A 112,355-nucleotide genomic window follows, 5' to 3' on the forward strand; every position below is an offset into this window, starting at 1 on the left:
GGGCGCGCGAGCGCGGCGCCGGCCGGCGCGGGGCGCCCGGCCTGGGCGCCCGCGGGCGCGACGATCCGCTGCGCGGGATGTCGTCGAACGGGTCCTCCTGGTCGGAGGGGCGTGCCGAGCGTTCGTCCCGGTCGTCCACGGGCAGGATCCTTCCGTCGTGTGCGCCGGCGCGGGGAAGCGGGGCCGGCGCGCGTGAGCGACAGACTAGACCCGCGACCTCGACGCGCCCAGCGTGCGGGAGTCGAATGGGCGTTCCTCACGTCGGATCCGTACACTTCGACCCGAGTGCAGTCACCGCCGTGACCTGCCGCTGATCGCCCACCCCGGAGGAGACCCCGTGGACCCGAGCGCACACGAGCACGAGGATGTGAGAGTCGTCGCGGTCGTGGTGACCTACAACCGCGCGGAGCTGCTCCAGGACTGCCTGGACGCCCTCGCCGCGCAGAGCAGACCGGTCGACGCGGTCGTGGTCATCGACAACGCCTCGACCGACGCCTCGGGCGAGGTCGCCGACCGTCATCCGCTGCGCGCGGACGTCCTCCACCTGCACCTCAACGTGGGCGGCGCCGGCGGGTTCGCGAGCGGCATCGCCCGGGCCCTGGTCGATCACCGCGCCGACTGGGTGTGGCTGATGGACGACGACACCATCCCGCGCCCCGGCGCGCTCGAGGCACTTCTCACGGTGGAGCGCGAGAGCCCTTTGCGCCTGTCGGTGCTGAGCTCGCGCGCCGAGTGGATCGACGGCCGTGCCCATCCCATGAACCTGTCGCGCACCCGGGTCGGGGCGAGCGCCAGGGAGAAGCGCGCGGCCGCCCGATCGGGCGGTCATCCGATCCGCACCGCGAGCTACGTCTCGGTGCTGCTGCGCGGGGAGGACGTGCGCCGCCTGGGCCTCCCTCATCCCGACTACTTCATCTGGTCCGACGACTTCGAGCACACCGGGCGCCTGCTGCGTCGTGGCCGGGGCCTGCACGTGCCGGGGTCCGTCGTCGAGCACCGCACCAAGGTGTTCGCCAACGCCCAGGCCTCGCCGGGGGACCGCTTCTACTACGACGTGCGCAACCGGCTCTGGGCGCTGACCCGCACGCGGTCCTTCGCCCTCTGGGAGCGCGCGATGTACGGAGGTGCCACGGTGCGCGGATGGGCCCGCCAGCTCGTGCGTCACCCCGAGCTCGCCCCGATCGGCCTGCGCGGCCTGCGGGACGCCCTGCGAGGCGGCCCCCGGCCCTCCGCGGAGGTGCTCGCGGCGGACCCGGAGGCGGCGGAGGCCGTGGGCCGTATCGACGGAGCGGCCGGACGATGACGACCGCGGCGAAGGGGACCGCCCCGCCCGCCGCCGGGATCACCGTGCTGATGCCCGTCTGGCGCGGGGACCGGGCGGACAGGTTCGCCGCGGCCCTGGCCTCGGCGACCACTGCCCAGACCCTCGCCCCCGCCGAGCTGGTGCTGACCGTCGACGGGGAGCTGACCGCCGAGCTCGACGAGGTCGTCGCGAGCGTCGAGGCGGGGGAGTACGGCCCCGCGCGCGTGCTGCGCGCCGCCGAGCACCAGGGCCTCGCCCGCACCCTGCAGCGGGGGCTCGAGGCGGCCCGCACCGATCTGATCGCGCGCGCCGACGCCGACGACCTCTGCCGCCCCGAGCGTCTGCAGGTGCAGGAGACGGCGATGCGGGAGGGGCAGCTGGATCTGCTGAGCGCGAGCCTGCAGGAGTTCTCCGACGAGGTCCCGGTGGGCACCGGTCCGCTGCGCACGCGTCCGCTCACCCACGAGCAGATCCTCCGCTACCTGCCACGTCACAGCCCCTTCCAGCACCCGGCCGTGATGATGCGCCGCGATGTCGCCCTGGCCGTGGGCGGCTACCGCGAGCTGGACCACCTCGAGGACTACTGGCTGTGGGAACGGATGCTGCTGGGCGGCGCCCGCAGCGCGAACCTTCCCGCCGTGCTCGTCGACTACCGGGTGGACTCTCGACTGTTCGCGCGCCGGGGAGGGGCGCGCATGTTCGGGTCGGACCTCCGCCTGCAGTGGATCCTCCTGCGCGACCGCGTGACCACGCCCCAGGGAGCCGCCGCCAACCTCGTGCGCCGCGCCGCGTACCGCTTCGCCCCCGGCTGGATGCGACGCCTGGGCTACCGGTTCCTGGTCGAGAGGATGCAGTGAAGGCGTGACCTGCGCCGCATCGCGATCCAGCGGTGGTGAACGGACGGTGACACGGGATGGGCCCGCGGGTGACGGGTCCGTGAGCGAACGGTGGGATCTGCGGGCAAAGCCCTGATCAGCGCGCGAAAAGGCCGGATGACCGGCCTCTCTGGGCTAGTGTGATGCCACCGCTCAACCCCCGTCGAAAGGGATCCCCGTGGCGTCACCTGACCTGTTGATCGTCGGCTCCGGACTGTTCGGACTGACCGTCGCCGAGCGCGCGGTCTCCGAGCACGGCGCGAAGGTCGTGATCATCGACCGGCGCGACCACATCGGCGGCAACGCCTACTCGGAGGTCGACGAGCACACGGGCATCGAGGTCCACAAGTACGGCGCCCACCTGTTCCACACCTCGAACGAACGGGTCTGGGAGTACGTCAACCGGTTCACCGAGTTCACGAAGTACGTGCACAAGGTGTACACGACCCATCAGGGCGTGGTGTACCCGATGCCCATCAACCTGGGCACGATCAACCAGTTCTTCTCCGCCGCCTACACGCCGGACGAGGCACGTGCCCTTGTCGCCGAGCAGGCCGGGGAGCTCGCGGGCACGGACCCCGAGAACCTCGACGAGAAGGGCATCTCGCTGATCGGCCGCCCGCTGTACGAGGCGTTCATCAAGAACTACACCGGCAAGCAGTGGCAGACGGACCCCAAGGACCTGCCGGCCTCGATCATCTCGCGCCTGCCCGTGCGCTACACGTACGACAACCGCTACTTCAACGACACCCACGAGGGCCTGCCCGCCCAGGGGTACACCGCCTGGCTGGAGCGGATGGCCGACCACCCGAACATCGAGGTGCGTCTGGGGACCGACTACTTCGACACCTCCCAGGAGTACAACCGCGACGCCGTGCGCGGGCAGCTGCCTGTGGTCTACACGGGGCCGGTGGACCGCTACTTCGAGTACCAGCTGGGCGACCTGAAGTGGCGCACGATCGACCTGGAGACCGAGCACCTGGACACCACGGGCGACTTCCAGGGCACCTCGGTCATGAACTACGCCGACGCGGACATCCCCTTCACCCGCATCATCGAGCCCCGCCATTTCCACCCCGAGCGGGACTACGCCAAGGACCGCACGCTGATCCAGCGCGAGTACTCGCGCTTCGCCGCGCGCGAGGACGAGCCGTACTACCCCGTGAACTCGGGGACGGACCGCGAGACCCTGCTGGCCTACCGGGAGATGGCGGACGCCGAGCCGCGCACGCTGTTCGGCGGTCGACTGGGCACCTACAAGTACCTCGACATGCACATGGCCATCGGCTCCGCACTGACCCTGGCCGACAACAAGCTTCCCGACCTGCTGCGCAAGTGAACCGACCGCCGCGCGCCGATCGTGCGGCCAGGAGGATCCCCAGTGAGCACCACCAGCACCCCTGAGACGACCACTCCGGCCTCCGGCCAGGACGAGGCGGAGGCGACCACCCATCGCGTGCTGCAGCGGCTGATCATGCCGCTCGAGCCCACGCCGGACATCGTCCCCCTCTACATCGAGGCGCAGGCGTCCCGTGCGGGCGTCGCCTCGGCCTCCTTCGGGCTGGGGACCGGCGGGACCGAGACGCACCACGGCCCCGAGCAGCCCGGCGGCTCCGGGAGCTCGGTCCGGCCCGACCTCGAGGAGCTGAGCGCTCGCCACAGCGTCGAGGTCGCCGCGCAGACCCTGCGCTCCTTCGGCACCTACTTCAACGCCTTCCCAGCGTCCTACTGGCGGCGCTGGACCCCGGTGCGGGAGGTGCGGCTGAGCGTGCGCACGGTCGGGCAGGGACAGGTGATCGTCTACCGCTCGAACGCGCGCGGCGTGATCCAGCGCCACGACATGCGGATCGTGCGGGGTGCGAGCGAGACGGTGTTCGAGCTGCCCCTGACCGCGTTCGGGGACGGAGGCTGGTACTGGTTCGACGTGATCGCCGGGAGCGAGCCCCTCACCGTCGTCGACGCCCAGTGGAGCGCACCGGCGGAGCTCGCGCGCACCGAGGGCACGTTCTCGATCGGCATGACCACGATGAACAAGGTCCCCTACTGCCTGGACAACATCCGCGTGATCAGCAAGGACGAGGACCTGCGTGCCGCGCTCGACGTGATGTACGTGGTGGACCAGGGATCGGACAGGCTCTCCGACCACGAGGAGCTCGAGCCCCTGCAGGCCGCCATGGGCGACCAGCTCCAGCTCATCGAGCAGGGCAACATCGGCGGCTCCGGCGGCTTCTCCCGCGGGATGTACGAGGCGGCCACCAACGGGCGCTCGACCTACGTCATCAACTGCGACGACGACATCGACATCGAGCCCGAGTCGCTGCTGCGGATGATCACCTTCGCCGACTTCGCGACCACGCCGACGCTGGTGGGCGCCCACATGTTCGACCTGAACAACCGTTCGGTCCTGCACGCCTTCGGCGAGAGCGTGGACCCCTGGGCGATCCAGCCGAAGGTGGCCACGCCCGGCGGCTGGCTGGGCCACGACTTCGCCCACGGTCCGCTCGCGGCGACCCCCTGGCTGCACCGCCGCGCCGACGTCGACTACAACGGGTGGTGGACCTGCCTGATCCCCACCGAGACGGTCCGGGAGATCGGGCTCAGCCTGCCCGTCTTCATCAAGTGGGACGACGCCGAGTACGGCCTGCGGGCGAAGGCCGCCGGGTACCCCACGGTCTCCTTCCCGGGCGCGGCCGTCTGGCACATCACCTGGGGTGACAAGAGCGATGCGCTGGACTGGCAGATCTACTTCCACGAGCGCAACCGCATCATCACCGCGCTGCTCCACTCGGTGTACGACCACGGCGGGCACGTGATCACGGAGTCGCAGGGGATCGACCTCAAGCACCTGTTCTCCATGCAGTACTACACGGAGGCCGCGCGCCTGATGGCCCAGGAGGACGTGCTGCGCGGCCCGCTGGTCCTGCACGGCGAGATCGGCACCAAGCTGCCGGAGCTGAAGGCTCTGACCAAGGAGTTCGACGACTCCCTCTCGCAGAAGGACGCGGACGACTTCCCGGCCGTGCGGGTGACCAAGCCCCCGCGCAAGGGGCGAGACGTCCATCCGCCGCACCGCCGCACGCTGCCCCTGTGGACGGCCCGGCAGATGGCACGTCAGCTGTTCGCGCAGCCGAAGGAGACCTCCCGCTCGAACCCGCAGGCGGAGATCGCCCATCAGGACGCCCACTGGTGGCGCCTCGCCCACTACGACAGCGCCGTGGTCTCCAACGTCGGCGGCACCCAGCTGTCCTGGTACAAGCGCCGCCCCGAGCAGATGCGACAGATGCTCACCCGCACGGTGCGCACGCACGCGGATCTCTACCGTCACTGGAACCAGCTGCGCGAGACCTACCGCAGGGCGGCCCGCGAGATCACGTCCTTCGAGGCCTGGGAGAAGACCTTCGCGGCCCACCCGGCCCCGGTGCGGGACGCCGACCCGAAGGATCCCGCGGGATCGACGGGGACGGCCGCGGACGCGGCGCCGGTCACCGAGGTCGAGGGGCCGGCCACGACGGCGGAGGGCACGGCCGAACGCACCGCCGGCTGAGCACCGAACGGGGCCCGGTGTCCGGACGAGGTCGGGCGCCGGGCGCCGCGGCCCTCCGTCAGTCCGCCTCGGAGGGGGCCGACCCGGGCGGGGCGTCGAGGGGCCTCGCGCCTTCCTGCTCCGCCTGCTCGGCCGTCAGCGGGTGAGCGGAGCCGACGATCCCGCGCCCGCACAGGAGTGCGGCGAGCGTCCCCGCCGGATCTTCGAGCCCGTCGGCGGCGACGAGCAGGCGGTGCCCGGGGTCAGCGGCCGGGGCGGGGCCGGCCCACCGGCCCAGGGGCACGCTCAGCTGATCGGGGTGGGCCCGGACCTCGCGGGCCCAGTCGTGGACCAGTGCGGGCAGGTCGCCCTCGAAGCGCAGGGCCAGGGACTGCGGCGCCAGCGCGAGGACCTCGTCGGCCTCGTCGGCGAGGGGTGTGCCGGGCCGATCCGTCGCGACGACGCGCACCTCCTCGTCCGCCGCGGCCGGGATCGTGCCGTCCTGCTGCGGGACCAGGACCCGTGCGCCGAGCCCCCAGGCGGCGAGGGCGAGCACGAGACGCTTCCAGTGCGGCGGGAGATCGAGCACGACGAGCTCGTCGGCCTCGAGCATGATCTCGGCCTCGAGGTGGCCGACGCTCTTGATCACCCAGTTGGCGAGCACATGGCCCGAGAGCTCGATGCGCCCCTCGGGCTCGTACCAGACCAGGCAGGGACGCGGTCCCAGCTGCTCGAGAGCGCTCAGCAGTGCGCGCAGATCCGTCAGCGGCGGGGGAGTGGGGGTCATCGCCCCATCCTCCCGCGGGAGCTGTCCTCGCGCACGTCGCCCAGACGCACCCCGACCGGGAGCGGACGGGCGATAGATTCCGCGCCGATCGCGACCCGCAGCCGTTCCAGGAGCATCCCGGCGCTCGCCCATGCCACCCCGGTGTCGGCGGCCGGGTGCACGAGGAGGCGGCGCGGAGCGTGCTCGTCGCCGCCGAGCGGCACGTCCCCCTCCGGCTCCAGGAGGCCACCGCCCTCGCGCGAGAGCAGCGGGGCGGGGCCCGGGAGCGACGGGGTCCGGGCCACGTCGATCGCTCTCCTCAGCCGCACGGCATCGTCCTCGGGGTCCATGGCGGCCACCGGCTCCTGCTCGGGGGAGAGACCGAGGGACTGCCAGACCGATTCGAGGCTCGGGCGTCGGAACCAGTCGCCGGCGTCGGTGCGGCTGAGGGCACGCGCCGGGACCGCCGAGTCCGGGGGCACCACGGCGCCCTCGAGCCCTCGCACGATCACGGCGGGCACCCCGCTCGCCTTCCCCTTCACCAGATCCGCTGCGGCGGCGATCTCGTCGGCCAGTGCGCGACGCGTCACGTGCAGGGTGCGGCCCTCGGCATCCTCGGTGCCTCGGAGGTCCTCGAGCGCACGCAGGCCCGCGGCACCGAGAGCGATGTCGCCCACTCCCACCCGCCAGATCCGCGAGGAGGTGTCCGAGAGCACCACGGCGACGTCGGCGGCGCCGGCCCGGGCCAGGGCGTCCCGCAGCTGCTCGGCCTCGGCGTCCGGGTCCTCGGGCAGCACCAGCAGGCCCTCGGGCGCGTTCGAGCCGTCGATGCCGGCGGCGGCCATCACCGGCCCGGCGGGCACCTCGACGATCGAGGTGGTGGTGCGCAGGTGACGGCGACGGGCGACCAGGCGCACGGTCTGCTCGAGGATGGTGCGCTGCTTGCGCTCGGCGGGGATGACAAGTCCCCTCGACTTCGAGATGATCTTCGCGGACACGCACAGCACGTCGCCGTCGACCAGCTCGAGGCCCTCTCGCCCGAGAGCGCCGACGAGCAGCTGGGCGAGATCGTCGCCCTCGCGGACCTCCGGGAGGGAGCGCAGGGGGATGATCCGCACGCCCCGATCCTCGCTCGAGGGGGCCGATCCGGGTCGGGTGGTCATCGCATCTCCTGGTCGCGCGCGGGTCACACTCCTGGTCCCGCTTGACGGGGAAGAGTTACACGGGTGTATTTTAGGGTGACCGCGGCGGCTCCCCCCGCCTCATCCCGAAGCCCGACGGGCGGCCGTGACGGCGCCCACGACGTGAAGCGTCCACCTGAGGAAGGAACTGTGCCGATGGAACGCATGCGCGACGAGGATGATGCGCAGTCGGAGGAGTTCTCGCTCCTGGCCCTGGTGGCCGACGGCGACGAGGCCGAGGTCTCCTGGCAGGAGCGTGCGCTGTGCGCACAGACGGACCCCGAGGCGTTCTTCCCCGAGAAGGGCGGCTCCACACGAGAGGCCAAGAAGGTCTGCGTCTCGTGCGAGGTCCGCGCCGAATGCCTCGAGTACGCCCTCGAGAACGACGAGAGGTTCGGCATCTGGGGCGGGCTCTCCGAGCGCGAGCGGCGCAAGCTCAAGCGTCGCGCCGTCTGACCGCGCTCGCCCCCAGTGACCGCCCGCACCGTCACCGCCGTCGTCCTGCTCGGTGCAGGTGACGATCCCAGCCTGCTGCACGACGCACTCGCCGCCCTCTCCGCCCAGGAGAGGGCGGCGGATCGCGTCGCGGTCGTGCTGCGCGGGGAGCCAGGGGCCGAGCGCGAGGAGCAGGTCGAGGAGCTCGTGGCGGACGGCGCCGTCGCCGACGTGCTGCGGATCCCCGCGGCGGCCGGGCTGGCCAGCGCGATGCGCGAGATCCTGCGGTCCCTGTCCTCCGGTGTGCTCTCCGCCCAGGACGCCCTCGAGTCCCGGGACGCCGCACCTCGAGCGGGCGGTCACATGCGCCAGATCGACCGCGACGCCCATGAGCGCGGCCTCGTGCGCGAGGCCGAGCAGACCGCGCAGGTGCCCACCCGCTTGCGCGAGGGCGGTACCGGGATGGGCTCGTCCACCGCGGGGCGGCGTCGCGCCGCGGCCGAGACCGAGAACTGGTTCTGGCTGCTGACCGAGGACGCCCTGCCGGGACGCTCCTCGCTGCGTGCACTGCTGGAGACCGCCGAGTCCTCGCCCACGGCTGCCGTCATCGGCTCCAAGCGCCTGCGGCCCCCGCATCATGCCGACGACCTCGAGCGGCGCGGACGGTCGACCGCCGACGACGCCGACGTGCTCGTGGACGTGGGGCTCACCCTGACCCACAGCGGCCGGATCGTCACGGGCGTCGAGCCCGGGGAGATCGACCAGGGACAGTCGGACTGGCGCCAGGACGTCCTGGGTGTCGCGCTGCCGGGGATGCTCGTGCGCGAGAGCACCCTCTCCCGCCTGGGCGGCACCGATCCCGCGCTCGGCTCACCCTTCGCCGAGGTCGACCTGGGGCACCGGGTCTGGCGCGGCGGGGAGCGCGTCGAGGTCGCGGCGGACTCCCGCGTGCTGGTCCCGCAGCGGCATCGTGACGTGCCGGCGCTGGTGCACGAGCACCGGCGCGGCCAGCTCCTGCTGCTGCTGAAGCACAGGCCCCTGCTGGGTGCCCTGCTGACGCTGCTGCTCAGCATCCCGCTGGGGACGCTCGCGCGCATGATCGGCCAGGTCGCCGCCCAGTCGCCGCGTCGCGCGCTCGCCGAGCTGACGGCGGCGCTCGCCGCCTATCGCCGGGCGCCGGCGGTGATGGCCCGGGGCGCCGCCGCCTCCCATCGCGCACGGGTCCCCCGTCGCCGGCTCGCGCCGCTCTACCTGCCGCGGACCGAGGCCCTCCGCCGCCGCGGCGAGGCCGTGTGGACCCGCCTGTTCGCCGACGACGAGCGAGCCCGTCGTATCCGCCGCACGACCTGGGGGATCGCCGGCACCAGCCACGGCGCCGACGACGCCGACTTCGGCCGCCACGGCGTCTGGACCCTGATCCTGGCCGCCCTCGCGCTGATCGGCGGCATGATCGGCGTGCGCCCGCTGCTCGCGCGCGGCCACCTCGAGGGCCCGCAGCTGATGACCCTGGCACCGGATTGGCGCGAGAGCCTGCAGATCGCCTGGTCCAGCTGGGTGCCCGGAGGAGCCGGCGGCCTCGGTGCCCGCGGCCCGGGGGACGCCCTCATGCGCCTGGTCACCGCGGTGCCGCTGCCCGAGGTGGCCCCGGCCGTGCTCCTCGTGCTCAGCATCCCGCTGGCCGCGATGGGCGCGTGGTGGGCCGCGGGTGCCCTCACCCGCGCCGTGGGCGCACGACTCGCGCTCGCCGTGGCCTGGGCTGTCGGCCCGCCGCTGCTCGCCTCGCTGAGCTCGGGGGCCTGGCCGCTCGTGCTCGTGCACCTGCTGCTGCCCCTGCTCGCCCTCGCCGTCGGTCGCGCGATCGGCCTCGTGCACAAGGTGTCCCAGGCCAGCGTCTCCGCCGCCGCGGCCGGGGGACTGCTGCTGCTGGTGATCGGGGCCGTCCAGCCCGCGCTGGTGCTGCTCGTCGGCCTCGGTCTCGCCCTGCTCGCCCCGTTCGTCCCCGGGCGGCGCGCGCGTCTGATCTGGGTGCTCGTCCCCTCCCTCGCACTGCAGCTGCCGTACCTGCCCACGTTCGTCGCGCATCCCTCGACCCTCCTGCACGTGGCCGGGGTCCCCGCCGTCGCGGGGACGTCCTCCCCGCTCGGTCTGCTCGCCCTGTGGCCGGTCCCGGCGCCCGCCTGGACGCCGCTGAGCGGTCTGATCGGTTCGCACGCCGCCGAGCTCGCGCCCTACCTGCTGATGCTCCCGGTGCTGCTCGCCGCCCTCGTCGCCCCGTTCCAGAGGGCTGCCGCCGGCCGTGCAGGACGTCTCGCGCTGCTGATCGCCGCGCTCTGCCTGGGCGTCGTCCTCCTGGCCCGCGCTCTGCCCAGCGAGATCGGCGCCGACGAGCTCCGCAGCGTGCCGGCGGGCGGCCTGTTGAGCCTCGCGCTGCTCGCCCTCCTCATCGGCTGCGCCGCGACCGTCGACGTGCTCGCGCGCCGCAGCGGCCGGGAGGGCGCTGCGCGGCGCGCCGCCTCGAGCGTGATCGCCGGGGCCGTCGCCGCGTTCTGCCTGATCGCGACCATCGGCTGGGCGGTGAGCCTGCCCTCCGCGCTGCAGGTGCACCGCACCGACGCGAGCAGGATCCCCCAGGCCGCGAGGGATCTGGGGACCTCGCAGGACCGCGGACGCGTGCTCGTGCTGGAGCCCGCCGAGGGCGGTGACCAGGACGCGCTCAGCGCCCGACTCGTGGTCGACGGCGGTGAGAACGCCCAGCAGAGCTCCGGCGCCCAGGAGGCCCGCGCCCTCGCCTCCGTGCGCGGCGGCGGGGCGGTGGACTCCGACCCCGGCTCCTCCGCGCTGCGCGAGGCGACCGGCGGCCTGCTCTCCTCCGGTCCGGCACAGCACCCGGAGGTGCTGCGCGGCCTCGCGATCGGCTACGTCGTCGTCCCCGGCGCCCGTGACGACGCCCCGTCCCTGGTCGACGACCTGGACTCCTCCCCGCAGCTCGAGAAGGTCACCGAGAGCAGCTCGGGCAGCCTGTGGCGCGTGGTGGATCCCGGATCGCGGGTGAGCGTGCGCGCGGGCGACGGGTCCTCCGCCGCCGTGGAGACGACGCTGCCGAGCGGCGTCGTCGACGCCGAGGGCCGTCTGGACGCCGACCAGGGTGAGCGCACGGTCGTGCTCTCCGAACGCCGGGAGAGCGGGTGGGAGGCGCACCTGGACGGCGCGAAGCTGACACCGGTCACGGTGGACGGCTGGGCGCAGGGATTCACCGTGCCCGCCGGTGCCGACGGCGAGCTCGAGATCGGCCGGGACGATCCCCGGCGAGTCGTCCTCGCCCTCCTGCTCGCGGTGACCGTCCTGATCACCGCCGTGGTCGCGGTGCCGTGGAGGGCCGGGCCGGGACGCCGACGCGGTCCCGCTCCCTGGGAGGAGAGTGATGCCCTGTGAGCGCACGAGACACCCACGCGCCCCACGGTGAGCGCACGGAGCGCGGCGCCCGCCCGCTGCTGGGCCTGCTGTCCGTGCTGCCGCTGCTCGCCGTCGGCGGCATCGCCCTGTTCGCACCCGGTGACGCCCTCGCCCCGCGCGGCGACGTGAAGCACGAGAGCTCCACGGCCGCGCCGAGCACGACCGGTCTGGTCTGCCCCGGCCCGCTCACGGTGCCCGATGCGCTCGCCGACACCGGCGGCGACGCGGAGCTCGCCTCGAAGGGGCCCTCGGACGTGGTGGGCGTGCGGGGCCTGGCCCTCGACGCCGACTCCTCGCTGCTGTACGGCAGGGTCGCCGCCTCCACCACCCGGCAGGACGAGAACGGCGATCCGCTCGCCCCGACCATCGAGACGAAGAGCTCGGACCGGAAGGCGGCGGGCCAGAAGGCGCGGGCGGCGGACCTCGGCGCCGCGGCCCTGACGATCCCGCAGGCCACCAAGCCTGCGGAGCTGACGCTGTCCGGGTCCTCGCAGGAAGTGGTCGGGGACGCCGTGCAGGCCTCGACGACCACGACGGGCGACTTCCGCTCCATGGCGCTCACCCGCTGCGCCGCACCCACCACCGAGGCGACCTTCCTGGGGTCGAGCACCCGCAGCGGGGCCAGCTCCTCGCTGTGGCTGTCCAACACCTCCGACCGCCCCGCCACGGCGTCGGTGCAGGTGCGCACGGCCGACGGCCCCGCCGACATGGGAGGACGCTCCCAGGTGGTGGTCGCCCCCGGGAAGCAGGAGCGGGTGCTGCTCGAATCGATCGTCCCCGACCAGGACGTGATCGGCGTCAGCGTCAGCACCGTCGGGGCCCCGCTGGCGATGGCCCTGCAGGGCACCGAGCGCGACGGTCTGACGCCTCAGGGCGCGGAGATGCTCTCCGGCCTCCCCGAGCCCTCGCGGGACGCCACCGTGCCGGGCGTCCGGGTCGGCAAGGGCGGCAGCGGACAGGTCGTGATGATGAACGAGGGCGGGCGTGACGCGCAGGTGCGCCTGAGCGCCTCGGACACCGACGGCCCGGTCGACCTTCCCGGTCTCGGCGACGAGATCACCGTGCCCGCAGGCTCCGTCGCCACCGTCCCGCTCGACGGCGCCCAGGGCGACCTCACGATCACGTCCCGCTCCGACCAGCCCGTCAGCACCGCGGTGCGCTCCAGCGTGAAGTCCGACAAGCGCCTGGGCAAGACCATCGGCGCGCCGTCGGACCTCGCCGTCACCCAGCCCGCACCCGCCCTCACCGACGCCGGCGTGCTCGCCCTGCCGGCGGGCGGAGCCCACGGGACGCTGGCCCTGGCCTCCGACGCGGACACCTCGGCGACGGTGATCCCCGTCGGCGAGGACGGCGGCGGTGGGAGGCCCGTGCAGATGGACCTCGCCGAGGGCGCCACGGCGCAGGTCGCCGGCGGGGACCTCACCGGCGTCGAGGGCGAGGTCGCGGGCCTGGTCGTCGTCCCCGACGACCCCGATGCGGTGCACGCCACGTGGATCCAGGCCGAGAGCGGGAAGAAGGACGGGCCCCTGCTCTCGAGCATCCCGGTGCTGCCGCGCTCCTCCGATCGCGCCGCGGCGAGCGTCCAGCTGGGCTAGTCAGTCCTCGGTCCAGGCCTCGGGGTCGACGTCCTCGGGAGCCAGGTGCAGCAGGGACCCCACCTGGTCGGCGAGGACCTGGCGCACCAGCAGCTCGAGCTCGCCGGGCAGGGCGCAGCGGGTCTGGATCGGCCGCCGGAACAGCACCACGCGCGGGGCATGGTCACGATCGGCGGGGAAGGCGCGCCCCAGCGCGACCGAGCTCTCCTCCCACGGCGCGGGGTCGCTCATCGGGACCTCCTCGACGGCGACCTCGAGGTGCTCGAGCCGTCGCGGATACTTCTCGACGAGCATGCGTGCCGCCTCCAGCACGGTGTCGTCGAACTCCTCGCGGCGGGAACGATGGCCGGGCAGGTGCGGGGGCAGGAGCTCCCCGCGCAGTCCGCGTCCGTGGCGGTCCCGGCGTCGGCCGGAGGAAGTTCGCTGGAGCGTCATGCACCGCACCCTAACGCGCTCGTGTCGCAGGTCCGGGCAGTGCTCTCGCACTGCGTACACTCGAGGGCGTGCCTGCTCGCGACTGCTCGAAGACCGGATGTGCCGACCCCGCCGTCAGCTCCCTGACGTTCGTCTACGAGGACTCCACCCTCGTGGTGGGGCCGCTGGCCCGCACGGCCGATCCCAACGCCTACGACCTCTGCGAGACGCACGCCGCGCGCATGACACCGCCGCGCGGCTGGGAGATGATCCGTGTCACCGGCAGTGCGGACGCGGTCGACGACCTCGTGGCGCTCGCCGCCGCCGTCGACCCCCGCGAGCAGGAGGAGGCCCCTCTGCCTCCCGCCCCGAGTGCGCAGTCCGGCGCGCAGGCCGGTGGAGGCCGGCACCTTCACGTGGTGAGGCCCTCCGATGAGTCCTGACCTCCGGGGCATCGTGCTGGCCAACGACGTGCGCGGCGTCGCCGGCGAGCAGCTCGACGAACAGGTCGCCCGCGCCTTCGGCGCCGCCTTCGCCGACAGTCTCGAGGTCAAGGACCTGATCCTTGCGCACGACATGCGCGACAGCTCCCCGGCGCTGGCGCGTGCCTTCGCCGACGGGGCCGCCCGCCGCGGTGCCCGGGTGGGTCTGGCGGGTCTGTGCGCGACCGACGAGCTGTACTGCGCGTCCGGGCTCTACCGTGCGGCCGGCGCGATGATCACGGCCAGCCACAACCCCGCCCCGTACAACGGCATCAAGTTCTGCCTCCCCGGTGCCCGCCCGGTCGGCAGGGACAGCGGGCTGGAGGCACTGCGCGTGCGGGCCGAGGAGCTGCTGGGGGAGGGCGAGATCCCCGAGGTCCCCGGCGGCCACCAGGAGGAGTTGGACTGCCTCGAGGACTACATCGCGATCCTGCTGCACCTGGTCGGGATCCCCGCGCGCCGGCCGCTGCGCGTCGTGGTCGATGCCGGCAACGGCATGGCCGGACTGACCGTGCCGGCCCTGGCCGAGCGCGTCCCGACCCTCGAGCTGATCGGTCTCCACCTCGACCTCGACGGCAGCTTCCCCCACCATCCGGCCGATCCGACGGACCCCGAGAACCTCGTCGAGCTCTCGGCCGCGGTGCGTGAGCACGGCGCCGACGTGGGTCTCGCCTTCGACGGCGATGCCGACCGCTGCGTGGTGGTCGACGAGACCGGGGCCCCTGTGCCGCCCTCCGCTCTCACGGCGCTGATCGCGCTCGCCGAGATCGACCGCGCCCGGGCCGCGGGCGATCAGCGACCCGCGGTGGTCGCCAACGTGGTGACCTCCCGGCACGTGCGTGAGACGGTCGAGTCCGCGGGCGGGCGCTATGTGCGCACCCCCGTCGGCCACTCGTACATCAAGGCGGTGATGGCCGACGAGCACGCCGTCGTCGGCGGGGAGCACTCGGCCCACTACTACTTCCGCGACTTCTTCAACGCCGACTCCGGCCTGCTGGCGGCCCTGCACGTGCTGGCAGCCCTTGCAGGCGGCGACCGGCCGATGTCGGAGCTGGTCGCGGCGCATTCCCCCTATGCCGCGAGCGGGGAGAAGGACCTGCGGGTCGCGGACGCACAGGCCGCCCGGGACACCGTCCGGGCCGCCTTCGAAGGGCGCCGGGGCACCGAGATCGACGAGCTCGACGGCCTCACGGTGACCCACTGGGGCGACACCGGTGCCGCAACGACCGGCGACGCCGGCACCGCGATCGGGACCGGCGACGCCGATGACGCCGTGGCGGCCGGGCACTGGTGGTTCTCGCTGCGCTCCTCCAACACCGAGCCCCTGCTGAGGCTGAACGTCGAGGCTGCCGAGGGGACCACGATGCGAGCTGTCCGGACGGAGGTCCTCGCTCTGCTCGGGGAGGGGACCGGGACGGCGGAGCAGGCCGAGCACGACGCCGCGAGCCGATCGACCACGGCGGCCGACGGCGGAGCCGCGCAGCCTTCGCGGCCGGCGTCCGCCGGATCCACCGAGGACGCTCTCGAGCTGCCGTCCTGGCTGCGTGAGGCCCTGCGCTGCCCGCGCTGCGGCGCGAGCCTCGTGCACGACGCCGAGCAGCTGATCTGCGCCGACGATCCCTCGCACGTCTTCGAGGTGCGCGGCGGCGTGCCCGTGCTCGTCCCCGAGGGCGAGGTGCCCGGGGCCGAGAGCCACGGCTGACCCCGACGGGGGCGGCGATCAGCAGGGAGCGCGCGCTGCGCGCGCGGCGCCGCACCGCCCCGGCGCTGCGGTCCCGGCGTCACGCCGAGAACGGGACCGTTCGGACGTCGAGGGCGAGCTCCTGCTCGCGGGCCGTGCGCCGACGCAGGTGCTCCTCGTCGCGACGCGACCGCTCGGCCAGGACCGCACGCAGGAACAGCTCCGGATCGGTACCCGGCGGCGGGGCGGGCGTCACGGAGGGCATCGTGCGCTGCAGCAGATCCCTCGCGATCCGACGGCGCGACTCGGGGTTCAGCGACCCCGCACGCGGCAGGAAGGCGCGGATGTCCTGCAGCAGCGGCAGGGGCAGTCGGCCCACGTCCGCGCCGGCGGCCCAGCTGCTCAGCTCGGAGGGCATCTGCTCGCGCACGGGACGCGGAGCCCGCATCCGCTCCTGGATGACCATCGTGCCCGCCAGCAGGTCCCCGATCCGACGGGAACGACGGTCCACGAGCGAGGTCACCAGCGCGAGGGCGCCCGAGGTCGACCAGATCTCGAGCATCGCCATCACGGCCCGCAGCAGGCTCTGGCGCACGTGCACCGGCCCGCCGTCCTCACGGACCACCCGGGTGCCGGTGGCCAGACGCCCCACGCTGCGACCGTCGGTGAGCATCTCCAGCAGCACGGGGTACCCCAGGAACGTCAGCACGCTCGCGAGCACCAGCCCGGCCTGCAGGAAGCCCGCGTCGAGGCCCGTCGAGGTGGACGCGGCGTAGATGCCGACGGTCATCCCGAGGGAGAGGGAGAGCATGATCGCCCCGTCGACCAGGTAGGACAGCAGCCGGGTCGCGAACGAGGCCGGGCGCAGATCCAGGTGGACGGCCTCACCGGTGACGAGCGCATCGGTGGTCGAGGAGGCGGGGGTCATGGCGACAGTCTGTCAGCGGCGGGCACGCAGCGCCTCACCCTCCGGTCGACCCGCGCCGGTCCTCGCCTCGACTTTCGTCGCACGTGCCCGGTGGGCGCCCCACCTAGTCTGGGAGCGTGGACACCGACGCCTTCATCGCCGTGCATCAGGGGGACTGGGACCGCCTGGGCCTCCTCACGCGCACCCGCACCCTCGATGCCGAGGGCGTCGAGGAGCTGATCGCCCTGTATCGGCGCACCGCCACCCACCTGTCGATCATCCGCTCGACCAATCCCGACCCGGTGCTGACGGCACGGCTGTCCGTGCTGCTGCAGCGCGCGCGACTGCGGATCACCGGGGCGCGGGTGCCGATGTGGCGCCGGCTGCGCGACGTGCTGTGGGAGGACGTCCCCGCGGCGATGTACGACGCGCGCTGGTGCATCGCGGTCTGCGGCGCCCTGCTCCTGCTGTCCGCCGTGATCAGCGGGATCTGGTTCGGCGTGGATCCCTCGGCGCGCTCGGCCGTGCTCAGCGCGGACGAGCAGCGGCAGCTCGCCGAGCACGACTTCGTCGGCTACTACTTCGAAGGCCATGCCAGCGGGTTCGCCGCGAACGTGTGGACCAACAACGCCTGGATCGCCCTGCAGTCCGTGGTGCTCGGCGTGACCGGCGTGTGGCCGCTGTGGATGATCCTCAGCAACGGACTGAACATCGGGGTCTCGGCCGGGGTGCTGGGAGCGCACGGGCAGATCGGGACGCTGCTGGTGTACCTGCTGCCGCACGGGCTCCTCGAGATCACGGCCATCTGCGTGGGGGCGGGCGCGGGCCTGCGGCTGTTCTGGGCCTGGGTGCGGCCCGGCCCGCTGCCGCGCACCTGGGCCCTCGCTCACGCCGCCCGCGCGATGATCACGGTGGGGATCGGACTGGTGCTCGTGCTGCTGGTCTCCGGCGTCCTCGAGGCCTTCGTGACCCCCAGCCCGCTGCCTGCACCGCTGCGGATCGCGATCGGCGTGATCGCCTGGGCCGGGTTCCTCGCCGTGCTCCTGATCCGGGGGCGCACCGTCCACCGTGCGGGGATCACCGGCGACCTCGACGAGGAGTCCGTGGGCGACACCGTCGCCGTCGCCGCCTGAGGCGGCCGGCGCCCTTCAGAGCCGCCCGGCCGCCTTCAGCGCGAGGTACTGATCGGCCACGGCCTGCGGCAGGTCGTCGGGCACGACGTCCACCACGTGGGCGCCGCTGCGCTCGAGCGCCCGGGAGACGCCGTCCCTCTCCAGCCCGTCCTGCGCGGCCGACGCCGCCCGGTAGACCGCACCGATGCTCCCGCGCTCGGCGGCCATCGACTCCAGGTCCGGATCGGCGACGGAGCCGATCACCAGCGGGTGCTCGGCCGCGACCCGTGCGGCGACCGGCAGCAGCCCCTGCTGCACGGCACCCGGCTCGATCGGGGTCAGCAGCACCACCAGTGCCCCGCGGCGCGCGCGACGGGCGATCTGGGCGGCCATCATCTCCCAATCGGTCTCCACCAGCGCAGGTTCCACGGGCGCGGTCGCCGCGACCACGTCGTGCAGCACGGTGCGGGGGTTGCCGGCGGCGACCGAGAGGTGGGGGATGCGGTCCGCGCACAGCACGTCGACCCGGTCGCCCGCCTGCGAGGCGAGCGCCATCAGCAGCAGGGTCGCATCGAGCGCCGCATCCAGGCGGGGTGCGTCCCCGACGCGCCCCGCCGAGGTGCGGGAGGTGTCCACGACGATCAGCACGTGCCGGTCGCGCTCGGGTCGCCAGGTGCGCACCACCACGCTGCGCCGACGGGCGGTGGCGCGCCAGTCGATCGAGCGCACGTCGTCGCCGTCCACGAAGTCCCGCAGCGAGTCGAACTCCGTGCCCTGGCCGCGCTGATGGACGGCCGCGAGGCCCTCGATCTCCCGCAGCCGACGCGTGCGCGAGGGCAGATGGCGCCGGGAGCCGAAGGCATGCAGGGCGAGCAGCTCACCGGGCACGACGCGGTGCGCACGCCGCTCGAGGAGCCCCAGCCGCCCACGGATGGCGAGCACGAGGATGCGGCTGCGGTGGCGACCACGTCGAACAGGATGGAAGGACTGCTCGACGGCTCGGCGCTCGTGCGGGGGCAGCCGCAGCCCCGCCCTCTGCTCCGCGAGCCCGGCGGTGGGATTCCAGCAGTCCCGCAGGCGCAGCACCACTGGCCTCTCGGCGGTGTTGGTGACCAGCAGGCGGCCGCTCGCGTCCTCGCCCAGCCGCACCTGGCCCGGGGAGGTGCGGCGCACGTCCAGGCGCCGCGGCGAGGGCGTGATCGACAGATCGGTCAGCAGCGCGGCGCACCACAGCACCGCACACACCACCAGGGTGATCCAGTGCGGGGCGAGCACGATGGGCAGCACGGCCAGGACGCCCAGCAGGGCGCCGCGGAGGGTCAGGGCGATGCGCACGGGGTCCGGGTTCCCGTCCGGCCTCAGCGGGGGACCGGCACGCCGGCCAGGGTCGCCGCGAGCACAGCCTGCACCTGCGAGCCCTCGAGCTCGGCCTCGGTGGTCAGCCGCACCCGGTGGGAGAGGGTCGCCGGGGCCATCGTCTTGACGTCGTCCGGGGTCACGAAGTCCCGGCCGGCGAGGTACGCCCAGGCGCTCGCGGTGCGCAGCAGCGCGATCGCCCCGCGCGGGGAGACGCCGAGGGAGAGGCTCGGCGAACGTCGGGTGGCCCGGCACACGTCGACCACGTACTGGAGCACGGACTCCTCGGCCCGCACCTGCCGCACCTCTTCCTGCGCCGTGCGCAGCGCAGCGGGATCGGCGACCGTCCGCAGTCCCGCGGCGGCGAGGTCCCGGGTGTCGAAGCCCTCCGCATGGCGGCGCAGCACGTCGATCTCCTGCTCCCGCTCGGGGAGCGGCAGCACGGCCTTGAGCAGGAAGCGGTCCAACTGGGCCTCGGGGAGCGCGTAGGTGCCGTCGAACTCGATCGGATTCTGGGTCGCGATCACCACGAACGGATCCGGGAGCGCCCTCGGGACGCCGTCGACGGTCACCTGCCGCTCCTCCATGGCCTCCAGCAGGGCCGACTGGGTCTTGGGCGGCGTGCGGTTGATCTCGTCGGCCAGCAGCAGGTTCGTGAACACGGGCCCCTCGCGGAAGACGAGGTCCGAGGTCGAGTTGTCGTAGACCAGGGAGCCGGTGACGTCGCCGGGCATCATGTCGGGAGTGAACTGGACGCGACGCATCTGCACGTCCAGCGACTCGGCCAGCGAACGCACCAGCAGCGTCTTGGCGACACCCGGGACGCCCTCGAGCAGCACGTGCCCTCGGCACAGCAGCGCGACCACGAGACTGGTCACGGCGGCGTCCTGGCCGACCACCGCCTTGTGGATCTCCTCGCTGACGGCCCGCAGGCTCTCGCGCGCTCCGCTGGCACCTGCCGGCTCCTGGGGGGATGCACTCATCGGTCGATCTCCTTCTCGAGCGCGTCGAGCGCCTCGGTCAGGCGCAGCAGCTCCTGATCGCTGCGCACGGGGGTGGGGCCCAGCAGCTCGTGCAGCTGCGAGGCGGTCAGGGAGGTGTGGGGCAGGAGCGCGGCCACCAGGGTGTCCAGGCGGTCCTCGCGGCGCACGCCCAGCCGGGAGGCCAGACGCAGCGACGTGGCAGCGCGCAGGGAACGCGCCGCGGCCTGGTGGCCGTCGGCCCGGTGCAGGAGGTGTGCGCGACCGACGGTCAGCTCCCTCGCGCGCACGCTCACCGGCAGCGGCTCGAGGACGACGGGGCCCAGGCGGCGCGAGAGGGCGAGCAGCACGGCGATCGCCACCAGGCACGCCCACAGGGCGAGGGGCAGGGCGAAATCCGGAAGTCGGTCGAGCAGCGAGGGCTGCTGATCGGCGAGCGGGTCGGTGGGTGAGGGCACGTACCAGGTCAGCGCCTCGTCGGCCCCGAGCGCGGTGAGCGCGACGCCGGCGTTGTCCAGCTGACCCACCCCGTCGTTCGTCAGCAGGGTCGCCGATCCCAGGACGACGACACCGTCGGAGACGACGACCGCGGCGTCCCCGCCCTCGCGGTAGCAGGAGTCGGCCGGGGGACCCGCGCGGTAGAGCGCTGCCGAGTCGGAGACGTCCTCCGCGGGTCCGACGCGGATCGCGCGCCCCTGGAGGCCCGCCGCCCCGCAGTCCTCCCCGGCCTGCAGCGAGGTGGCGGTGGTGACCTTGCCCGCGGGGGAGACGCCGGGGGCGAGGCCCTTGAGCGCATCGGCGTCGGGACGTACCAGCACCAGCTGCCCGCCACCGCTCGTGCGGGCCTCGCTGAGGCGCTCCATCTGTTCGGTGTCGAGGGTGGAGGGGTCGGTGACGAGCACGGTGCCGCCGTCGGCGAGGGCGTCCGCGGCATCGGCCGTGTACCGGCGCACCTCGACGTCGGTGCCGTCGTCCTCGAGGACCCGCACCACGGCCTTCGACCCCTGCGCGGTGGGCGCCCCCGGCTCCAGGGGACCGTCGCGGAAGCTGCCCCGCAGGGCGACCACGACCACGGCGACGCCCACCACCAGGGCCAGCACGATCACCAGCACCCGTGAGGAACGTCGTTCCGGGGCAGCGGTCGCCGGCTGCACGGCGGCGCTCATGAGGTCACCTCGATGCTCATGCGTCCTCCCCGGCGAGCAGGCGCGGGGTCGCCTCGGCGACGTACTCGGCCAGGCGCACCACGTCCTCGGCGCTCTTGGCATCGATGCGGTGGCGGGAGTAGGCGGCGGTGTCGAAGACGTCGGCCGCGCGCAGCAGCCGATGGCGCAGGGCGGGGAAGGCGAGCGCGGCCTCCGCAGCGGCCTCGTGCGCCGTCTTGCCCTCCGTGACCTCCGACAGGGTGCGCTCCTGCAGGTCCCGCACGAGGGCGCGCATGCCCAGAACGGCCGCATCGGAATGACGGGACTCCCCGGCCGCGGCCCGTGCCCGGCGCCGCAGCTCCTCGGCGCTCAGCACCGGGTCGGCGTCCAGTCGCGAGGACACCCCCAGCGCCGTGTCCCGACGCAGACGGCCGCTGCGCCGGGCCACCAGCAGGCCGATCCCGAGCAGGACGACGGCGATCACCACCATGATCACGATCAGGGCGGCGGAGGAGCCGCCGGCCCCACCGGACAGGGAGTCCAGCCAGTCCTCGAGCAGACCCAGCACCCGGCTCAGGAAGCCGTCGTCCCGGTGGTACTCGCCCTTGGCGAGCTCCTCGAGGACCCGTCGGCGGGCCTCGTCGGGGTCCACCGGCGCCGCCGGCACCGGCGGTGTCATCGTGCGATCCCGGCGTCGTCCCCGCCGCTCGCCTCGAACTGCGCACGCCGCAGCTCGATGTCCCAGGACTCGTGGCGCATCCGCAGGTCCGCGTACAGCGCCGTCAGCCCGGCGGCCCAGAACGGGGCGACCACGACCGTCGCCGCGAAGGTGCCCAGGAAGCTCAGCACCAGCATCACGATCATCCCGATCACCAGGGCCTGTCCCTGGGAGGCCAGCAGCACCGCGATGTAGATGCCGGTCGCGATCACCCCGAAGACGCCGGCGACCGCCTGCTGGGCGATGATCTGGCAGACGGTGAGGAGCAGGGCGATGCCCAGCGGCCGCCAGAGCCGGCGTCCACGGGTGAGCACGAAGGAGCGGCGCACCGCACCGATCGGCCCCGTGTCCTCGGTGACCAGGATCGGCGTCGCGAACAGCACGCGTCCCCAGACCCAGAGGGCCGCCAGCAGGCCCAGCAGCAGGAACAGGAAGACGGGAGCGATCGTGTACCAGCGGGGCGCCTGCACGATCGCCAGAGGGACCGCGCCCAGCAGCGAGATCAGCAGGAAGGGCACGAAGGTCAGCAGCGAGTTGAGCAGCCCGGTGAGGACGGCCCGCCAGCCGTGGCTGCGCAGGCTCGCGCGCAGCTGCGCGTCGCTCGCCTCGCGTCCGGTCGCCTCGGTCAGCGTCAGCCGCGTCAGCACCACCAGGACCAGCTGCATGGCCACGAGCGTGATCAGCGAGGTGGCCAGCGAGGAGCCCACCGTGCCCAGGATCTGGCCGAGGGACCCGCCGAAGGTCTCCGCGGGACCACCGCCGGACGCGGTCTCGGGGCTCTGCGCGATCGACTGCAGCTGCACGGCGGTGGGGGCCATGCCGATGCCGCCGACGACGGAGGTCAGCACGAAGGCGACGCCGAAGACCAGGGCGCTGAGTCCGAACACGAGCTTGGGGCGGCGTCGGTAGATCCCGACGCCCGCGCCGAAGATCTCGCCCAGGGCGAGCGGACGCAGGGGGAACAGTCCGGGACGGCGCACGAGCTCACGCTGCAGCGGGGCGGGGCCCTCCGCCGTCGGGTACGCCCGCGGGCCCGGCGCCTGCGGGCCGGGGGAGGGGTCCACCCCTCCGGGTGCGCTCCAGGGACTGCTGGGTCCGTCCACGTCTCCTCCGTCCTGCACGGTCGACTCTGCTCCGGTGTCGCCACCACGCTACGGGGCGCGGCGCGGTCGCACCGTACGACGATGGTCGAGACCTGCAGCGACGTCGGTCCCCGGAGATGCGCGTCGCAGGTGGCACAATGTGGACATGACGACGTCCTCACGCATCCTGGTGGTCGATGACGACCAGGCGATCGCGGAGATGGTGGGCATCGTGCTGCGGGGGAAGGGCTACGACGTGGTCACCACGGCCGACGGCGCCTCCGCCCTGGATGCCTTCGATCGCCTGAGTCCCGATCTCGTGCTCCTCGACCTCATGCTCCCCGGAATGGACGGGATCGAGGTGTGCCGCCGCCTGCGCCGACGCTCGGGCGTCCCGGTCCTCATGCTCACCGCCCGCTCCGACACCGCCGACGTCGTCGAGGGCCTCGAGGCCGGGGCCGACGACTACCTCACCAAGCCCTTCGAGCCCGACGAGCTGGTCGCGCGGATCAAGGCCCGAGTGCGCCGCAGCGAGGCGCCCTCGACCGAGCAGCTGAGCATCGGCGACCTCGAGATCGACGTCGACGGCCACGAAGTGCGCCGCGAGGGCACGACGATCCCCCTGACCCCGCTCGAGTTCGAGCTGCTGGTCCAGCTCGCGCGCCGCCCCTGGCAGGTGTTCACCCGCGAGACGCTCCTCAAGGAGGTGTGGGGGTACCGCCACAGCGCCGACACCCGCCTGGTCAACGTGCACGTGCAGCGTCTGCGCTCGAAGATCGAACTGGATCCCGAGCATCCGCGCATCGTCGTCACCGTGCGCGGCGTGGGGTACCGCGCGGGCGGCGGGTCCTGAGTGCCATGAGCCGGGCGTCCGGCCTGCTGGGGGCGGTGCGTCGGACGGATCCCCGCCACCTGATCGATCCCCGGCGCTGGACTCTCGCCGTACGGGTCGTGGTGCTCACGATCGTGCTCTCCGCGATCGCCGTGTTCACCGTGGGCACCTACCTCTCCTCCGTGATCTCGGACGGCCTCTACGAGCAGCGTCGCGCGCAGGTGCTCGACGAGTCCACGACGATTCGCCTGAACCTCTCCGAGACCCTCAACGGCACCGCGGGCGCCACCTCGACCCAGGCCCAGGACGCCGCCGCGGGATTCGTCCAGGGTCTGCGCAGCACGGACAGCGGCACCCGGCGGGACGCCGCCCTGGTGCCCGTGGACACCACCAGCTCCACCTCGACGATCGCCTCGGACCGCGCGGTGCTCGATCTCGTGGACTCCGATCTGCGCTCCGAGGTCGCCTCCAGCTCGGACTCCCTGGTGTGGCGCAGCGTGGGCCGTCCCGACGCCTCCGGGACGGTCGAGCCCCAGCTGCTGGTCGGCACGCGTGTGGTCGTCCCCAGCAGCGGCACCTACGACCTGTTCCTCCTGTACTCGCTCTCGCAGGAGCAGCAGACCCTCGTCCTGGTCCAGCGCGCGATGCTCGGCGGCGGCGCCGTCATGCTGGCGCTGGTGGTCGGGATCGCGATCGTGGTGGCGCGGCTGGTGACCTCGCCCCTGCAGCGGGCCGCGAGCGCGGCGGAGAAGATCGCCGCCGGGGACCTCGGCAGCAGGGTCGAGACCAGCGGCAGCGACGAGATCGCGAAGGTGGGGCGGTCCTTCAACGCGATGGCCACGAACCTCGAGCAGAAGATCGAGGACCTCACCGAGCTCTCCCGTGTGCAGCAGCGCTTCGTCTCGGACGTCTCCCACGAGCTGCGCACCCCGCTGACCACCATCCGGATGGCGACCGCCGTGCTCGAGGACCACCGCGAGCAGTTCGACCCGGATCTCGCGCGCACCACGACGCTGCTGTCGGCCCAGGTGCGTCGCTTCGAGACCCTGCTGGCCGACCTGCTGGAGATCTCCCGCTTCGACGCGGGCGCAGCGGTGCTCGAGGCCCGGCCGATGGATCTGGGCGACCTGGTGATGCGGGCGGCGGAGGACGCGCGCCCGCTGGCCGGTTCGCGCGGCTCGCTGCTGGACGTGGTGCTCTCCTCGAGGTCGACCGAGGCGGTGATGGACCCGCGCCGCATCGAGCGGGTGCTGCGCAACCTGCTGACCAACGCCATCGAGCACGGCGCCGGTCGGCCCGTCGTGGTCCGGACCGGGGCCGACGACGACGCCGTCGCGGTCGTCGTCCAGGACTTCGGGGTGGGGCTCAGCCCGGACGACGCCGAGCAGGTCTTCGCACGCTTCTGGCGCGCCGATCCCTCGCGCGCCCGCACCCTGGGCGGCACCGGCCTGGGACTGGCGATCTCCCTCGAGGACGCCCATCTGCACGACGGCTGGCTGCAGGCGTGGGGTCGCAAGGGGCAGGGTGCCGTGTTCCGCCTGACCCTCCCGCGGCGCCCCGGGACCCAGCTGGTGCGCTCCCCGCTCGCCCTCGAACGCTCCTTCACGGGACCGGAACGGGGGCAGGCGAGCGTCGGCACCGTCACCGTGGAGGAGCCGGTGCGGGCGGACGCCCTCCCGCTGCTGAGCTCGACCAGTGCCCAGGAGGCGGACGATGCCTGATCACCTCCCGACGTCGCGCCGCGCCCTCGTGCGCGGCGGGGCCGCCATCGCCGTCTCCGCGGTGCTGGCCAGCTGCGCCCGCATCCCGGCCGCCGGCAGCGTGCACCACGAGTCCCTCTCGGGCGCCGCCAATCCCGACGTCCCCTACGTCCAGCCGCAGCCCCCGGCCGATGGCGCGGCCCCCGAGGAGATCGTCTCGGGGTTCGTGCTCGCCGGGGTCGGCCCCGAGGACGACTTCGGCGTCGCCCGCAAGTACCTCAGCGACGAGGCCCGCAGCAGCTGGGATCCCCGGGCGGGGGTCACGCTGTACTCGGCCGGGGACGAGCTCGCGGTCTCGGCCGAGGACGAGGGCACCGTGACCCTCACGGTGCAGGCGATGGGCCAGGTGGACCGCTCCGGCGTCCGCACCCTGCACGGCTCCCCGAGCGCGCGGACCGTCGAGCTCGGCGTGACGAAGGAGGACGGCCAGTGGCGCATCAGCCGCCCGCCCGACGGGATCTTCCTCTCCGATTCCGCCTTCTCGCTGCTGTTCCGGGCGGCGCGGCTGTACTTCCCCGAGCCTCGCCTGCTGCACCTGGTGCCCGATCCGCGTTGGTTCTTCGCCCGGGAGGTCACCGCGGCCGCCCTCGCCGCTCTCGAGGAGGGCCCCGCCGATCCTCTGGTCAAGGCGGTGCGCACCGTGATCCCCGATGGTGCACATCTGTCCTCCGCCCCGGTCAGCGCGGGCGGCGACGGGATCCTGCAGCTCGACCTGCCGGGCACCATCACCTCGCTGAGCGCGGGCCGGCGCAGGGTCGCGATCGCACAGATCCAGGCGACCCTGCGCTCCGTGCCCGCGCTCTCGGACGTGCGCATGCTCGCCGACGGCAAGGACGCCGACCCCGGTGACAAGGGCCCCACCCGCGCCCTGCCCGGCCATCGACCGATCGCCGCCGGCCGCACCGGGGTGATCTCGCTCGCCGACATCAGCGCCGCCGACGCCGATCAGCTGGTGCCCGCGCTCGCGAAGGAGTCCGTGCGCGCTCCTGCCCTCTCGCAGGCCTCGCCGCTGGTGGCGGCGCTGCGCAAGGACAGCGCGGCGGTGATCCTGTGCTCGAGCGACGACAGCGTCGACCGGCGCGAGGTGGCCGTCGGGCCGGACCTGCTGCCGCCGCGGATCGACGACGCGGGGTACGTCTGGGCGCCCACGACGGTGACCTCGGCCGCGCTGCTGGCGCTGTCGAGTCGCCGGCCCGACGACGACGCGAAGGTCGGGGCGTCCTGGCTCTCCGGTCGTCGCCTCGTCGGTTTCGACCTCGCCGCCGATGCCACCCGTGCGCTCGTGCTCTCGCGCGAGGACGGCGATCCGCGCCTGGACCTGTGCGCCGTGGTGCGCAACGAGCACGGCGTCCCGCTCTCGTTGAGCGAGCCGGTGCAGCTGAGCACGTCGCTGGGGTCGCTGCGCCAGGCCACCTGGTACGACGAGTCCTCGGTGCTGCTGCTGGGGGAGGACACCGAGAGCGGGGCGCTGCGCGCCCAGGTGATGGAGCTGCAGGGGGACGGCGACCGTCTGCCCGCGCCGCCCGAGACCATCGACTGGGTGGTGGGCAGCGGGATGACCGTGGCGGTCTGGGCGTGCACGTCCGACGGCCGCCTGCTGCGGGTCGAGGGGTCGTCCTGGGGGGATGTCGACCTGCAGGCGATCGACCCCGCGTTCTACTGACCAACCCGGCTGACCGCGCCTGCTGACCGCGCCTGCTCCCCGCTCCTGCCGGCCGCTCTCCCTCAGGACCGTTCCTCCCCGACGCCCGATCTCCACATCGCGAGCGCGACACAGGTGCGCGGGGCCCTCCGGTGCTGTGCTGAGGGGATGAGAGACGCACTGACGGCCGTGCTGCGGGAGACCTGCGGGCTGCTCGTGCCGCTGGTCTGCCCCTGCGGCGCCGAGGGACGCCTGCTGTGCGCGGACTGCGCGGCGCTGCTCGCATCGACCCCCGTCCGTGTCGATGCCGCCTGTGACGCACTGCAGCTGGTGAGTGCCGCGCGCGTCCGTGAAGGACCCGTGGGTGAGCCGGTGGGTGTCGATCACTCCTCGCTGCTGCCCGTGCACGCGCTCGGCGAGTACGCGGGGTCTCTGCAGGATCTGGTGCTGGCCTGGAAGAACGGGGGCCGGGCTCATCTCGTCCCCGCCATCTCCCGCGGTCTCGCGCCGGCCGTCGAGGCGGTGGCCGACGGTGACGAGGCGATGCTGGTGCCGGTTCCCAGTCGTCTCTCGGCGCGGCTGCGACGCGGGGAGGACCACACGGCCTTGCTCGCGGCCACGCTGTCCCGGCGCACCGGGCTGCCGTTCGAGCGGCTGACGGCGCGCACGGGGGAGGGGCAGAAGGGCCGCAGCGCGCGTCAGCGCCGCACCCGCCACCTGTACCCCGCTCCGCGTGCGCTGGCACGCACGCGCCGGGACCGGGCCCCGGTGATCCTGGTGGACGACGTCGTCACCACCGGTGCGACCCTGCGTTCGTGCGTCGAGGGGCTCGCCGGGATCGGCGTGGACGTGAAGGGCGCCGTCGTGCTCGCCGCGGCCCGGATGCCCGCCCCTCGGACCATCCCCTGACGCCGCACGGGGATCCGTGCCATGCTGTACGTCACACTCGCGATGGACGAGTGGATCCCTCGCATCAGGAGGTGGCAGTCGGACCAGCCGAAGCGGCCGGGCTGATCGGCGGCCGCATCTGTTTGAACGAGGAGGACCTCATGGAGATCAACGTCGTCGGACGCCACATGGACGTCCCGGAGCGCTTCCGCCGCCATCTGTCGGAGAAGCTCGAGAAGGTCACCCAGCTCGCGCCCGCGGTCATGCGGGTGGACGTGGAGCTCTCGGAGGAGAGCAACCCGCGCCAGTCCGAGCAGGCATCACGCGTGGAGCTCACGGTGCATGACGACGGCGCCGTGATCCGCTCGGAGGCTCGTGCCGATGACCTCTTCGGCGCACTCGACGTCGCCTACGGCAAGCTGCTGGAGCGCCTGCGCCGCGCCCGCGACCGCCGCAAGGACCATCGCCGTGGGCGCGGCAAGGGCCACGGTGCCGAGAGCGTGCGCACGACGGGCATGACCGGAGAGATCCCGCTGCTCCCCGAGGACTCCGTCGCCGCCGCCTCGGCGGACGAGGCCCCCGCGCCGGCCCCGAGCGAGGACGAGGCGGATGCGAGCCCCGTCGTGATCCGCGAGAAGAAGCACAAGGCCGCGCCCATGGGCATCGACGACGCCTTGAACCGCATGGAGCTGGTCGGCCACGACTTCTTCCTGTTCATCGACGAGGCGACCGGCAACCCGAAGGTGGTCTACCGCCGCCGAGGATGGCACTACGGCGTGATCGAGCTCGAGCGCGTCGAGGGCGAGGCCGACGTCGAGGACACCGTGGAGGAGGAGTTCGTGGCGCGGTCCGCCTGAGGACCGCCGCACTCAGCGTCCACCCCCATCGCTCCGCCCGTCGCCCTGCGCGGCGGGCGGAGCCGCGTGAGGGAGACCCGACGCTGCCCTCCCGGACCCTCCAACCCCGCTCGTCCGTCCCCGCCCCCACCTAGGATCACCCCATGTCCGATCGACTCAGCTGGACGGCGGCCCGACGCATCGCCCTGCGTGCGCAGGGGATCGGGGGCGCCCGCGCCGAGGAGCCCGTCGACGCCGCGCGCAGCCGGCGCAGCCTGCGTCGGACCCTCGAGACGACCCACCTGCTCCAGATCGACTCGGTCAGCGTCTTCGCGCGTGCTCACCACATGCCGGTGTTCACGCGCCGCGGCTGCTGGGACACGAGCGTGCTGGACCGTGCCAGCCGGCCGGGCCGCGGTCGGCTGGTGGAGGAGGCCCTCGCCCACGAGGCCGCCTACACGACCTTCGAGGTCCACGACCTGCTGGACTTCCGTCGCCGACGCGCGGCGACACGGGACTGGGGCGCGGTGCGACGTGCCGCCGGATCCGATCCCGGGGTCATCGACCGGGTGCTGACGGAGATCGGGCGCAACGCGCCCATCAGCGCCGCCGGTCTCGCCCGGCACCTCGGGGACCACGAGCGGCCCGAGAAGGGATGGGGGTGGCGGCGCTCGGACACGCAGTGGCTCGTCGAGTACCTCTTCCGCTCGGGACGCCTGGACTGCGTGGGCCGCAGCGCCCAGTTCGAGCGCCTCTACGACCTGCCCGCCCAAGGGACCAGGGCCGCGCCGTCCGGGGACGCAGACCGGCTCGAGGCGGAGACCGGTGCCGAGGAGGCCCGCGACGCCGAGGACGCGCACGCCCGACTCACCGAGCTCGCAGCGGCCGCCCTGGGCATCGCGACCCCGGCCGACATCACCGACTACTTCCGCCTGCGTGCGGCCGAGGTCACCCCGCACCTGGGGAGGATGGTGGACCAGGGCACACTGCGCGAGGTCACGGTGCGCCATCCGCGGGGCGAGAGGACGATGCTCCTGCACCACGGGGCGCCGCGCCCCGCCCCCGTCAGCGCCGCCGCACTGCTGAGTCCCTTCGATCCCGTCGCCTTCCACCGGCCCCGTCTGCGGGACCTCTTCGACGTGGACTACCGCATCGGCATCTACACCCCGCGAGAGAAGCGCACCCACGGCTACTACGCGCTGCCCCTCTTGCTGGACGACCGGATCATGGCCCGCGTCGACCTGCGCAGCGACCGTCGGCGCGGGGTCCTCGAGGTGCGCGAGGCCCACCTCGAGCCGCTGCCGGCGATGCGGAAGAACGAGAAGATGCAGGGCCCGGAGAGGATCGGTTCCGCCCTCGCCCAGGAGCTCGCTCGGGCCGCGCGCTGGCAGGGGCTGGGATCGATCGAGATCCACGAGGTCGGCGATCTCGCCCCGGCCCTGGCGACGGCCGTCGCCGAGCGTGGTGGCACGGACCTCTCGGAGCGTGTGCTCTGACCCACGGCGTTCCAAGGATGGGGCACGTAGGATGGGGCGGCGCCGCGCCCGACCCGGGCCAGCACCCCGATCCGCCCACGAGGAGCACGAGTGGTCAACCTCTTCGACACGATCCTGCGCGCCGGCGAAGGCCGAGAGGTCCGCAGGCTCGCCACGATCGCCCGTCGCGTCGACGACGCGGCCTCGATCTACGAGGACTACACCGACGAGGAGCTGCGCGATGAGTCCGAGCGCTTCCGCGAACGGCTCGAGGACGGCGAGACCCTCGACGACATCCAGGTCGAGGCCTTCGCCGCCGTGCGTGAAGCGGCCAGCCGCACCCTGGGCCAGCGCCCCTACGAGGTCCAGATCATGGGCGGGGCCGCCCTGCACCGCGGTCGCATCGCCGAGATGAAGACCGGTGAGGGCAAGACCCTGGTGGCGACTCTCCCCGCGTACCTCAATGCGCTCGCGGGCAAGGGCGTACACGTGGTCACGGTCAACGACTACCTCGCGGGCTACCAGAGCGACATCATGGGCCGCGTCTTCCGGGCGCTGGGCCTGAGCACCGGCTGCATCATCTCCGGCCAGCAGCCCGAGGAGCGCCGCGAGCAGTACGCCTGCGACATCACCTACGGCACGAACAACGAGTTCGGCTTCGACTACCTCCGCGACAACATGGCGCTGAGCGCCGAGGAGCGGGTCCAGCGCGGGCACTTCTTCGCAGTCGTCGACGAGGTCGACTCGATCCTCATCGACGAGGCCCGGACGCCGCTGATCATCTCGGGGCCCGCCTCGGGTGATGCGAACAAGTGGTACTCGGAGTTCGCCAAGGTCGTGCAGCTGCTGCGTCGCGAGCGCGACTACGAGGTCGACGAGAAGAAGCGCACCGTCGGCGTGCTCGAGTCGGGCATCGACAAGGTCGAGGACCACCTGGGCATCGAGAACCTCTACGAGTCGCTGAACACCCCTCTGATCGGGTTCCTGAACAACGCCATCAAGGCCAAGGAGCTGTTCAAGAAGGACAAGGACTACGTGGTGCTCAACGGCGAGGTGCTCATCGTCGACGAGCACACCGGCCGCATCCTGGCCGGGCGCCGCTACAACGAGGGCATGCACCAGGCCATCGAGGCCAAGGAGGGGGTGGAGATCAATGCCGAGAACCAGACCCTGGCCACCATCACCCTCCAGAACTACTTCAAGCTCTACGAGAAGCTCTCGGGCATGACCGGCACCGCCGAGACCGAGGCCGCCGAGTTCATGAACACCTACAAGCTCGGCGTGGTCCCGATCCCCACCCACAAGGAGATGATCCGCAAGGATCAGGTCGACAAGGTCTTCCGCAGCGAGAAGGCCAAGTTCGACGCGGTGGTCGAGGACATCGTCTCCCGCCACCACCAGGGCCAGCCGGTCCTCGTGGGCACCACCAGCGTCGAGAAGTCGGAGTACCTCTCGAAGCTGCTGACCGCCCAGGGCGTGGACCACGAGGTCCTCAACGCCAAGAACCACGCCCAGGAGGCGGGGATCGTCGCGATGGCGGGTGCCAAGGGCGCCGTCACCGTCGCCACCAACATGGCCGGCCGCGGCACCGACATCATGCTCGGCGGCAACGTCGAGTTCATGGCCCACGAGGCCCTCAAGCAGCGGGGCCTGGATCCCGAGGAGGACTCGGAGGCCTACGAGGCGGCCTGGGACGAGGCGATCGCCGAGGCCGAGGACAAGGTCTCGACCCAGCACGACGAGGTCACCGAGGTCGGCGGTCTCTACGTGCTGGGCACCGAGCGCCACGAGTCCCGGCGCATCGACAACCAGCTGCGTGGCCGCTCCGGGCGTCAGGGTGACCCGGGGGAGTCGCGCTTCTACCTCTCCCTGCAGGACGACCTGATGCGGCTGTTCAACGCGAACGCCGCGGAGTCGCTGCTGGCCCGCGGCGGTGTGGACGAGGGCGTGCCGCTGACCGGTCGCATGGTGTCCTCGGCGATCCAGCGTGCCCAGGGCTCGATCGAGTCCCGCAACGCCGAGATCCGCAAGAACGTCCTGAAGTACGACGACGTCCTGACCAAGCAGCGCAAGAAGATCTACGAGGAGCGTTCGCGCATCCTCGAGGGCGAGGAGCTCGACGAGCACGTCCGCCGTTACATCGACGAGGTCATCGGCGGAGCCGTCGACGGCGCCACCCAGGGGGTCACGCCCGAGGATGTCGACCTCGACGAGCTGTGGGGGACCCTGCGGCCCACCTACCCCGTCTCGATCACGGCCGAGGAGCTGATCGACGAGCACGGCGGCAAGGAGAACCTCGACGCCGCCACGCTCAAGGAGGAGATTCTCTCCGACGCCCACCTGGCCTACGACAACCGCCGCGCCGAGCTCGGCGACGAGGCGATGGACCAGCTGCAGCGACGCGTGCTGATGTCGGTCATGGACCGGCGTTGGCGCGAGCACCTCTACGAGATGGACTACCTCAAGGAGGGCATCGGGCTGCGGGCGATGGCCCAGCGCGATCCGCTCATCGAGTACGAGCGCGAGGGCCACCTGATGTTCAGCGACATGATCGCGGGCATCAAGGAGGACGCCGTCGGCTACATCTTCAACCTCGAGGTGCAGGTCCAGCCCGCGCCCGCCGTCCCGCAGGCCGTCAGCGACCTGGTGACCAGGGCCGGCGGCGCCATCGCGGCATCGCGGGCGGTGCCGGCGGACGAGGCCGACGCCGACAGCCTGACCACCCCGGCGACGGGCGACACGGCGACGGGCGAGTCGGCGGAGGGCGCCGACGTCACGGACGACGGGGCCGAGGCGGAGCAGCCCGAGGCGGCTGCGCAGTCGTCCGAGGAGTCGGACGAGGCCTCCCGGGCCCCGAGCGTCACGCTGAGCGCGAAGGGACTGGACGACGGGCCGAGCGCCCGCGACCTGCGCTACTCCTCGGCCGAGGGATCCGAGGCCCGTGACACCTCGTCGCTCTCGCGGGCCGAGCGCCGGCGCCTCGCCAAGCAGGAGCGCCGTGCGGAGAAGGGGGCGAAGAGCGAGGGGAAGACCTCGGACTCGCGTCGTCCCTCCGCAGGCGGCAAGGGTCCGGCGCGGGGACGTCGCGCCAAGCGGTAGTCCGCCCGCGGCCCGTCAGCCGATCTCGAGGACGGTCACCCGCCAGCCGGTGTGCCGCAGTTCCCAGCGCATCGCGAGGAACCGGGCGCGATCGGGCTCGCGCACCACGGCGCTCGCCTCGACGACCTTCTCGGTCACGACGCAGGTGCGCACGCCCGCGATCGCCAGGCGTACCTTCGGGGCGCGCCCGGTCAGTCCGCGGATCCGGCGCGTGAGCGCCGCGCGGCGCGCCAGGTAGGCGGAGACCTCGGGGGCCACCACCCGCGAGAGAGTGCTGACGGGGCGACTGTCCCGCACGATCTCGACCGCGCATCGGGCCACGCCCTCGACGAGTCGCAGGCCGGCTTCGGGGTCGCGCGGGTCGAGCCCCGCTGCGAGTTGCTGGTCGGTGGGGACGAGGTTGTTCGCGGTCGTCATGACTTCTCCTGGGGGATGGGGAGGGATGCGGGGACGGTGAGCTCCTGGCCCGGTTCGATGCGGGCGGGATCCGGTCCGATCCGCTCGGCGTTGGCGGTGTAGAGGTCGGGCCAGACCTCGGCGATGTCCGTGGTGGGCACGTCGTCGTCGCCCAGGAGGTCGGCGCTGATCGACCACAGCGAATCACCCTCCTCGACGGTCACCGTGCGGACGTCGCCCCCGCCGTCACGGGGCTCGGGATCGTCGTGTCCGGAGGCGTTCTTGGAGGTGTTCTCGGACGTCCGGGGCGAGGGCGCCGCGGCGGTGTCCTGAGATGAGTCGTCGTGAGGCGCGGCGTCGTCCGTGGTCGCCGGGCTCTCGTCCCAGCCGAGCCCGGGCAGGTCCTCGTCGCCCGAGCCGTCCGCGGGAGCGGTCGAGGGAGTGGCCGAGGGGGCGGCCGGCTCAGGGGCCCCGCGCTTCTCCACGGGAAGTGCCGCTCGACGCTCGGACGGCCCCGCATCGTCATGGGCGCCCGCCTCGGGGTCCTCGTCCACGGGGTCCGGCAGACGGATGAGCGGTGTGGCCCGGGAGACCTCTGCTGCAGGGATCGGGGCGGAGGCGGTGGGCGTGTGCGCCTGGGCCGGGCCTGCCAGGAGGCCGGCCGCCGTCGTCGTCACCGCGAGCGTCGTCAGCGCGCGGACGGCGAGGCGAGGGGCGAGCACCCGCAGTGCACCCAGCAGCGCTCCGGCGCCGGGTGCTCGGGGGCCGATCAGCATCAGGACGCCCGCCATCGCGTGCACCATGGCCAGGTAGGCGCACAGCAGGACTCCCGCGCAGGCGACCGTGAGCAGCACGAGGACGATCAGGGCCTGCGTGCCGAAGCTCGATCGCTCCATCGTCAGCAGCGTGCGCGCGGCGAGCACGAGCACGAGGCCGACGCCCGCGCTGAGCGCCGAGATCACGAGCATCGTGGCCGCGCCGCGGATGCCTTGTGGTCGGCGAGGCGCGGGAACGGGTCGAGAGGTGCTGGTCATCGTCTCCCCCTGGGGCACCGGTGCGAAGGGAACAGGCTGCGGTGCCGTTCTTCGCGTTAGATGCAGTTTGATGGTGTTTGCTGCGATGTGAGGGAAGATACCGCGGTGTGATGTGCTTCGCAAGTGTGCGGCGTGCGCCGCCTAGAGTGTCCTCATGAGCCTGGAGCGGATGTTCGAGGACCTCGAGTCGCGCATGGACCACCTCGAGAGCGAGGAGAGGCGCGCGGTCACCGAGGAGCTCACGCGCGCCGAGCTCTCTCAGATCCCGGTGATGGATCGACTGCGCGGAGCGGTCGGTGCGCATCTCGGGCTCCGCCTGCGCGGCGGTGCGCTGGTGGAGGGCGAGCTCGCCGAGGTGGGCGCGGACTGGGTGAGGATGCGGATCGCGCCGGACTCCCGCTCGGCATGGGTGCCGCTGGGTGCGCTGGTGATGATCGAATCGTTGGCGGCGCGCGTGCGTGAGGCCGCACCTGGTCCTCTGCGTCCGTCCGGTCTCGGGCACGAGCTGCGCTCACTCGCACGGGACCGCGTGGTCGTGCAGGTCGCGACCGAGGCAGGAGAGTTCCGCGGGCACATCGCCGCGGTGGGGCAGGACGCGATGGACCTGCGGCTGCTCGCCACGGGGGACAGGCTCGCCGAAGGATCGGCGCGTCGGGTGACGATCCTGCTGTCGGCGGTCCTCGTCCTCAGCGCCGAACGCCGGGACTGATCGCCGTCGCCGTCGCCGTTGGTGTGTCAGGCGTCGGTGCGGCGGGACCCGGCGTCGGTGCCGAGGCGCTCCTGCTCGAGGAGCGACTCCGTGGCGGCGTACGAACGCTCGATGTACTCCTCCAGCGCGCTGAGCTCGACCCGCCACTGACCGCGGCCGCCCACCTTGATGGCGCGCAGCTCACCGGAGCGCACCAGGGCGTATGCCTGGGACGCGGAGATGGACAGCTGCTCGGCGACGTCCGAGAGCGGAATGAAGCGCGGGGTCATGCGTCTCCTCAGGAGGGAAGGACTCCATTGTGGCACCGCTGCTCGCGCTCCGGGTGCACCGTGTGGCCGAGACCCCCGCGTCGGCCTCCGTCCACAGGATCCCCCCGTTCCCGGGCGGGCGCTTCGAGGGTGCCGTAGCCTCTGGCCTGTGGATCGGCTCCCCGAGTCCCCGCCGGTCCGCATCCCGCTCCCCGGAGGTGTTGACCGTGCCCGCTGCCCCCACCCTGATGCGCCTGCGCCGGCCGCGCTGGAAGGATCCCCGGCTGCTCGTGGGCATCGTGCTGGTGGTGCTCAGCGTCCTGCTGGGCGCGCTGCTGGCCTCCCGCGCCTCGGCGACCACCACGGTGCTGATCGCCAAGGACGAGGTCGTCGTCGGTGACGAGCTCACCGCGAGCTCCTTCACCTCCGCGGAGGTGCGGCTGGGCGAGCAGGCGGAGGGGTACGCGCGAGCGCCGAAGGACATCCCCGAAGGATCCACCGCGCTGCAGTCCGTCCATCCCGGCGAGCTGCTGCCCGTCTCCGTGATCGGGCAGGGCGGCGGCGAGGACCTGCGTCCCGTCGTGATCCCCGTCGAGAGCGCGGTCGCCGACGCCGTGGGGCCAGGGCGCCCGGTCGAGCTGTGGCGCACCGAGGCGGACGACCAGGAGAAGGACGCGCTGGCCGAGAACCTCGTCCAGGACGCGACCGTGCGGCGCGTCTTCGAGGGCAGCACGCTGGGCATGCGCTCGATGAGCATCGAGGTGCTCGTCCCCTCCGACGAGCTACCCGCCGTGCTCGAGGCCCTCGGCTCCGGGGACCGGATCGACGTCATCGGCGTCCCGGGGGAGAAGGGCCTGGATTCGTGATCGACATCGTCCTGTGCGCCTCCGGTCGCGACGAGGTGCGCATCGTCCACGACGTCGCCCGCGGGCCCGGATCCGGTGCCAGGATCGTCCGTCGCTGCGCGGACCTCGCCGAGACCACGGCCGTGGCCGCGGCCGGCATCGGCGACGTGGTCGTCATCGACCTCGGCGTCCGGGGGCTGGATCGTGACGCCGCCGCCGATCTGCTGCGTGCCGGCACCGCCGTCGTGGGTCTGCGGTCCGAGGAGGGCGCGGCCACGCGCACGTCCCTGGGTCTGCGGACCGTGGTGGATGCCTCTGCCTCGCTCCCCGAGCTTCTCGAGGCGTGCGAGAGGGCGATCGGCGGGGAGGGCGCCTCCGGAGCCGAGGAGCCGTGGGTGCAGGACGCGGGGGAGGGCGACGAGGCCGACGAGCACCGGGTCCCTCCGGCACCCCTGCTCGCGGTCTGGGGCCCCGGTGGCGCGCCCGGGCGTTCCACCGTGGCGGCCAACCTCGCCGCCGAGCTCGCCGACGCCGGCACCGGGACCGTGCTGGTGGATGCCGACACCCACAACCCCGCGCTCAGCCAGATGCTCGGCGTCCTCGACGAATCACCGGGCCTGGTCGCCGCCTGCCGGGCCGCCGCCCGGGACACCCTGGACGCCGACACCCTCGATGCGCTCCTGCCCTCGGCGCGCGGTCGCCTGCACCTGCTCAGCGGGATCGGCGTCCCCGCCCGCTGGGCGGAGGTCCACCGCGCCTCCCTCGACGACGTCTGGACGGGACTGCGCGGCCGCGGTGGGATCGTCGTCGCCGACGTCGGGGCTCCTCTGGAGGAGGACGAGGAGCTCAGCTACGACACGGCCGCCCCGCAGCGCAATGCCGCCGCGCTGAGTGCGCTCTCCCGCGCGGACACGGTGATCGCCGTGGTCTCGGCCGACCCGATCTCGATCACCCGCCTGGCGCGGGAGCGGGACCGGCTCGGGGAACTGGGAGTCGGGGAGATGCACGTGGTCGTGAACAGGGTGGGGCCACCGGCGAACGCCGCCCGTGTCACCGAGCTCATCAGGGGGCGACTGCCGGCCGCCTCGGTGACCTGCCTCCCCGAGGACTCCTCGGTCTGCCGACGTGCCGCCTGGGACGGCGCGCTGCTCGCGGAGACCGCTCCGCGCAGCGCCCTGCGCAGAGCGCTGCGGGACCTCGCCGCGGCCCTGCGACCCCCGGAGGACACCGGCGGGGGCGTGACGAGCGAGCCGGCCCGTGAGAGCGCCATGGCAGGATGAGGCACATGAGGATCTTCGTGCCCGTGACCGTGGATGACGCCCCCGTGCTGCGCTCCGGGACGACCCGTCTGCCGCTTGCGGCCGACAGGATCGTCTGGGGCGTCGGTGACGAGGCACGGACCGACCGTCCCGACGTCGATCTCGAGGAGCTCGAGTACGACGCCCTGCAGGATGCCGTCTTCAGCGCGCTCCAGGACGTCGCGCCGACCGAGCGCGCCGTCGTGCTCGCCGGGGACCTGCCGGATGGTGCCCTCGCAGGAGCCGGCGACGAGGCGGGTGCGTTCGGGCTGCGCTTGACGAGCGAGGAGACGCTCCGGATCGTCAGCGCCCACGCCACGGAGCTCGACGCCGCCGGGGCCGAGGCCGACGACACCGATCCCGCCCTGCTGTGGTTCGACGCGGTCGAGCTCGGCGCAGCCCTGGACTACGCGAGCACGGCGCGCTGAATCAGGCGGACCCGGCGTCCCGGTAGGACTTCGCCGAGCGCTCCTCGGCGTGCAGAACCTTGGTCACGTACGGCTTCGCGGCCTTCTCGAGCCGCCCGCCCACCAGCGGGACCTTGGCCGTCAGCTCGCCGTCGATGCGCACGACCGACGCGTCGTCGCCGTCGGGACGCAGCTCCAGGTGGCCGCTCATCGATGCCGGCGTGCCCTCGACCTTGAGCTCGATCGTGCCCTGGCGTGCACCGCCCTCCGCGGGGGCCTCCCAGGTCTGCACCTCGGTGATCCTCACGCTCTGGCCCACGAAGGGACGGGCGATGTCGGGGATGCCCTGAGTGGTCAGCTCGAGGGTGGTGCTGACGGTGAACTCACCGCTCGCCTCCCCGGAGACCTCCGCACGACCCGAGCGGGCGTGCAGGGTCTGCGCACGGACCTCCGCGTAGCCGGGGTCGGCGTACATCTCGGCGACGCCGTCGGTCGGCAGCGGCAGGTTCATGGTCTCGCTCAGTCGCACGGATCCTCCTGGTGGGCTCGGTCCGGGCCGCGCGGCCCGTGGGTGCCCAACTATGCCAGCAGAGTCGGCTGCTCGTCGCCTCCGCGACGGGGCGGTCCCGCGGCTCGGCCCGATGTCGGACGCAGCCGGTCGAGGACCTATCCTGGTGCGCATGCCGAGCCTCGCCAAATACCTCTCCGACGTGCCCGGGATGGACGAGAAGACCTCCGAGTGGTTGCAGCTCCTGGTGGGGGATTGGGGACTGCTCTCCGACCTGCTGCGCGCGGACCTCGTGCTGTGGGTGCAGACACCTGACGGCGCCCTCGCGGTCGCCCACTGTCGCCCCTCCACCGGCCCCACGGTCTACTACGAGGACCCGGTCGGCGACATGGCCGGCGCGGAGGACTCCTCGTGCGTGCGGACCGTGCTCGAGGGCGGTGCCCCTCCCGAGCAGGCCACGGCGATCCTGCGCGAGGGCGAGGAGGCGCTGCGGCAGCTCGCCCCCGTGCGCCACGACGGCCGCACCATCGGGGCGCTGGCCATCGAGACCCCGGTGCGCAGCACCGAGCCGAGCCGCAACGAGGTCCGCCAGCACGAGCTGGGAGAGCGTCTGCTGCGGATGATGGGGGAGGGCGCGTACCCGATCGCGGGCGCCCCGATCCCGCCCCGGCGCGGTGCACCCCGTGTGGGGGACGGCATCGTGGAGCTCGATGCGCAGGGCGTGATGATCTGGGGCTCGCCCAACGCGCTCTCGGCCTTCCACCGCTTCGGCATCGCCGGCGACATGACCGGCAGCACCCTCGCCGAGCTCACCACCGAGCTTCTGCAGACCCGGGCCCCCGTCGACGAGTCGCTGCCATTGGTGCTGATGGGCCGCGCCGCCTGGCGCTCGGACATGCAGGCCCGCGGCGGCACCCTGTCGCTGCGCGCCATCCCGCTCACCGAGGGTGGTGCCCGCAGCGGGGCGATCATCCTGGTCCGCGACGTCAGCGAGCTGCGGCGCCGCGAACGGGAGCTGATCACGAAGGAGGCGACGATCCGGGAGGTCCACCATCGGGTGAAGAACAACCTCCAGACCGTCGCGGCGCTACTGCGCCTGCAGTCCCGTCGCATGAAGTCCGACGAGGCCCGCGACGCGCTCGCCGAGGCGCAGCGTCGCGTGGCCACCATCGCGCTGGTGCACGAGTCCATGCTGCAGGGCAGCGAGGAGGCGGTGTTCTTCGACGAGGTGATCGAGCGCTGCCTGCGCCTCGCGGTGGACGCCGCGAGCGCCTCGGTGCACGCCGCGGGCACCGAGGGCGCCGACCCGCACCAGGTCGAGGTGCGCACCGAGCGAGCGGGGAAGGTCGGCCCGGTGCGACCGGAGGAGGCGACACCGCTCGCCCTCGTGGTCACCGAGCTCGCGACGAACGCCGTCGAGCACGGGCTCTCCGAGACCGGCGGGACGCTCATGATCCGTGCCGAGCGCACCGGCAGCCACCTGGTGATCCACATCGAGGACGACGGCGCCGGGATGCGGTCCACGCAGCCTACGGGGCTGGGCACGAACATCGCCCAGACGCTCGTGCAGGGGGAGCTCGGCGGTGCGCTCACCTGGGAGAACCGCCCCGAAGGCGGGACACAGGCGACGATCGACGTCTACCTGGACCCCGTCAGCGTCGATCCGGCGAGCGCCTGAGTCCGGGAGCGGACCGGCGTCGGACATGACACGGCGGGCGGCCCGAGGGACCGCCCGCCGCGTGAAGACTGCGGGAGTGGGGGAGGGAGCTCAGCCGGCGCGGCGCGCGCGGGCGTTACGACGCTTGAGCGAGCGGCGCTCGTCCTCCGACAGGCCTCCCCAGACGCCCGAGTCCTGGCCGGACTCCAGGGCGAACTTCAGGCACGAGGTCATGACCTCGCAGCGCTGGCACACCGCCTTCGCCTCCTGGATCTGGGTGATCGCGGGACCCGTGTTCCCGATCGGGAAGAACAGCTCAGGGTCCTGGGTCAGGCATTCCGCGCGGTGGCGCCAATCCATCTGTTACTCACTTTCCGGGTCACCCCGCAGCGGCTCGTGAGCCGCGGCGCGGCGGGTGGTCGCCTCGTGAGGGGCGAACGGATCTACGGGCGGACCGGTACCTCGCGGCCGATCCTGGGTTCACTCCATTGTTCAAGCACGCCCGCCGAGCCACAAGAGCCCTCGCTCGGCTCCTGGGTGGGACTTCCCACAGCGACCGCGAACGCTCGGACCGGCCTGCCCGCAGCCGATCGATCCTGCGGCGGCTGTCGATAGAGTGCCGTTCATGGCCTCCACCTCACAAAAGCCCTCCGCCCCGCAGGAGCCGGGCACCGCCGACCGGCCCGCGACCCGGCGTCTGGGAACCGTTCTGCTGGCGGTCGAGACCCTGGCGCTCGCTGCGCTCGGGGTCTTCATGCTCTCGCGCGTGGGGTCGGAGGACGTGGGCGCCTCCCTCGCAGTCGGACTGGCGGTCTTCATCCTGCTGTTCGCCCTCGCCGTGGGCATCGCCGCCTACTCCCTGTTCCGACGAGGGCGCTTCGGGCTCGGCTTCGGCATCACCTGGCAGCTGTTCCAGGCCCTGGTCTCCGCGAGCATGCTGCGGGCCAACATCCTGGTTGCGGGCGGGGTCGGCCTGCTGCTGGCGATCGCAGCGTTCGTGGTGCTGCTGATGCTCGTGCGCGCGACCCCCTTGCCCTTCGAGAACGATGCGAACGCGGGAAGCACGGACCGCCGAGGCGGCGGGACCGGCGGCACACGCCGCTGACCCCGCCGCCCCGCTCCGCCTTCGCCTCACCTCACCAGCCCTGCCTCAGCTGCCCGCCTCACCCCGCCGGGTCTCCCGCCGCGCGGCGGGTCCGTCGGCGGGCGGTGCGCTCACTCGTCGGCCGCGGCGAGAGCGCGCGCCGGCTGCGTGCGGGCCGCCCTCCGGCCCGGCAGGGCCGAGGCGAGGAGCCCTGCCGCGAGCGCCAGCGCCAGCACCAGGCCGATCTGGCCCCACGGGATCGTGATCATCAGCGGGTACTGGCCACCCAGGACCGTGGAGATCCCGAGCACCCCGTAGACGCTGCCCAGGGCGATGCCGAGCACGGCACCGATCACGGCGAGCAGCAGACCCTCCCAGGCGAGCATCGCCCGCATCTGCCCACGCGTCGTGCCCAGTGCCCGCAGCAGGGCGTTCTCGCCGGTGCGTTCGATGACGCCCAGGCTGAGGGTGTTGGCGACGCCCACGAGGGCCACCAGCACCGCGACCGCGAGCAGGCCCACGGTGATGCCCAGCATCACCGAGAGGATCTGCCCGTACATCTCGCGCTCGGCCCCGGATGCATCCACCTCCGCCTGCGGCGCGCCGTTCTCCGCGGCGGCCTTCTGGATGTCGCCGACGACGGCGAGCGCGTCGCGCCCTTCCCGCGGGGCGGTCCCCACGTCGTCGAAGTCGACCAGCAGGGCGGGTGAGGAATCTGAGCCCAGGAGCTGCTCGAGCGTGGCGGGGGAGACCAGGGACATCTGCAGGTTCGCGTCCACGTGCACGCGCAGGTCGTGGGACTTCCCGTCGGCGCCCGGGAGGTGGAGGACCTGCCCGTCGGTGAGGCCGAAGGACTGGGCGCGCTCCTTCCCGAGCACCACGGTGCCGCTGGTGACCGTGTCGGCGAGCTCGGGCCTGTGCGAGGTCGACCGGACCTGATCCGGGGTCGCCGCGTACAGGGTCATCGGTTCCTTCGCGCCCACGTCGATGTCGCCGCGCTCGGTGGCCTGCGCGCTGTGCACGCCGGGGACCTCGGAGATCGCCTCCACGGCAGCACGCGGGAGCTTCTCGGCGGTGACCACCGAGTCGATGGGCCGGCGGCTGTCGAGCTCCGTGGTCAGCGTGGTCTCCGTGGTGCGTGCGCCGACGGCCATCATCGTCATCAGCGTGGTGCCGATCAGGAGCGCGGCGACGGTGGCCGCGCTGCGGCGGGGGTTGCGGGAGGTGTTCGCTCCTGCGATGCGGGCGGGCAGACCACCGATCCTCGCCGCCGCGGCTCCGGCGAGACGGGCCAGCGGACGTGTGACCAGCACGAGCCCCACCAGGAGCCCCGCGAAGCTGACGACGCCGCCGAGCATGCCCAGGGCGATCCCGAGTCCTGACGGCCCCGCCAGGGAGATCCCGACGGCTCCGACCAGGGCCAGCAGCCCCAGGACCACAGCCACCAGGCTGAGCACGCCGCGCACGCCCAGTCGACGCGCGGGGGCCGGCGGCGCGGGCCGAAGGGCCTGCAGCGGGGCGACGCGGGTGGCCGCGCGCACCGGCCCCAGCCCTGCGATCGCGGTCAGCACCGTTCCCGCCACGAGCGGGGCGATCACGGAGGCGAGGGTCACGGGAACGATCAGGACGCCGTCCAACAGCCCCACGGCGGCGGCACCGGCGAGGGCGGCCTGTGCCAGCAGGTGCGCGCCGATCATGCCGAGGACGGCCCCCGCGAACCCCACCAGCGCGCTCTCGCGCAGCACGTTCGCGGCGACCTGACGGCGGGTGGACCCGAGGGTGCGCAGCAGCGCGAGGGAGCGGGTGCGCTGTGCCAGGGTCACCGCGAACGTGTTGGTGATGACCACGGCGCTGGTCACCAGGGCGATCACCACGAACACGGCGAACACCATCGCGAGGGCCTCGAAGCCCTTCGTGACCTCGGAGGTCTTCTCGTCGATGACGTCCTGTGCGCTGCGCACCTCCAGCCCCTGGTGGGTGAGCGAGCTGATCGTGGCGTCCCGGTCGGCGCCCGGCTCCAGGGCGAGCAGCCAGGTGGATCCGGGGCCGCCGCCGGCCAGGGTCCGTTCGTTGTGGGAGTTGACGTGCACGATCGGGGTGCCACCGAGCGCCGTGCTGGTCGATCCTGCGGCGATCCCGGTGACACGGAGGGTGAGGTCCTCGTGCTCGGCGTCCAGTCGTGAGTCCGCCGGCAGCACCACGTCCTGGCCTGCGCTCACGCCGAGATGGTCGGCGGCCGCCTCGTCGAGGACGACCTCGTCGGCCTTCGCGGCGTCGCGCCCGGAGGTCAGGTCGAGGGTCTGCACGGAGGCGGGAGGATCGGCCTGTTCCTGGAGGAACACTGCCGCGGAGGACCCGGGAGCCTGCAGCTGCAGGTACCCGTCGGTCCGCGGCCAGGAAGCCTTCACCCCGGGGGCGTCCGGGGCAGCGGCCGAGGCGTCGGCGTCCGGGTTCTCGCCGGCGTCCTCGGGAGCGACCACGAGATCGGCCCCCTGGTACGCCTGGGTGACCCCGGCGGAGAGCGAGGTGGTCAGCAGGTTCGCGGCGATGATCATGACCGCGAGGAACCCGCTGGAGATCGCCACGGTGATCAGAGCGGCGAGATGACGGCGGGGCGGGGTGAGGCGGATGCGGCGGCTCATCGCAGCACCTCGTCGTCCGCGATGCGACCATCGGCCAGGGTGACGATGCGATCGGCCTGCTCGGCGGCCTCGCGCTCATGGGTGACCATGACGACGCTCTGGCCGAACTCCTCGACGCTCACGCGCAGGAACCGCAGCACCTCCTCCGTGGTCGCGGAGTCGAGGTTGCCGGTCGGCTCGTCGGCGAAGACCACCGCGGGTGAGGTGACCAGGGCCCGGGCGATCGCCACCCGTTGGATCTGGCCGCCGGAGAGCTGGGAGGGCAGGTGGTCCAGGCGTTCGGTGATGCCGAACGCGGTGGTGATGGTGTGCAGCCAGGTGCGGTCGGGACGACGCCCGGCGAGGTCGAGCGGGAGCAGGATGTTCTGCTCGGCGCTCAGCATCGGCAGCAGGTTGAAGGACTGGAAGACGAAGCCGATGCGATCGCGGCGCAGGCGGGTCAGGGCGTCGTCGCCGAGCCCGGTGATCTCGGTGCCGTCCAGGACGATCGACCCCGCATCGACCGTGTCCAGTCCCGCGAGGGTGTGCAGGAGGGTGGACTTGCCGGACCCCGAGGGGCCCATGATCGCGGTGAAGGCGCCCCGGGCGATGTCGAGATCCACCCCGTCCAGCGCGAGCACCTGGTTCTGGCCCTGTCCGTAGGACTTGCGCAGGCCGCGGGCGCTCAGCACGGCGTCGGCGGGCAGATCGGGAGCGGGGTCGGCAGCGTGGGTGCGGTGGGGGTCAGGGCACATCATCGGGTCCTCCGGGGATCGCGGGGCCGTCAGCGGCCCCTGCGGATTCGTACCCCACCAGGATCTCGGGACGCAGGACCCGCGTCGTCAGCACCCGGTCGCGACCGCGCTCGCTCCCACCCGACCGGGGTGGCGCAGCCGTGTCGTCCCGGAGTATGAGGTCCGGGCGAGGGACGTCAGACGCCGGGCTCGACCAGGCCGGATTCGAAGGCGAGGATCACGGCCTGGACGCGATCGCGGGCGTTGAGCTTCGAGAGGACACGGCCGACGTGGGTCTTCACGGTCGCCTCGGCGACGAACAGCTCGGCCCCGATCTCCTGATTGGAGAAGCCCCGTGCCATCAGCACGAGCACCTCCTTCTCGCGGTCCGTGAGCGGCTCGAGGATCGAGTCGTCGCGCTCACCGGGCGGGGGAGTGCTGACCATCCGGGTCATCAGGCGTCGCGTGGCGGAGGGGGCGATGACCGCATCGCCGCGGTCCACGGTGCGGATCGCCGCGAGCAGCTCCTCGGGCTGGGCGTCCTTGAGCAGGAATCCGCTCGCGCCCGCGCGGATCGCGGCCATCACGTAGTCGTCGATGTCGAAGGTCGTGAGCACGACGATCTTGGGTTCGCGTCCGTCGGGGGCGTCCTCGAGGATGCGTCGTGTCGCCTCGATGCCGTCCATCCTGGGCATCCGCACGTCCATCAGCACCACATCGACCCTGCGGGCGCGGATCTGCTCGACGGCCTCGGCGCCGTCGGAGGCCTGCAGGGCGACCTCGAGGTCGTCCTGGGAGTCGATCACCATCGCGAAGCCGGCCCGCACGAGCGGCTGGTCATCGACCAGGGCGATCCGCAGGGGAGCGGAAGGGGAGGGGGCGGCCGCGTTCGAGCCGGTGCCGGAGTCGTCGGGGGTCTCAGGGGTCTCGGGGCTCATCGGGTTGTCCTTCCGTCCAGAGGGATGCGCACGCTCACGCGGAACCCGCGATCGGGCAGCGGACCGGTGTGCAGGGTGCCGCGGAACAGGTTGACGCGCTCACGCATGCCGGTCAGGCCATGGCCGAGACCGTCGGAGGCGGGGTCCACGCCCTGACCGTCGTCGGTCACGTCCAGGGCGAGCTGGTGGGGATCGCGACGCAGCAGGACACGGGCGCTGACGTCCGGCCCGGCGTGCTTCATCACGTTGGTCAGGGCCTCCTGCACCACCCGGTACAGCGTCAGCCCCATCGGTCCGGGCAGGCCGTCGACGTCGCCCTCGCGCACGAGATCCACGGGCAGACCCGCGGCGCGGACCTGCTCGACGAGCTCACCGAGCGACTCCAGCCCCGGCTGCGGACCCAGGTCCTGCGACTCGTCGTTGCGCAGCACCCCCAGCAGGCTGCGCATGTCCGCGAGGGCGCGGCGGCCGGTCTGGCCGACCGTGCCCAGGACGTCCGCTGCCGCGCTCGGGTCCTGGGAGGCGATGAAGCGGCCGCCGTCGGCCTGGGCGATGATCACCGACAGCGAGTGGGCGACCACGTCGTGCATCTCGCGGGCGATGCGGGCGCGCTCGTCGGCCACGGCGAGGCGGGTGCGCTGCTCGCGCTCCCGGACGGCCTGCGCGGCGGCCTCACGGGCCATCCGCAGCTGGTCGACGCGCACCCGCTGGTAGCGCCCCGTGGCCCAGACCGCCAGCACCAGAGCGGTGCCGAAGACGAAGAAGACGACGGACGAGACGGTCACGAAGTACCACGGCTCGCTCGAGAGCATCGCGAACGTGGTGGCGACCGCTTGCATGCCCGCGCCGATGACCCCGGCGACGAGGGCGAACGTGGGGACGCGTCCGCGGCCGTGCACCGTCGCGCAGTACAGGGCGTAGAAGATCATCACGTCGCCGAGGACCACCGGGTAGCCACCGAGGAAGTGGGCGACGGCGAGCACCGCGATCAGGAGCGTGGCCCACCCCGTGCGGGTGCGCAGGAAGGCGCCGGCGACGAACATCGGGATCGACCAGAACAGCCAGGCATCGACCGACAGCGTGCTGACCAGGGGGATCGACCCGAGCATGAGGACGGCGGCGATGCTCCCGAAGACGGTCGCGTCGACGATCTGCGGATGGCTCGCGAGCCATCGGAACGGTGCGTCCAGACGGCTCGGCGGCGGGTCCACCGGCTCGGGGTCGATCGTCCCCCGGGACGGCAGCGGCATGGTCATGGCACGAGCCTAGGAGATCGCGGGGCCGTGGTCGTCCTCCCGGAGGGGGACGGCGCTCCGCCCGCGGTCGCAGGGACGTTCAGAAGAGCCGCTGTGTCTCCTCGATCAGTTCCGGGCCCTCGCTGCGCGTGTTCCCGACGGCCGCGTCGACGGGCCGCAGTTCGAGGTCCTCGCCGTCGCGGACGCGGGCGTCGTCCTGCAGCCACTGCTCGACCTCCCCGCGATCGTCCATGGCAGGGTCGAGATAGGCGTCGACCGCATCGCGCGGGAGCATCAGCGGAGTGCGGTCGTGGATGTCGGCGAGGGTGCCGCTCGCCTCACGGGTGATGATCGTGGCGCTCAGCAGCCAGGCGCCGTCCCCGCTCGCGGCCGGTCCCTCGTGGCCGCCGGGGCCCTTCCACCAGGAGACCAGGCCTGCGAGGTAGAGGGGTTCCCCGCTCGGGTCGGAGATGAAGAAGGGCTGCTTGCGCTTGGATCCGGCCTCCTGCTTCCACTCGTAGTAGCCGGAGATCGGGATGATCGCCCGGTACCGCGACAGGCTGCCGCGGAAGCTGGGCTTGGACCCCAGGGACTCGCGGCGGGCGTTGAAGGTGCGGGCGCCGAACGCGAGATCCTCGGCGAAGGGCGGCAGCAGCCCCCAGCGGGCCACGCGCAGGGCGCGCAGCACCTCACCGGGGGCGCCGGGCTCCCGGTCGTCGTCCTTCGCCAGGGACTCGGTGACCACGTAGATCGGGGCCGTGGGCGCGACGTTCCACCGCGTGCGCAGATGGGGATCGGCCAGGTCGACGGCATCGAGGTCGTCGATCAGCGGCTCGATCTCCTGGAAGAAGGCGAAGCGCCCGCACACGGGGTCTCAGCCCTTCCGGCCCTCGGAGGGAGCGGAGCCCTCGGCATCGTCGGCCGGCTCGGTGGCGACGTCGCCGGGCTGTTCCGCGATCGAGCCGGTGGGCGTGCGGGCGGTGATCCGCGCGTTCTCGCCGGTGTAGGAGCCCTGGTCGCGGTGGAGGTTCTGGAGACGGAGGTCGCGGCCCTGATCCACGAGCTTCTCGTACTTCTGCTCCTTCTTCTCCGCGCCCTTCTCGCCGCGCAGCGGGACCTCGAAGCCGTTCTCCGCGGGAAGGCCCGCCTGCAGCTCCTTCGCACGCTCGTACTCGGCGTCGACCTCGGCACCCAGGATGATCACGATGTTCATGATCCACAGGGCGAACAGGACGGCCATCACGCCGCCGATCGCGCCGTAGCTGGAGTAGCTCGCGAAGCTGCTCATGTAAATCGCGAGGACCACCGCGGCGACCGCGATGCCGACGATCGCGAACACGCCACCGGGGGAGATCAGGCGGAAGGGCTTGGCGATGTTCGGGGCCGCCCAGTACAGCACCGAGACCAGCACGAACAGGAGCAGGACGATGACGGGCCACTTCACCCACGCCCAGATCGGCAGGAACGACTCCAGCAGGAAGGCGACGAAGCCCTCGAGGTGCAGCGGCTGGGCGATCGGCTTCAGCAGGCTCTCGGCGAGGGTCTCGTTGAGCAGGAACGAGATCCCGATGACCAGCAGGCCGATGACCAGGGTGGCGGTCACGGCGAGCATGCCGAGGTTGAAGCGGATGGCGCTGCGCCCCTCGGGGATCTCGTAGACGTCGTTCGCGGTCCGGGAGAACGCCTTGACGTAGCCGGAGGCGGACCAGAGGGCGGTCGCAATACCGATGATCAGAGCGATGATGCCGCCGGAGGCGCTCCCCATGAGCGACTCGAGCGTCGTGCTGACGATGTCGCCGAGCCCGCTGACCTGCTTCCCGAGGCCGGAGCTCGTCACGCCGTCCGTGATCAGCTTCGCGATCTGGTCCTTGACCGGAGCCAGGATCAGCGTGGCCAGCGAGAACACGGCCAGCAGGGTGGGCGCGATCGACAGCACCATGAAGTAGGTCAGCTTGGCGGCCTGGTCGGTGCCGCCGTCACGACCGAACTCGCTGAACGCGCGCTTGACGAGGTACAGGATCGTGGGCCGCTGCAGACGGACCTTCTCGTCCTCGGCGCTGCCGCTGGGGTTCTCGGCCATCGTTGCCTCCGCGGGTCTCAGGGGAAGGGACCCGCCCATCGTGCCACGCGACGCCGTCCTGGCCGGGGAGAACGGTCGCGAGGGGACGGCGACCCACCGGCCGGAGGGTCCTCGGCGGGGCGGTCGACTATCGGTCGGCGCGGGCGGCTCGACGAGCCGCCACGCCCTCCTCGAGGCGGGCGAGCGAAGAGGTGAGGGCGTCCAGGACCTCCGGCTCCTCGATGATGTCCGCGAGCGCCGTGCGCCAGACGCCGTGCAGGTCCTCCAGATCCTGGCCCGCGCGCTCGGTCGGGAACAGGCGTGTGCGTCGGGCGTCTGTCTCGTGCTTCTCCCGATACACCATGCCCTTCTCCTCGAGTGCCCTGAGCGTGCGGGCGACGTTGCTGGAGTGGAGGACCGTCGCCTTCGCGATCTCGTGGGGAGAGGCCCCGGGGTTCTGCGTGATGTGTCGGATCACCGCGGATTCGACGGTGGTGCAGGTCTGGGTCTCGCTCTCCTGGAGGGCTCTCAGATGTCGGCCGATGGCGAGGACGCGGTCTGCGAGCTCGAACAAGCGATGGTCGGTGTTGGTGGACATTCTCTGATGGTATAACCTATCGAGCGATAGTGACCACGTGATAGGTTAATTCACGGAAAGGGGCGATCATGAGTACGGATCTCGCCGGCAGGATCATCATCGTGACGGGCGCGTCATCAGGGATCGGAGAAGCGGTCGCGCGCCGATCCGCGGCGTCGGGGGCGACGACAGTCCTCCTCGCGCGGCGCGAGGGGCGGCTGAGGGAGTTGTCGGCCGAGTTGGAGGAGTCGCTCGCGCTCCCGTGCGACGTCACGGATCAGCAGGCGGTCGCCGATGCCGTCCAGGCGGTGATCAGCAGGTACGGCCGCATCGACGTGCTGGTGAACAACGCCGGTCGCGGGCTCCAGGCCCCGATCGATCACCTCGACGTCGAGGATCTGCGTGAGGTGCTCGAGCTGAACCTCGTGGCACCCCTGCGCATGATGCAGCTGGTGCTGCCGCACATGCGGGCACGGCGCAGCGGGAGCATCGTGAACATCGGCTCGGGCATCACCTTCCAGCACCTCCCGGGGACCGGTGGCTACGCCGCTTCCAAGGCTGCACTGGCGCAGCTCTCGGGCGTCGCGCGCGCGGAACTCGAGGGCAGCGGGATCACGGTGTCCACCGTGTACCCCTTCATCACGGCCACGGAGTTCTCCGGCTCGCTCCTGGGGTCGCGATCGGACGCGGCGCAGCTCGAGGCCGGGCACGCCCCCACCCCTCGTGATCCGGGGGAGGTCGCCGAGGCGGTCCTCGAGGCGGCCGTCACCGGGGTGCCACAGATCGACCTCGTGCCCGAACGCTTCGGAGGGAGCATCCGTGAGGACCACCCGGCGATCTGACGCCACGGACGTCGGTCATCCCGATTCCCGCCACCACCGCGCGGGGGAGGACTCACCATGCGCATCTTCATGACAGGAGCATCGGGGAACATCGGGTCCGCGCTCATCCCGGAGTTGTCGGCGGCACCCTTTTACGTACCATATAACACTGATACATAGCACTTTTACGGTGCGAGCGCTCATCGCTGGCTCCCGCTCACGCGACGTGCCGGTGCCGCTCGATGCGCTCAAGCGCAACGAACAGGGCAGTGATGCCGAATCCGCCGACGATCACCACGAGCGCACACAGCGTCTCAGCGGGCATCGGCAGGACGATCAGGGGGACGGGTGCTACATGTACCATCGCCACGATGGCACCTTCTATTCAGGTGCTGTCTCGCCCCGTCCGGTGTTCGCGCACCTGGCGGGGCATCTCTATGCGTGGCATCCCGAACGGTTAACCATCCCGGTGGTGTTCTTCGTCCTGCCGCTGGTGATCGTGTTCGCGATCTTCCCCGGCCTCGCTGTCCTGGACATCGCGCTGTGAGCCGCCCGTGAGCCCTCCATCGATCCCCCCCCCACCCCGACCCCACCATCCACCACCGACCTCAATCCCTACCCCGAACTCCTCTCATCAGCAGATCTCATACGACTGCATCCCCGATCCCCGAGACCGTCGAAGGGCTGCAGAAGGAGACCATGATGACCGTCCACCGCCAGACCATGCTGCGTCGACCTCTCCCGCGCATCGCCCCACGCCAGCGACGAGAGTCAGTCGGGCGGCGGCCTCTCAACCCCAGACCGAGGAGTGAGGGGACGTACCCGGGTGGGTGATGATTACGCTCGTGACTAATGCCTGAACAATCGTTGCGCTGACCGGGGGGAATGGCCCCTGGACGGCGTTTGTAGGTGGGTCGGGACATTCTGTCGTCCATGCATAAGGGGTATCAGATGATCGTGTGGGAGCTGCGGCCGCGCGTGCTGCACGTGGAGCAGTCGACGTTCCTGCGGCTACCCAAGCCTGCACCTCATCCGCTGACGGCTTCAGCGCGTTTGTGCCAGGTCGAGAGTGCATGAGCGATCTCGACCAGTACGCGGCAGGGGAGCGGATCGAGCAGATCGTCTCGTCGGTCCTCATCGGCTACCGCCTCACGATCCGCGGTCCGCGCGTGGAGTCGATGCCCTGGCACCGCGACCAGACGCTGCCTCGCTACTCGGTGCGGGTCGCTACGCCGGATGACTCCATTGTCTATACGGCACTCGTGTGGTCCGGCTGGGACGACGAGCTCGAGGAGCATCTGCGGCGGTGGCTGCTCGAGCGGATCCACCTCGAGGGCACGAAGCGCGGGCACGGCCGGCGTCCGGACCCGTGGTGGGTGAAGGTCTGGAAGGCGGCGAATCCCGGGCGGAGGTGATGTACGCCGCCGGACTCCACTACAAACATGATTGCTCATGTATACTAAGAGGGTCGGACGGGGGAGACCCCCGAAGACAGGAAAAGCCCCCCGGGTAGGCCGGGGGGCGGGATAGGAAGGAGGACGACGATGATCCTGCAAATCATCGGAATCCTGGTCAGCCTTCCTGGAGCGATCGTAGCACTCGTGACCATCGGCCACCTGCTACGGCCCCGAGAGGGGAAGCACAGGAAGTAACTGACCGGCCCCGGGGGCGACCCCGGGGCGCTTCCTCCCCCTCGCACGAGAGGAGCCCCATCATGAACACTCGCACCCCCATCGCCCTTGCCGCAGTCGGCACCACCGCCCTGCTCGCCCTCGCGCCCCTCGCCCACGCGCCCATCTGGGCCACCGCGACCCTCGGCGTGTTCGTCGGCTTGGAGGTGACCGCTCTGTGGATGCTCAGCAAGAGGAACGCATGACGATCCACTACCTCGCCCGCGCCGACGTAGCCGAGCGGATCGGCGTGAAGCCCGCGACGCTCTCCCGCTACAAGCTGCCCACCCCGGACGCGATCACCGGCACGCGCCACAACGCGGCACGTGGCTGGCTGCCCGAGACGATCGACCGTTGGAACGCCCAGCGACCCGGTCGAGGTCGCCGCGCCGACTGAACCTGGATGCACGAAAGTGCCCCACCTCCCGTAGGAGATGGGGCGCTGGGGAAAGCGGAGGGAGAGGCGGCGTCGTCACCCCCAAGACCGTGAGCGCCGCCCCTCCGCTGTCAGTCTCCCACGACGTGCGAGACGCCCTCATCTCCGGAGGAGATGGGGGCGTCTCAGTGTGGAGCGATGATGCTCCGCGATGCGGTGACCTCCCAGGGCCGTGTGTCTGGGCTGCCATCGCCTGGAAGAGTACGCCGGCTCACGAGGTATCGCTAGGTGCCCTCGCCCGCCAGCCACCACTGGAGGCGGGCGAGGGCCGCGGCGAGGCTGTGCTCCTCAGACCGGAGAGAAGGAAGAGACGCCTACGAACCGCACCGGCACGGTATAGGGCGGGAGGTTCCCCGTGCGCGCCACGCTCAACCAATGAGCGCTCAGGCGCAAGAAAGCGCCCCCACCCCCCAAAGACGGGAGATGGGGGCGTTCTCTGTGTCACTCCAGCGGAGTCCTCCCGGGTTTCAGTCAGGAGAAGCCGCCACGAATCAGCGTACGCCGCGACTGATCTGTATGGGACCAATCGGGACAACTTGCGGAAAGTGCCCTCATCTCGAGGAAGGAGGTGAGGGCACTTTGAGCGGAGCGACGACCCCGCTCGAGGCGACCAGCCCCTACCGGAGCCCCCGATGGCCGCCCTAGGGCCACGGTATGTCAGCGGTGGCGCTGCCGGGCGCGTTCAGCACGGTCGGCGTCCGCGTCCGAGAAAGCACACCGCTCTGCTGCCGCAGCAGATCCGTACTGGGCGCCGCACTCCTCGCACTGATAGTCAGCCATCGTCGCCTGCCCGATGCGTGTGGGCGCGAACCGCCTGATCGACCTGCCCGGCCTCGTCGGCGGTCAGTGCAGCCTCAGCGTCCGGGACACCCTCGAGGGCGCCGACGTCACGGACCTTGGTGCCGGTGGCGAGCTCGGATGCCTGCCCGGCCACGACCGTCGCGCCTCGGATGGACTCGACGACGTTGGAGTTCGCCGTGACCTTCGTGCGGGAGATGAGCCCGGCAACGATGGGGCCGGCGGCAGCGACGACACCGATGATCGCGGCCTCGAGGCCCTCGGGAAGATTCACGCCGAGGACGACGACGAGGGCGATGACCGCGGAGATGACCGCGGACAGGCTGCCGATGGTGACAGCGGGCTCGGATCGGACGACAGGAGTGCGGGTGCCAGTCATGACTTCTCCTTGAGGGATGGGACGTTGTCGTGGATGTACTCCAGGACGAGGGTGTGCGCGGGCGGCGGGACGCGCTGCAGCCGCTCGATGACGCCGACGAGGGTGCGACGGTAGGTCCGGTTCTCCGTAGTGACCACCTCGATTTTTTCGTCCATCGCCGCGATCTTGATGTCCTGCCGCTCGACCGCGGACTTCCAGTAGCTGGCTGCCTGGGCGAGGTCGGTGCCCTGGTTCGTAGACCGGGTCGCCTTCAACCCGATCCAGGCGCCGCCGATCGTGACGGCGGCGGAGACGATGATGCCGATGATGGTGGAGTCCATTCAGTCATCACCCCACGCCTCGGAGATCTCCTCCGATTCCAAGTGCAGTCGCGCCACGCAATAGGCCATCGAGAAGGCGACGTAAGACGCGGCCGTGATCCAGCCGCGCTGGGAGCCACCGTCGACGGGCAGCAGGGCGTACACCCACGACACGGTGAAGTAGAGCGCCGTGATCGCGGGAGTGGCGATCAACCCGAACCAAGCCACCTTGTGCAGCGCCAGGGCCCGGGTGCGAGAGGCGACGGCGGCCCACAGTCCGGCCAGCATCCACACGCCGCCAATCATCCAGGGCTGGATCAGGTCCATCCACTCGATACCCGCGGCTCGCCCAGCGGAGGGCTGCACGATCCACGAAAGACCGATCAGGGCGATCGCCAGCCCCTTGCCGCCCATGTAGCGCAACGCCCAGGTGCGGTTGCGGGCCAGGACGTGGCCGATGACTCCGACGGGGGACTCGATGGAGCCCGTGTCGGTGACCTCGCGGCTCACGCCAACCACGCCGCGAAGAACGTCGTCGGGCCGATCTTCCCGTCCACGGTGAGGCCGGCCTTCGCCTGCAGGGTGCGGGCGGCCTTGTCGGTGCCGGGGCCGAAGCGGCCGTCGGCGGTGATGCCGACCTTCTTCTGCCAGGCCTTGAGGCCGTGCGCGCCGGAGGACTTCCCGGATCCGAAGATCTCCCCGGGCACGAGGGAGTTCGCGGATTTGCCGGAGACGGCCTCGAGCTTCGACTCGTCGCCGTAGTAACACTTGTGCTCCGACGTTCGCAGGAGCGGGAAGTCAGGCAGATCCTTGAGCTTCATCAGTAGCGCCTTCCCCTCGGGCAGCGTGACCGAGGACGTGGGAGTGGTGACGGGCTTGCCGGTGACAGCGGCGGGCGCGCCGCCGGCGAGGTCGAGCAGCCGGGCGACGGGGAACGCGCCGGGGTCCCAGTGCGAGTTGGCCACGACGTGCGTGTGTCCGCAGACACCCGTGTACGCCGCCCACTGCGAGGCAGACATGCGCTGCGGAGCGGTCGTGTAGGCGGCGTTCGTGGTCGGCCAGGAGAGACCATCCGCGGTCAGCGGGATGCCGTGTGCGGCGGAGATCCACGCGAGCACGGAGGCGAGTCCAGCGAGGTCCTGATCCTGGGCGTCCTCGGTGAAGAACAACCCGTTCTTCACGGCGTAGGCGCGGTCGCAGGAGCCGATGAACTCGATCTGGATGCAACCACCGTTGTTCGTCTCCGGCGTCCCGGCAGGATGCTCGAGCGCCTTCGCCGACTTGGTCGTCTCGATGTGCTGGCGCACGGTGCCATCGCGGTGAACGGTGAAGTGAGGTGCAGATCCACCGCCCCCGTAGGTGGGCCACGAGCCGCCCTCGGTGGTGTGCAGGACGATCTTCGTGACCGGTGCCTTGTGGGAGTTGCCCGTCCAGGTCTGCGAGCGGTCCGCGCCGGGCATCCATCCGGGCGTGGCCGACGCGACGACGGTGGCGGGCTTCGCGGTCGTCGTTGCCCCGGCAGTGGTCACTGCCGGGGCGTCACCTTTTCCCGCCAGCAGCTTCTTCTTCGTGGCTGGACCGATTTTCCCGTCCACCGTCAGCCCGTGCGCCTTCTGGAACGCCTTGATCTTCGCGACGGTTCCCGTGCCGATCTTCCCGTCAGCCGTGACACCGAGGGCTTTCTGCACGTCGTAGTGATTCAGGCGGCCCTCGGACGTGTACTGGTCCTTCGAGGCGATGTAGCGGAAGTGCCAGTTCTCGCCCACGCGGCGGCCCTCGTCCCAGGACCACCCGAACCGGAGGCCGTTGGTCTTGATCCACGCCTGGATGGCAGCGGGGTGAATGTCGACGGCGAGACCGTCTTCATGGTTCGACCCGAGATCGGGGGACGCGACGGAGACCCCGCCGGCCTTTCGCTTCCAGATCCGCCCCTGATAGGAGCGGTCGGTGGACAGGGTGCGGCCGCGGCCTGCGGGCGTGTAGTTCGCCGTGAACAGGGCAACTTGATCAGCGTGGGTGCGCAGCGCCGACCAGATCGAGAAGTTCGCCCCGGTCTCGGCAACGGCGCGCGGCAGCATCCGGGTCAGCGAGTCGAATGCGTCCTTGCGGAGCCGTTCGACCTTCTTCTTGTTCGACCACGAGGCGGGCATTTTGCTGTAGGTGACCACGACAGTCGTCCTTTCCGAGTGGGCATGAGAAAGACCCCTGCCGTGTGGCGAAGGGGCCTTGGTGCTGCGGGGGTTGGTCAGGCGTCGATCTGGTCGTCCGTGATCCAGGGGTCGTCTTCGTCGACCTCGTATAGGTCTACGCCGCCGTCGTGACGGTCCGTGGGGTCATTCATCGGTGTCCTTGAGGGCTGTCTCCACGGTCTGCCGGACCGTCGAGTCGCTGATCCCGGCGTCCGTGGCGTCGTGGATCATCGCGGCGATCTGTTCCGGAAGGACGTTGCGGCGGGTGCGGCGCGAGGATTCCTCGTCCACATCTCGCTTGTGGGCATAGAACTCGTCATCGCTGATGCTTGCGAGGTCCATCTGGGCTCCTTCGAAGGGTGGGCGTGGGCAGAACGTGTCAGGCTCTACGCAGTCGATAACGGACATGTCTCTTTTTGGCCCCGGAATGGTCACGATGCTCCGGAGCCAGCCCGCACCCGCGCCCGCCTGGCTATGTTCCGACAAGGAACGGGACTACCTGCGGGTAGATCGAAGGGGGCTTGAGGGCGCGTGCTTGACGTAGACACGGGTGAATACACCTGTGAGAAGTGCGAAGCTGTATGGCTGCCGCTTCCCGGACTCTTGAACCTCGGGCATCAGTGCGGGACCGATGGCACGGTCGCCAAGTACGTGGTTCCCGAAGACACGCGGTCGGACCAATGACCGCGACCTCGGAAGAGCGCGCAGTCGAGATCGCGGCGCATGCTACGTCGATCGGTGCTGGTCGAGTGGTCTTCATGACGGGCGACGGGTTCGCGTTCAGCCCCATCACGCTCGAGGGGATGCTCGAAGTCCTCCAGGAGAAGGCGCCCCAGAAGTACAAGCTGCAGCGTGAGCTCGACGGCCGCTGGCGGGACGCCTCGAAGTACACGATGCTCGACTCGTCCGGCGAGGTCATTGATGCCGTTCGAGCCGGGCACAGCACAGACCTCGACGGCATGCCGCTCGACGTGATCCGCCGCGCCGGCGAAGCCGAGCCGAACATGTTCCGCACCGCCCTCCGGACGCTTAACCGTGGCACCGCTGAACGGCTCTCCAAGCACTTCTCGGCCAGCTCTTTGTTGAACGCTCGCGACGTCGCGCTCCGCGTCAACGAGGCCGTCGACACTCGCACCACTCGCTACCTCGCGGCGTCCCTTGACGCCGTGCATGGACTGACCCAGTTCCCGATCGAAGAGCTCCTCACTGGGACAGCCACGACTGCGCTCGGGGTCATGAGCGAACGCGTCGGAAGCGTTCCCGACCTGTACGCGATGCCCGCCGCCGAAGCGGCCGTGGCCGCGCTACGGGGGAAGGTGCTCAGCGTCGTGTCCCGCGAGGACGCCTCACGGGAGTTCGCCAAGGCCCGAGAGGGAGCCGACGCGATCAAAGCCCTGTACGTCGACATGGGGGCACTCACTTACTTCGACACTCCGGACATCGACAACAACGCCGAGCAGCTCGCCGACACGATCCGTCGGAGCGTCTTCGCCGCCGACCCCGGCGGATTACGGAACCACACGGCCGTCGCCATGTCCGTCGACGCGAACTACCTCCGCATCTACGCGCCGATCCTCATGCACTACGCCCAGCAGATGCCCGACGTCGACCACAACATCATCCTGTGCGGCGACTCCGGCGACACTGTAGAGGAGCTGCAGGCGTTCCGCACCGCGCTTGCCGTGATGAATCGATCGGGCGCACCGGACAACGTCCGCATCTACGAGGTACCAGTCCCGGCCGAAGTCGTGGAGCCGCGCACGTTCTACGCGTGCGCCCGGTTCTTCGCGATCGACGCGCTGCTCGAGCAATACCCGAGCGTCTACGTGATGGACATCGACCTCACGACAAACGAAGACCCGCGCTCATACTTCCGGAGCCTCACCCACGTTCCGTTCGCTGTTCCCACGAGTCGGGGATTCGACGCCCTCTCGCCGTGGCGGCGATACATGGCGGGGAACCTGGCCGTGAACCGTGACGCGCTCGAGACGAACATCGTCAGCGACGTGCAGAGCTACCTCGCGCATGGGCTGACCCAGCCGAACAGCTGGATGCTGGACCAGAACGCGCTCACGTACACGATCGAGCGCAACCCGGAGGCGTTCATGCCACTGGACCCGTTCCTTCGCCCATTCACCCAGCCGCGTTTCCGTACCGTGTGGGAGAAAGCCTTCCGGGCCTAGCCGCCCCGTAACTCACGTTTCATTCAGATCGCGGCGAGCAGTGGCTCGCCCTGGATGGTCAGGTTCGGTCCTCCGACCCGCGCGGTCATCTGCGTGATCGACCGGTCCCGCGGGAGAGTGAGGTTCAGGCGGTACGTGCGAAGAATGCCGTCGCCGGGGACGTCGAACGTCCGCTCCGTCTTCCAGTTGCCCGGGTTGCCGAGCTGCTCCATGGACAGGGTGAGCGTGGTCGCCGTGTCTGCCTTCGCCTGGATCACGAGCTCGTGGGCCGCGCCCATCGCCCACCCGAACCGGGTGAACAGCAGCATTCCCTGAGACATGGTCGAGGCGTTGCCGTTGGAGACGGCCTGGTAGCCATCGCCTTCGCCGGTGCGGGTCCAGCCGGATCCGGACCAGGAGCCGCGCATAAGGATGTTCTCCCGGCGCCCGTGGTGGATGTCGGCGAAGTTCCCGCCGCCCGCCGACATCACCATGATCCGTCCGGCGTCCCTCTCGGCCTTGAGCCACTCGCACACCCGGCGGAAGTCGTCGGTGGTCTGGTAGACGATGTGTCCGTTGGTGGTGGCCCACTCGCGCATCGCCGCATCCGTGGGGAAGTTCTGCACCTCGCCGGTCGCCCCGGACGGGGTCACGGTGCGGGAGCCGTCCTGCCCGTACGTCACGGACCAGGCCTGGGTGCCCACGAGGATGGTGTCGAGCAGGCCGGGGTGGAGGTAGATCGTCAGTCCTCGGTTGACCTGCTGGGCGAACTGGACCGTGCTGATCGTCTGGTCGCTGGACTGCCGGTCGATTGAGAAGTGGGACTGGCCGATCTGCGGCTCACCGGTCAGCGGGGGATAGAACCCGCCGATCTTGCCCTCCACGATGGCGTGCTCGCCCATGACGAGCCGGCCCGCGTAAGACTCTGTGAACGCCTCCAGGGACCGGCCGAGATCCAGGCCCTCGTCGCCGTCGATGTCGGAGGCGATCAGGTAGGCGGAGCCGTGTTCCTGCCAGGTCTCCACTGCCACGCGCGGCATGGCCTTCTCGAGGTTGCGGCGCCCGTCGACGATCTCGTGGTAGATCGCGGCCTGCGTGTTCACGTTCGTGTGCGTGGACCCGTGGTTGGCGATCTCGATGCCGTCGTACTGGTTCCACGCCTGCACGTGCTCCCACGTGATCGAGCCGCCGCCGTTCTGCTCATTGCCCAGGTTGTCGTAGTTGACGTTCAGGGTGCCCACGAGGGAGTTGTCCTGCAGGGCGGGCAGGCACTTGTCGCGGAACGCCACCAGCCAGTGATCGAAGCGGATCATGACCACAGGGACGCCGTTGGTGCCGATGCCGCCACCGCGCCGCGCCCGCGCGTACTCCACGCGGGCGGCGTGGTCGGAGGTCTGCACGTCCGCCTGGACAGCGCGGCCAGAGTTGGCCGTGCCGCCCCCGCCGCCTGCAGCCGCGGGCTCGTTCAGCAGGTCCCACTCGATGCCGGTCCAGCCGCCCGTCGAGAGGGAGTAGCGATGCCAGACGCGAATGTCGTCGTTGGCGACGCGCTCGGTGAACCGCTGCATCGACAGGGAGAACCCCTGGTTCGTGACGACCTCGAGCAGGCCGAGCCCACTACCGGGAAGACCGGAGATGTTGGAGCGAGTCGTGATCGCCCATGCTCCCGGCGTCCGGTAGGTGTCGATGTTCACCGGGGCGTCAGCGGTCCCAGCGATCTTGCCCTTGATCCATTCCGGAGACGACCACGGCCCCCACGACGTGTTCAGCGCCGACAGCGTCGCCCGGTCATAGATCTCCGCGGGGGCGGTCGCAGACACCATCGCGACGACCCGCTGCGACGTCATCGCCGAACCGTCGTTGGACCACACCTCGATGGTGGCTGCCCGCTTCGTGGGGAAGTTCAGCAGGGTGCCGGCGACGGCGACGGTCGGCACCGAGTAGATGCCGGGCTCGCGCAGAGTGTTCACGTCCGTACCGGAGGCGACGACGCCCCGGAAGACCGGGCTTGCCTCCTCATCGTCGTCGGTGTCCTGGCCGCCCAGGGGAATGTCGCGCCACTGGTCCCAGGTCCCGTAGTAGTTGCGGGTGGACCAGCGCGCGTTTGCGTTCGGGTCGAACGTGACATACCGCTGGGTGACCTGGGTGCCCAGGGTGTTGGCGGTGACGATCAGGTGCCCTGCCCGCGGGTAGGGGTAGCCCTGCGCGGTGGTCGCGTAGTTGGCGTAGGACTGCCAGTACACGCCCGGGGTCTTCATCTGATCGAGGTGGCGGGTGCCGATCTCCTCGGCCTTCCATCCGCCAGCACCCATGCCGGCCAGCAGCACCGCCAGCTGCGCATCGACCGACGCGCCGAGGGCGCGGGTCTCCGCCACACCGGTGACGCTGATCGTTTCGCCGCCGTCCGCATTGGGCACCACGACACCGTTGGGCAGGGTCTCGGCCATGTCAGTCCTCCGCTCCGAGGGGATCCGCTCCCCACTGGTTCCAGGTGCCGCCCTGGTCGGCGGCCCATTGCTTCCACGTGTCCGGCCGGACCGTGCTGGCCCACTCCGCCCACGTGGCGCCGCCATTGCGGGACACCGCCGTGGGCCGGAAGCGGATGGTGTGCGTCATGTCCAGACCGCTACCGCTGGTGGAGATCGACCGCGAGTCGGCGTAGATGACGCCCTGATAGGTCAGTCGTGAGATCAGGGGGTCGCTGATGGTGATCTTGTCGCCCAACTGCAGGCCGGGCGCGGGGACGATGCTGACGTCGGACAGCTCCGGGGAAGGCGTGGTGACGACGCCGGCAAGACGGTCCGCGAGGTTCTGTGCCTCGTCCTCGTACTGGATCCACCGGCCGACATCGACCGTCATCTCCTGCGTGCCCGCCGGGCCCGACTGGGTGGATGTGGTCGCCGCGTCGTTGAGGATGTACTTCATCCGGCCCCGGAGGATCGGCAGGTTGAACGAGCGGCGGATTCTCCACAGGGCGGATTCGGCCTCGGAGTCCAGGGTGCGGGCGACCACCGTCGCCGTGCCGTTCCATGTGGTGGTGGTCTTGAAGGCGGCGTCGGTGATTTTTTGGATGGTGAACCCGAGGACTCCGGCGGTCGAGGACCAGTAGTCCGGGGTGTCGCCCTCGCCGGGCACGACGCCACCGAAGAACGACCCGATCGCGTGATTGAAGTCGAACGAGTAGCCGACGGAGCCGGCGCGCGTGAACGCCAGGTCCGGCATCAGCCACACTTCGTTGTCCGGGGCGGTGATGAAGTCCTCGAGGGTGTCGCCGGGGGAGATCGTCTCCCCGTTGCCCTGCCACAGGTCGATCCGTTCCTTGAAGGACACAGACAGGGCAGTCGTCTTCCATTTCACGACGACACGGGAGTAGACCGACGCGAGACTGTTCGACCACTTCATCGCCGTGACGTGGTCCGCGGTCGTGAGGGTCGCGACGGATCCGCGGGCGGCGAGCCGGTCGAGGTCCCACCATTGCAGGACCCCGGTCTCATCGATCCAGTAGGTCGCATACTCTGCTGTCGCGAGCTGCTCGAGCATGTCCGCGCAGTTCTCACCCTCCGCCGGCGGAAGCACCTGCAGACGGTTGGGGATCCCGGCGCGGGCATGGATGACCGCTGACGGGCGCCACCCCTGGATGCTGAACGGCACGGAGGGGAAGGACACCTGAAACGCGCCGATCCGGCCCTCGCCGTACACGGAGACGGTCTCCAGGTTGCTGGTCATGACGCCGTCGGTCAGCGCCGTCTCGCCGGTGCCCGACGTGGTGCCCCGGTTGGTGCGGATCTCCACGACGACACGGCCCGCAGCGCGGCGGGTGACCCGCGCGGTGATCGCCTCGTCCGTCCCGATCGCGGTGCGGGAGAGCGTGACCACGTTCGCGAATGATCCGACGGGCTGCTCGACGGACACGAACACCTGGACGTCCGACCAGACCAGCTGGACGCGGCGACCGGCGAACCAGCACACGATGCGGGCGGTGCCCGAGTCCGGCGGGAGCATGGTGGTGATCTCGAGGCCGTTGTCGGAGATGGCCCGTTGCGCGATCGGCGTGTAGGTCAGCGTCGCGTCTCTGGCCTGCATCCCCCAGGGGGACGTGATCCAGCCCGGCGCGGCCCCCGGGACGGACAGGCGTTCCGCACGGTCCAGCTTCCCGGCCTCCGGCCACGCCGACCCCTGCATGGGGGCAGACACAATCGTGCCCGGGATCCGGTAGGGCGTCGCGTACCAGCCGCAATGCCGGAAGATCCGGTCCACCACCGACACGCCGAACAGGCCCGGGTTCCGCCAGTAGCCACCGTCTCCCTCGGCGACCATGCGGGAGGCCATCGCGTCCCACGAGATCGACTGGTCCAACGACCGGTACAGGTCTGTGAAGCCGACGGTGACGTCGCGAGAGGAAAGAGCCCCGGAGGCGTCCGCGACGCGACCCTGGGGCAGGACTGGCACGGGGCCGACACCTGCGTTCAGCGACAGGGAAACCGTGTCTTCGGGGGAGGGGACACCCGGTGTGGGGGCCCACGGCGTGGACACCTGTGAGACGACGTCCGCGCCCGGCGTGTAGGTGACCTCGCCGGAGGCTGCTGTGAACGACCCGCCGCCGGGGAGCCCGTCGGCGTACTCGCGGTCGATGGACACTGCTGACGGGTCGACCGTTCTGCCGCCGAGGGTCGTGGTGACGCTTCCGCGGAGGGTGTGGCCGGAGGGGAGTCCTCGCTGCATTCAGCCCACCTCCGTGACGGTCGCGTTGATCGAGCCGTATGCCCCGTTCTGGTCGAAGCCCGTGAGGTCCTCGCTGAGGTCGGAGACGATCGCCTGCGGGCAGCCCTTCCCGGGGCCAGAGGTGACGGTGCTGCCCCAGCGGACAGCGGGACGGGCGTACTGGGCGCCGGCGGAGACGGCGAGGGAGAGGTAGGCGGCCCCCGCGGGGGGTGTGAGAGTGGTGTGGGCCCACTGCCACCCAGTGAAGGTCTGGGTGGGGGTGGACCATGAGGACACGGATGCAAGGTTGATGTCTCGCCAGAAACCGGTGAAGCGGGTTCCGTTCAGTCCCCAGGCGCCGACGGTGACGTTCTCGCCGGGGCGCACGGGGACACCTTCGAACGTGCCGTGCGCGTCACCGATGGTGATGGTGCCTGTTCCGGTGTGGATGATGCTCTGTGCGACGTCACCGTCGGGGAGTGCGACGAGCCCCGCGGGAGCGGCGTTACTGGGCACGCTCTCGAAGGAGACGGCCTGCGGGGACAGCATGTTCCCGCCGAGCGCGTCTGCCGGATACCACAGGACGCTGCTGCTGATGCGTGCGACCTCGATGAGACCGGCGATTTCCCGAGAGCTGACCGGGTTGAAGGAGACCTTCCATTCGCGGCGTCCCCTGAGACCGATCAGGGCCTTGCGCTTCCCGCCGAGGGTGGTGGTGAACGACGTGGGACGCTCTGTCGCGGTGGACAGGCCACCCTGGTACTTCAGCTCGAACAGGGCGCTGCGCGGCCCGATCAGTGACGTGATCACCAGGTGCCTCCCATCGAACGCTTGGAACCGGCCCCTGCAGCGGCGAGGATTCCGGCCTGCCTGTTGCCGATCTGGAGGGGCCGGCGCATCATCGCGTCGGCGAGACGCTCGATGGACGCGACGGACAGATCAAGACCACCGAGATCGACGTCGCCGCCGTTGACGTCTCCCGCGTCGACCGTGGGCAGGCTGGGCGGTTGGACCATCCCGTTCATGGCGGCGTTGACGGCGCGGGCCTGATGGTCGAGGCCGATGATCATGCCCTGACCGGTGTACTCGCCGATCTTCATGAACTCGGTGGAGGGGGAATGGATACCCAGGGCGGACTTGGCAGAGTCCAGCGCCCCCTTCGCCAGGCCCTTGAGCTTCGAGGTGAGCTGCCCGGCCGCGCCGGACACGCCGTTGATGATGCCCTGGACGATGTTTCGCCCCACGCTCGTGAACCGTCCGACGAACCCGGTGATCGTGGCCAGCGCCCGCATCCCCATGTCGCGGAACTTGTTGACCACGAGTGCGGCCTTCCCAGCGACAGTCGACACGACAGCGGACAGGATGTTCGAGAACGCCGACCGGATCGCGCTCAGCCCGGAGGACACGGCGGACCGAGCTGCGCTGATCCCGGAGGAGAACGTGGATCGGATGCGCGAGAGGACAGAGGACACGATCGACGCCGCTGCCGAGAGCACGGACGAGAACGTCGAGCGGACGGCGTTCAGGCCCGAGGAGACCGCGGAGCGTGCCGCAGAGATCTTGCTGGAGAAGAACCCCACCACACGAGACAGCACGGACGAGATGACCGAGGACACGGCCGAAAGGACGGACGAGAACACCGAGCGGACCGCGTTCAGCCCAGAGGACACAGCCGAACGTGCAGCCGCGATCTTGCTGGAGAAGAACCCGACGATCCGCCCCAGCACAGAGGAGACGACCGAGGCGGCCGCCGACAGCACCGAGGAGAACGTCGAACGGACCGCGCTCAGGGCCGAGGTGACAGCCGACAGGGCGCGCGCCCCGAGGCTGACGAAGAACCCGACCACGCGGCCGATCCAGCCGCCGACGAACGAGCCGATGGCCCCCAGGATCGCCGTGAAGAACCCGCGGATCCCGGAAAGGGCACCGGAGACGGTGGCGGACACCGCAGCCCACGCGCCGGCCCAGTTGCCCTGCAACAGGGCAAGGAAGCCCTGCAGGATCCCGGTGATGAACGCCAGCGCCCCGGAGATCACGGTGCCGATCAGGGAGAACGCGAGCGATGCGGCGTTGCCCAGGAACGTGAACGCTGGCGCGAGGATGCCCATCAGGAACTCCACCAGCGGGGTCAGCAGCGTATAGATCTGCGCTGCGATCTGCGCGACCACGGTCATCAGCGGCGTCAGCGCGTCACCGATCTGCTGCATCATGCCCAGGAACGAGGTGGCGACCTGCTGGAGGACGGGCATCAGTGTGCCCGTGACGAAGTCGATCACCGGCTGCAGGAACCCCATGATCGCCTGGCCCAGGCCAGCGATTGCTGTGCGGAACTGTTCGCTGGTGTTCCAGGCGTACAGGAACGAGGCCACCAGTGCGGCGACGACAGCGACGGCTGCAGTGAGAGCGGCGACGACGATCGCAACGATCGGGGCGATCGCGGCGATCGCGGACCCGACCGCGCCCGCGGTCACACCAAGCCCGGCGAGGCCGGCCACGATGCTGATGACGGTGCCGATGATCGGGGCGAGCGCCGAGATCAGGGAGACCGCGCCAGCGACAAGGCCTGCGACCGCGGCCGCTGCGACGGCGAGACCGGCGGCGAGGCCGGGGTCTTGCTGGATCCAGGTGGCGATCGTGCCGACGAGCTGCTGAATGAACGGGGCGACCGTCGTGATCGCCGCGACCAGTGCGCCACCGAGGACCTGTGCGACGGAGGACAGGGCGGGCATCAGCGCGGTCACGACGGGCGCGAGCGCGGAGATCGCGGCCCCTAACACGGGGCCGATCACGGATGCGAGAGTCCCAGCGAAGGAGGCGACCGCGCCGAACGCGGACGCCAGCGCCGGCAGTGCCGGGGCGAGCGCCTGCACACCGGCAAGGATGCCCTCGAAGAACGTGACGAGCCCGCCCTGGAACGCCGGATTCTGGAACGCCTGACTGATCGCGGTCAGGGCGACCGATCCGATCTGTCCGGCCAGGACCATGATCTGTGCGAGCGTCGGAGCGAGCGAGACGAAGGCGTCACCGAGCGCGGACACGCCCGGGCCCAGAGCGGCCATCGCGTCATGCGCACCCCGGAACACGGTGGTCAGGGCGCCCTGGAACGCGGGACCGTTCACGGCCTGGTTGACCTTCTCGAGACCATCGGCGAGGGCACCGAGGTTCGCGCCGCCAGCGTTGGCGGCGGCGGTGGCGAACCCGGCGAGGATGCCGCCGGTATTCGCCAGGACCCGGCCGAGGTCCTGCAGGGCGGCGACACCAGCGTCGATCCACTCGAACAGCTGCCCGTTGTCCGTGTTCAGCTGGACCCACTCGTTGAACGACTCGCTGATCCGGTTGAACCAGGAGGCGAGCTGCGGCAGGTAGGCGGAGCCGGCGTTGGTGAGGTTCAGCAGTCCGTCGGTGAAGTTCGCGATGCCCTCGGCGGCGATGTCGATGGAGTCGCGAACGTTCGCGAGGATCCCGTTGATGAACCCGAGGTTGGTGGGCGTGTTCACGGCGTTCGCCATGGAGGCGAAGAACCCGCCGAGCTCGGTGCCCACCTCGGACAGGCGGGCTGACAGCATCGGCAGGGCATTGTTCGCCAGGTCGCGGATGGGCTGGGCGGCCTTCGCCCAGAAGTTGGTGGAGATCTTGTCCTGGATCGCGGAGAACTTTGGGCCGAGGTCACCGAGGTACTTCCCGGCGTCCTTGAGCGCGGCGACCATCACGCCCAGTCCGACTCCGAAGCCGGCGAAGATGCCGGGCAGGGCGAGGGCGGCGGGGGCGATCGAGGCGAGCCCCGCGCCGATACCCAGGAGATTGCTGGTGCCGGCAAGAGCGGCACTTCCCAGGTTCGTGATGGCGGTGGACGCGGCGGCGAACGCGGGCAGGGCACGGTCGAGGTTCGCGATCGCGTTCTTCACGTTCCGGCCGAAGTTCGACAGGACCCGGGCGCCGGACAGGGCAGCGAGGGCAGCGGTCGCCTTCGCAAGAGAGGCCTTGGAGATGTTGACGTTGATCGGCAGGGAGCGGGGGCGGGTGAACGCGGCGAGCTTCGCCGAGGCAAGCCCATGGTCGAGGTCCGCGTTGACGGTGGCGGTCGTTTCCATCCCGTCGAGCTGGTCCTGGACTCGCTGCTTGGAGTCGCGGGCGAGGTCGGCCATCACCGGCACCTTGGCCTCGAGGCCCTGCAGTTGCCGCTTCACGTTCGCCAGCGACGACTTCGTGAGGTTCAGTTCGACATCGATCTTCGCCTTGACGGACTTCTCGACACGGTCGAGTGCCTTCTTCAGGTCTCGCCGGAACTGTGTGGTGTCGGGGAGGACCCGGATGGAGAGCCTGCCGACCTGTCCGCCTGCCATCCGGGACCTCCTCCACTATGTGCGCAGGGACGCGAGAGCGCTGCCCCAATGCATGTCTGCGACCGACGCGGGCCGGTCTTCGATCTGTTCCTTCTTCGCCTCGGGGCGTTCCACCGGGTCGCGCAGCCGGGCCTTCTTGTTCACCGCCGTTGCGGAGGTCTGGAACTGCTGCCCGTCGAGAAGGTCCGCCAGGAGGGTCGTGGTCAGGGACCAGCCGAACCATTTCTCGCCACCGAGCTCCTGGGCGCGCCACAGGGATTCGGGCTCGACGGCGAGACGTGCCAGGCACTGCTCGAGCAGGATGGTGCGGGGCGCGTTGATCGCTTCATGGAAGTCGATGCGGTAGAGCGCCCAGAGGTCACCGATGGTCTCCGGGCGCTCTTCGACCCAGTCGGTCAGGCGTCGTCTTTTCCCATTTCACCGGCGTAGGCGACGGCGAGGTTCATGGCCCTTTCCATGCCACCGGGCCCCATGGTGAACGTGTCGAACTTCGCGCTGTCGATGGCGAAGTGCTCAGAGACGTAGTCGATGAGGTCGGCGACGGCGTCGAAGTCGAGCGATTCGAGGTCGACGCCCTCGCTGTCGCCACTTTCGTCGAGGAGGCCGAGGCGGACGAGGCGACCGGTGAGACGGGCCTGGTCGGACCCCTTGACCTTGGAGAACGGTTCAAGGAGCTTGTGCCCTTCGACGTCAGCGAAGGACTGCTGCTTCTCGGCGTCCTGGGCGGTCTTGGTGGTCTTGTGGTCCTGCGGGGTCTTGGTGGGCATGGTGTGAGCCTTTCTGTGTGAGCCGTGAGCCTGTGGGGTGGAGAGGGACCTGCCGCCGCGCCGGCTCACGGTGGCGCGGCGGCAGGCGATGGTGGGGCGGTGTGTCAGGCCGCGGGGGCGACGGCGTACGGGCGCGGCTCGAACCACTGCCAGAGAGCGCCGGTGCCGGGGGAGGAGAGGATCGCGACCGACAGGGGGATCTCCATGTACTCCTCGAGGTCGAACGTGGGGAACGATCCCTTGATGTCCGTGTTCGGGAGGTACAGGCCGGCGATGTTGCTGCCGTCCTCGGTGACGATCTGCAGTGCCTTTCCGGTGGAGCGGCCGGACGAGTCGACGGTGTAGGACTGGGATGCCTCGTCGTAGGTGTGGCCGGCGAACCCGAGGTTGAACGTCTCGGCGGACGCGTTCACGGAGTTGATGGTCGCGGAGATGGTCTCGTCCTCGCGGACGACGCCGGTCTTGAGGCGATCCCAGGTGCGCTTGTACGTGGTGTCGCCGCCGTCGGTCTCGAACTCGATGAGGTTCTCGCTCGAGGTGTCGCCGAGCCAGATCCAGTCGCCGTAGGTGGACTCGTCGAGAAACTTGAACGTGGTGGGGTCGAGGGGGTCGGCGTCGACGTCGTTGTAGAAGACGTGGCCGATGCCGGCGATGTGCAGCTTGACGGTGTCTGCGGTGGCCATGGAAGGGCTCCTTCATGAGAAACGGCACCCCATGTGCTGGGATGCCGTGACGGTGGGGTGAGTGGTCAGTGCCGGGCGATGACGTCCAGCACGCAGTCGAAGCGGTGCACGTTGTCCGCTTCGAGGTCCGATTGGACCGGAGTGGGTTGCGTCGAAGTGGTGGTGATTCTCGACAGCCACCCGTAGGGGGTTGCGGTGCCTGACCGCCACGCAGTGAAGAATCCGCGGTACATGGCGTCGCAGATCTGTGCCGCCTGGGCGCGTCTGCTCGAGTAGCAGCGGAGGGAGATCGTGAACGCTGCCGACGATTCGGCGGGCCCGTTAGGGACGCTCGCGGGCGCTGAGGTGCCCACGATGACGAGGGGGAGTGCCCCGGGGGCTGTCGGATCGACCTGCGATTCGACACGCACCTCGTCGGCCGCCGCGGTGGAGGCGAGCGCGTAGGCGAGGGACGGGGCGTCCACGGTGAACCGGTCGAACATCAGATCGGCCATCAGAACCTCCGGGCGGCGTTCGAGAAGATGAACGCGCCGGGCACCTGGGTGCCGTTCTTCGTTCTGTGCCCGAACTCGATCGACCAGGCGGCAGGATCCTCGGCCCACACGGCACGGTCAGTGACGCCCTTCTCGCCCGGGACTCTGCCGGACGTGATCGACCGCTGGAAGTCACCTGTTTCGCGGTGCTTCGCTGCCTCCGAGGTCACAGCGGACCGGACCTTACTCGCGGCCCGATCCATCTCGGATGCTTCACCGGCGATGCGTGCAGCGAGGAGACCAGCGTTCTTGTTGACTGTCGCCATCAGTGACCCTCCGCCCCACGGCTCGTGATGAGGACGTCGAAGTGCCCCGTCCTGGGCGACATCCCGTAGATGCGTGCCTCGCCGTCCTGGTCGAACACGCGCCCCTCGTAGGGACCGGCGTCGATGCGGATCGTGGAGTTGATGCCGCCCGGCCAGGGGCCGCGGCCGATAACCCGGCAGCTGGTGCGTGCCTGCACGCCCAGTGCTTCGGCTTCGGCCGCGTCCACTGGCTGGATGGCGATGTGGCCGACGGTGACCGGGGCGCCGGGTTCGACAGTGCTCCCCATCGAGTCCTTCACCGTCACCATCGGAGTGACAGTCACCGTGTGCGGGCCGCGGCCGAGGAGACTCACTGCCACACCTCCGGGACTGGGTCGGCGATCTGGTCACCACCGCCCCAGCCGTACTGGAACCACCACTGCGGTGGCACCCGGTATCGGTCGGTGATGTACCCGTCCGTCTCGACGGCGACAGAGCGGACCCGGCCGATGCCGAGCTTCGCCCAGTCGCCGTCAAGGATGTCGAGGAGTCCGGAGGCGACCTGCAGGTTCAGCGAGTAGGAGTAGTTCCCCTCGCCTTCCTGCCGCATGATTCCGTTGTCCGGAGCCCGTAGGACACGGGCAACGGCCTCGCCTTCGATGTCGGCGACGAGCGCTGTGAAAGCCTCATCGTCGATGCGAGTGTCGAGGTCAGGAATCCTTGCTCGCAGGAGCCTTTCGGCCCTGTCGAGAAGGTCGTCGACGTACCGGTTCTCCGTCTCCGTCAGATCCCGCATCAGGGACGTCTCGACGTCGTGCGGGCTTCCGATCGCCATCGCTGTCCACCTCCCAGTCGGGTCCGAGGCTGCGGGCGTCGTGGCCGCTGTTGACCACGACGCCCGTGCGCTTGTTGCGCAGGCGCATCACTCGCCGCCGCTCTCGGAGGTGCCCTCCTCGTAGGCGGCGAAGGCGTCGGCGTCGATGTACCAGCCGGCCTCGAACTCGATCCGGTAGAGGATCATGTTGTCCTGGAACGCGTTCCAGGTCTTCCCGGAACCGTCGACCCACGACGCCTGGTCGGAGCGGGTCAGCTCGACGTTCTCGGAGAAGCCCCAGTGGAGCTTCTCCCAGTCACCCACGAAGCCGCGGACGCCGGTGTCGGGCTGAGAGCCGACGCGGCCGGACACGGCGCGACCGAACGCGGTCTTGAGACCGGCGAACTGGCCGACGACCTGGTTGAGGTTCGGCATGGAGGAGGTGCCGCCAGCCGGCGCGAGCTGCTGCTGGGAGGCCAGGGCCAGCTTCGTCCGGTAGCGGGGGTCGAACGCGAACCCGTCGGGGTCGGAGTCGACCGCGGCGAGGTCGTAGCCCGCGAGGATCTGCGGCACCAGATCACCGTCGGTCAGGCCGACACGGTTCGTGGTCTGGTTGATGAAGGGCGCGTTGGGGATCGCGGTCCCGTTGAACGCGGACTTGCCGTAGAAGATGCCGAGGTCGAGCTGCCGCTGGACCGCGTTCTGCATGTCCTGCTGCATGATCGTGAGCATCTGCGCGGGGTTCGCGCGGGCGGCCTCCTTGGAGACGCCGACGAGACCGGCGAACTTCCACGGGACCACGCTCCTGGTGGTGAAGGTGACGTCCGAGGCGGGCTTCGGGGAGGCCTCCGCGGTGTAGCCGACCTCGAAGCCACCCTCGTAGACGGGGATGACCTTGCCATTGGTCGGCATCGGCTCGGACGGCGAGAGCTGTCCGGCGACGGACTGCTCGAATGCCTGCTTCATGGTGGTCGCTGCCCAGTCCTGGGGCAGGGGGACGGAGAGTCCGTCAAGGGTGATAGCCATGGTGGCTGTCCTTTCAGATGAGGGGGTCAGAGTCCGAAGAACTCCCGAGCCGCCGCGTCTGCGGAGGGCTCGGCAGGGTCAGCCGCCTGGGCCGGGTCGAGGCGACGCTCCTGGGGCGCCTCTCCGCGCAGTTCCGCGAGGGACTGCACGGACGACTTCCACGCCTCTTCGTCGTCACCGACGACCTGGGGCGCGTACTTCCGGGGGAGGCCCGCGTCGATCAGCAGGTTCTCCTTCGTACGGATCGTCGAGAGCTCGGCATATTCCTGCTCCTTCGACTTCACCGTGTCGTCGGTGAGCTGGACGGTTGCCTGCAGCTCTTCGACCTTCTTCGCGGACTCGTCTCGGTCCTTGACTGCGTCGTCACGCTCCTGCGTGAGAGAGGTCTTGTCGGCCTTGAGCCGGTCCACGTCGCCGCGGAGGTTCTGGATGAGAGTCCACGCCTTCTCGGCGTCGAAGTTCTCGTCGTCGCCCCACGGCTTCTGCTGATCGTCGGTCATCGGTGCCTCCTGGGCATGGTGAGGACCGCCCACCTGGGGCGGTCGCTGTCGGATGGTGGCGGTCAGGCCGCCGTCCGCGCTGCTCCGACGGAGCCGCGCAGGTCTGTGATCGGCAGGCTGTCGCCTGCCTCCTCGAGGCGCCGCAGCGCTTGCTCGACGGCGGCAAGGTTCGGGTTCTTCGCGGAGATCTTGTCCCAGTCGGCGTTCTCGACCGCGTCCTTGTAGAACCGCTCGAGCTTCCGCCAGTCCTCTCGGCCGGGCCACGCCGTGAACGTGTAGATCGGCACGACGAGGCAGTCGCAGTTCGGGTGGTACGTGTTCACGTACCCGGCCGTCGTGGTGTCGTACAGGTTGGACGCCTTGACCCGGCCTGCCGCCGACGCCGACTCGTACACGGGGCCGCGAGATGCGAGCGTCACGCAGAACCCGCAGTTCTCGGCGCCAGTGAGCATGCGAGCCCACGACACGGCTCGCGACTCCCGCAGGGACCGGTCGACACCGTCGAGACCCTGCAGCTTGCGGTACAGGTCCGCTTGGCGGTCCTCGAGGCTCTTGAACTGGTCCGGTGACAGGGCGTCACGCGACCAATGCGACCGGTCCTGGTCGGTCTCCGGCTCCCGACCGTCCTCGACGGACCGGACGACGGTCTGCCGTGCCGCATCCTCGACGTGCTGGCCGAGCATCGGAGCGATGATCTGGACAGCCTCATCAGGCGAGCTACGCAGCTCTTCTCGCAGCACCGTCTGGACGGACTCCTCGGAGTAGCCCGACGGGGATGGCACGTAGGGTGTGATCTTCCCGCCGGTCTGCTCCTCGGCCTGCGTACCGAGCATGTCGACCGCGTGACCGTGAGCCTCCGACCTGTAGGAGCGAACAACCTCGGTCAGTGCCGGCGTCAGCACCTGGATCGACTGGTCGCGTTCGGTGCGGTCGTAGATCGACCGGATGAGCCGGCCGATGGCGGCCTCGGCGGCACGCCGAGTCGCGTCGAGCGCGAGCCGATAGGCGGCGAGGATCATCAGGCCCCCATCTGGTTCCGCATCCCGGAGACGGCGTCACCGCGTGCGTCCTCCCGGGCCTTCTGCTCCGGGGTCAGCTGCAGGTAGTCCCGAGCGGTCTGTGCCGACACGACGCCCTGGGCGTGCGCCTGCAGGATGTTCGCCGACTTCGCCGACGCCGACGTGAGCGCCGGATCCCGCCACTGCAGCTCGAGCGTCTCGAGCCCGGCGACCTTCTGCCCCTGCATCTCGAGAGCGAGACGAGCCGTGTCCTCGATCGGGTCGCCGAACATCGACTGCTTCACCTCGGCGCGGGCGATCAGCCGGTCCTTCGCGACCCGCATGGCCTCCGCCGAAGAGGGGTTGTCCGTCGAGATGCCGAGCATCGACGGCGGGATCCCCGTCACCGACGAAATGATCTGCGCGTACAGCTTGTAGGTGTTGACGATCTGCGACAGGTCCGCGCCGGGGATCTGTCCGGCCTTCCCGTCCGAGGGACCGGTGATGAAGTGGCCGAAGTAGGACTTCAGTGCCTTCTCCATCGAGTCCGGGGACTCTGCGCCGTCCGCGAAGACGTACCGGGTCGGCATCGCCAGGAGCTCCTGGGCGACCTGCAGGTTCGTCAGCGACCGTGACGCCGCGTCCGTGGTCGTGGCGATCTCGAGGATCTCCGAGCGGCCATTGACGTCGCCGAGGCGGGCCTTGTTCGTCAGTGGAACGACCGCTGGCCGTGATGCTCCCGTCGTGACGCGCGACCCGGGGACCTCGACCCAGTCACCGCCGACATGCTGGTAGTACAGGGTCTCGCCCGGAAGGTAGTGGGCGGCGAACGCCTCCCCACCCGACTTGTAGCGGCGGACGGCGGCCGACACCTCGCCCATGTGGTCGTACTCGACGGCCATGCCGGCGCGCCGGTGCGCGGTGATCCGCGGGATGTCACCTGTGCCAGGGCCAACGATGAGGAACGACTGGCCCTGCACGAGCGCCTCGACGATTGCGAGCTTCACCGCCGTGTCGAGGTTGTTCGCCTGCCACCAGCGGCGCAGAAGATCAGGGGTCTGCTGACTGCTGGCGAGGGTGAATCCCTCCGGGTTCAGCACCTCGGCGAGAACGTCGACGGCGAACTTCGGGAACGGGGCGACCTGCTCGAGAACCCGCACCTGCGGCGGCAGCGACACGCCCAGGGAATCCAGGGTCACAGTGCCTTCGTAGTAGCCCTCGAGCTTCGTGAACTGCAGCGGCATGCCAGAGCGGCGGATCAGGGACTCGAAGCTCACCAGATCACCACCCTCGTCTTGTTGTGTCGCTTCTCGTAGTCATCCGAGGTCTTCACGATCCGGTACACCATGCGGGCGCCGATCACACAGACCGCGGCGTCGATCTTGTTCGGCGACTTCGGGGACTCCTTCTTGATCGAGAACCGGCCCCGCGTCTCGTTCACACGGGCGTTGCCGATGTGCCTGGACGTGTCCCAGTTCCCGTCATGCGTGAACCCGCCGTCCTGGATCTCCGCGAAGCACATCTCCGCGGCCTCCGCGAACGGGTAGGCGTGCGAGCGCATGTCCCAGGCGATCGCCGCCGGCTCCTTGCCTTTCGGCACAGCCCACAGCAGCAGATCCTCGCCGTACTTCTCCGGCCATGACGTCTTCACCTGCGACTCCCACTCCCGGACATCAGCCCAAAACGCCAGCACCGTGAACCGGTCGAACGTGCGCGCAAGCGCGCCCTCGACTGCGGCCACGTTCACGACGCCCGTGACGCGCTCCGGTGCCCACACACCGACCGTGAACACGTGCCCATCGGACAGGCAGCAGCCCACCAGGGCCGTGTGGTCGTTGCTCTTCGACCCATCGAAGAACAGGACGATCTCCTCACCGTCCTCAAGGGACCGTGACGGTTCCGCCAGCACGGACCACTCCTGCAAAGTGACCCATGCGTTCTCCGCGGCGTTCGGCTGGTTCAGGAAGAACCGGCGGGCCCGCGACTCCGGGTAGTTCGTCGCCCAGATCTGGTTGCGGATCGCGTCGATCTTGCCCGCATCAACCCATCCACAGTCCGCGTACACGGCCTCGAGGGCCTCCGTCAGCCCGACCTCGCCCGGCTCCGGCTGATCGTTCAACACCGTGTTCGGCGGGGCGATCACGGCGTCGTACAGGATGCTCTGCGTCGCCCAGGTGGCGCCCTCCTGCTGCTCGCACCAGGCTTCGAACGTCGACTCCGCAACCGAGCCCGCACCAGGCGTCCACGCGTTCGACGTCTCCAGCACCCGCGACCCGGTCTTCACCGCGTTCTGCGTGAGCGTCTCCATCAGGCCCGGGCCACCCATGCCAGGTGTCCAATGCTCCGTCTCGTCACCGATCACGAACGACACCTCGGCGCCCTCAGCGGACCCCTCCGACGACGTGATCTGCTCGAGCTTCCCGCCAGACGGAGTCTCGATGTACGTCTTCCCGGAATCCAGTCCGAACTTCTTCGCCAGCGGCGTCCGCTTGTTCGCCATCGCCCGGACCATGCGCATCGTGTTCGCCGTCTGCTTCTCCGACGTCGCCGCGATCTGCACCAGCGGCATAGACACCGGCATCCCGATCACGCCGCCCGGCACGTCCGGATCGAACTGCGCGACCCGCACCGGCCCGAGGAGCTCAGCGAGCGCGAGGACGGCCGCGAACGGCGACTTCCCCGAGCCCTTCGCCAGACGCCGCACACCCCGGTTGTGCAGCCAGCGGCCATCCCGATCGACCGCGTAGAACCACAGGATGAACCGGGCTTGACCCGTCGTCGGCTCAAACGGTCGACCAGTCATCGGCCCGTTCGGCTGCCGAATGTTGTCCTCGATCCACCACAGGACCTCATAGCCCAGCGTGAACTCCGGGACACCCTCCGGCATGGTGACGGTCCGCTCGCGAGGAGCTACCCGAGTCGCTGCCTCCACTTGTCCATCACCACGACCTTCGAATCGTCATCGTCCTCGGCGGACGGGCGGGACAGCTCGATCTGCAGGCGGCGACGATCACCCTCGGTCAGCATCAGCCCGGTCAGCGCCGACATGATCGTCTGCAGCATCTGCCCGGACCGCTTCGCACCGTTCTTGTAGTGGGACAGGTCGTCCATCAGGGAGTAGGCGACCGCCCAGTCCGACGGCTCGTAGAAGCGCGCCTGCCCGGACTGGCCCATCGCCTTCCACAGGCGCTTCGCGATCGGATGCCAGTCACGCGACGCCGGCGGCTGCTTCACCACATCAGCGCCCGCGGCCTTCTCGACATCCCGCTCGGGAGCGTTGCGCCGCTGGCGGGACTCAGTGCGCTTCGGCATCGGTCCTCGAGTGCCCATCGTCCGCACCTCCGATGCATACTCATGCGGTAGCTGCTAGTCAGATCGACCTCGAAACCCGTACAGGATCTCTGAGCCTAAACGCGGAGCGGCGAAACCGGCCCCCGGGGAGGGCACCCCCTGGGTACGTATGCATGCACTGCATACGCATGCACGATCATGCGGCGTCGCGATCGGACCTGAATCCCGGATGCTGACGTGGCGGTCGATGCGTGCGCTTCGGTCGACGCTTCGCCGTTCCACCATCACGACCAGTACGACGCATGTGGCACGAACGGCACAGCAGCCGAAGATTCTCGATCGAATGATCGTTGCCTCGCGCGATGTGATCGACGTCAGTGCCTCGCTCGCCGCATTGGACGCAGCGTCCGCTGTCGCGTGCGATGACGCTCTGCCTGATGCGACGCCAGTCCTTGGGCAGCTGACGCATGCGCGCATGCTGGTTGTTCCAGCCGCTGCGCTTCATCCCTTCCGCCTGAGCCGCTTGTTCGCCTTCGCGTTGATCTTGGACTGTGAGGACTTGGAGAGGTTGCCGGCCTTGCGCTGCTGGGCGGCACGGGCCTTGGCATTGCGGGCGCGGGCCTTGGTGTCGACGGGGTAGCGGCGGGAGCCGGGGAGGCCGAACTGGCTGGGCTTGAGGGAGCGTCGCTTCTTGGCGGGGATGCTGTTGGTCTTGCTGGTGTTCTTCTTCGCCATGGGGTGCCTCCTCAGAGATGAGGGGTGGGGGTGTTCAGCGAAGAGGGGGCTTCTCGATGGAGGGGCCGGGGTGTGCTGTGTGAGGCCGGGATCATCAGCCGGGGCCGGCGGGGTTCTTGCCGCCGTGGTGGCCGGGGTAGAGGCCGGTGGCTCGCTTGTGGAGGAGGTTGCAGTAGCCCTTGGCGCGGCCGGGCATGTACTTCTCGAGGTGGCGGACGCAGCGGTCGAAGTCGCCGGGGGTGCCCCAGCGGATCTTGAGGCCGCCTTCGCCGGTGGTCCAGTAGCGGCGGAGTCGTTCGGCGTTGCCGTCGCCGGGGTGGAGGTCTGCCATGGCTCGCCTCCTGGGGTGGTGGCTACTGGAGCTGGGCTTCCTGCAGTTGCTGAATGCGCTGGCGGTCTTCGGTGGCGAAGACGTCGAGGAGCTGCTGTGCTTCGCTGGGTAGGTCGGTCGGGTAGGTACCGACTGCTCGGGTGCTGTAGAGCGACGCGAGGGGGAGGAGGTCGCTGGGTGCGGGGAACTCGCGGGGCCCGTTGGTGATCTGGGCGGTGATCTTGCGGGCTGCGTCGTCGAGGTGTCCGAGGGAGAGGCTGGTGTGCCAGCTGGGACTGTTGCCGTAGCGGGCGCGAGCGTTTGTCTCGGCTTCGAGGAGTGCGTCGGCGTGGGCGTCGGTTCGGAGTTGTCCGCGCTGCCGGATGGTGAGGACGAGCAGGACGGTGGCGATGATGGCGAGGAGGCCGATGACGCCGCCGAGGAATCCGAGGGGTGTCTCGGAGCCGTCGGAGATGCCGACGAGGATGAAGGCGAGAATCCATGTGGCGCCGGTGGCGATCGCGTAGTTGCGGATCTTCTTGTCGAGGCTGGGGTGCCGTCCGGGGTTGGTGTCGACGGTGTCACGGGCGTTGTTGATGGCGGTGTCGAGGATGGCGTTCCAGGCGTCGTCGCGGGCTTGGATGGTGGCCGCGGTGTCTCGGGCGTGGTTCTTCCAGTGCTGGAAGTGCTGTCCTTCGGGGGTGGTGCGCCATTGTGCGAAGTGGGCGTTCTGGGAGACCTGAGCGCTTTCCTGGGTGATGCGCTGCAGCTCGGCGTCTCGGTCGGCTTGCTCTTTGGCGAGCCGGTTCTTCTGGATGGTCATCCCGGCCATTTGGAGGGAGACGAGTCCGAGGTACGTGTTGGTCTTCATGGTGTGAGCCCTCGCTTTTGGTTCTCTGCGAATCCTATCGGCGAGGTGGGGACGGTTGGGCCCCGCTCCCTGGCATGGGGGGGTGCGGACCGTGGATGCCAGGGGGCGGGGTGCGCCGGCCCCTGCCCCGGGGCGGCGCACCGGGGAGCAGGGGGATGCTCGACCCGGGGTATGCGAGAAGCCCCCGTCCACCGTGTGGGTGCTCGAGGGCTTCTGGGCATGCTTATTCCTGAAGTCAGTGTCTCACGCCTTCTGGCCGCCTGCAACGTCGTCGAGGAACTCGATTGCGAGACCGTCAGGAAGCATCATCTCGATGCGCGGAGAGATCACGTTGCCTTCGTCGGACACGAGAGCTCCCGCGATGAAGTGCCCCTCGGGCTTCGGCGGGTCCGTGGGAGCGACATGCTCGTCTACGCGGATGATCACGTTCTCGCGGTCGTAGCGGGGCGTCGGTGGGGTGAGCTTGATCGTGCGGCCCTTGATGGCCCATCCGTCGCCGAGGTGCTGGATGCGATGGGTGCTCATGCGGTTCTCCTTGCGTGGAGGATGTCGCCGGCGCGGTACCGGCCGGGCCTGGTCTCGCTGATCTTTCCACGGTGTCGCCACGTCGTGATGGTGGATGGGTTGATACCGAGGTGGGTGAGATCGCGGCGGGTGAGCTCATGATCGGGGTTGTCCTCGAGGGCGTCCCAAACGTCGTCGATGCTGCGGGTTGGTGGTGGGGTGATGTCGGGAGCGTTGCCGGTGAGGCGGGCGAGGCGCCACCAGAGGGCGTCGATGTCGGCCCGCCAGGCAGGGGCCCAGGGGGATTCGACGATGGCGGGCGTGAGGTCGTGGAGGCGTCGCCAGTTCTCGGCCCAGGTGTGCCGGGGGTGTCCGTCGAGGGTTTCGACCCATTCGCGGATAATCTGCTGTGGGTGGGGGAGGTCGTCGCCGTGGTCGGCGTCGGGGGCGTAGGGGGCGCGCATGGCGAGGGCGTCGCCGCCGGGGAGGCGGCTGGTGGTGCCGTGGGTGGGGGCGAGGCTCATGCTGTATCCGGTGATGGTGATCATGGTGTCGGTGAGCAGGGGGACCCATTGGCGGATGTCGTCGAGTCGGTTGCGGTATCGGGCGATCTGGTTGAGCTGCTCGAAGTCGTCGAGGTGTGTCACTGGTTCGCCTCCTGGGGTCGGGTGCCGGTGAGCAGGCTGATGAGGTCGTGGACGGTGAGCATGACGACCTGGTCGGCGGGGTTGGTGGTGCCGCGGCGTTTGGCGATGACGAGGCCGACTCCGGCGTCGTCGTTGCCGCGTTCGATGTCTGCTTCGGCGAGCCAGGGGCCGACGAGGTAGCGGCCGCCATAGTCCTTGCATTCGATGACGATGCGTTGGCCCATGTGTCGCAGTCCGCCGATGTCGCCGCGGTCGTTGCTGCCGGTCTTGACGCGTCGGTCGATGCGGTCGTCGATCTGGTGGGCGAGGTGGTCGGCGATGGCGCGTTCGAAGCGGGCGCCGGCGGCTTTCGCTGAGGATCGGCTGCGGGTCATGCTGCGGTCTCCTGTCGGGTGGTGAGGCGGTCGGTGATGAGTTGGCGGATGATGTCGCGGGGCCCGGTGGTGTCGGTGCTGCCGTGGGTGACGTGATGGTCGGAGCCGGGGGTGAGGTCGTCGAGGACGCTGATGGTGCGGCCGAGGACTTGGTGGATGCGGGCGTCGAGGGTGTGTTCGGCGATGAGGGTGGTGATCTGCACGGGCCGGGTCTGGCCGATGCGGTGCTGCCGGTCTTCGGCTTGGACGACGTTGGCGGGGGTCCAGTCGGTTTCGGCGAACAGGGCGGTGGATCCGCGGGTGAGGGTGAGGCCGACGCCGGCGGCGACGATCTGGCCGATGAGGACATCGACTGAGCCGTCCTGGTAGGCCTCCACGGCTTCGGCACGGGCTTGGTGGCCCGTGGCCCCGTCGAGGACGCGAACGTGCGTCTCGGGGCGATCTGAGGCGATCTGGGCGGCGAGGGCGTGAGTGACGTCGCGGTGGATGGTCCAGACGATGAGGGGGTCGCCGGGTGCGCCGTCGAGGTGGGTGGAGATCCAGTCGACGGCGGCGGGGACCTTGGCGAGGCCGGTGGCGCGGCGCAGCTGGGAGGTAAACGGCAGGGCGTCGGCGACGAGCTCGCTGATCTGCTCGTCGGTGGGGTTCGGGTGGCGCTCGAGCCAGGTGTCGATGGTGTCGTCGAGGTCGGCGTGGGCGGCACGGATCGCGGCGGGGTCGGGGGTGACGTGGTGGAGGGCGCGGAGCTTCGTAGGCAGCTGGGGGAGGACGTCGGCCTTGGTGCGGCGGGTCCAGACGTGGTCGGCGAGGAGCTGGTGGAGCTGCGGGAGCTTGGAGGTGATGGGGAGGCGGCCGCCCTTCCAGGGGGCAGGGGTCGTGTACTCGGCGACGAACTCCTGCCCGGTCGGCGCGATCGGCTCGAGCTTTCCAAGGATTCGGAGGATGGGGAGGACGTCGAGGGGGCTGGAGACGATCGGGGTTCCGGTGAGGGCGATGCGATGTGCTGCAGCGTTCTTCAGTCGCAGGATCGACTTGGTGCGCCGGGCGGTGGGGGACTTGAACCGGTGTGCCTCGTCGACGATGAGGAGGTCCGGCGCCCAGGCGGCCAGGAGGTCCTCGAGCGGGCGGCGGGCGGTGACGAGGGAGTCGGGGGCGATGACGTAGCCGGCGCCGAGGAGCTGCTCGGGGGTCTTGCTGCCGGCGGTGATGGAGAGAATGTCTCCGTTGATGCATTCCGCGTTTCGGGTGCGGCGGGTTTCTTTTTCCCAGTTGGTGACGAGGATGGGTGGGCAGATGATCAGGACGCGGGATGTGTTCATGATTCGTGCGGCGAGGAGGGCCTGGATTGTTTTGCCGAGGCCGGGTTCGTCGGCGATGAGGGTGTGGCCGTTCCAGACGGCGGCGCAGGCGCCGTCGAGTTGGTAGGGGAACGGCGTCGGCTGGAAGGGGGGCGGCGTGGTCACCATTGGGGGTCCTCTTCTCCGACGTGGATCTCTCCGGTGAACTGGTTGACGTAGGTCTGCTCGGGGGAACGGACACGGTCTGAGTGCTCCGTTTGGGGACCCCTCGACCGTTCCGTCCCGGGGCCCCCCGTAAGGGGCCCCGGGGAACGGTCATCGGGGAGCGGTCCCCCTGCGTTTCCGGGAACAGTGGAGTAACGGTCGGAAACGGTCGTGGTGTAGGTGGCCAGATCGCCGGTGAAGTCGTCGCTGTCGGGGTCGCTGTGGGACCGGTAGACGTTCGCCGAGCGGAACATGCGGGCCCGGCGGGGCCCCTCGGTCTCAACGATCCAGCCGCCGTCGGCGAGGTGGTTGATGGCCTCGATGACGGTGCCGCGGCGTGCCTTCGATCCTGAGTCTCTGTAGAGGTCGAGAAGGCCACGCAGGGAGGTTTCTTCTCGCATTGTTTCGAGAATGCGGGAGATCTTTTCCATGACCTTCGTGGGGCGGAATGGCTTGTCGGGGTCGGCGGCTTGGAGTTCTCCGTATTCGGGTGGCTGCACGGTGACGGTGGTGGTGCCGTCGCCGTGTGTGGAGTCGAGGCGTACGCGTGCGGCTTCCTGCGTGCGGTCGCTCTTCCGCCAGGCCCCGGCGTGGGCTCGCACGGCGCCGGGGCGGTCCTTGGTGACGCGGACGGTGAGAGTGCCGTCGAGGCCGGGACCGATGGGGGTGAGGGGTTCGATGAGGAACGCTGCCCCATCGATGGCGGCCATCTTGGCCTGTCCTCCGATGGGGAATCTGCCCCGGCCTTCGGTGGACTTGACGACGTGATCGACGAGGATGACGGCCGCGCCGGTGGTGCGGGCGATGCGGCGGGCGATGTCGCGCATCCACGCGGTGATCTCGTCGTTGTCCATGGTGGACTTTCCGTCGAGGCCGAGGGCTTCGGTAACGCCGTCGAGGACGCACAGGTCCCACTGTTGGGCGAGGAGTTGGGCGAACTCGTCGGCTTCGTGGAAGGTGTGGGGGGATGCTTCGGGGCGGACGTACGCGAACGCGTCGCTCAGCAGCTGCTCGGTGGTGGTGCCGAGGGCGGTGAGGCGGCCGGTGACGTCAGGCGCGTCGGATTCGAAGTCGATAAAGAGAACGCGGCCGCCAGTGACGGTAGTGGCGGCGGCGTGTTGGGCGATCCAGGACTTCCCGGATTCGGATTCGCCGTAGACGGTGTGGACCTTGCCCGGGTAGAACAGGGCGGGCCCGTCGGTGCGGGGCATGATGGTGGGTTCGGGCCGGGTGTAGGTGCCGTCGAGGATGGCGGTGAGGTCGAGGGGCCGCCACGAGGGGGCGGGCTCATCGCTTGCAGCTGCTGCTGCGGTGGTGGGGTCGAGGAGCCGGTCGAGGTCGCTCGAGGGTGCAGTCTCGGCGCTGCCCGTGGCCTGCGACGTTGTTGTGTTCTCGCTGGTCGGGTTTGAGGAGGCGGCGCTGGCCGTGTCGACGAGGGTGGAGAGGTCGACGGGGGCGTGGTCCTGGGCGCGCTCCATGGTGGCCTGCGGGTCGGCGTGGGCGGCTTGGGCGACGGCCCACGCGAGGATTCCGCGCCATTCCTCGAGGGCGGCGTGGCCGGTGCGGGCGGTGCCTTGCTGGCCGTGGCCGGGCTGGGCGACGGCGTCGAGGAACGCTTCGCGCAGCTGCTGCTCCGCCTGCGCGGCGGGATAGTAGCCGGCGGCGGCTTCCTTGAGCATCCCGGCGAGGATTGAGACGGCTCGTTGGTGGCGGGAGTCGCCGGCCGCGATCGTCTTCTTGTAGGTGGCGGTGAGGGTGCGGAGCTTGTCGAGGTCGTCGCCGCTGTCATGCTGGGAGATGAAGTCGCGGATCGTTTGGTCGGTGGCGACGTCGACGGGGGTGCTGGTGTTGGCGAGGAGTTCGGCGATCTCGTTGGGCAGCTGGGGGACAGGGCCGGTGCGGCCCCAGGCGTAGTGGCCGTCGGGGTCGGGGTGGGTGGTGGGGGCGACGATGATGACGCCGTTGGCGCCGCGGAGGTCTCCCCAGCCGGTGGGGAGACGGCCGAGGCCGTTGCCGAGGGTGCGGCCTGCGGGTTGGGCGTAGATGTAGTGGCGGCGGGCGGCGTCGGAGCGGCGAGTGCGTTGGAAGGGTGCGGGGTGTTCGGTGAGGGCGGTGGTGAGGACGTCGGGGAGTCTGGTGGGGGTGTCGACGTCGATGACGATGGCGCCGGAGCGGCCGACGTGGAGGAAGATGCCGGCGTCGGTGTGGGTCATCCAGGTGTCGGCGATGATCTCGGGGTCGCGGGTGGTCTTGGACTGCCACTGCTTGCCGAGGATGGAGCCGGGGTGTTTGGTGCCGGGGCGGACGGGGCCGACGTGCCAGCCGTGCTTGGCGTATTCGAAGGCGGCGGTGAGGGTGTCGAGGCCTGTGATGTCGGGGATGGTGAGCGGGGGTGCGGGGTGTGGCTGGGTGGCGGTCATGGTCACGCGGAACCTCCCAGGTGGTTGTCGATGGCGGAGTGGATGGTTTGGGGGCCTCACGTCGAGGCAGCAGAGGGTTCTGCTGGTGTGGCCCACTGGTAGGCGTGGTGCTCGGTCAGCGAAGCGGCGTGGATGCAGTGCGCGTGCAGCCCGTCGTGGTCCTCCGGGAGGGAGCACGAACAGGAGTCGGCCAGCTTCGACGGGCAGCGTTGGTCAGGTGCTGGCCTGCAGGGGCATGCGGTCATGCGGCTGTCCTTGCCCTGTCGCGGGCCCGACGGACTCGGGCGATCTGGGTGCGGAGCCGGATGATCTCGTCGAGCCGTGCTTCGGTCTCGGTGGAACCGACCGCCTCGAGAGCCTTTCCCCGGGTGATTAGGGACCGGTCGAGGATCTCGAGGTCGTCACCACGGGCGAGATTCCCGTGGAGCGTTTCCCGCTCCTCGTGGCGCATGCGGGCGTAGGCGGCGTTGGCGCGGCGGCAGAGCTCGCACCGGCATTTGTGGCGCACGTACCGGGCGCGAGTGCCATGCTCCGGTGGTGTCTGCGCGCCGCGCTTCTCAGCGTCCGGATGCTGCTCGCGGTACCGGCGGCGAGCCTTCGTGTTCCATTGGCGTCGGCATTCGGGGCAGGTACAGCCGGAGGCGTGGTTGGTCATCGGGATGCCGCTCGCGTGATGGCCTCAGTGGTCTCGCCCTGCGCGTCAGCGATGCTCTCCGGGAGGAACGGGCCGTGCTCCTTGCCCGTTGACGTCGCGGTCGCGTGGACGGGATCCGAACAGACGTCGGAGGAGTCTTCGCTATTGTCGAGGTAGTCGAAGTGGTCCGCGGAGGTACCGGAGGGGCTCGTGTGGATCATGGGGTGTCCTTGGTGCAGTTGGGGCAGTAGGTGCCGATCTCGGAGGCGTTGGTGGGGTCGGCGCCCGCGTATGCGTAGATGGGGAAGCGGCATTCGTGATGGCAGCTGTCGCACCAGCGGGCCGTGCCGACGACGTGATGCAGGAGGACTCTGCGGCGAGTCATGCGGTGCGCCTCAGAGGGACAACGCCGCCTGCGGCAGGCATCTCCGACACGTCCGCTATGAGCGAGAGCCGACTGTCGCGCCGGGTCGGGAAGCGGCGGGTCTCGCCCTTGGGGTCGAGGCCGAGATCTCGCAAGAGCTGGCGGGCACCGAAGCGTGGCCCGACCTTCCCGTCGAGGGGGAAGCCGTTCGGGTCATCGGCGGTGCATGCGACCAGGCGGATCAGGCAGTCGTCTGCGTCCCACTCCACGTAGCAGTGAGCGGGGGAGCCGATCGCCTCCCACGCTTCGGTGTTGAGGCTGATCGTGTGGGCCTTGCTGATTGTGATGCTCGGGCCGCCGGACGCGCGGCCTCGTTTGGCCTTGTTCTTCTTCATCTTCACGAAAGCCATGAGGGTCTCCTTTCGATAGGCAGGGTCAGTGCCCCGGCGCGGGGACGATCCGCGCTGCGCCATCCGGGGCGGCCGTTTCAGGCGGCGAGGTTCTGGCGGAGGATGCCGATCACGTCGGCGTCCATCTGCAGCTGCGTCGCGATGGTCTGGTCGTCCAGTCCCAGCTGGATCAGCTGCTTCGCCTTCTCCTGCGGACCGGGCCCCTGCTGTGTCGAATCGGTCGATGGCGCTGCCGATTGGGGAGTCGAGTCCGTGGAGGCCGGCTGGGCGGGCGCTGCAGCCTGTTCCACGAGGTTCGACAGGCCCGCCGTGCCAGCGGTCACCTCGTACTGGAACAGCTTCGGCGGGTTGAACCGCGGGTTCTTCCGCTCTCCATCGCCGACATAGGTCGCGGTGAACTGATCACCGGGGCGGGGGTTGCGGCCCAGCTGCTTGGCGGCCTGCCGGAACGCCTTGAGCTGGTCGCCCCAACCCTTGATGTAGACGTTGCGGTGGCCGTCGTCATCGGGGCTCGTGGTCTCGCTGGTGGCGATGGTGACGACGATCTGCTCCTGGGGGCGGCCGTCGTCCCAGAACGCGGGCTTACCGGTGTCGTAGTCGTTGACCTGTCGGATGGCGACGTCGACGATTTCGCCGGTGTACAGGTCACCGGGGGCTTCGAACTTCGCGGTGGCGCCGCCGCCGGCGAGGATCTGGTCGAGGGAGGAGAGGTCGTTCATGGTCATGCTGCCTTCCTGGTCATGTGACGGGTGTTGGTCAGGCCCAGCTCGGTGGCGAGCCGGGACGGTTGGGTGGCCCAGTCCGGGTAGCGGCGGCAGGAGAAACAGCCGTCGGCGCGGGGCTGGCTGGTGATCCACTCGTCGCGCGCGGCCTCGGAGATGGACGCGAGGGTGGTGACGTTCGCGTGGACACGGTTCGCCCGCTCGAGGGCCTCGAGGGCGACGGTCCGGTCGTAGGGCTCCTCGAAGATGACGGCCTGCGTGAGAGAGACGGCGTTCCTCGGGAGGTGCGCGATCATCACGCGCTCCGGCGTGTGGCCGGCGTTCTCGTAGCCACGGCCGTACAGATGGACCTGAGTGCGATAGACGGGCTTCGGTGCGGCCTTAGCGGTGCGGAGGGTCTCCGCGCCGACGATCTTGAAGTCGACGACGGTGCCGGTGGCGGTGTCGTAGAGGTCGCAGGTGCCGGAGATGTGGTGAGGACCGATGGAGCCGACCTCGACGCGATGCTCTGGACGCCAACGAGCTCGGCGCCCAGCGGCGAGCGACTGTCGATTGTCGGCCTCGAAGAACTCGGCGAGCGCGGCGTGGACGGCGGTCCCGATCATCGGCAGCCAGGCCGTGTCGCGCTGGGTCTCTTCCCAGCCGGCGACCTTCGCGGCGAGGCAATGGGTGCAGTCCGTGCCGATCTCGGAGGGTCCGATGAGCTTCTGCATCGACCGGGGCTGCCGGCGGATGCTGTTCTCGATCAGCGTGAGCATGTCCGTGCGGGTGTCCGCGGTCTCGTTGTGGCCGAGGAGCTGCTCGAGGGTGGTCATCAGGAGATCCGGACGGTTGGGGAGCCGAGGGTGGTGTAGGGCTCGCGGTTGTTCTCGGCGACGGTCTTCTTGAAGGCGTCGGTGTCGACGGCACGCTTGTAGATCTCTGGGTGTTGGGCGACGGGGTAGGCGGCTTCGATCTTCTTCGCGTCGAGGCGGCGGGCGCGGGTGACCGAGATCTTGTAGGGGCCGGCTTGGGTGGTGCCTTCTCCGGCGAGTGCAGCAATTTTCTCGTCGTACTCCTTGCGGAGGGTGTCGAGGTTCTTGGTCTCCTCGGCGATCTTGGCGCGGTGCATGGCGAGCTCCTCGAGTTCGCTGACCTGCTCGTCGGGGGTCGGGTTGGTCATCGTGTGGGTCCCTTCTTGCGGGCGTGGCGTTGGTGGAGTTCGAGGAGGGCGGTGTGGGCGATGAAGCCGATGAAGGTGGCGAGGCCGATCGTGATCAGGACGGCACCGCCGATGACGTCGTAGCCGTAGGGGTTCATGCCGCGTGGCCCCAGGCGTGCGCGCGGCGGGCGCGAATCTTGTCCTCGAGGACGTGGATCGGTGGGCCGGTGGGGGTGTGGGCAGCGCGGGCGGCGTCTTCGACGCTCGTGCCGTCGAGGCCGAGCATTTGCCGGTAGGCGCGGGAGAAGGCGACGCCGGTGCCGAGTGGCATGTCCATGCGGGTGCGGGCGTTGATGCCGGCCTGGATCTGGTCGCGGACGGTAGGCTGAGTCATGAGAGTTCCCTTCGGGGTTCGTGCGCCTCCACACCTGGCCGTGTGGGGGCGCTTCTTGTTGTGGTCAGGCGGCTGTCTTGACACGACGCTGTGGCTCCGGGGTGCCCACCCGTGCTCTGGGGGAGTCCACTCGAGTCACGAAAATGTCGTCGACGTCGAGATGGAGGTAGTGCGCGATGCGCAGGGCTGGGTCCGTGTTGAGGGTTTTGGCCTCGCCGGTGATGAGTCGCCGCATGTAGCTGTGCGACTTCCAGCCTGCTGCGCGTGCGAGCTCGCGTTGGGAGACGTTGAGCTTGTCCATGCGGCGGATGAGCTTGTCGCGGTTGATGAGCTCCATCCAGATCGCTCCGATAGTTGGGGGTGCGGTGACGAGATGCACTGTACTTCCTTCGAGTCCAGGTGTCCACTGATGGAGCACATGATGCACCCCGTAGTGTCCACATGCAAGCGACAAGTTCTGACCTGCGGTTTACGGCGTGTCCTGCTGTGACGCGCGCACGTCTGGTCAATCTGCGAAACTCTTAGTGTCCACTTGGGGGCGCGTGCCGGTGCCCGCCCTGGTGGCGTTTCGTCATCCGACCGCAGAGGATTCCGCCGTGAACGCATTGCACCCGCTCGGCCAGTTGATCCAGTCCGTCGAGGACTCGAGAGGCTGGACGCTGCGCGAGATCGCGCGGCGCATCGATGAGCGGACAGGGCGGACGATTTCTCACGCCTACGTGGCGCGGCTGAAGAAAAAGCCAATCAGCTCGATCACGTACGAGACGATCCATGCCCTCGCAGTCGGGCTCGATGTTCCGGAGCGCCTCGTGGGTGCTGCGGCTCTCGAGACGATGGGCGTTCGCGACCTCGACCAGCCAGAGGCCGGCGCCGCCGTCGCTATCGCCCGGGACTCCGACCTCTCCACACGCGACCGCAGGATCCTCCTCGCGGCAGTACGGGAGATGCAGGATGCCACCGACCACCAACAGCCGACGCCAGACGACACCGACACTCGCGTGGCGGATCCGCCTCAGCCAGATGGCTCAACAAGCGAGGTGCCGTTCGGCAAGATGCCGATCGACCCGACCCTGCCGCAGACGGGTAAGCACTCCTGGACGCCCGACATGCCGACCAACGAGCTTCTCCCGCTTGTCTTCGATCTGGTCGAGGAGCGCGAGCACGCTGATCTTCGGGTGCTACGCGAGCAGGCGGCCGGGCAGCTTGACGAGCTGCTGCGGCACCTTGCTGAGAGGCGGGCGTCCGCCGGCCCGGCAGACACAGGCATAGGACTGAACGTGCAGGACCGACCTCGGTCCGACAGTGGTGCCTCGCGCCCGTGGGAGCAGCCCGACTTCGACGTCGCCGCGAAGCGAGGCAGGAACCGCGGCCGCGAGGCCCGCGAGCAGCAGAACCGCGACGCTGAGGGGGATGATTTGTGATGGCCACGCCGATTCGAAAGAAGCACGCCAGGTTCTTTCGCGCGTATGTGCTCGACAGCGGCACCCGTGTCGACATCGATCAGGTTGACTGGCAGCAGGTGCTCAAGGACATCTCGGAGCTCGAGACCCCCAGCCGAACCAACGCTGAAGGGCTCCGGTTCGAGGCTTTCGAGCATGACCACAGGTACATGCTTGGCATGCACAAGCCGTTGGACCCGGACTTCCTGAGCAAGGAGGACCCCGCAACCGGGTCGATCGTAGATGCGATGAACGCCGAAGCAGCGGACGAGGGAGCGAGGGAGGCCGAACGCTGGTTCCGCTCTACTGGCGTGGTGTTCTTCGAGGTGGGGAATGCTTTCGCCCTCACTCAGGGCAGCGTTGGAGCCGTCAAGCAAGGTGCAGTGCGAGGCTTCCTCGAGATGTTTCAGCCGCTCGGAGCAGGTAAGCACTGGGGAGTGGAACCGCTGATCGACGACAGCCAGCTGGACGAGTTCAGGGGCGTCAACCGCGCGAAGGCCTTCGAGACAACGATCGACTCCACCCGGATGCTGTTCGATGCCAATGGCGAGCCGGTGGTCGACGCCGCGGGCCCTGCGATGCTGTCCGACAAGTTTGCTGCCTCCATCGGTGGTGACGTCAGGATCTCGATGAAGATCGAGCTCCTGAGCCAGTCCCAGGGCATCAAGACCCAGCGCAGCTTCTACGACTCGATCCGTCACGACGTGGCGCGGTTCATTGCTCCGGCGGCTCGAAGCAAGGTCACAACCATCAACGACGACGGCACGCACGAAGTGCTCGAGCTCGCAGCCCATGACCTCGCCTCCACGTTCGAGGTCGACCCGAGCGAGTCCGAGGTGGTGCAGTTCTCCACGTTGATGGCCCGGCTGTCAGATGTCCGAGCTGAGATGGAGAGTAGGGTGAACGCCATCATCGAAGGAGCGGGCGATGACGAAGCCGGACGACCCTAGACCGACACTCATGGACAGGATCACTTCCCGTCCGATCTATGACCAGGCGCCAGCGATTGTCGCAGCTGCTGCATGGGCGTTCTGGGGTGTCGGGGCGTTGGGCCTAGACGATCCAGCGCTCAGTAGCCAGCGGGCCGCGATCTACACGTCCCTGGGAACGCTCAGCGCGCTAGTGCTGGCCTCGGCCACTTTCGTGTGCACGATGACGTACCAGTCGACGAACATGCTGATGAACGCGGCATTCAAGAAGTTCCGTCCGGAGATCCGACGTAACTGGTTATCGATCCTGGCCACGGCCCTAGTGGCGGCCGCCGTGTCAGTTTCGTTGCTAGCGACCGACTCGCTCAGTCCCCGATGGTCACTCGTCGTGGGAGGCTACATCCTCGCGATCATCCTGATCAGAGGCCTCCGCGCTCTCTACTGGTTGAACTACAGCCTCTTCGGTGACGAGCTTGACGGCGCCCGCCGCAAGAAGGTCGAACTCGAGGGTGTTCCACTACTAAAGGACAAGTCAGACGCTACTCGCTGAGATGTCGCCGTGTCCGGTTACCGTCCGGTCATGCTTGAACCTCGGATCCTCGACGCGGCGTTGCCCGAGGGCCTGCTGGGCTACACCGACGGCGCCACCACGATCTGGCTCGACGAACAGCTGACCGCGGTTGACCGCCGCGTCGTCCTCGACCACGAGCTTGTCCATTACGTCCGTGGGCACGAAGGACACTGCCTCGCAGTGGTGGAGAACGGCATCGACCGACAGGTCGCGTGCGGCCTCATCCGCGTCGACGAGCTCGGCGAGGCGGCCGCATGGTCCCCGTACCCGGCCGAGATCGCTGAAGAACTCGACGTCATGCCCGAGACCGTCGTCGACCGCCTCCACACCCTCACCGACTGTGAACGCGCTGCCCTCACCGAGCGACTGCGCGACGCTCACTGGAAACACTGACCAATGGAGGGAGTCGCCGTCGTGGTGTCGAAGCGTGCCGTGATCTACATGCGGCAGTCCACGTACCGGGAAGAGTCCATCAGCCTCGAGCTGCAGGAGGCCGCCTGCCGGCAGTACGCCCGCGCGCAGGGGTACGAAGTCGTCGCGGTCGAGGCAGACCCGGGAATCTCGGGGCGGACATTCGACCGGCCCGCTGTGCGCCGCGTTATGGGCATGGTCGAAGAGAAGCGCGTTGACGTGATCATCCTGTGGAAGTGGTCGCGACTGTCGCGTTCGAGGAAGGACTGGGCGGTCGCCGCCGACACCGTCGAGCAGGCCGGTGGCGCGATCGAGTCAGCAACCGAAGCGATCGACACGTCCACCTCCACGGGCCGCCTCGCCCGCGGCGTCATGGTCGAGTTCGCCGCCTTCGAGTCCGAGCGCATCGGCGACGGCTGGCGCGAAGCCCACGCCCGCCGCCTCGCCGCCGGCCGACCAGCCAACGGGAAGGCCCGCTTCGGCTACCAGTACGACCGCGACCAGAAGCTCCACATGCCAGATCCGATCACCGGGCCGATCCTCGCCGACGCGTACCGCCGCTACCTCTCCGGAGAGTCGGTCTACTCCCTCACACAGTGGATCCGATCCACGGGCGCGGAGCCCGCCGCTGGGTACGGGTCTGTCATGGCGGCGCCCTGGCACTCGCGGACGCTGCGCCGCGTCCTTGACTCCGGGTTCGGTGCAGGGAAGCTGCTTGTGAAGGGCGAGTACCTCGACGGGGCGCACGAGCCGGTGATCACCCCGGGGGAGTGGACCCGGTACCGGAGACGCCGGGAGGAGCGGGCGGCGCGGCCGCGTGGCGAGCGGTCCGAGTACCTGCTGTCAGGGCTGATCCGGTGCGGGGTGTGCGGTGGCCGGATGCAGTACTCGAAGCGACCAGCCCGGGAGTCCGGGCCGCAGATTCGATGCCGCGAAAGCGTCGAGGGTCGCGCACACGGACAGGGCATCACCCTTGCTGTCCACGCGGAGCGGGCCGTGGAGACATGGGTAGGAGAGGCCGCCGCCGAACTCGAGGGCACCGTCGATCTAGATGTGCCGCAGACTGTCCAGGATCCAACGGGGGTGCTCGAGCGGGAGTTGGAGAAGACCTATGATGCGATGGGGCGTCTAGCGATGAGGCTCGCCGAGGAAAAGATCAGCGAGGAAGCTCATTCGCGCGCAGCAGCGACGTTCGAGTCTCGTCTGTGCCAGCTCCAGGGCGACCTCGAGGCAGCGAGGGAGCGAGCCGCGGCGCCGCCTCCGCTCGAGCGTGACGTCATCCGGCTCGCTGAGGACTGGCTACTGCTCGATGTTCCCGCACGTCGAGAGGAGCTCACGCTGCTCCTCGAGGACATCACGGTCACGCCGGGCGGCAGGTATGGGAAGGTCCGCGTTGAGGTGCATCCGCGGGTGCGGGAGCCACGATCGTTCGAGTACGTGTCACGCTGATGACGGCGGCCATCCCGGTAGGGACACCAACCGAGTAATAGTGCTCTCATTGGACGGCTCGGTCGTCGGAGAGAGGCCGACAATCCAGGTATGACAGCGCGCCTCGCAGACGCTCGGGAGAGTCCTGCAGTAGCCCTACGCCCTTGTTGCAATGCGGGCAGAGCAGCCCACGGATGCACCGCCGACACGACTTCAGCCCGGGGTGGCAGCTGTGATCATGGTCGATCTCCAGGTTCGCGTTCGGCTCCACGCAGATCGCGCACTTGCCGCCCTGCTGCTCGCGAAGTGCAGCGAACTCGTCGGCGCTCATCATGTGCGAGATCAGCCAGCGATCCTGCTCGCTGTACCAGGCATCCGGCGAGGCTGAGAGGGGACGTGCGGGGCTCTCCACGTAGCTGAGTGCTGCTGCTGTGATCTCCCGGCTGTCTCGGAGCTGGCCCAGCGCGGTGTTGCATCGGTTGCACAGGAATCCTCGGATGCACTTCCCGCACGAGCGCCTGCCGGGGCAGCAGCCGTGATCGTGGTCTACGTAGACGTCTCGGCCGTCCTCGGCGAAAGGGGTCGCGCAGATCGCGCAGGCGCCGCCCTGTGAGCTGAGGATCTGCGCGTACGACTCATGGTCGAGGTTGAACAGCCAGACTCGGCGCTGCGCCTTGAGTCTCGCCGGATCTTGAGTCGCACGCCAATCCTTGTACTTACCTGCTCCGCAGCTCTTGCATGTCCCGTGGTGGAGCTGCTGACCATGCGTGGAGATCCGGCTCTTGGGGAACTCGGAGAGAGGCATCTCCAGCCCGCACACCCTGCAGATCTTGGTCTCTTTCGGGCGCCAGGTGCTCCAGTCGTACGGCGCAGGTACGTGCTTCGCCCGCTTGATCGATGCATTGCATGCTTTGCACTTCGTGCCGTATTTGGTTTCGCCCGTGACGAAGGTTCCGACGGGAGAGAACTCGGAAACGTCCTTCACCTCGGAGCAGTTGTTGCAGCGCTTGCGCGTCGACCCGGCGGCGGTGCGACGTGGGCGGACGGCTCGCCCAGTCGCCGCCTCTCGCCTCACGCGGCAACCTCGGCAGATCGCGAACTGCAGCGGCGTGAGCGGGTCGTCCTCGACGATGTACTCGCTGCGATCCATCGGTGCGCCGCAGTCCCGACACGGTCTCATCGCGATGCGCTTCCATCCTGCGCGTCTCGATGGCTATCCGCCCACCTTCCGGTCAGCAGGCTATGGACGCCCTCGACGTTCAGGAGAGAGCCAACGGAGACCGACGTCTTGGTCATGTGCCACATGATGCCCGGTGGTGATCGAGAATCGTACTCGATCGCGAGATTCTGGCCCTCGGCCACGGCAGACGTATCCGCTCGGATCGTCCGCAGCGCGCATCGCACCGCATAGTCTCGGCCCGTGAACCCCGCGCACGTGCTCGACCTACTCCTCACCCCGGGTGTGCTCACCCCGCTCGCGTCCATCGCGGGCGTGATCGTGACGGCATTCCTCGCCGTCCGCGCGACGAAACAGCAATCAAGAGACCTCACGCGCCAGCTCAATCACCAGACCGAGCAGGCAAGCGCAGACCGTCATCGGGGCCATGAGGCCCAGCTGCGGGGCGAGAGGCTTGAGGTCTACCGTCGCTACCTTGAGGTGAGCGATCGGGTGGCCCTGACTTTTCGCCCCGTCGTGTCGGGCACCTGGCAGCGTAGATCCGATGAGGCCGAGGCAGCCGATCGCGATGAGTGGCACGTGCGCACCGAGGTAGAACTGCTCGCCTCGCACAAGGTTGCGTCCGCCGCCCGCGACCTGCACTCGTCGCAGCAAGAGCGCCGCAAGGAATGGGCCCGCCGGTGGAGTCCACAAGGTCAGCGAGACGTCACGACCGAGGATGATCCGGCCCTGACGATGTGGGGCACCGCATTGGACCCCCTGGTCCAGGGAGTCTCTTTCCTGACCCACCTCATGCGCCAGGAAATGACGGCGGGCGTCGAGGAACCGCCAACGCAGCCCGGCAAAGACCCCGAGTAAGAATGGCGCTCATCGGCCCCGTGGTCGTCCGATCTCCGCTCGGCTGAGCCCATGCGGCATGCTCTCCTGCACCGCTGCGCGAGCCTGCTGCGGGAACCGCAACGACGGGCGCCCCGCGACCCGCTCAGCGAGCCCAGACGCCCGTACCCGGCCTCTCGGCACCGTCACCATGCCGCCGCCCGGCTCGGGTTGATCCATCAGATCAGAGATCACCATGCCCACGGCCGCGACGATGTCGTCGTGTGTGCCCGGCGGGTTCTGCAGCTTCACCGTGCCCGGCCCTGTCTCGACCATGCGCGTGCTCACGAACTCTGAGCGCACCTCCTCGTCATCTGGCAGCGATAGTGCCTGGTCCCGCAGCGCGACGAACACCGGGCGCGCGAGGCGGTTCGCCCCGGCTGAGCTGAACACGAACTCCTCCGTGCGGATGCCCGACCGCGCCAGGTTCCCCGTCAGCTGCTCGGCCTGCATCCGGTCGAACCGCAGCCTCGCGCAGTACGCCTTGCACATGCGCAGCACGGCCGCCTCCACCTTGGCGAGATCCACACGGCCGTCGCGGTCCTCGGGCCGCCAGTAGAGCACTCGGTCGACGACTACGCGCCGCCCCTCCTCGGCGCGCTCCGAGCCGGCAGTACTTTGCACGCCACGCCGCCAGCGTCGCGGCGAAGCGAAAGGCTTCGGTTAGAGTGCGCTGGAGCGAGGTGTCTGAGCCCGCTACTGCCAACCGAGGAGGGCGACTTGAGGGAGGCATCGCGGTTGGGTGCTGCGCTCGACTGGCTAGCTCTCGGCGGATCACGACTGAGGCTCGCGGCGACCGTTTCGATGGGTTGGACCGCCTTGGCAGGCACGGCATCGGCAATACTCGGCCCCTTAGACGGCCCGGTCTGGCTACGCATAACTGTGCCGCTCACCTCAGTTGCAAGTGCGTTAACTGCATGGATTCTGAAAAACGCCGACAGGCACCGAGTGCAGCACGTGGCCGAAAACGACACTGAAATGCTTATTCGATCTCTCGGTAAGATCCTCAAGGGCGTAGGGGCAGCGTCACGGTCGGATCCGCATTCGATTGTAGCGACTGAATATGTTCAACACGTGGCAAGTGAACTCCGCGAGCGGCTTGAACCTAAAGGGCTCGATGACATGGTGCGGGTGTGCGTATACAAGCGTGACCAGGCCAACACGAAGGAGCCTTCGGACGGGCCTCTCACCGAGGAGCCCCTCGCAAGCGCCACAACCTTCAACCTCTACGCGTGCGACATGGGAGGTAGGGAGGATCCACCTCGGCCCACTTTCGTCGACAATGAGGCCCCAGGATCGAAGTTCATGCCGGAACTTTTCTCCCGAGGTCGCTACGTCGCGAAGGAGCGTAGCGATTTTATTCACGAAACGAGATACGAAACTGGGGAGCCGCCAGCGTACGGATCTTTCGTGAACTGGGCTCTCTTCGACAAGGATTTAGAGTGTCAGGCCATGGTTACTTGCGATTCTCGCGATGAGTATTATTTCGACAAGCGTCGCGAACGTCTGATTCGCACGTACGCAGTATTGATGAACCTCGCGCTCGAAGGCGTGGCGCAGACCTCGTCTGTCGACGAGCCGAGTACTCTGGCAAAAGAGAGCAGGAAGGGTAGTTCTGATGACTAGCGCGAGTGACGTTGCGAAGTACCTCCTCCAGTCCCACGGGCCCATGTCGACCATGAAGCTGCAGAAGCTCGTGTTCTACGCCCAGGCGTACAAGCTGGCGTGGCTGGGTCGACCGATCTTTACCGAGCATGTCCGGGCCTGGACTCACGGCCCCGTTGTCTACGAGCTCTGGCAGCAGCATGCGGGCGAGACGGTTGCTGAGGCGGATGATATCGAGGCCGATGGCCGCGTTGCTCTCGACGCCAACGACCTAGAGGTCATCGAAGCGGTATGGGATGGACTCGGCAGCCTTTCCGGGTGGGAGCTGCGGAATCGGACGCACGACGAAGACCCGTGGAAGGATGCGTTCGACCCGCAGGAACCGCGCCACAACCGCATCATCTCCCACGAGTCGATGTCGAGCTTCTACTCCGTGAAGCCCTGACTTTGCGTGCCCCGATAGAGCCGCGACGAGTTGTCGTCGCCCTCTGGGCCGTCGCCTCGGATCAGATCGTCCAGATCTTCAACAACGCCATGGAGCCCTTCCTGAACCGCAAGCTCTGACATCACGAACTCCGTCCGGTGACGTGCGACGGCACTCGACCCAGCTGACCGCCCGCACGGCACGTCAGCGGCTGCGGGACGACGCGGGGTCGGCGGTCGTCGAGTTCCCCCTCGTGGCGGTCCTGATCATCCTGATCGCACTGACGCTCATCCAATGCGCGCTCGTGGTCCACACCCGCAACACGCTCACGGACGCCGCGGTCCAGGCGGCCCACACGGCCTCGCTCGAGGGCAATGAGCCCGAGGACGGCGCGACGCGGGGCGCCCAGCTCGTCCACGACCGGTTCGGTGAGGACTACGCGGTCGAGGTCGACGCCGACGAGAAGGGCGAGGGCGTGGTCCGCGTGCGGATCACCGCGACCTTCCCGTTGATCGGCCTGATCGGACCGAGCGGGACGCTTCACGTCGACGGGCACGCGATCGACGAGGAGACATGGTGAGCGCCCCCGTCGCGTCGAATCTGCGGAGTCGGCTGCCCCTGCGCAGGCGACTCGCCACGAGCCTGGGCCGGGACGACGGCAACGCCCTCGTCGAGTTCGTCGCGCTCGCCGTGATCCTGCTGATCCCGTCGCTGTATCTCGTCCTCACCCTGGGGTCCGTCCAGGGCGCCGTGTTCGCCGCCGACGTGATCGCTCGTGACGCAGCCCGTATCCATGCGACCGATCCCGATGCGGGACGTGCGAAGGATCGTGCCGACGCGATGACCCGCATGACCCTGGAGGATCACGGCATCACCTCGCAGGACGCCGTCACCATCAGCTGCAGCAAGCATCCGTGCGCGACGCACGGAGGCGAGGTCACGGCGGAGGTCTCGGTCAGTGTGCCCATCCCCGGACTGGGGCCGATGCTCGGCCAGGACGGTCCGGTCCACATCGGTGCGGAGCACGTCGTCGAGGTCGACCAGTTCCGCGCCCCCGGCGACCTGCGCGACGAGTCCTCGGGGGGCGACCTCTGATGCGCCGCTCCCACACTCCGTCGCGCAACCGTCTGCGCAGCGCGAAGCTCCGTTCCCTGCCCGGGAGCACGGTCCGTACCCTACGTCGCGCGCTCGCCGCCGATCACGGCACGATGACCGTGCTGACCACCGGGGTCCTCGTCGTCGTCCTGATGGTCATCGGCGTCGGCACCGCGATCACGGGGGTGCAGCTGGAACGCAACCGTCTGCAGAACGCGGCCGACGGAGCCGCTCTCGCCGCGTCCCAGGCCTACGGCGAGGAGAACATCTACGGCGAGGACGACAGCTCGGGCCTGCGGCCGGGGGATGTCCGGGACGCGGCCGAGGACTACCTCGCCTCCTACCCGCCCGGCTCGCCCCGCACCAGGGACCTTCATGTCGAGGAGGCTCGCGTCGAGGAGGACGGCACGGTCGTGGTCCGTCTCGCGGCGCTCACCGATCCACCGTTGATCGGGTGGGTGACGAGGACGGACCTCGTGACCATCCCGTTGGACGTGGGCGGGAGTGCGCGCTCGCGCTGAGACGGGCGACGTCGACGGGGACGGCGCGGGGGAGCCGGCGCCATCGTCCTGCTCTGCGTGGCACGTCCCCGATCCCGGTCACCCTCGCGACAGCTCCGTGCTCGCCGGGATCGGTTCGTGAGCCCTGCACCGTCGAACTGTGACCGAACTGGCCGCGCGGGACCGGACCTCGCCGCGCCCATCACGCCCGATGCGATAGCTTCGAGACCCGCCAGGGGAGATGCCCCGCCGCACAGGAGCCGCCAGAGATGTCGACCCAGCAGGCCCAGCCGACCCGCCCGGGTCCGCGCACCGTCCTGATCGCCCCCGACAAGTTCAAGGGATCCCTCAGCGCCGCCGAGGTCGCCGCGGCGATCGCCCGCGGGATCGCCTCCGAGGATCCCGACGTGTCGACCGAACTGCTGCCGATCGCCGACGGGGGCGACGGCACCGTCGAGGCGGCGCTCGCCGCCGGCTTCACCGCGCACACGGCGCAGGTGACCGGGCCGACCGGGGAGAAGATCGCCGCATGCTGGGCACAGCGGGGCGAGGACGCGGTCCTCGAGCTCGCCGAGACCTCCGGCCTGCGACGCCTGCCCGGCGGCGAGCTCGATCACTCCCGGGCGAGCACGCGCGGCCTCGGCGAGCTGATCGTCGCCGCCCGCGACGCAGGTGCCACGCGCCTGCTGATCGGACTGGGCGGCAGCTCCTCGACCGACGGCGGCGCCGGCCTGCTCGCCGCACTGGGTGCGCGCCTTCTCGACGAGGACGACCGTCCGATCCCGGATGGGCACGATGGCCTGGAGCGGCTCTCCTCGGCCGATCTCGCTCCCGCTCTCGCGACCATCGAGGGACTCCACCTGCAGGCAGCCTGCGACGTCACCAGCCCGCTGCTCGGTCCTGAGGGGGCGGCCGCCGTGTTCGGCCCGCAGAAGGGCCTGGACCCCGGCGCGATCCCGGCCGCCGACCGCGCGCTGCGCCACGTCGCCGACCACCTGGATCCGGATGCGTGCCTGCGCGAACGCCCCGGAGCGGGAGCGGCCGGAGGGGCCGGGTTCGCGCTCTACGCGCTCGGGGCGGACTTCGCCTCCGGGGCCGACGCAGTCCTCGGACTCCTCGACTTCGATGGCCGACTCGAGTCCGCGAACCTCGTGGTCACGGGCGAGGGGAAGCTCGATGAGCAGACCCTCACCGGCAAGGGTCCCGCCGAGGTCGCACGCCGAGCGACGGCGCACGGGATCCCGGTCCTCGCCGTCGCCGGCGCCGTCGACATCGACGCCGAGCAGCTCGCCGCGGCCGGGATCGGGAGGGCCCTGGACCTCGTCTCCCGCGCCCACGACGTGAAGGACGCGATCGAGCGCGCCGAGGAGCTGCTGATCGACGCCGGCCGCGAGATCGGTCGTTCGATCCGAGAGGGCACGATCACGGCGCGGTGAACGGGGGAGAGGGCCGACCTCGACCCCGGCCCTGTGCGCGAGCCAGCGTGCGGGCACGGGCCGGACCGTCGGCCGCGCGGTGATGCATCCGATCCCGCCGCTCGTTCGCCGTGCAGGCGCTCTCCCGTAGACTCGCCTCTCGTGGCCACCATCGACTTCACCGAAGAGATCCAGAACCTGCGCACGACCCTGGGGTCGATCGAGAAGGTGACGGATCTGGACGCCCTCAAGGCGAAGATCGCTGATCTCGAGCAGCAGGCATCCGCCCCTGACCTCTGGGACGACGTCGAGAACGCCCAGAAGGTCTCGGCCGCGCTCTCCCACTCCCAGAGCGAGCTGCGCCGCATCGACGACCTCTCCTCGCGCATCGACGACCTCGAGGTGATGGTCGAGCTCGCCGCCGAGGAGGACGACGAGGAGACCGCGCAGGAGGCCGAGAGGGAGCTGTCCTCGATCCACCGCACCCTCGACGAGCTCGAGGTGCGCACGCTGCTCTCGGGCGAGTACGACGAGCGCAACGCCGTGGTGACCATCCGCGCGGGCGCCGGCGGCGTCGACGCCGCGGACTTCGCCGAGATGCTGCTGCGCATGTACCTGCGCTGGGCCGAGCGCCACGAGTACGCGACCAAGGTCATGGACACCTCCTACGCCGAGGAGGCCGGACTGAAGTCCGTCACCTTCGAGGTCTCCGCCCCCTACGCCTACGGCAACCTCTCGGTCGAGGGCGGCACCCACCGCCTGGTGCGCATCAGCCCCTTCGACAACCAGGGTCGGCGCCAGACCTCCTTCGCCGCCGTCGAGGTGATCCCGCTGATCGAGTCGACCGACTCCGTCGAGATCCCCGACAACGACCTCAAGATCGACGTCTTCCGCTCCTCGGGCCCCGGCGGTCAGAGCGTGAACACGACCGACTCCGCCGTGCGCATGACCCACCTGCCCACCGGCACCGTGGTCTCGATGCAGGACGAGAAGTCGCAGATCCAGAACCGCGCGGCCGCGCTGCGCGTCATGCAGTCCCGCCTGCTGCTGCTGAAGAAGGCCGAGGAGGCCGCCGAGCGCAAGGAGCTCGCGGGCGACGTCAAGGCCAGCTGGGGCGACCAGATGCGCTCCTACGTGCTGAACCCGTACCAGATGGTCAAGGACCTGCGCACCGAGCATCAGGAGGGCAACCCCTCCGCCGTGTTCGACGGTGAGATCGACGAGCTCATCGAGGCCGGCATCCGCTGGCGCGTGGGCCAGCAGAAGGCCGAGGCCGCGGAGGCCTGATCCGCGAGCGGGGCCTTCTCGCCCCGCACCGGGCGCTCTCCGGGTGAGCGACCGGAGGACTTGACCACGGTTTTACCCGGGGCCCGCGCGTGGGCGTGCGGGAATCGGTGACGACGGACCCTAGCCTGGCGTGGTCATCCTTTCCCGAACGGCAGGCCCCCGTGATCCGCTTCGACGACGTCTCCAAGACGTACCTGCGTGGACAGTCCCCCGCACTGCAGGACATCGACCTCGAGTTCGCGCGCGGGGAGTTCGCCTTCCTCGTCGGCGCGTCCGGCTCCGGCAAGTCCTCGCTGATGCGCCTCGTGCTCAAGGAGGCAACGCCCACCCGCGGCAGCGTCTACGTCGCCGGCAAGGACCTCTCGCGGATCCCCTCCTGGCGGGTGCCCTCCCTGCGCCGCGAGATCGGCATGGTGTTCCAGGACTTCCGTCTGCTGCCCTCGAAGACCGCCTACCAGAACATCGAGTTCGCCCTCGCGGTGATCGGCACGCCCCGCAAGGTCGTGCGGCGTCTGGTCCCCGAGATGCTCGAGATGGTGGGCCTGGAGGACAAGGGCCGCCGCATGCCCCATGAGCTCTCCGGCGGCGAGCAGCAGCGCGTGGCGATCGCCCGCGCCTACGTGAACCGTCCCTCGATCCTGCTGGCCGACGAGCCCACCGGCAACCTCGACCCCGCCACCGCCGAGGGCATCCTCGAGCTGCTCGCCCAGATCAACGAGCGCGGCACCACCGTGGTCATGGCCACCCACGACCGCGCCGCCGTGGACCGCATGCAGCGCCGCGTCGTCGAACTCGTCGACGGCCGCGTGGTGCGCGACGAGGCCGAGGGCAGCTACGAGTCCAGGACCCCCGCGAGCGTCATCTCGGGCAACGTCGAGGACGGCGAGGACCTGCCCGAGGACACGGGCCGCCACACCCACGCCGGCACGGCAGCTCGGGACTCGGACGTCCGGAGGTCCGGCAGCGCCGCGCACGCCGAGCAGGGCAGCGAGGGCTCCGGCGGCAGCGTCGCAGCGACCGCGGACCCTGCCGGCAGCGGATCCTCGCGGAGCACGGACCCGGCCGCCACCGACGTCATCGAGGAGGACCTGGTGCCGCCGCGCCGCCCCCACGACCTGCTGGACGAGGCCGAGGAGGCCTTCGCCGAGGACTACCCCGAGGACTCCGAGCGTGAGGAGGGCACCCGATGAGGGGGCGCTACATCGCCTCCGAGATCCTCTCCGGACTGTGGCGGAACATCGCCATGGTGATCTCGGTCGTCATCGTCACCGCGGTCTCCCTGACCTTCGTGGGCGCCGGCCTGCTGATGCAGAAGCAGATCTTCGACATGAAGGCGACCCTGGTCCAGGAATCCCAGGTCACCATCTTCATGTGCTCCCCGCACTCCACGGCCTCGAGCTGCGCCGGGGGCGCCGCGACCGACGCCCAGATCCAGTCCGTGCACGATGCGCTGGACGGGGAGGTGCTCGCCCCCTACGTCGACGACTACTCGGTGCGGAACCAGGACGAGGCGCTGAAGGTCTACCAGGACCAGTTCGCCGGCCAGGGATTCGTCTCCGACTTCTCGGCCAAGGACATGCCGGTCTCCTTCCACATCACGCTCAAGGACTCCTCGAAGTCCTCGGCGGTGGTCGACTTCTTCCAGGGCCGTGACGGCGTCGACGAGGTCACGGACCTGCTCAGCGCCTACGCCCCCTTCATCGACGTGCTCAACCAGACCACCGTGTTCGCGGTGGGCCTGGCCGCCCTGATGCTGATCGCCGCGGTGCTGCTGGTGGCCACCACGATCCGGATGTCGATCGCGAACCGTCGGCGCGAGATCGCGATCATGCGCCTGGTGGGCGCCTCGAACGTCTTCATCCGCACGCCCTTCATGCTCGAGGGCGGGGTGGCCGGGATCCTCGGCGCCCTGATCGCCGGCGGGCTGTTGTGGGCGGGCACCCACTTCCTGGTCGAAGGATGGCTCGCGCCGACGCTGGGCGGTGGGATGATCACCGTGGGCAGCGCCGATCTGCTGTGGATCGCGCCGCTGCTGGTGCTGGTCGGCGCCGTGCTCTCGATCGCCTCGTCCATCGTCTCGCTGAACCGCTACCTGAAGGTGTGACCATGACGCCACGCGACCACCGTCGGTCCGCCCTCGCCGCGCCGAGCGTCCGCGTGGCAGGCGCCCCGTCGCGCCACCTGCACCTGGTCGTGCTCATGGTGCTCGCCCTCGCGCTCGTCGCCACCCAGGTGATGGTCGTGCCGCTGACCTCTGCGAGTGCCGACGGCGACCGCCAGAAGAAGGAGCAGGAGAAGGCGAGCGTCGACGAGCAGCTCGACGACCTGCGCATCGAGCTCAGCGACGTCAACTCCGACCTCGCCGACACCTATCTCGCCCTCACCGAGACCGAGCTGAGGATCCCCGAGCTCCAGGACACGCTCCAGAAGGCCAAGGACGAGCTCTCCGACGCCGAGGACGAGGACCGTGAGATCGGCGGGCGGCTGGACGACGCGCAGGACGAGGAGGCCGAGCTCTCCGGCGAGGTCGACAGCGGCAAGCAGGAGGTCGACTCCTCGAACGAGCAGCTCGACGAGGTCGCCCTGGCCGCCTACAAGGGCGGCGGCATCCCCGACCCCACGAGCGTGTACGTCGGCGCCGCGGATCCCCAGAACGCCGTGGACCGCTCGATGAACTTCCAGCTCACCATGCAGGCCCAGGGGACCCGGCTGGACCAGCTGGAGACCGATCAGTCGGTCACCGAGAACGCCGCCGATCGCCTGGACGCCGTGCGCGACGAGATCGACGACCTCAAGGACCAGTCCGAGAAGGCGGTCGACCGCAAGCAGACGGCGAAGAAGAAGGCCCAGGACGCCAAGGACGATCTCGACGACCTCTACGCCACCCAGAAGAGCCAGGCCGCCGACCTGAAGGACAAGAAGGCGAAGTACGAGGACGACCAGTCAGGTCTCGAGGACCGCAGCTCCGCCCTGGACTCGGAGATCTCCGATCTGATCAAGCAGGAGGAGGAGGCCGAGCGGGCCCGCAAGGCCGCGGCCGCCAAGAAGAAGAGCTCGGGCTCGGACTCCTCGGGCGGCGCCTCGATCTCCTCGCCCGTGTCGAAGTCCGGCTGGATGGCACCCTCCACCGCGCGTCGTTCCTCGCCCTTCGGGTGGCGCGTCCACCCCGTCTACCACACCCGCAAGCTGCACGCGGGGATGGACTTCGCCGCCTCCTGCGGGACCCCGGCGAAGGCGACCAAGGACGGCACCGTGCTGGGGACCACATCGAACCATTCGGCGGGCAACAAGGTGATCCTCGGCCACGGCAGGGCGAACGGCCACGTGGTGACCAGCTCGTACCACCACCTCGAGCGCTTCGCGGTCTCCGCCGGGCAGCACGTCAAGAAGGGCCAGACCGTCGGCTACGTCGGCACCACCGGCTCCTCGACCGGCTGCCACCTGCACTTCGAGATCCACGAGGACGGCACCGCGGTCAACCCGGTCAACTACGTCGGCTGATCCGGCTGATCCGGCCGGCCCGGGTGATGCGGCCGGCCCGCGGGGTCGTCCGAGTCCGTCATGGGGGAGCGGAACCCCACCGGCCGCGCGCGGCTGTGCCGCGAGCGAAAAGACATCGCGACCCGCGAGAGGCGGCCGATAGACTGGGGCGCCGCACCTGCGGGTGCACGACCAAGAGTGAACCAGACCGGACGAGACGTGAGGAGGGGCGCCATGGCCGCCACCAAGCCGGCGAAGAAGAAACAGCAGCAGGGCGACGGCCCGAAGAAGACCCTCATCGCCTCGAACAAGAAGGCCCGGCACGATTACCACATCGACGACACGTTCGAGGCAGGCATCGTCCTGACGGGCACCGAGGTGAAGTCGCTGCGGGACCGCGGAGCCTCCCTGATCGACGGCTTCTGCTACATCGAGGGCGGCCAGATGTGGATGGAGGGAGTGCACATCGCGCCCTACGTCAAGGGCACCTGGACGAACCACGCCGCCCGTCGCAAGCGCAAGCTGCTGCTGCACCGCGCGGAGATCGACAAGCTCGCCGGGAAGATCCGCGAGAAGGGCTTCACGATCGTGCCGCTGGAGATGTACTTCCTGGGGTCGCACGCGAAGGTCGTCATCGCCCTGGCGCGCGGCAAGAAGGACTGGGACAAGCGCCAGGCCCTGCGCGAGAAGCAGGATCTGCGCGAGGCCCAGAAGGCCATGCGCCGCCGCGAACTGGTCTGATCGACCGGGCTCGGTCACCCTCGCCCGGCGGTCTCTTCCCTCACGCCAAGATCCCCCTGGTCAGCCCGCCATCTCCCGCTCGAGGCGTCCCACCGACTCGCGGCTGGAGAGCACCTGGCCCTCGGGCGCTCCGAGTCGCTCCCTGATCGCCAGGGCACGCCGCGCGTCCTCCAGGGCCGAGGTCCGCAGGCGCTCGGCCAGGCGGGGTCTGTCGGCCGCCGCGGCGACCACCGCGTTCTCGAAGCGGCTCGCCGCCCGCTGCTGCAGGACCGAGGCCAGGGCGAGGATCGAGCTGGCAGAGGTCGGGTCGTCCGACAGTCCGGTCTCCTCGGCGGCCAGCGCGAACTCCTCGTCGGCTTCCTCGAAGCGTCCCTGCCACTGCAGGACCTGGGCCAGACGAGTGCGGCGGACCGCCCGCGACACCGGGTGCAGGGAGGGGTCGGCGAGCAGCCTGCGACCCAGATCCTCGGCCTCCTCGAGGCGATCCAGCACCCGCAGGTGGGCGACCGTGCGAGGGTCCTCCGGGTTCGCCGCGCACCAGCGGGCCAGGGCCTCGGGGCGGTCGACGCTCTCCCGCAGGGTGGCCGGGTCGGTCGTGAAGGTCATCCCCTCGAACTCGTAGCTCGTCACCGGCCCACCGTACGACCGGGCCCCGGTGCTGCGCCGTTCACCGTGGGCTGAGCGATAAGCGCTGGCCACCCGATGGACACCCGCGTAGACTGGTCGCAGATCGCGGGGAAGCCCGCGTGAGTGGATTGATTCGTGAATAGCAGCCACAGTGCTTCGGCGACCTCGTCGCCGACTTCACGCGACCCACGCTCGGGGACGATCGGTTTCGACGGTAGTTGTCCAGCGAGGGGAAGCGGGCCGAGGATCCCAGGTCATCTCGTCAACGCTCCTGGGAAACCAATAAGTGCCGAACCTAAGCGCACTGACTTCGCTCTCGCTGCCTGATCAGCGATAGCAGTCTGGAACCCCGGGCGTGCTCCTGACCCGGATCGTTCCATCATCAAAGGAGCCACTGCTGCCGGCCCTCGTCATCGGGGTCGGGTGAACACCTCAGAGTGACTGAGTCCGTCGACGACGTGTCCGTGGGATCGTCGGGACTGAGAAAACGCCAACACGGACTGCGCCCGGAGAAGCCCTCGCTTCGCACTATCGGACGCGGGTTCGATTCCCGCCGTCTCCACCCTTGGAAGGCCCCCTCACCTGCACGGACACGTGCGGGGGAGGGGGCCTTCGTCATGTCCGGAGCACCTCAGCGCCACCGGGTTGGGTGCCGAGGATCAGAGCGGGATCACAGGTACCGCAGGCCGAACCCGCTGCTCCAGCGTCCGCCCTCGGAGTCCACGTACACGTACGGGCGCCCGTCCATGTGCTGCTCCTTGGCGAAGCCCGGGACGTCGTTGGGCGAGGCGCAGATCCCGTTCTCGTCGACCGCGATCGCCTCGGCCGAGATCGGGAAGGTCAGGGGCAGTCGCCCGGTCGGCGCGAACTCTCCGAGCACCGCGTCGAGGACGGTCTCCGGTCGCGTGTCGAAACCGATCAGGAACGCGTCGGCAAGGGGCTCGAGGGTTCCCGGCAGCCACGACATCACCGCATTGAGGCCGACCACCAGCGTCTCCACGTTCTGCCGGATCTCGCGGATCTTGTCGAGGGCAACGTGCGAGTGCTCGTCGATCGTCAGATCCAGGAGCCCCGTGGAGCGGAAGTAGTCTCCGGTCGAGGGGTTCGGCAGGAGGATCGCGACGTCGGCGTCGTGGAAGTCGGTGGTGAAGGAGGCCGCGGGATGGTCGGCGCGGATGCTCGCGCGCAGCGCGTCGAGCCTCGCGACGGTCAGGTCCTTCTCGAACAGCTCGACGTAGACCCGCTTACCCTGCAGCGCTTGCGGGGTCAGGGGCAGCACGGGCGAGCCCGCGCGCACAGGGTTCTTCACCAGGACCACCGAGCGACGATGCGCCTCGAGAGCCGCGGCGCGGGCGCGGGCGTTGTCCACGACCTCGTCGGCGTGCGCGGGATCCACGTACGGGTTCTCGAACAGTCCCAGGGTGAAGAGCTCCACGAGCAGGCCATGAGCGGCCTCGTCGAGGCGGGCGGGCGAGAACAGGCCCTTCGTGAAGGCCTCACGGATCGAGTGCACGTCGTTGGTGTCGGCGATGATGTCGGTCCCCGCGGCGATCGCGGCACCGGCGCGCTCGGGCACGGAGAGCCCCTCGACGCCCCAGGCCATCTTGTTCAGGATCCCGGAATCGGAGTTGATGTAGCCGGTGTGGCCCATCGAGCGCAGCAGGGCGAGGATCTCGTGGTTGAACGCGAAGCCCACCGGCTCGAACTCGGTGAGCCGGCCCTGCGGGGCCGCGGACTTCTCCTTCGAGGGGATCGCGTAATAGGGCATGACGCTCGAGGTGCCGGCGTCGATCGCCGCCTGGAAGGGCGGCAGGTGGTAGGTCTCGAGCGACCCCGGGGTCGGGTAGACGTTGAACTTGCCCTCGGCGTAGTGGGGGTCGAAGCCGTTCTCCCGGGCGCCGCCGCCGGGGAAGTGCTTGGTGGTCAGCGCCACGCCGTCCGCGCACAGGCCGCGCTCGCCCTGGAAGCCGCGGATCACCGCGTCGATCGCCGCGGCGTTGAACTCGGGGTCCTCGCCGAAGGTGCCGTTGCTGCGGAACCAGCGCGGGTCGGTCACCGTGTCGGCCATGTACATGTAGCCCTTGCGCAGCCCCGAGGCCACCCACTCCTCGCGGGAGAGCTCGGCGAAGCGGCGGACCAGGTCCGCGTCGCCGCCGGCGGCGAGACCCAGGGTGCCCGGCCACTGCGCGAAGTCCTTGTCCTCGGGCGTGGCGCCCATCCTGAACCCGCCGGTCTCGTTCTTCGAGTTCGCGGCGACGATGACGGGGATGCCCCAACGCGTGCTCTCGGCGACCTCCTGCATGGCGTTGATCCAGGTCGCGATGCGTGAGCCGGTGGGTGTCTCGCGCATGATGAAGTGCCGCATGTGCATCTCGGTGATCTGCTGCGTGGTGCCCTCGTAGGGGTCGCCCGCCGTGTTGTGCGGGTCCAGCTTGATCGCGTGGTACTGCTCGTCGAGAGCGCCATCATGACTGGTGAGCTCCGGATCGTGCTGGGAGATGCCCATCGAGCGGGAGTTGATGACCATCAGGCCGATCTTCTCCTCCGGGCTCATCCGTGACACGAGGTCGGCGGCGCGCTCGGCGGGGGAGAGGCGCCAGTCCTCGAAGGCGGAGAGCTCCCCGTCGCCGTCGAGGTCGCGGAACCGCAGACCGTCGACCTCGAGGATGGGCTTCACGCGCGAGCTCAGAGGGGCCTGGTGATGAGAGGTGTCGGGCACCTGCACTCCTTCGTGGCGAGACGATGATCCCGGCCGCGAGGCCGGTGACGAGACGGTATCGCCGCAGCCGCGATCCGGGCCTCCTCTTGCCGTGCGTTGCGCCTCGAGCGGTGCGCGCCGTGAGGCGGTCCCTGCTCCGCTCCCGTTCCCCGTCCCGGCCCCTGACCGGGCGGCGGGCGTGGAGTTCGTCCCGAAGAGCCGTCGAGCCGGGAGCCCACCTGCGCCGGCTGAGGGATACTCGCGCTCATGCCCTCCTCCGCTCCTGCAGCGACCCGGCCGCACTCCGTGCTCGCCGCGTTGCGCGATCCTCGCCTGCTCACGGTCGAGGTGTTGGGCGGTCTGGTCACCGCCTTCGCCCTGATCCCCGAGTCCCTGAGCTTCGCGATCGTCGCCGGTCTCGACCCGCGCATGGGCCTGTACGCCGCCTTCACGATGGCCTGCGCGACGGCTGTCCTCGGCGGGCGTCCCGCGATGGTCTCCGGCGCGGCGGGATCGATCGCGCTGGTGATCTTCCCCGTCGCCCGCGACCACGGCGTGGACTACCTGATCGCGACCGTGATCCTGGGCGGCTTGCTGCAGCTGCTGCTGGGCGGCCTCGGCGTCGCCCGGTTGATGCGGTTCATCCCCCGCTCGGTCATGGTCGGGTTCGTCGACGCCCTCGCCATCCTCATCTTCTCCGCCCAGCTCCCGCAGCTGATCGGCGTCCCCTGGCTGGTCTACCCGCTGGTCGCGGCCGGCGTCGTCGTCATCGTGCTGTTCCCGCGGTTGACCCGGCGCATCCCCGGCCCACTGGTGACGATCCTGCTGATCACCCTCGCCGTCGTGAGCCTCGGGGCCGACGTCCCGACCGTCGGGGACCAGGGCGAACTGCCCCACAGCCTCCCCGTGCCGGGCCTCCCGCACGTGCCGATCGCCTGGCACACCCTGCAGGTCATCGCCCCCTACGCGATCGCCATGGCCCTGGTCGGACTGATGGAGTCGCTGCTGACGGCCACCCTCGTGGACGACCTCACCCGCACCCGCGGTTCCTGCACCCGCGAAGCACTCGGCCAGGGCGCGGCGAACGTGATCACCGGGATCTTCGGAGGCATGGGCGGCTGCGCGATGATCGGTCAGACCATCGTCAACGTGAAGCAGGCGGGCGCGCGCACACGTCTCTCCGCGTTCCTCGCCGGCGTCTTTCTGATCACCCTCTCGGTCGCCCTCGGTGACACCGTCGGCCGCATCCCGATGGCCGCCCTGGTCGCCGTGATGCTCGTGGTCGCGGCGACGACCTTCGACTGGCACTCGCTGCGCTCGCTGGGGGTCATGCCGCGCAGCGAGACCCTCGTGCTGCTGACGACGGTGCTGGCCACCGTGTTCACCCGCAACCTCGCCGTGGGCGTGATCCTCGGGGTCGTGGTCGCCGCCCTCGCGTTCACCCGCCGCATCGCCCACATGACCCAGGTGGTGCAGGACCCCGATCACCCAGGGCTCTACCGTGTGCGCGGGCAGCTCTTCTTCGCCTCCAGCAACGACCTCGTCGAGCAGTTCGACTACGCCGGCGGCCCCGAGCACGTCACCGTCGACCTCAGCGGCGCGACCGTGTGGGACGCCTCCACCGTCGCCGCGCTCGACGGCGTGCGCGAGCAGTACCGTCGCGCCGGACGCACCGTCGAGTTCACCGGCCTGGATCGGATCTCGGAGCACTACGTCGAACGCCTGGCGGGGCGGCTCGGCTGAGTCGACGGGCCGGGACGCGGCACCCGGCCGGCCGGACATCCCGTGCCACGCCCTTCCCGCGCTCTGCCCCTCCGCATGGTGACAACCCGCGGCAACGTGCGGGAGTGGCCAGGGGATATGCCCGGCCCGATGGGCAACACCGTGCAATCGGCCACACCCCGATCGGCCGACGGGCGACAGTCGGCGCTCGGCGGCGTCCAGCCGCCGCGCGACCGTGCCGCGGTGCTGCGGCCCTCCTGAAGGAGACACCGATGTCTCATCTCAACGACACCACCGAGCACGCGGGATACGCGTACTACGGCTCCGGGCTGCCGAACCTGGCCCCGCCCAGCTCGGAGGCGCCCAAGCCGCCGAAGCGTGCCCGCGCCGTCGCGGCCCTGGGGTTCTCCCAGGCCGTCGACAACTCCGAGTCCGGTCTCACCAAGACGTTCTTCCCCCTCATCGCCGCCGCCTTCGGGCTGGGATACACCCAGCTCGGCATCTTCAGCGCGATCCCGATGTTCGCCCGCATGATCTTCGGACCCACCTGGGCGATCGCCGCCGACCGCTTCGGCCGCAAGAGGGTCCTGGTGCTGGTCACCGGCGTCTGGGGCCTGTGGACCGTCGCCTGCGGATTCGCCCCCAACTACACCGTGCTGGTGGTGCTGTTCGCGATCTCGGCCGTCGGCACCGTCGCCTCGGAGCCCGTGCTCAACGGCATGCTCCCCGACCTGTTCAAGCAGTCCGAGCGGGGCAAGGCCTACGGCATGGTCCGAGGCATCGGCGGCGGCGTCGGCATCATCATCGGCCCGGCGATCGGCCTGTTCGGCAACGACCCCGAGGGGTGGCGCTACGCCCTGTGGACGATGGGCGCGATCTCGATCGTCTCGGGCGTGCTGATCCTGCTGTGGGTGCCCAGGCCCGCCGTGACCTCCGTGAGCGTCACCGATGACCCCGAGTCCGGCACGTTCCGCTTCCGCGACGTCGGACAGCTGTTCCGCATCCCCACCATCTGGATGATCGTGATCATGCTGCCGTTCATCACCTCGCTGATCCTGCTGAGCTTCTACACGCAGTTCCTCGTGGACGTGCGCGGCATGAAGGTCCCCGAGGCGGCCGTGGTGATGGCCGTGTTCTCCCTGGGGTCGATGTTCTCCGCGTTCCTCGGCGGATTCCTGGGCGACCTGGTGACGGCCCGCTTCGGCCACAAGGGACGCATCATGCTGATGCAGGTCTACCTGGTGTGCTTCGCCGCGACGATCTACGTGGCCACCCAGATCGACTCGACCAACCGGGTCTTCATCTACGTCGCGACCTTCGTCATGGGCCTGGTGTTCTCGATCGGCTTCTCGGGGTGCGTGCTGCCCATTGTCTCGACAGTGGTGCCCAAGAAGCTCGGTGCCAGTGCCTTCGCCTTCCTGTTCTCCTTCGTCCAGGGAGGCATCACCGCGATCCTCTCGATCAACATCGGCGTGATCGCGGACGTCTTCGGTGACCTTCAGGTCACCTTCCTGTGGTTCTGCGTGGTCCCGTACCTGATCAACGCGGTGATCTGGTGCGGCTTCTACGTCGTCTACCCCCGCGACGCCGCCCGGCAGGCCGACCGCGAGCGCGTGGAGGCCGAGGCACTCGCCATCGCCCAGGAGGGCGAGGGGAACACGGGGAACTGAGCGCTGCTGCTCCCTCGTCCCCGTCGGCGCCCCGCCGGTGCTGCCGACCCGCCACCGATGTGCCGTCCCCGGCAGTGGGGGACGGCACATCGCGCGTCGAGGGCAAGACCCGGGAACGAGATGCCACCCGATCGCTGCCCTGCGACGGTGAGGAGGTCCCGGCATCGAGGCCGGGACCGGCGCCTCGGGGCACCGCCCGACGATGAGGTACGTGGAAGAGCAATGACGACCGCCCACACACGAAAGCGCCGTTCCCACGGGACGGACGCACCGCCCCGCTCGCGCGGAGCACGCAGCCTGACCCCGCTTCAGTTCCTGGCCTACGGGGGAGGGGACGCGGCCAACAACCTCGCCTTCTCTCTCGCCGTCACTTTCCTCCCGCTCTACCTCACGGACGTGGCGCTGATCAGCCCCGCGACCGTCGGGACGATCTTCCTGGTGATGCGCTTCGTGGACGCCTTCACCGACGTGATCATGGGGTCGGTCATCGACCGCACCAGCACGCGGATCGGGAAGTTCCGCCCCTGGATCCTCGCCGGCAGCATCCCGCTGATCGCCCTCGCGATCGCGAACTTCGCGATGCCCGCCGGCCTGCACGGCACCGTCTGGGCCGTGGTGTGGGCCGCCGTCGCCTACTTCCTGATGGGCAGCGTCGCCTACACCGCCGTGAACATCCCCTACGGCTCC

At 70.0% G+C, this 112,355-nt stretch carries 115 protein-coding genes and 1 other RNA gene (1 of these 116 running past the window's edge); 50 read left to right on the plus strand and 66 right to left on the minus strand.

Translation table 11 applies throughout. From position 1 onward, the window contains the following. Positions 1-337 precede the first annotated feature (337 nt). The 4 genes from DEO23_RS13735 to DEO23_RS13750 all read left to right on the plus strand — a co-directional run bounded on the left by DEO23_RS13735 (position 338) and on the right by DEO23_RS13750 (position 5,722). On the plus strand, positions 338-1,303 hold the full coding sequence (locus DEO23_RS13735; RefSeq protein WP_240613420.1) for a glycosyltransferase: 966 nt from the start codon (positions 338-340) through the stop codon (positions 1,301-1,303). Beyond that, complete coding sequence (locus DEO23_RS13740; RefSeq protein ID WP_109276601.1) at positions 1,300-2,160, plus strand: glycosyltransferase; 861 nt, start codon at positions 1,300-1,302, stop codon at positions 2,158-2,160. The genes DEO23_RS13735 and DEO23_RS13740 overlap by 4 nt, the downstream gene beginning before the upstream one ends. 196 nt (positions 2,161-2,356) lie before the next feature. After that, positions 2,357-3,517 (plus strand): UDP-galactopyranose mutase, encoded by a 1,161-nt coding sequence (glf, locus tag DEO23_RS13745; protein ID WP_109276602.1) that lies wholly within the window; start codon positions 2,357-2,359, stop codon positions 3,515-3,517. A 42-nt stretch (positions 3,518-3,559) separates the two neighbouring features. Then, positions 3,560-5,722 carry a glycosyltransferase gene (locus DEO23_RS13750; protein ID WP_109276603.1) on the plus strand — a complete coding sequence of 721 codons (2,163 nt, stop codon included), beginning with the start codon at positions 3,560-3,562 and terminating at the stop codon, positions 5,720-5,722. A gap of 58 nt (positions 5,723-5,780) precedes the next feature. Here DEO23_RS13750 and DEO23_RS13755 read toward each other — a convergent pair whose 3' ends face one another. Beyond that, positions 5,781-6,488: a TIGR03089 family protein gene (locus DEO23_RS13755; RefSeq protein WP_109276604.1), complete on the minus strand. Its 708-nt coding sequence runs from the start codon at positions 6,486-6,488 to the stop codon at positions 5,781-5,783. Further along, the gene (gene cofE, locus DEO23_RS13760; protein ID WP_109276605.1) at positions 6,485-7,630 is read right to left on the minus strand and encodes a coenzyme F420-0:L-glutamate ligase; all 1,146 of its coding nucleotides are present in this window, start codon (positions 7,628-7,630) and stop codon (positions 6,485-6,487) included. Before cofE ends, DEO23_RS13755 begins: the two co-directional genes overlap by 4 nt. A 174-nt stretch (positions 7,631-7,804) precedes the next feature. Between cofE and DEO23_RS13765 the strand changes: the two genes are divergently transcribed. The 3 genes from DEO23_RS13765 to DEO23_RS13775 are packed head-to-tail and all read left to right on the plus strand — an operon-like array spanning position 7,805 to position 13,131. Further along, positions 7,805-8,104, plus strand: a complete 300-nt coding sequence (locus DEO23_RS13765) for a WhiB family transcriptional regulator (RefSeq protein ID WP_109276606.1) — start codon at positions 7,805-7,807, stop codon at positions 8,102-8,104. A 15-nt stretch (positions 8,105-8,119) separates the two neighbouring features. Further along, entirely contained in the window at positions 8,120-11,515 is a 3,396-nt protein-coding gene (locus DEO23_RS13770; RefSeq protein WP_109276607.1) for a glycosyltransferase family 2 protein, read from the plus strand. Continuing rightward, positions 11,512-13,131, plus strand: a complete 1,620-nt coding sequence (locus DEO23_RS13775) for a DUF5719 family protein (RefSeq protein WP_109276608.1) — start codon at positions 11,512-11,514, stop codon at positions 13,129-13,131. Before DEO23_RS13770 ends, DEO23_RS13775 begins: the two co-directional genes overlap by 4 nt. Here the strand turns inward: DEO23_RS13775 and DEO23_RS13780 are convergent, their stop codons facing one another. Continuing rightward, positions 13,132-13,566 carry a metallopeptidase family protein gene (locus tag DEO23_RS13780; protein ID WP_109276609.1) on the minus strand — a complete coding sequence of 145 codons (435 nt, stop codon included), beginning with the start codon at positions 13,564-13,566 and terminating at the stop codon, positions 13,132-13,134. It lies immediately after the preceding gene. 68 nt (positions 13,567-13,634) lie between these two features. Between DEO23_RS13780 and DEO23_RS13785 the strand changes: the two genes are divergently transcribed. Next, entirely contained in the window at positions 13,635-13,988 is a 354-nt protein-coding gene (locus tag DEO23_RS13785; protein ID WP_240613421.1) for a DUF3499 domain-containing protein, read from the plus strand. Next, on the plus strand, positions 13,978-15,729 hold the full coding sequence (locus tag DEO23_RS13790) for a phosphohexomutase domain-containing protein (RefSeq protein WP_109276611.1): 1,752 nt from the start codon (positions 13,978-13,980) through the stop codon (positions 15,727-15,729). Before DEO23_RS13785 ends, DEO23_RS13790 begins: the two co-directional genes overlap by 11 nt. A gap of 79 nt (positions 15,730-15,808) precedes the next feature. Here DEO23_RS13790 and DEO23_RS13795 read toward each other — a convergent pair whose 3' ends face one another. Next, positions 15,809-16,636: an RDD family protein gene (locus DEO23_RS13795; RefSeq protein ID WP_109276612.1), complete on the minus strand. Its 828-nt coding sequence runs from the start codon at positions 16,634-16,636 to the stop codon at positions 15,809-15,811. Positions 16,637-16,752: 116 nt separating this feature from the next. Between DEO23_RS13795 and DEO23_RS13800 the strand changes: the two genes are divergently transcribed. After that, the gene (locus DEO23_RS13800; protein ID WP_109276613.1) at positions 16,753-17,748 is read left to right on the plus strand and encodes a stage II sporulation protein M; all 996 of its coding nucleotides are present in this window, start codon (positions 16,753-16,755) and stop codon (positions 17,746-17,748) included. A gap of 15 nt (positions 17,749-17,763) precedes the next feature. Here DEO23_RS13800 and DEO23_RS13805 read toward each other — a convergent pair whose 3' ends face one another. Genes DEO23_RS13805 through DEO23_RS13825 form a run of 5 tightly spaced genes read right to left on the minus strand, consistent with a single transcriptional unit; the run spans position 17,764 to position 23,029 of the window. Continuing rightward, on the minus strand, positions 17,764-19,062 hold the full coding sequence (locus DEO23_RS13805; RefSeq protein ID WP_109276614.1) for a DUF58 domain-containing protein: 1,299 nt from the start codon (positions 19,060-19,062) through the stop codon (positions 17,764-17,766). Positions 19,063-19,085: 23 nt separating this feature from the next. Next, the gene (locus DEO23_RS13810; protein ID WP_109276615.1) at positions 19,086-20,066 is read right to left on the minus strand and encodes an AAA family ATPase; all 981 of its coding nucleotides are present in this window, start codon (positions 20,064-20,066) and stop codon (positions 19,086-19,088) included. Then, the gene (locus DEO23_RS13815; RefSeq protein WP_109276616.1) at positions 20,063-21,229 is read right to left on the minus strand and encodes a DUF4350 domain-containing protein; all 1,167 of its coding nucleotides are present in this window, start codon (positions 21,227-21,229) and stop codon (positions 20,063-20,065) included. The genes DEO23_RS13810 and DEO23_RS13815 overlap by 4 nt, the downstream gene beginning before the upstream one ends. 16 nt (positions 21,230-21,245) lie before the next feature. Continuing rightward, a complete protein-coding gene (locus tag DEO23_RS13820) occupies positions 21,246-21,887 on the minus strand; it encodes a DUF4129 domain-containing protein (protein ID WP_109276617.1) in 642 nt (213 codons plus the stop codon). After that, positions 21,884-23,029, minus strand: a complete 1,146-nt coding sequence (locus tag DEO23_RS13825; RefSeq protein ID WP_109276618.1) for a glycerophosphodiester phosphodiesterase — start codon at positions 23,027-23,029, stop codon at positions 21,884-21,886. Before DEO23_RS13825 ends, DEO23_RS13820 begins: the two co-directional genes overlap by 4 nt. A gap of 145 nt (positions 23,030-23,174) precedes the next feature. Between DEO23_RS13825 and mtrA the strand changes: the two genes are divergently transcribed. From mtrA to secA, 7 genes are all read left to right on the plus strand, one after another. Next, a complete protein-coding gene (gene mtrA, locus DEO23_RS13830; RefSeq protein ID WP_109276619.1) occupies positions 23,175-23,861 on the plus strand; it encodes an MtrAB system response regulator MtrA in 687 nt (228 codons plus the stop codon). Between the two features lie 5 nt (positions 23,862-23,866). Next, a complete protein-coding gene (mtrB, locus tag DEO23_RS13835) occupies positions 23,867-25,561 on the plus strand; it encodes an MtrAB system histidine kinase MtrB (RefSeq protein WP_109276620.1) in 1,695 nt (564 codons plus the stop codon). Further along, the gene (locus DEO23_RS13840; RefSeq protein ID WP_109276621.1) at positions 25,554-27,263 is read left to right on the plus strand and encodes an LpqB family beta-propeller domain-containing protein; all 1,710 of its coding nucleotides are present in this window, start codon (positions 25,554-25,556) and stop codon (positions 27,261-27,263) included. Before mtrB ends, DEO23_RS13840 begins: the two co-directional genes overlap by 8 nt. Positions 27,264-27,410: 147 nt before the next feature. Continuing rightward, positions 27,411-28,151, plus strand: a complete 741-nt coding sequence (locus DEO23_RS13845; protein WP_109276622.1) for a ComF family protein — start codon at positions 27,411-27,413, stop codon at positions 28,149-28,151. A gap of 140 nt (positions 28,152-28,291) precedes the next feature. Continuing rightward, positions 28,292-28,987: a ribosome hibernation-promoting factor, HPF/YfiA family gene (gene hpf, locus DEO23_RS13850; protein WP_109276623.1), complete on the plus strand. Its 696-nt coding sequence runs from the start codon at positions 28,292-28,294 to the stop codon at positions 28,985-28,987. A 143-nt stretch (positions 28,988-29,130) separates the two neighbouring features. Then, positions 29,131-30,462 carry a winged helix-turn-helix domain-containing protein gene (locus DEO23_RS13855; RefSeq protein WP_109276624.1) on the plus strand — a complete coding sequence of 444 codons (1,332 nt, stop codon included), beginning with the start codon at positions 29,131-29,133 and terminating at the stop codon, positions 30,460-30,462. A gap of 90 nt (positions 30,463-30,552) precedes the next feature. Further along, on the plus strand, positions 30,553-33,540 hold the full coding sequence (gene secA, locus DEO23_RS13860; RefSeq protein WP_109276625.1) for a preprotein translocase subunit SecA: 2,988 nt from the start codon (positions 30,553-30,555) through the stop codon (positions 33,538-33,540). A gap of 15 nt (positions 33,541-33,555) precedes the next feature. Here secA and DEO23_RS13865 read toward each other — a convergent pair whose 3' ends face one another. Both DEO23_RS13865 and DEO23_RS13870 read right to left on the minus strand, forming a co-directional pair. Continuing rightward, on the minus strand, positions 33,556-33,957 hold the full coding sequence (locus DEO23_RS13865; protein WP_109276626.1) for an Rv3235 family protein: 402 nt from the start codon (positions 33,955-33,957) through the stop codon (positions 33,556-33,558). Continuing rightward, a complete protein-coding gene (locus DEO23_RS13870) occupies positions 33,954-34,970 on the minus strand; it encodes a LysM peptidoglycan-binding domain-containing protein (RefSeq protein ID WP_109276627.1) in 1,017 nt (338 codons plus the stop codon). Before DEO23_RS13870 ends, DEO23_RS13865 begins: the two co-directional genes overlap by 4 nt. Positions 34,971-35,124: 154 nt before the next feature. Between DEO23_RS13870 and DEO23_RS13875 the strand changes: the two genes are divergently transcribed. After that, complete coding sequence (locus DEO23_RS13875) at positions 35,125-35,679, plus strand: hypothetical protein (RefSeq protein WP_133249883.1); 555 nt, start codon at positions 35,125-35,127, stop codon at positions 35,677-35,679. A gap of 26 nt (positions 35,680-35,705) precedes the next feature. Here the strand turns inward: DEO23_RS13875 and DEO23_RS13880 are convergent, their stop codons facing one another. Further along, positions 35,706-35,948: a helix-turn-helix domain-containing protein gene (locus tag DEO23_RS13880; RefSeq protein WP_109276629.1), complete on the minus strand. Its 243-nt coding sequence runs from the start codon at positions 35,946-35,948 to the stop codon at positions 35,706-35,708. A 206-nt stretch (positions 35,949-36,154) separates the two neighbouring features. Here DEO23_RS13880 and DEO23_RS13885 point away from each other — a divergent pair, with 206 nt between their 5' ends. From DEO23_RS13885 to DEO23_RS13895, 3 genes are read left to right on the plus strand one after another with little or no spacing between them, the layout of a single operon-like run. Continuing rightward, positions 36,155-36,793, plus strand: coding sequence for an SAF domain-containing protein (locus tag DEO23_RS13885; protein WP_240613422.1), 639 nt, complete (start codon positions 36,155-36,157; stop codon positions 36,791-36,793). Beyond that, positions 36,790-38,052: a CpaE/TadZ family protein gene (locus tag DEO23_RS13890; RefSeq protein WP_109276630.1), complete on the plus strand. Its 1,263-nt coding sequence runs from the start codon at positions 36,790-36,792 to the stop codon at positions 38,050-38,052. Before DEO23_RS13885 ends, DEO23_RS13890 begins: the two co-directional genes overlap by 4 nt. Before the next feature lie 5 nt (positions 38,053-38,057). Beyond that, on the plus strand, positions 38,058-38,498 hold the full coding sequence (locus tag DEO23_RS13895) for a DUF6912 family protein (RefSeq protein WP_109276631.1): 441 nt from the start codon (positions 38,058-38,060) through the stop codon (positions 38,496-38,498). Position 38,499: 1 nt separating this feature from the next. Here the strand turns inward: DEO23_RS13895 and DEO23_RS13900 are convergent, their stop codons facing one another. Continuing rightward, entirely contained in the window at positions 38,500-39,006 is a 507-nt protein-coding gene (locus tag DEO23_RS13900; protein ID WP_109276632.1) for a DUF2505 domain-containing protein, read from the minus strand. 151 nt (positions 39,007-39,157) lie between these two features. Between DEO23_RS13900 and DEO23_RS13905 the strand changes: the two genes are divergently transcribed. Then, positions 39,158-40,663 (plus strand): sensor histidine kinase, encoded by a 1,506-nt coding sequence (locus DEO23_RS13905; protein WP_109276774.1) that lies wholly within the window; start codon positions 39,158-39,160, stop codon positions 40,661-40,663. A gap of 90 nt (positions 40,664-40,753) precedes the next feature. Here DEO23_RS13905 and DEO23_RS13910 read toward each other — a convergent pair whose 3' ends face one another. Continuing rightward, positions 40,754-41,002 carry a WhiB family transcriptional regulator gene (locus tag DEO23_RS13910; RefSeq protein WP_109276633.1) on the minus strand — a complete coding sequence of 83 codons (249 nt, stop codon included), beginning with the start codon at positions 41,000-41,002 and terminating at the stop codon, positions 40,754-40,756. Positions 41,003-41,267: 265 nt separating this feature from the next. On the opposite strand from DEO23_RS13910, the gene DEO23_RS13915 reads away from it, so the two are divergent. Next, positions 41,268-41,747, plus strand: a complete 480-nt coding sequence (locus DEO23_RS13915) for a hypothetical protein (RefSeq protein WP_109276634.1) — start codon at positions 41,268-41,270, stop codon at positions 41,745-41,747. 110 nt (positions 41,748-41,857) lie between these two features. Here the strand turns inward: DEO23_RS13915 and DEO23_RS13920 are convergent, their stop codons facing one another. The 7 genes from DEO23_RS13920 to DEO23_RS13950 form a co-directional block, all read right to left on the minus strand. Next, a complete protein-coding gene (locus tag DEO23_RS13920; RefSeq protein WP_109276635.1) occupies positions 41,858-44,368 on the minus strand; it encodes an FtsX-like permease family protein in 2,511 nt (836 codons plus the stop codon). After that, the gene (locus tag DEO23_RS13925) at positions 44,365-45,105 is read right to left on the minus strand and encodes an ABC transporter ATP-binding protein (RefSeq protein WP_165831855.1); all 741 of its coding nucleotides are present in this window, start codon (positions 45,103-45,105) and stop codon (positions 44,365-44,367) included. The genes DEO23_RS13920 and DEO23_RS13925 overlap by 4 nt, the downstream gene beginning before the upstream one ends. 173 nt (positions 45,106-45,278) lie before the next feature. Beyond that, positions 45,279-46,019, minus strand: coding sequence for a response regulator (locus tag DEO23_RS13930; protein WP_109276637.1), 741 nt, complete (start codon positions 46,017-46,019; stop codon positions 45,279-45,281). Continuing rightward, complete coding sequence (locus tag DEO23_RS13935) at positions 46,016-47,275, minus strand: sensor histidine kinase (protein ID WP_240613423.1); 1,260 nt, start codon at positions 47,273-47,275, stop codon at positions 46,016-46,018. Before DEO23_RS13935 ends, DEO23_RS13930 begins: the two co-directional genes overlap by 4 nt. A 79-nt stretch (positions 47,276-47,354) precedes the next feature. After that, positions 47,355-48,122, minus strand: a complete 768-nt coding sequence (locus DEO23_RS13940; RefSeq protein WP_109276638.1) for an SOS response-associated peptidase — start codon at positions 48,120-48,122, stop codon at positions 47,355-47,357. Positions 48,123-48,128: 6 nt separating this feature from the next. Further along, on the minus strand, positions 48,129-49,334 hold the full coding sequence (locus DEO23_RS13945) for a YihY/virulence factor BrkB family protein (RefSeq protein WP_109276639.1): 1,206 nt from the start codon (positions 49,332-49,334) through the stop codon (positions 48,129-48,131). A gap of 127 nt (positions 49,335-49,461) precedes the next feature. Beyond that, the gene (locus DEO23_RS13950) at positions 49,462-49,911 is read right to left on the minus strand and encodes a MarR family winged helix-turn-helix transcriptional regulator (protein WP_109276640.1); all 450 of its coding nucleotides are present in this window, start codon (positions 49,909-49,911) and stop codon (positions 49,462-49,464) included. A 68-nt stretch (positions 49,912-49,979) separates the two neighbouring features. On the opposite strand from DEO23_RS13950, the gene DEO23_RS13955 reads away from it, so the two are divergent. The 5 genes from DEO23_RS13955 to DEO23_RS13965 all read left to right on the plus strand — a co-directional run bounded on the left by DEO23_RS13955 (position 49,980) and on the right by DEO23_RS13965 (position 52,778). Then, the gene (locus DEO23_RS13955) at positions 49,980-50,732 is read left to right on the plus strand and encodes an SDR family oxidoreductase (RefSeq protein WP_109276641.1); all 753 of its coding nucleotides are present in this window, start codon (positions 49,980-49,982) and stop codon (positions 50,730-50,732) included. 169 nt (positions 50,733-50,901) lie between these two features. After that, positions 50,902-51,258: a hypothetical protein gene (locus DEO23_RS15985; RefSeq protein ID WP_133249884.1), complete on the plus strand. Its 357-nt coding sequence runs from the start codon at positions 50,902-50,904 to the stop codon at positions 51,256-51,258. Between the two features lie 526 nt (positions 51,259-51,784). Continuing rightward, positions 51,785-52,126, plus strand: coding sequence for a hypothetical protein (locus tag DEO23_RS16145; protein ID WP_165831856.1), 342 nt, complete (start codon positions 51,785-51,787; stop codon positions 52,124-52,126). A gap of 299 nt (positions 52,127-52,425) precedes the next feature. Beyond that, entirely contained in the window at positions 52,426-52,587 is a 162-nt protein-coding gene (locus DEO23_RS16150; RefSeq protein ID WP_165831857.1) for a hypothetical protein, read from the plus strand. Next, a complete protein-coding gene (locus tag DEO23_RS13965; protein ID WP_109276643.1) occupies positions 52,584-52,778 on the plus strand; it encodes a hypothetical protein in 195 nt (64 codons plus the stop codon). The genes DEO23_RS16150 and DEO23_RS13965 overlap by 4 nt, the downstream gene beginning before the upstream one ends. 811 nt (positions 52,779-53,589) lie before the next feature. On the opposite strand, the gene DEO23_RS13970 is transcribed toward DEO23_RS13965, so the two are convergent. From DEO23_RS13970 to DEO23_RS13990, 5 genes are all read right to left on the minus strand, one after another. Next, positions 53,590-53,994, minus strand: coding sequence for a hypothetical protein (locus DEO23_RS13970; protein ID WP_109276644.1), 405 nt, complete (start codon positions 53,992-53,994; stop codon positions 53,590-53,592). Further along, a complete protein-coding gene (locus tag DEO23_RS13975) occupies positions 53,991-54,314 on the minus strand; it encodes a hypothetical protein (protein WP_109276645.1) in 324 nt (107 codons plus the stop codon). The genes DEO23_RS13970 and DEO23_RS13975 overlap by 4 nt, the downstream gene beginning before the upstream one ends. Further along, positions 54,315-54,803 (minus strand): hypothetical protein, encoded by a 489-nt coding sequence (locus DEO23_RS13980; protein ID WP_133249885.1) that lies wholly within the window; start codon positions 54,801-54,803, stop codon positions 54,315-54,317. Further along, complete coding sequence (locus tag DEO23_RS13985) at positions 54,800-56,461, minus strand: peptidoglycan-binding protein (protein WP_133249886.1); 1,662 nt, start codon at positions 56,459-56,461, stop codon at positions 54,800-54,802. The genes DEO23_RS13980 and DEO23_RS13985 overlap by 4 nt, the downstream gene beginning before the upstream one ends. Before the next feature lie 165 nt (positions 56,462-56,626). Next, on the minus strand, positions 56,627-56,824 hold the full coding sequence (locus tag DEO23_RS13990; protein WP_109276648.1) for a hypothetical protein: 198 nt from the start codon (positions 56,822-56,824) through the stop codon (positions 56,627-56,629). Positions 56,825-57,240: 416 nt separating this feature from the next. Between DEO23_RS13990 and DEO23_RS13995 the strand changes: the two genes are divergently transcribed. Next, positions 57,241-58,665 carry a hypothetical protein gene (locus tag DEO23_RS13995; protein ID WP_133249887.1) on the plus strand — a complete coding sequence of 475 codons (1,425 nt, stop codon included), beginning with the start codon at positions 57,241-57,243 and terminating at the stop codon, positions 58,663-58,665. A gap of 23 nt (positions 58,666-58,688) precedes the next feature. On the opposite strand, the gene DEO23_RS14000 is transcribed toward DEO23_RS13995, so the two are convergent. From DEO23_RS14000 to DEO23_RS14165, 36 genes are all read right to left on the minus strand, one after another. Next, positions 58,689-61,091 (minus strand): polysaccharide deacetylase family protein, encoded by a 2,403-nt coding sequence (locus DEO23_RS14000; protein WP_109276650.1) that lies wholly within the window; start codon positions 61,089-61,091, stop codon positions 58,689-58,691. Between the two features lies 1 nt (position 61,092). After that, on the minus strand, positions 61,093-63,366 hold the full coding sequence (locus DEO23_RS14005; protein ID WP_109276651.1) for a hypothetical protein: 2,274 nt from the start codon (positions 63,364-63,366) through the stop codon (positions 61,093-61,095). Then, the gene (locus tag DEO23_RS14010; protein WP_109276652.1) at positions 63,367-64,155 is read right to left on the minus strand and encodes a hypothetical protein; all 789 of its coding nucleotides are present in this window, start codon (positions 64,153-64,155) and stop codon (positions 63,367-63,369) included. Continuing rightward, positions 64,152-67,688, minus strand: coding sequence for a phage tail protein (locus DEO23_RS14015; RefSeq protein ID WP_109276653.1), 3,537 nt, complete (start codon positions 67,686-67,688; stop codon positions 64,152-64,154). The genes DEO23_RS14010 and DEO23_RS14015 overlap by 4 nt, the downstream gene beginning before the upstream one ends. 15 nt (positions 67,689-67,703) lie before the next feature. Next, the gene (locus DEO23_RS16530) at positions 67,704-67,832 is read right to left on the minus strand and encodes a hypothetical protein (protein ID WP_276309461.1); all 129 of its coding nucleotides are present in this window, start codon (positions 67,830-67,832) and stop codon (positions 67,704-67,706) included. A 251-nt stretch (positions 67,833-68,083) separates the two neighbouring features. Then, positions 68,084-68,455, minus strand: a complete 372-nt coding sequence (locus DEO23_RS14025) for a hypothetical protein (protein ID WP_109276655.1) — start codon at positions 68,453-68,455, stop codon at positions 68,084-68,086. A 104-nt stretch (positions 68,456-68,559) separates the two neighbouring features. Then, complete coding sequence (locus DEO23_RS14030) at positions 68,560-69,138, minus strand: phage tail tube protein (RefSeq protein WP_109276656.1); 579 nt, start codon at positions 69,136-69,138, stop codon at positions 68,560-68,562. 65 nt (positions 69,139-69,203) lie between these two features. Next, positions 69,204-69,632: a hypothetical protein gene (locus tag DEO23_RS14035; protein ID WP_109276657.1), complete on the minus strand. Its 429-nt coding sequence runs from the start codon at positions 69,630-69,632 to the stop codon at positions 69,204-69,206. Beyond that, positions 69,632-69,937, minus strand: a complete 306-nt coding sequence (locus tag DEO23_RS14040) for a DUF5403 family protein (protein ID WP_109276658.1) — start codon at positions 69,935-69,937, stop codon at positions 69,632-69,634. Before DEO23_RS14040 ends, DEO23_RS14035 begins: the two co-directional genes overlap by 1 nt. Further along, complete coding sequence (locus DEO23_RS14045) at positions 69,937-70,224, minus strand: hypothetical protein (RefSeq protein ID WP_165831858.1); 288 nt, start codon at positions 70,222-70,224, stop codon at positions 69,937-69,939. Before DEO23_RS14045 ends, DEO23_RS14040 begins: the two co-directional genes overlap by 1 nt. Before the next feature lie 62 nt (positions 70,225-70,286). After that, positions 70,287-70,751 carry a Gp19/Gp15/Gp42 family protein gene (locus DEO23_RS14050; RefSeq protein WP_109276660.1) on the minus strand — a complete coding sequence of 155 codons (465 nt, stop codon included), beginning with the start codon at positions 70,749-70,751 and terminating at the stop codon, positions 70,287-70,289. A gap of 87 nt (positions 70,752-70,838) precedes the next feature. After that, complete coding sequence (locus DEO23_RS14055) at positions 70,839-71,756, minus strand: phage major capsid protein (RefSeq protein ID WP_109276661.1); 918 nt, start codon at positions 71,754-71,756, stop codon at positions 70,839-70,841. Between the two features lie 26 nt (positions 71,757-71,782). Then, positions 71,783-72,256, minus strand: a complete 474-nt coding sequence (locus tag DEO23_RS14060) for a capsid assembly scaffolding protein Gp46 family protein (protein WP_109276662.1) — start codon at positions 72,254-72,256, stop codon at positions 71,783-71,785. A 62-nt stretch (positions 72,257-72,318) separates the two neighbouring features. After that, positions 72,319-73,275 carry a VG15 protein gene (locus tag DEO23_RS14065; protein ID WP_109276663.1) on the minus strand — a complete coding sequence of 319 codons (957 nt, stop codon included), beginning with the start codon at positions 73,273-73,275 and terminating at the stop codon, positions 72,319-72,321. Next, a complete protein-coding gene (locus DEO23_RS14070; protein WP_109276664.1) occupies positions 73,275-74,531 on the minus strand; it encodes a phage portal protein in 1,257 nt (418 codons plus the stop codon). The genes DEO23_RS14065 and DEO23_RS14070 overlap by 1 nt, the downstream gene beginning before the upstream one ends. Next, positions 74,528-76,141: a terminase gene (locus tag DEO23_RS14075; protein ID WP_109276665.1), complete on the minus strand. Its 1,614-nt coding sequence runs from the start codon at positions 76,139-76,141 to the stop codon at positions 74,528-74,530. Before DEO23_RS14075 ends, DEO23_RS14070 begins: the two co-directional genes overlap by 4 nt. Before the next feature lie 23 nt (positions 76,142-76,164). Beyond that, a complete protein-coding gene (locus DEO23_RS14080; RefSeq protein ID WP_205678979.1) occupies positions 76,165-76,566 on the minus strand; it encodes a phage terminase small subunit in 402 nt (133 codons plus the stop codon). Between the two features lie 175 nt (positions 76,567-76,741). Beyond that, positions 76,742-77,050, minus strand: a complete 309-nt coding sequence (locus DEO23_RS16640; RefSeq protein ID WP_109276667.1) for an HNH endonuclease — start codon at positions 77,048-77,050, stop codon at positions 76,742-76,744. Further along, entirely contained in the window at positions 77,047-77,280 is a 234-nt protein-coding gene (locus DEO23_RS14090) for a hypothetical protein (RefSeq protein ID WP_205678981.1), read from the minus strand. Before DEO23_RS14090 ends, DEO23_RS16640 begins: the two co-directional genes overlap by 4 nt. A gap of 94 nt (positions 77,281-77,374) precedes the next feature. Next, complete coding sequence (locus tag DEO23_RS14095; RefSeq protein WP_109276668.1) at positions 77,375-77,611, minus strand: hypothetical protein; 237 nt, start codon at positions 77,609-77,611, stop codon at positions 77,375-77,377. 22 nt (positions 77,612-77,633) lie between these two features. Continuing rightward, positions 77,634-78,461, minus strand: a complete 828-nt coding sequence (locus DEO23_RS14100) for a hypothetical protein (protein WP_109276669.1) — start codon at positions 78,459-78,461, stop codon at positions 77,634-77,636. A gap of 243 nt (positions 78,462-78,704) precedes the next feature. After that, positions 78,705-78,986 (minus strand): hypothetical protein, encoded by a 282-nt coding sequence (locus DEO23_RS14105; protein ID WP_109276670.1) that lies wholly within the window; start codon positions 78,984-78,986, stop codon positions 78,705-78,707. Continuing rightward, entirely contained in the window at positions 78,983-79,612 is a 630-nt protein-coding gene (locus tag DEO23_RS14110) for a type IV toxin-antitoxin system AbiEi family antitoxin domain-containing protein (RefSeq protein WP_109276671.1), read from the minus strand. The genes DEO23_RS14105 and DEO23_RS14110 overlap by 4 nt, the downstream gene beginning before the upstream one ends. After that, positions 79,609-79,986 carry an NERD domain-containing protein gene (locus DEO23_RS14115; protein ID WP_109276672.1) on the minus strand — a complete coding sequence of 126 codons (378 nt, stop codon included), beginning with the start codon at positions 79,984-79,986 and terminating at the stop codon, positions 79,609-79,611. The genes DEO23_RS14110 and DEO23_RS14115 overlap by 4 nt, the downstream gene beginning before the upstream one ends. After that, entirely contained in the window at positions 79,983-81,449 is a 1,467-nt protein-coding gene (locus tag DEO23_RS14120) for a DEAD/DEAH box helicase (RefSeq protein ID WP_165831859.1), read from the minus strand. Before DEO23_RS14120 ends, DEO23_RS14115 begins: the two co-directional genes overlap by 4 nt. Then, positions 81,446-83,908: a bifunctional DNA primase/polymerase gene (locus tag DEO23_RS14125; RefSeq protein ID WP_109276674.1), complete on the minus strand. Its 2,463-nt coding sequence runs from the start codon at positions 83,906-83,908 to the stop codon at positions 81,446-81,448. Before DEO23_RS14125 ends, DEO23_RS14120 begins: the two co-directional genes overlap by 4 nt. A 241-nt stretch (positions 83,909-84,149) precedes the next feature. Next, positions 84,150-84,563 carry a hypothetical protein gene (locus tag DEO23_RS15990; protein WP_133249890.1) on the minus strand — a complete coding sequence of 138 codons (414 nt, stop codon included), beginning with the start codon at positions 84,561-84,563 and terminating at the stop codon, positions 84,150-84,152. Next, positions 84,560-84,763, minus strand: a complete 204-nt coding sequence (locus DEO23_RS14135; protein WP_109276676.1) for a hypothetical protein — start codon at positions 84,761-84,763, stop codon at positions 84,560-84,562. The genes DEO23_RS15990 and DEO23_RS14135 overlap by 4 nt, the downstream gene beginning before the upstream one ends. Next, complete coding sequence (locus DEO23_RS16155; RefSeq protein ID WP_165831860.1) at positions 84,760-84,927, minus strand: hypothetical protein; 168 nt, start codon at positions 84,925-84,927, stop codon at positions 84,760-84,762. Before DEO23_RS16155 ends, DEO23_RS14135 begins: the two co-directional genes overlap by 4 nt. Next, entirely contained in the window at positions 84,924-85,316 is a 393-nt protein-coding gene (locus DEO23_RS14140; RefSeq protein WP_109276677.1) for a hypothetical protein, read from the minus strand. The genes DEO23_RS16155 and DEO23_RS14140 overlap by 4 nt, the downstream gene beginning before the upstream one ends. Positions 85,317-85,393: 77 nt before the next feature. Continuing rightward, positions 85,394-86,041, minus strand: coding sequence for a hypothetical protein (locus DEO23_RS14145; protein ID WP_109276678.1), 648 nt, complete (start codon positions 86,039-86,041; stop codon positions 85,394-85,396). Next, positions 86,038-86,853, minus strand: a complete 816-nt coding sequence (locus DEO23_RS14150) for a hypothetical protein (protein ID WP_109276679.1) — start codon at positions 86,851-86,853, stop codon at positions 86,038-86,040. The genes DEO23_RS14145 and DEO23_RS14150 overlap by 4 nt, the downstream gene beginning before the upstream one ends. Then, positions 86,853-87,200 carry a hypothetical protein gene (locus DEO23_RS14155; RefSeq protein WP_109276680.1) on the minus strand — a complete coding sequence of 116 codons (348 nt, stop codon included), beginning with the start codon at positions 87,198-87,200 and terminating at the stop codon, positions 86,853-86,855. The genes DEO23_RS14150 and DEO23_RS14155 overlap by 1 nt, the downstream gene beginning before the upstream one ends. Then, positions 87,197-87,337, minus strand: coding sequence for a hypothetical protein (locus tag DEO23_RS16160; protein ID WP_165831861.1), 141 nt, complete (start codon positions 87,335-87,337; stop codon positions 87,197-87,199). The genes DEO23_RS14155 and DEO23_RS16160 overlap by 4 nt, the downstream gene beginning before the upstream one ends. Then, on the minus strand, positions 87,334-87,573 hold the full coding sequence (locus DEO23_RS14160; RefSeq protein ID WP_109276681.1) for a hypothetical protein: 240 nt from the start codon (positions 87,571-87,573) through the stop codon (positions 87,334-87,336). The genes DEO23_RS16160 and DEO23_RS14160 overlap by 4 nt, the downstream gene beginning before the upstream one ends. A 64-nt stretch (positions 87,574-87,637) precedes the next feature. Then, a complete protein-coding gene (locus DEO23_RS14165) occupies positions 87,638-87,952 on the minus strand; it encodes a helix-turn-helix transcriptional regulator (RefSeq protein ID WP_205678983.1) in 315 nt (104 codons plus the stop codon). A gap of 217 nt (positions 87,953-88,169) precedes the next feature. On the opposite strand from DEO23_RS14165, the gene DEO23_RS14170 reads away from it, so the two are divergent. Genes DEO23_RS14170 through DEO23_RS14190 form a run of 5 tightly spaced genes read left to right on the plus strand, consistent with a single transcriptional unit; the run spans position 88,170 to position 92,372 of the window. Beyond that, positions 88,170-88,994, plus strand: coding sequence for a helix-turn-helix domain-containing protein (locus DEO23_RS14170; RefSeq protein ID WP_109276683.1), 825 nt, complete (start codon positions 88,170-88,172; stop codon positions 88,992-88,994). Beyond that, the gene (locus DEO23_RS14175; RefSeq protein WP_109276684.1) at positions 88,994-89,962 is read left to right on the plus strand and encodes a hypothetical protein; all 969 of its coding nucleotides are present in this window, start codon (positions 88,994-88,996) and stop codon (positions 89,960-89,962) included. Before DEO23_RS14170 ends, DEO23_RS14175 begins: the two co-directional genes overlap by 1 nt. Then, positions 89,940-90,491 (plus strand): hypothetical protein, encoded by a 552-nt coding sequence (locus DEO23_RS14180; protein ID WP_109276685.1) that lies wholly within the window; start codon positions 89,940-89,942, stop codon positions 90,489-90,491. Before DEO23_RS14175 ends, DEO23_RS14180 begins: the two co-directional genes overlap by 23 nt. A 30-nt stretch (positions 90,492-90,521) precedes the next feature. Then, positions 90,522-90,905, plus strand: a complete 384-nt coding sequence (locus DEO23_RS14185) for an ImmA/IrrE family metallo-endopeptidase (protein WP_165831862.1) — start codon at positions 90,522-90,524, stop codon at positions 90,903-90,905. A gap of 3 nt (positions 90,906-90,908) precedes the next feature. Next, the gene (locus tag DEO23_RS14190; protein ID WP_109276687.1) at positions 90,909-92,372 is read left to right on the plus strand and encodes a recombinase family protein; all 1,464 of its coding nucleotides are present in this window, start codon (positions 90,909-90,911) and stop codon (positions 92,370-92,372) included. 46 nt (positions 92,373-92,418) lie between these two features. Here the strand turns inward: DEO23_RS14190 and DEO23_RS14195 are convergent, their stop codons facing one another. Continuing rightward, the gene (locus DEO23_RS14195; protein ID WP_109276688.1) at positions 92,419-93,501 is read right to left on the minus strand and encodes an endonuclease domain-containing protein; all 1,083 of its coding nucleotides are present in this window, start codon (positions 93,499-93,501) and stop codon (positions 92,419-92,421) included. Positions 93,502-93,771: 270 nt separating this feature from the next. Between DEO23_RS14195 and DEO23_RS14200 the strand changes: the two genes are divergently transcribed. Beyond that, positions 93,772-94,386, plus strand: a complete 615-nt coding sequence (locus DEO23_RS14200) for a hypothetical protein (RefSeq protein ID WP_133249891.1) — start codon at positions 93,772-93,774, stop codon at positions 94,384-94,386. A 9-nt stretch (positions 94,387-94,395) separates the two neighbouring features. On the opposite strand, the gene DEO23_RS14205 is transcribed toward DEO23_RS14200, so the two are convergent. Further along, positions 94,396-94,932 carry a hypothetical protein gene (locus DEO23_RS14205; protein ID WP_133249892.1) on the minus strand — a complete coding sequence of 179 codons (537 nt, stop codon included), beginning with the start codon at positions 94,930-94,932 and terminating at the stop codon, positions 94,396-94,398. Positions 94,933-95,124: 192 nt separating this feature from the next. Here DEO23_RS14205 and DEO23_RS15995 point away from each other — a divergent pair, with 192 nt between their 5' ends. From DEO23_RS15995 to smpB, 11 genes are all read left to right on the plus strand, one after another. Continuing rightward, the gene (locus tag DEO23_RS15995; protein WP_133249893.1) at positions 95,125-96,030 is read left to right on the plus strand and encodes a hypothetical protein; all 906 of its coding nucleotides are present in this window, start codon (positions 95,125-95,127) and stop codon (positions 96,028-96,030) included. A gap of 52 nt (positions 96,031-96,082) precedes the next feature. Then, positions 96,083-96,454: a Panacea domain-containing protein gene (locus DEO23_RS14210; protein WP_165831863.1), complete on the plus strand. Its 372-nt coding sequence runs from the start codon at positions 96,083-96,085 to the stop codon at positions 96,452-96,454. Between the two features lie 142 nt (positions 96,455-96,596). Further along, positions 96,597-97,013, plus strand: a complete 417-nt coding sequence (locus DEO23_RS14215) for a TadE/TadG family type IV pilus assembly protein (protein ID WP_240613424.1) — start codon at positions 96,597-96,599, stop codon at positions 97,011-97,013. Continuing rightward, entirely contained in the window at positions 97,010-97,528 is a 519-nt protein-coding gene (locus DEO23_RS14220; protein WP_240613425.1) for a hypothetical protein, read from the plus strand. Before DEO23_RS14215 ends, DEO23_RS14220 begins: the two co-directional genes overlap by 4 nt. Next, positions 97,528-98,049, plus strand: a complete 522-nt coding sequence (locus tag DEO23_RS14225; RefSeq protein WP_109276692.1) for a pilus assembly protein TadG-related protein — start codon at positions 97,528-97,530, stop codon at positions 98,047-98,049. Before DEO23_RS14220 ends, DEO23_RS14225 begins: the two co-directional genes overlap by 1 nt. A 248-nt stretch (positions 98,050-98,297) precedes the next feature. Then, the gene (locus DEO23_RS14230) at positions 98,298-99,464 is read left to right on the plus strand and encodes a glycerate kinase (RefSeq protein WP_109276693.1); all 1,167 of its coding nucleotides are present in this window, start codon (positions 98,298-98,300) and stop codon (positions 99,462-99,464) included. A 141-nt stretch (positions 99,465-99,605) separates the two neighbouring features. Then, a complete protein-coding gene (prfB, locus tag DEO23_RS14235) occupies positions 99,606-100,730 on the plus strand; it encodes a peptide chain release factor 2 (protein WP_109276694.1) in 1,125 nt (374 codons plus the stop codon). A gap of 161 nt (positions 100,731-100,891) precedes the next feature. Next, positions 100,892-101,920, plus strand: coding sequence for a cell division ATP-binding protein FtsE (gene ftsE / locus DEO23_RS14240; RefSeq protein ID WP_109276695.1), 1,029 nt, complete (start codon positions 100,892-100,894; stop codon positions 101,918-101,920). Further along, on the plus strand, positions 101,917-102,834 hold the full coding sequence (gene ftsX, locus DEO23_RS14245) for a permease-like cell division protein FtsX (RefSeq protein WP_109276696.1): 918 nt from the start codon (positions 101,917-101,919) through the stop codon (positions 102,832-102,834). The genes ftsE and ftsX overlap by 4 nt, the downstream gene beginning before the upstream one ends. Positions 102,835-102,836: 2 nt before the next feature. Then, positions 102,837-104,231 carry a murein hydrolase activator EnvC family protein gene (locus DEO23_RS14250; protein ID WP_109276697.1) on the plus strand — a complete coding sequence of 465 codons (1,395 nt, stop codon included), beginning with the start codon at positions 102,837-102,839 and terminating at the stop codon, positions 104,229-104,231. 213 nt (positions 104,232-104,444) lie between these two features. Continuing rightward, positions 104,445-104,951 carry an SsrA-binding protein SmpB gene (gene smpB, locus DEO23_RS14255; protein ID WP_109276698.1) on the plus strand — a complete coding sequence of 169 codons (507 nt, stop codon included), beginning with the start codon at positions 104,445-104,447 and terminating at the stop codon, positions 104,949-104,951. A 60-nt stretch (positions 104,952-105,011) separates the two neighbouring features. Here the strand turns inward: smpB and DEO23_RS14260 are convergent, their stop codons facing one another. Beyond that, positions 105,012-105,581, minus strand: coding sequence for a hypothetical protein (locus DEO23_RS14260; protein ID WP_205678985.1), 570 nt, complete (start codon positions 105,579-105,581; stop codon positions 105,012-105,014). 191 nt (positions 105,582-105,772) lie between these two features. On the opposite strand from DEO23_RS14260, the gene ssrA reads away from it, so the two are divergent. Then, positions 105,773-106,143: a transfer-messenger RNA gene (gene ssrA / locus DEO23_RS14265) on the plus strand. Positions 106,144-106,248: 105 nt separating this feature from the next. Here the strand turns inward: ssrA and DEO23_RS14270 are convergent. Beyond that, the gene (locus DEO23_RS14270; RefSeq protein ID WP_109276699.1) at positions 106,249-108,297 is read right to left on the minus strand and encodes a glycoside hydrolase family 3 protein; all 2,049 of its coding nucleotides are present in this window, start codon (positions 108,295-108,297) and stop codon (positions 106,249-106,251) included. Between the two features lie 246 nt (positions 108,298-108,543). On the opposite strand from DEO23_RS14270, the gene DEO23_RS14275 reads away from it, so the two are divergent. The 3 genes from DEO23_RS14275 to DEO23_RS14285 all read left to right on the plus strand — a co-directional run. Continuing rightward, the gene (locus DEO23_RS14275) at positions 108,544-110,019 is read left to right on the plus strand and encodes a SulP family inorganic anion transporter (RefSeq protein WP_109276700.1); all 1,476 of its coding nucleotides are present in this window, start codon (positions 108,544-108,546) and stop codon (positions 110,017-110,019) included. 251 nt (positions 110,020-110,270) lie between these two features. After that, on the plus strand, positions 110,271-111,668 hold the full coding sequence (locus DEO23_RS14280) for an MFS transporter (protein WP_109276701.1): 1,398 nt from the start codon (positions 110,271-110,273) through the stop codon (positions 111,666-111,668). Positions 111,669-111,890: 222 nt separating this feature from the next. Then, positions 111,891-112,355 carry the beginning of a glycoside-pentoside-hexuronide (GPH):cation symporter gene (locus tag DEO23_RS14285; protein ID WP_165831864.1) on the plus strand. The gene runs 957 nt beyond the window's last position, so the window shows 465 of its 1,422 coding nt (coding positions 1-465); its start codon is at positions 111,891-111,893; the stop codon falls past the right edge of the window.

The sequence above is a fragment of the Brachybacterium endophyticum genome (assembly GCF_003130585.1).
GTDB lineage: Bacteria > Actinomycetota > Actinomycetes > Actinomycetales > Dermabacteraceae > Brachybacterium > Brachybacterium endophyticum.

Coding starts and splice junctions, on each gene's coding strand:
- DEO23_RS13950 (WP_109276640.1), bottom strand. CDS start 49,911: ATGTCCACCAACACCGACCATCGCTTGTTCGAGCTCGCAGACCGCGTC.
- DEO23_RS14280 (WP_109276701.1), top strand. CDS start 110,271: ATGTCTCATCTCAACGACACCACCGAGCACGCGGGATACGCGTACTAC.
- DEO23_RS14015 (WP_109276653.1), bottom strand. CDS start 67,688: ATGGCAGGCGGACAGGTCGGCAGGCTCTCCATCCGGGTCCTCCCCGAC.
- DEO23_RS13820 (WP_109276617.1), bottom strand. CDS start 21,887: ATGACACCGCCGGTGCCGGCGGCGCCGGTGGACCCCGACGAGGCCCGC.
- DEO23_RS13935 (WP_240613423.1), bottom strand. CDS start 47,275: ATGACCATGCCGCTGCCGTCCCGGGGGACGATCGACCCCGAGCCGGTG.
- DEO23_RS14025 (WP_109276655.1), bottom strand. CDS start 68,455: ATGCCCACCAAGACCCCGCAGGACCACAAGACCACCAAGACCGCCCAG.
- DEO23_RS13845 (WP_109276622.1), top strand. CDS start 27,411: ATGAGAGACGCACTGACGGCCGTGCTGCGGGAGACCTGCGGGCTGCTC.
- DEO23_RS13915 (WP_109276634.1), top strand. CDS start 41,268: ATGGCCTCCACCTCACAAAAGCCCTCCGCCCCGCAGGAGCCGGGCACC.
- mtrA (WP_109276619.1), top strand. CDS start 23,175: ATGACGACGTCCTCACGCATCCTGGTGGTCGATGACGACCAGGCGATC.
- DEO23_RS13910 (WP_109276633.1), bottom strand. CDS start 41,002: ATGGATTGGCGCCACCGCGCGGAATGCCTGACCCAGGACCCTGAGCTG.
- DEO23_RS14140 (WP_109276677.1), bottom strand. CDS start 85,316: ATGGCTTTCGTGAAGATGAAGAAGAACAAGGCCAAACGAGGCCGCGCG.
- DEO23_RS14095 (WP_109276668.1), bottom strand. CDS start 77,611: ATGGCAGACCTCCACCCCGGCGACGGCAACGCCGAACGACTCCGCCGC.
- DEO23_RS13920 (WP_109276635.1), bottom strand. CDS start 44,368: ATGAGCCGCCGCATCCGCCTCACCCCGCCCCGCCGTCATCTCGCCGCT.
- DEO23_RS14210 (WP_165831863.1), top strand. CDS start 96,083: ATGAAGCTGCAGAAGCTCGTGTTCTACGCCCAGGCGTACAAGCTGGCG.
- DEO23_RS14090 (WP_205678981.1), bottom strand. CDS start 77,280: ATGGCGAAGAAGAACACCAGCAAGACCAACAGCATCCCCGCCAAGAAG.
- DEO23_RS16160 (WP_165831861.1), bottom strand. CDS start 87,337: ATGAACCCCTACGGCTACGACGTCATCGGCGGTGCCGTCCTGATCACG.
- DEO23_RS13865 (WP_109276626.1), bottom strand. CDS start 33,957: ATGACGACCGCGAACAACCTCGTCCCCACCGACCAGCAACTCGCAGCG.
- DEO23_RS14250 (WP_109276697.1), top strand. CDS start 102,837: ATGACGCCACGCGACCACCGTCGGTCCGCCCTCGCCGCGCCGAGCGTC.
- DEO23_RS14155 (WP_109276680.1), bottom strand. CDS start 87,200: ATGACCAACCCGACCCCCGACGAGCAGGTCAGCGAACTCGAGGAGCTC.
- DEO23_RS14040 (WP_109276658.1), bottom strand. CDS start 69,937: ATGGCGACAGTCAACAAGAACGCTGGTCTCCTCGCTGCACGCATCGCC.
- DEO23_RS13840 (WP_109276621.1), top strand. CDS start 25,554: ATGCCTGATCACCTCCCGACGTCGCGCCGCGCCCTCGTGCGCGGCGGG.
- DEO23_RS14045 (WP_165831858.1), bottom strand. CDS start 70,224: ATGGGGAGCACTGTCGAACCCGGCGCCCCGGTCACCGTCGGCCACATC.
- DEO23_RS14100 (WP_109276669.1), bottom strand. CDS start 78,461: ATGAAGACCAACACGTACCTCGGACTCGTCTCCCTCCAAATGGCCGGG.
- DEO23_RS13815 (WP_109276616.1), bottom strand. CDS start 21,229: ATGAGCGCCGCCGTGCAGCCGGCGACCGCTGCCCCGGAACGACGTTCC.
- DEO23_RS13755 (WP_109276604.1), bottom strand. CDS start 6,488: ATGACCCCCACTCCCCCGCCGCTGACGGATCTGCGCGCACTGCTGAGC.
- DEO23_RS16640 (WP_109276667.1), bottom strand. CDS start 77,050: ATGAAGCGCAGCGGCTGGAACAACCAGCATGCGCGCATGCGTCAGCTG.
- DEO23_RS13970 (WP_109276644.1), bottom strand. CDS start 53,994: ATGACTGGCACCCGCACTCCTGTCGTCCGATCCGAGCCCGCTGTCACC.
- DEO23_RS14125 (WP_109276674.1), bottom strand. CDS start 83,908: ATGACCGCCACCCAGCCACACCCCGCACCCCCGCTCACCATCCCCGAC.
- DEO23_RS14105 (WP_109276670.1), bottom strand. CDS start 78,986: ATGAGCACCCATCGCATCCAGCACCTCGGCGACGGATGGGCCATCAAG.
- DEO23_RS14275 (WP_109276700.1), top strand. CDS start 108,544: ATGCCCTCCTCCGCTCCTGCAGCGACCCGGCCGCACTCCGTGCTCGCC.
- cofE (WP_109276605.1), bottom strand. CDS start 7,630: ATGACCACCCGACCCGGATCGGCCCCCTCGAGCGAGGATCGGGGCGTG.
- DEO23_RS14190 (WP_109276687.1), top strand. CDS start 90,909: ATGGAGGGAGTCGCCGTCGTGGTGTCGAAGCGTGCCGTGATCTACATG.
- hpf (WP_109276623.1), top strand. CDS start 28,292: ATGGAGATCAACGTCGTCGGACGCCACATGGACGTCCCGGAGCGCTTC.
- DEO23_RS14005 (WP_109276651.1), bottom strand. CDS start 63,366: ATGCAGCGAGGACTCCCCTCCGGCCACACCCTCCGCGGAAGCGTCACC.
- DEO23_RS13870 (WP_109276627.1), bottom strand. CDS start 34,970: ATGACCAGCACCTCTCGACCCGTTCCCGCGCCTCGCCGACCACAAGGC.
- DEO23_RS16150 (WP_165831857.1), top strand. CDS start 52,426: ATGAACACTCGCACCCCCATCGCCCTTGCCGCAGTCGGCACCACCGCC.
- DEO23_RS14135 (WP_109276676.1), bottom strand. CDS start 84,763: ATGATCCACACGAGCCCCTCCGGTACCTCCGCGGACCACTTCGACTAC.
- DEO23_RS14055 (WP_109276661.1), bottom strand. CDS start 71,756: ATGGCTATCACCCTTGACGGACTCTCCGTCCCCCTGCCCCAGGACTGG.
- DEO23_RS14225 (WP_109276692.1), top strand. CDS start 97,528: ATGCGCCGCTCCCACACTCCGTCGCGCAACCGTCTGCGCAGCGCGAAG.
- ftsX (WP_109276696.1), top strand. CDS start 101,917: ATGAGGGGGCGCTACATCGCCTCCGAGATCCTCTCCGGACTGTGGCGG.
- DEO23_RS14050 (WP_109276660.1), bottom strand. CDS start 70,751: ATGGCGATCGGAAGCCCGCACGACGTCGAGACGTCCCTGATGCGGGAT.
- DEO23_RS13790 (WP_109276611.1), top strand. CDS start 13,978: ATGAGTCCTGACCTCCGGGGCATCGTGCTGGCCAACGACGTGCGCGGC.
- DEO23_RS13990 (WP_109276648.1), bottom strand. CDS start 56,824: ATGGACCTCGCAAGCATCAGCGATGACGAGTTCTATGCCCACAAGCGA.
- DEO23_RS14080 (WP_205678979.1), bottom strand. CDS start 76,566: ATGCCGAAGCGCACTGAGTCCCGCCAGCGGCGCAACGCTCCCGAGCGG.
- DEO23_RS13780 (WP_109276609.1), bottom strand. CDS start 13,566: ATGACGCTCCAGCGAACTTCCTCCGGCCGACGCCGGGACCGCCACGGA.
- DEO23_RS13955 (WP_109276641.1), top strand. CDS start 49,980: ATGAGTACGGATCTCGCCGGCAGGATCATCATCGTGACGGGCGCGTCA.
- DEO23_RS13975 (WP_109276645.1), bottom strand. CDS start 54,314: ATGGACTCCACCATCATCGGCATCATCGTCTCCGCCGCCGTCACGATC.
- DEO23_RS13905 (WP_109276774.1), top strand. CDS start 39,158: ATGCCGAGCCTCGCCAAATACCTCTCCGACGTGCCCGGGATGGACGAG.
- DEO23_RS14180 (WP_109276685.1), top strand. CDS start 89,940: ATGACGAAGCCGGACGACCCTAGACCGACACTCATGGACAGGATCACT.
- DEO23_RS16145 (WP_165831856.1), top strand. CDS start 51,785: ATGAGCGATCTCGACCAGTACGCGGCAGGGGAGCGGATCGAGCAGATC.
- DEO23_RS14195 (WP_109276688.1), bottom strand. CDS start 93,501: ATGGATCGCAGCGAGTACATCGTCGAGGACGACCCGCTCACGCCGCTG.
- DEO23_RS15990 (WP_133249890.1), bottom strand. CDS start 84,563: ATGACCAACCACGCCTCCGGCTGTACCTGCCCCGAATGCCGACGCCAA.
- DEO23_RS14230 (WP_109276693.1), top strand. CDS start 98,298: ATGTCGACCCAGCAGGCCCAGCCGACCCGCCCGGGTCCGCGCACCGTC.
- DEO23_RS16155 (WP_165831860.1), bottom strand. CDS start 84,927: ATGACTCGCCGCAGAGTCCTCCTGCATCACGTCGTCGGCACGGCCCGC.
- DEO23_RS13995 (WP_133249887.1), top strand. CDS start 57,241: ATGACGGGCGACGGGTTCGCGTTCAGCCCCATCACGCTCGAGGGGATG.
- DEO23_RS13965 (WP_109276643.1), top strand. CDS start 52,584: ATGACGATCCACTACCTCGCCCGCGCCGACGTAGCCGAGCGGATCGGC.
- DEO23_RS14160 (WP_109276681.1), bottom strand. CDS start 87,573: ATGACTCAGCCTACCGTCCGCGACCAGATCCAGGCCGGCATCAACGCC.
- mtrB (WP_109276620.1), top strand. CDS start 23,867: ATGAGCCGGGCGTCCGGCCTGCTGGGGGCGGTGCGTCGGACGGATCCC.
- DEO23_RS14035 (WP_109276657.1), bottom strand. CDS start 69,632: ATGGCCGATCTGATGTTCGACCGGTTCACCGTGGACGCCCCGTCCCTC.
- DEO23_RS14075 (WP_109276665.1), bottom strand. CDS start 76,141: ATGCCGGAGGGTGTCCCGGAGTTCACGCTGGGCTATGAGGTCCTGTGG.
- DEO23_RS14175 (WP_109276684.1), top strand. CDS start 88,994: ATGGCCACGCCGATTCGAAAGAAGCACGCCAGGTTCTTTCGCGCGTAT.
- DEO23_RS13740 (WP_109276601.1), top strand. CDS start 1,300: ATGACGACCGCGGCGAAGGGGACCGCCCCGCCCGCCGCCGGGATCACC.
- DEO23_RS13895 (WP_109276631.1), top strand. CDS start 38,058: ATGAGGATCTTCGTGCCCGTGACCGTGGATGACGCCCCCGTGCTGCGC.
- DEO23_RS13875 (WP_133249883.1), top strand. CDS start 35,125: ATGAGCCTGGAGCGGATGTTCGAGGACCTCGAGTCGCGCATGGACCAC.
- DEO23_RS14145 (WP_109276678.1), bottom strand. CDS start 86,041: ATGACCATGAACGACCTCTCCTCCCTCGACCAGATCCTCGCCGGCGGC.
- DEO23_RS13810 (WP_109276615.1), bottom strand. CDS start 20,066: ATGAGTGCATCCCCCCAGGAGCCGGCAGGTGCCAGCGGAGCGCGCGAG.
- DEO23_RS13855 (WP_109276624.1), top strand. CDS start 29,131: ATGTCCGATCGACTCAGCTGGACGGCGGCCCGACGCATCGCCCTGCGT.
- DEO23_RS14115 (WP_109276672.1), bottom strand. CDS start 79,986: ATGACCCGCAGCCGATCCTCAGCGAAAGCCGCCGGCGCCCGCTTCGAA.
- DEO23_RS13925 (WP_165831855.1), bottom strand. CDS start 45,105: ATGATGTGCCCTGACCCCCACCGCACCCACGCTGCCGACCCCGCTCCC.
- DEO23_RS14030 (WP_109276656.1), bottom strand. CDS start 69,138: ATGGCCACCGCAGACACCGTCAAGCTGCACATCGCCGGCATCGGCCAC.
- DEO23_RS14060 (WP_109276662.1), bottom strand. CDS start 72,256: ATGACCGACGATCAGCAGAAGCCGTGGGGCGACGACGAGAACTTCGAC.
- DEO23_RS14000 (WP_109276650.1), bottom strand. CDS start 61,091: ATGGCCGAGACCCTGCCCAACGGTGTCGTGGTGCCCAATGCGGACGGC.
- DEO23_RS13765 (WP_109276606.1), top strand. CDS start 7,805: ATGGAACGCATGCGCGACGAGGATGATGCGCAGTCGGAGGAGTTCTCG.
- DEO23_RS13795 (WP_109276612.1), bottom strand. CDS start 16,636: ATGACCCCCGCCTCCTCGACCACCGATGCGCTCGTCACCGGTGAGGCC.
- DEO23_RS14065 (WP_109276663.1), bottom strand. CDS start 73,275: ATGATCCTCGCCGCCTATCGGCTCGCGCTCGACGCGACTCGGCGTGCC.
- DEO23_RS13930 (WP_109276637.1), bottom strand. CDS start 46,019: ATGAGCCCCGAGACCCCTGAGACCCCCGACGACTCCGGCACCGGCTCG.
- DEO23_RS13945 (WP_109276639.1), bottom strand. CDS start 49,334: ATGGCCGAGAACCCCAGCGGCAGCGCCGAGGACGAGAAGGTCCGTCTG.
- DEO23_RS13880 (WP_109276629.1), bottom strand. CDS start 35,948: ATGACCCCGCGCTTCATTCCGCTCTCGGACGTCGCCGAGCAGCTGTCC.
- smpB (WP_109276698.1), top strand. CDS start 104,445: ATGGCCGCCACCAAGCCGGCGAAGAAGAAACAGCAGCAGGGCGACGGC.
- DEO23_RS14185 (WP_165831862.1), top strand. CDS start 90,522: ATGCTTGAACCTCGGATCCTCGACGCGGCGTTGCCCGAGGGCCTGCTG.
- DEO23_RS14150 (WP_109276679.1), bottom strand. CDS start 86,853: ATGACCACCCTCGAGCAGCTCCTCGGCCACAACGAGACCGCGGACACC.